This is a genomic window from Bradyrhizobium sp. USDA 372, from assembly GCF_053629095.1.
This window is the reverse complement of sequence record NZ_JBRJHR010000001.1, coordinates 5,136,178-5,251,520: the sequence shown is the minus strand read 5'-3', so window position 1 is coordinate 5,251,520 and position 115,343 is coordinate 5,136,178. Positions and strand designations below refer to the sequence as shown.

Sequence of the window (115,343 nt, the reverse complement as noted above, 5' to 3'; positions counted from 1 at the left end):
AGCCCTCCGTTACCATCAGCGCTCAGGATCCGGAACACACAATAGGCGCGCGTCGAACATGTTTGGCCGCTCCAGCCGCAAGCGTCAGAGTACAACGTGCAGGACGAACTGGCTTCATCCTGTGCCAACTACGAGGCGCATCGACATTGCCCTCAGTTGCCACGCCTGGCGCTCAAGCCGATGGTCATCCTTTACGCCAAGCGTCGACGCTTTACTCAGCCTTCATTTGTGCCAACGGATTTTCGGTAACATCGCCGGTGATTGGCGGCTGCTCAAGCACCTGAGCAAACCGCCCTAGGAGGTCGATCGTCTTCGGCGACATTTCCGCGATGGGACCAGGTACATAGCGTGCGACCAGGCAGGCGCGGCGGCGCTCCTCAGAGTCATCCAGCAGCAATGGCAGGGTCTCGATTGCTTGCTCCCGTTCCAAAGTGGCGATGATGGTCTGTTGGCGAGTGATTGTAGTCAGACGGTCAGAAGGGACCGAGCGGAACGGCTCGTTCTGCGTCAGGACGCGTGACCAGCGATCGAGACGATCGCGGCGGATACCGCCGCGATCGCTCACAAGCAGCGCCATCATGCGGATGACGGCCTCGATAAAGCCGCCGGTCGCGATCATCTTAAGCGCACACTGAACGTCCGGGCGCGACCTCAATTCTTCTGGCGTCATTTGCCTCGCCTGCACTTCGTAGCGATCACCAAAATAGTGCTGCAAAGGAGTGTTCCACATGCTGTGGAACGTCAGCTCATACATCATGTCGCGCAGGTCGCGCCAGTAGATCATCGCCTGTGCGATATGCTGCACATACAAGGCTTCCGCCAGCAGGAATGGATTATCTACTCTGGCCTTGGCTCGAGACTGGCGAACCTGCTCGCTTATGGACTTGAAGCCAGCCAGCATCAGATTTCGCGAAGAAATTAGCGCTCGCGACAGGCGCTCCGGGTGAACACTACGGCAAGCTTGGGCCGTGAAGGTCGTGACTGCAGCTCTGACGAAGGGGCGGGCGATTGTGTGATAGATCTGTGCCTGAAGTTCAGACGCCCGGTCAACTGCACCGAAAGGGAACTCATCGCGATAGTTGTCGTTCAATGCCCGGATGTCCTTGAAGCTGCGTTCGACTAGTTCAACACTGAAGCTTTTTCGTCCATCGTGTTCCTGAACATCTTTGACGCACATTTCGTAGAGGCCGGGCATTAACGCTTCGATTGCCTCAAGCGTGGTTGCAACTTGCCGGAACTCCCTATTGACAACTTTTGAAGAGACGAAGATGCCGAGGTGCCCGATGTCGTCATGCACCATATAGATAATGTGTTGGCCGCGAACGCGGATCTCCTCCTCGTCCTCGTAAACATCTGTGATCCAATTCAGAGCCTGCTGGGGCGGCGTCACTTTGTCGCCATGGCTGGCAAACACGATGATCGGCGCCCGGATCTGCTTGAGATCCACGTGCTGACGCTCCGATCCCAGGTAGGCCATGTTTTTGCCGAGCCGGTTGCCGATGAACAAGTTTTCGAGAATCCAGCAGATCTCGTTTTCGTGCAGCAAGCAGAAGCTGCTCCACCACTTCTCGGTGGCAAGAAAGCTTTCGCGCGTCGTATCCACGTCGCGGAAAAGCTCGGCGTACTTGAGGAACAGCCGGCGCTCGGGATTGAGCATCTCGAAATTATGTATGAGATTGGCTCCATCAAACATGCCCTGGCCAAGGTCGCACAGAAACATCGGGATCCAGACTCCGCCGAATATGCCGGCAATGTAGCGGAAAGCGTTGTCGCCGATGTTTCCCGACACAGCCGTCACCGGTGATCCATTGATGACGACGGGTCCTGTCAAGTCAGGGTTTGTTGCGGCCAGAACGAGGGTCGCCCAGCCTGCTTGGCAGTTGCCGATAATGGCCGGCAGAGGCGCGCGCGGATGCCGGCGGATCACTTCTCGAACAAACGCCGCTTCCGCATAGGCCACATCAGAGAGTTGCTGATCCTGCTCCGGATCGCGACGGAAGCTCACCAGATACACTGGATGACCTTCGCGCAAGGCGACGCCGAGCTGACTATCGTGCTCGTGGGCTCCCACACCCGCAGTGTGTCCCGCACGTGGAGGGATGATAACAAAGGGCCGACGACGGGAGTAATCGACCGTAACATCTTGCGGCGGGATGATGCGCAGCAATACGAAGTTGGACTTTACGGGAAGATCCCTTCCGTCCATGATCTTCTCGTACTCGTAGAAAAGAACCGGCTGACAGCCTGCCGCCTCATGTTCAAGAAAGAGGTCGCCGCTCTCCCGGAGAAGATCGATTAGCAATATAGCGCGCTCGCCCGCGTCGCGGGTGTATTCACGCCAGGCAACCCCAAGCTGTCCATCGTCACGCAGGTTCCGGAGATCTTTGGCCAGACGTTCGCCGCTTGCCAAGAGCTCGGGCAGGCGCATAAAGACCATTTCGCAGCCGCGCTTGACCCGCAGTATCCAGGCAACTTGTAGAATGTTGATGGTCTTCGCGCCCTGTTGGACCATGCGATCAGCGTGGAGTCTGAATGGGCTGCGGGTGAGCGCGTGCTCGAGTTCTGCATGTTGCGCTTCCATTGACTGGGCCAAGTTGGAGCGCTGGAACGAGTCAGACATGGCCTGACCTCCTCTGTTCTAGAGTCGATGCCGCCCCGTAGTGCTGATTCACGCTGTGGTGCCGGATTGCCTGTCTACGGCATCTTTCATCCGGCAAACTGCTCGCAAGCGAGGTCAGTGTGACCAAGAAAGCGTAACCTCAAGAGGACGTTTTGCGAGCAGGGGTGACTTTCCACGACGTTCCCGAATCGCTCTATGCAAAGTCGATGCCAGGCATCTTGTTGCTGCCGAGACGAAGTATGGCCAAGCAACTTCCGTCTTCCTGTTCTGCTGCACAGGTTTTGTCTGATCGAAAACCAACACTGGCAGAAATCAGACACTGCGGATCACCTTTGTTAGATAGCGGACGTCTGTACATTCCTTGCTGGCGTTTACACGAGCGTCGCGAGCCCGTGTAGCTGACACCCAAGCGAGAATGCAATGCTCGGCGTTGTGATTGGGAACAAACGTCAGAGACCTTAAGGCTGCCATCCATCAATTTGGAAGCGCCGCGGATGCGGTCGCCTACGGTTTTCAGCACTGGCGGTGCTGCGCCTCGCCTGGGCAGTCGCAGGAATCGCCGTGGGATTTGGGTTGCGCGCGAACAGAACGGCGATTTTTCGCGGTCTCTTCCTGAACCGCACCCACGCGTTCAAGTACGCGCTGTCCAAGAATGGCCATCATCCAGAAACCATCGTCGAGGTGTCGCGCGAGATGGAATTCGATGTTCCCGCTCATTTGCAGATCGTCGGCACGAGCTCCGCCAACTAATACATCGACCCCAATTGAGAACAGGAGACGAAATTCAATGCGCGCCAGCGGCTTCCTTCAATCTTGAAAATGAAATTGCAAGCTTCCCGGCCTTCAGACCCCAAAAGGTAGCAATTAAACCTTGCTCCGCTCCAAAATTGACTCCCGCTCAATGGCTTGGGCGGTTCTTCACGGCCGACTGTTTAGTGTTGTGGCGCCCAGTGCTGACCTGGATTGCAGCCTGGCAGCGGCGCTGCGCCTCGCCCGAGGCTAGCGTAAAGCCTATGTTTCCAGTGTGAAAGTCTCCTCGCGTGTCGCGCCGATCGACTGGAGGCGCCGCACGGCGCCTTCATTGCGTTGCCGCGCCGCGTATTGATACGAATTGACTGCTGCGTCCCGATCTTGTGCGGTGCCTCGGCCTGACATCAACGCGTCGCCCAGAGCAACCTGCGCTTCCGCCATGCCTCGCTCGGCGGCTCTCTGAAGCTATTCCGTCGCCTTCGTCACGTCAGCCTCGCGCCCCTGTCCCCTCCCGAGCATCACGGCGAGGTTGTACTGCGCAACAGTATGTCCCTGCTCTGCAGCGGCCTCATACCAGTTCACACCCTCTGCAAGATCCAGGCGCACTCCAGTACATAACGGCGAGCTGGAACTGTGCGGCTGCATGCCCCGCGCGCGCGGCCTTGGTCATCCACGATGATGCTGCTGAGCATTCCCCACGCCGCTCTTTCGGATCCAGATGGAGAAGTCCAAGCATGTACTGCGCCTCGACATAACCGGCTTCCCCCGCCCGTGTAAGCCATAGGATTGCGCCTAATATATCGGCGGCCCCTCCGAACTTACCCATCTTCAGCGCGCCCAGTTGAAACGCCGCCGGAGGATGACCAGCCTCCGCGGCCTCTCCCAACAAAGAGTGCTCGCGTGCAACGTTATCAGCAGACGCATCCTAATGAAGCAGGAAGACCGCATAGGCGGTCTTGGCGTCAGGATCTCCGCTACTGGCGGCCCTGCTCACATTCCGACGCCATTTCCTGATCTTTGGGAACGCCAGCGCCGGTCGAATAGAGCTTTCCGAGTTGCACCTGTGCGGCGCTGATGCCGCCATCGGAGGCACGTTCGAAACCATTTTATCGCGGCCTCCAAGTTGCGCTGAACGCCGGAGCCGTTGAGATAGAAGATTGCAACATTGAACGCCGCAGTGGCATGGCCATTTTCGGCCGCGCGCTCGAACCACTTCGCGGCATGACGAATGTTGGGCGAGACACCGACACCAGTCGCATAGAACCGCCCTACGAAGAATTGCGCCTGCACATCGCCCCGCTCGGCCGCCTTCTCATACCAAATCGCCGCCTCCCGCAAATCGGGCTCGGCATCGGCTCCGCTCGAATAGAATTCCGCGAGTGCCTGAATTGCCGGAAGATAATCCTTCCGCGCCGCCTTGCGCAGCGCGGTCTCGGCGCGATCGAGGTCCTTGGCGACGCCCTTGCCGCTGAACCGAAACAGGCCGATGTTGTAGAGTGCGATCGGATCATCATGCGTGGCGGCACTCTGGAATAGGCGAGCAGCCTCAGTCGGGCTCTCGGGCAAGCCCCTACCCTTCAGCGTCATGAATGCGAGCCCAATCTGCGCCCTCACGTGATCCTGCGCGGCGGCCTTGCCATACCAGATCGCAGCCTGGGCGAAATCGACGGGTACGCCGCGTCCCTGATAATAGACATCGCCGAGCGCGAACTCGGCAGGTGCAAACTTCTGATCGGCCGCCGCGTGATATCAACGAAGTGCAGCAGCGAAGTCCTTCGTGCACCCCTGCCCTTCGCTGTAGAGATGGAGTGCCCGACCGCATTGAAGCCGGAAGGCCTCCTTGATGAATAGGCTCGGCGCGATGCAATTCACGTTTCCGCGATGGCTTCCAAGGATAACAGCTTCTCTCACTAACTTCGAAAAGTACAGGGCTCAAGCGTGGTCGCACTGAAGGGAAGTGAAGGAGTACCATCAATCAGAAGAGTACCATCAATCATCAGCTTTAAGTAGACGATAGTTGGACAGCTGCAACAGATCGGCTTCATCAAATCGGCCTTGAAAGTTCCGCGCCCTGTATGTCGCACCGTCTGAACCAGCCCTAAAGGATATGATCGTACCGGCGTTTCCGAGAACGGCGTGACGCACCTCTGGTTCAAGCTGATGGAGGTATTGGTGGGCGACTGCAAGTGTTGAAACTCGTCGACGTAGACAAAGAACGGACGCCGTTCATACTCGGGTAGGTCGGCGCGGCTAAACGCAGCAAGCGCGAGCGTAGTGACGAGCAATCCGCCCAGGTGTACGAGCTGTCCTCACCGATTTGCCCTTTGGCCAGGTTCACCAGTAGTACTTTGCCCTCATCCATGATTTGCCGCACATGGAGATCATGCTGGGGAGCGGTTAGAAGTCTGTTGAGTATCGGATCTGAAAGGAAGGCGCCCACTTTGTTCTGGATCGGCGCCGTGCCGTCGGCACGGTAGCCAAACGAGAACCGCTCAAACTCTTTTATGAAGAACGTCCGAACCGACTCGTTTTTCAAGTGTCGCGCAATCTCGGCGCGGAACTTCCGGTCCGATAGGATGCGCATCGTGGCGTGCGGTTGCTCCTGCAGCGCCATCAAAACGTTGCGCAAAATGTGCTCCATGCGAAGGCCCCATGCATCCGGCCACATTTTCTTGAATACTTCGATGAAGCCAGAAGCAGCGAGCGCGATCCGATCTTCACGGACATGCCGCAGGGGATTGTACCCATACGGCTGGGAGGGATCGCACGCATTTAAGTAGATCACGTCTGATGAGCGTCTCGTGGAAACCTGCGCCACGACGCGCTCCACCAAGTCGCCGTGAGGATCGATAAGAGCGATTCCACATCCGCGCTCGATGTCCTGAAGCGCCGTCGTCTCGATTAAAGTCGACTTTCCGGTACAGTCTTGCCAATGATGTAAAGGTGCGAGAAGCGGTCTTCGTCAGCCCGACGAGATCAACGATCCACTGACGGATATCCTGCGAGCGGGCGCGCAGCAGCTTTTGGCGCAGGCGATCGAGGTCGAAGTCGCGACGTTTCTTGCCACGATGAAGGACTTGAAGCCGGCCGATGGGCGCGCCCGCGTGGTGCGGCACGGTCGCGGCCCGGCGCGAACGACCGGCATCGGCCCCGTCGAAGTCGCACGGGCGAAGATTCGGGACCGCGGCGCGGCCGGCGATGGCGAGCGGATCCAGTTCAGCTCGGCGATTCTGCCGCTGTGGGCGCGACGGACCAGGAGTTTGGACGCGCTGTTGCCGGTGCTCTACCTGCGCGGCATCTCGACCGGCGACTTCCAGGAGGCGCTGACGGCCCTGCTGGGTAAGGACGCACCGAACCTGTCGCCAGGGGTGATTTCCCGGCTGACGGCCGAATGGCAAGGCGAGTACGAGCGTTGGCAGAAGCGCGATCTGTCGGCGCGGCGCTACGTGTATGTGTGGGCCGATGGGGTCTTCCTGCAGGCGCGCATGGAAGAGCACGGCGAATGCATGCTGGTGCTGATCGGCGCAACGCCGGAAGGCAAGAAGGAACTGATCGGCTTTCAGGTCGGCGTGCGGGAGAGCACGCAGAGCTGGCGCGAGCTCCTGATCGACGTCAAGCAGCGCGGATTGCAGATCGCCCCGGAAATTGCCGTCGGCGACGGCGCGCTCGGCTTCTGGAAGGCGCTCGATGAGGCTTGTCCCGGCACCCGGCACCAGCGATGCTGGGTGCACAAGACCGTGAATGTCCTGGACAAGGTCCCGCTCTCGGTGCAGGCGAACATGAAGACGGACCTGCGCGAGATCTACCGGGCGCCGAACCGGGCGGCCGCCGAAGCGGCGATCGATGTCTTTGCCGAGAAATACCGCGCCAAGTATGGCCGGGCGGTCGAATGCCTCACCAAGGACCGCGACGCGCTGCTGACCTTCTACGACTTCCCCGCCGAGCATTGGGACCATCTGCGCACGACGGATGAGATGGACAAGCGATTTCTTCGTCGCCGAGACGACGACTGCGGAGATCGCTGTAAGTCCACCTATTGTTCGGCTGCGCTGCGGGCCATTCTTCCGTCCCGGCCACCGATCTCGCAGCCGCCGCGCGCCGGGGCGGTCAAGGCTGGCCGCATCTGCGGCCACCGCAAGGCTTGGCCTTGACCGGCCCGAGCACGGCGGCACACTGGCAGTGGAACGGGACTGCATTCCTGGCTAGAACTTGCCATCAGCCGCGATTATGGTTGTTGGGCGCGGGCGACCTCGTGGCGAAGCGTGACGCGTCGGCTGCAAGCGTCACCGGACTGCCTATTTTGTCCTGCCGAACTGAGGCGCTCGCGAGCCACTTTTTGGGTGCCGCGACTTCCATTGCGACACGAATCGTTCGTAGCTTTGCTCGGCCTGGGCGGCAATCAACATCTCGCGGTCGCGCAGCGGCTTGATGTTGTAGGCATAGGCTGGTCCACGGCGGCTCCCTTTCTGTTGTGGATGTCCGGCTTGAAGTTGCATCGCGCGGGTCTTGCTGGCGACTAGCGCCGGGCGCGCCCACAGGTAATCCTCGCCCTTTGTCAGCAAGTGCCAGCAGAGCACAGTGAGCTTCCGAGCCACGGCCACCGCGGCGATCTGATGGCCGCCGCGCACGGATCCGCACGAAAAAAGCATGCAGTGGACCGGGCGCCTTGGCCGCTGCCCAGGCCGCTTAGACCAGCATGGCGCGCGCATGACTGCGGCCGATTTTGCTGATACGGCCGTGGTGGGCTGCTCCCAACCCGGACTGCCGCACCCGCGGGTTCAGCCCGAAATAGCTCACCAGCTTGTGCGGGCTGTTGAACCGGCTGATGTCGCCGATCGCCGCCACGATGCCGGCGGCGACCGCCAGGTTCACGCCGGTGATCGTCATCAATCTGTTGACCGCGGAATCCTCGATTGCGTCCCGCGCGATCTCGCGGTCGAGCAGGACCAGGTCTTCCGCCAGCCGGTCAAGCTCACGGACATGCCGGTCGATGGCCGCTCACTCATCGTCCGGCAACTGTTGAGCGGCCAACCATGCCCGGCAAAAGATCGGCATGCGGGCACTTCGGGATCAGGTGCGCGTGCAGGATCGAATGCACCTCGTTCTTGAGCCGCGTGCGATGCCGCACGACCTGGTAGCGCCGCGCCACCAGCCTACGCTTGCGCTCGGTCTCCGCGTCAGGCGTCCAGATCTGCGGCAGGTATCCCGCCGCCTGCAGACTGGCGAGCGTGCCGGCATCGATCTTGTCGGTCTTGACGTGAGCCTGGGCGATCGCCTTCACCTGCAACGGATTGGCGATGATCACCCGCGCCACGAATGGCGCCAGAACCCGCGACACCGCCAGGCGGTTACCAGTCGCTTCGAGCACCACCTCATCACCGGCCAGCGGGGTTTTGCCAAATCCCTCCAGCGCAGTCCGCGTCATATCAATGCGACCCGCATGTCGAAGCCTGCCGTTCTCCCAAAATACCACCTCCCCGAAGGTTCGGTGGACATCAATGCCAATTTATCCGTCGCATTCGCACCTCCTCTGCCGAACACATGACGGGAGCTGCGGGCGACACGACAACTACGGATTCGCGCTCGCGGCGCAACCGGGCGAGTCGCAGAGGCGGCCAGCTACTAACTCGAGCTCTCGGCTCATCGTGTGCATCGGCCTGTCCGCACTTCGTGCTCCCGGTGCCTCTGTCCCGATGGTCGCACCATACGCCACGATGTAGGAACACCGCAGCGGAACGTTGGCACCGAGCCATCTCATACCGGTTACCAATCCCATCGAAAGCGTGTTCGCGACCGTGCGGCACAGAACGGTGCGCACCAAGGGCTCGTTGTCGCCGACCACCGCCAAGCCTGATGGTGTTCAAGCTGGTCATCGCCGCATCAAAGACCTGCCGGCGGCTCAACGGCACAAATCCAATGCCCAAGGTCATCGCAGGTGTCAGATTTAATGACGGCATCGAGGTCATCCAAATGCCGGAAAACCACGCCGCCTGATCACCTCGTCACCCAAAATCCCGCATAGCTCCAGTAGTGGACGCTCGCTCCGCCTCGGAACGAGCACCCGAATGGGTCGGAAGCTCGTAGCGAGGAGGACACGATGTCCAACATTTCTCTTGCCGAGAGAGTTCAAACGAGCCCCGCGATCTGCATGACGGCGGGGTGCAACAACACCGCCGACATGGAGCCCGATCAAGACCAGGGCTTCTGCGAAGCATGTGGTGGCAAGACGATCGTCTCGGCACTTGTGCTCGCCGGCCTGATCTAGGAGGGTGGCGATGCTGGTTCGCAACTACTACCACCCCGAAGAGTGCACGCGAGTGGAGCGACGTGTGGTCCGCATGACGCCCTACAGGCGCGAGGACGCGGAGGAGTGCGATGATGAATAGTATCGCCCTTCTGAACGATGCCTTCCGGCGCACTTCGGTGGCGGCAAGGCAATGATGACAATCGGAGCCGCCGAGCTACCCGACTGCGTAAGGCCGAGGCGCTCCGTCAGGTGGCGGATTTCTCCGGGTTTACAGAGGAGAACGATTCTCATGGCGAGCACGGCTTCGGAAGCTTCGACTTGGTGGGTCAAAAGTTCTTCTGGAAGATCGACTACGACGACAGGAAGATGCAGCAAGGCTCCGAAGATCCAAGCGACTCGGAAAGGACATTGCGTGTCCTCAGGCTGATGTCGGCAAGCGAGTACTGAACAGAACAAGAAATGGTCGCCTCCTATCCAGACGCTGCGGAAGAATGCTCCAGCAGGACGAAGCACCGTGGCGGGGAACATCGGAAGCCCTGCCGAACCCTCAGGGTTAAGCGCGCGATCAGTGCGGACATTTGCCTCGGACACTGCTTGTCCAGCCCTCGCCACGGCGAGGGCTTTGTATGGATCCTGAATGGTAAGTAGGCTGCTCTAGGATTCGTTCAGATCACATGACTCCGAGGCGCATTTGTCTAGCGAGCGATATGGAGATGACACCGAACAGATCTCTTTTCCGCGGAGGCGGAGTGGCGCAATGGGATCTGCATGTGCATAGCCCAGCGTCAAACAATTTCAGCGGCGATTGGCCGGCATTTGTCATTCAGCTCGGAACCTCCGACCGGCGTTACTAGGATCCCCGGTATCGTATGTCCGAACACAAACGCGGAGCCTTGCTTACCATCGAGGTGGCGTTCTCGGCTCTTACGCTATCGCTACCGCTCACCAAAAACTCGTTCAGTAAGTGCTGTTTGATTGTCGCGGCCTCCCGCTCTCCCTGTGAGGCAAGCCAAAGAATGCGCTCCGCGATCTCCAGCGCAGAGCGGTGCTCCTGCCCGATGAACGTGGAGCTAGCAAGTACTTCATCAAGGACGTTGCGGAGCATCTGCACCGTAGCAGTGTCGTAAACCATGCGCGAATACCCATCCCGACAAATCAATGAGCCAAAAAACACTGCGCGTCACTCCGACCAGCAGCGGCAAGTTGTCGGACCAAGCTACGTAGCACGCTTTGATTGCAGGTTTATGACCGAGCGTTTCCTCGTGACACAACGCGCCTCTCTCTGCACTGACAGGGTATACCCGTCCTACCGTCGGGATTGGGACATCGATGTCTTGAGGATGACGTAGTTTAAATTGTCTAGCGGCTCTTGCCTGAGTGAGAACTTCGAGTGTCCGTGTCAGATAATTTGAGACTGGCCAGGCTTTTCGAGAAGGGGGGCTCCTAGGCTTAATCGAGTTTTACGCTCTTTCTGGCCCAGGCGAGGACCGGGGCAATCATGAATCCGCTGCCATTAGCAGCCACAGGTTCCGCTGTTTGCGCTCGCGCAGACCTTGCAACCTACTTCGAACGAGGTTGGCAGTATAGGAAGCCCATCGGGTGCGCATCTGCGGTGACCTGCCACTGCATTTTCATCCAGCGGCAGTTAGAGTCTCGGGGTTTGTACGCCAAGTGGCGCGGGTGCAGCAACGGACGATCGGCGGAGCTGGTCGGGGTTGCGCAGCCGATCGTCCGTTGCGGTGAGGTGGGCGGCGTAGGCCGCGGGGGTCAGGTATTTCAGCGACGAGTGGGGACGCTGGAGATTGTAGTCGGCGACCCAATTGCCGATCTTGGCGCGGGCGTCATCGAGATCGAAGAACAGGGTCTCGTTGAGTAGCTCATCGCGCATCCGGCCATTGAAACTCTCGACGAAGCCGTTCTGCATCGGCTTTCTCGGTGCGATGAAGTGCCAATCGATGGCTGCGTCCTTGCACCAAGCGAGCATGGCGTTGCAGGTGAATTCGGTGCCATGGTCGGACACGATCATTCCTGGCTTGCCGCATCGCTGGACGATTGCCGTCAGTTCGCGGGCCACGCGCCGCCCCCGAGATTGAGGTCTCCGGAATGGCGCTCAGGCATTCCTTGGTGACGTCGTCGACGATGCGGAAGCGTCGGCCATTGGCGAACTGGTCGTGGACGAAGTCCAGCGACCAGCGCGCGTTCGGCCTCGCCTCGACCAGGATCGGGGCACGGGTCCCCACAGCTTTGCGGCGAGCCCGCCGCTTGCGGACGGTGAGCCCTTCCTCGCGATAAAGCCGGTAAATCCGGTTGATCCCCGATGGCTCGCCCTCCCGCCGCAGCAAGACGAACAACCGGCGATAGCCGAAACGCCGCCGCTCGTTGGCGAGATCGCGCAATCGGCCACGCAGAACTGCGTCCGGCGGGCGGCTTGAGCGGTAGCGGATCATCTTGCGATCCGCCCCCACGATCCAGCAGGCCCGCCGTTCCGACAGGCTCATGACAGCCTGCAGATGCGCCATCGCAGCGCGCTTTGCGGCGGGCCCTACCATTGTTTTGAAAGGAGCTCGCGAAGTGCGGGCGCATCGAGCATCTGCTCGGCCAGAAGCTTCTTTAGCTTCGCGTTCTGCTCTTCCAAGGCCTCAGCCGCTTCGCTTCGGGCCGGACTCTAACTCCTTCTGGAGGAATACGCAGTGGCAGGTCACAATCGGTACAGGCGGCCGGCTTCGCTCGGAATCCACGGCCGACTTCGTCGGAATGCGCACCCCTGACAGGAACGACAAACTTGAAGCAGTTTGGTCTACCTCCTCGTGAACAAGTCACGCCCCGTCATTTTATGAAACTGCCAGTCCGATCCCACGTAATATAGTGTCCACCCAGCTGGAATCTTATTAGCAGCTACACGACCATTCCAAATCGTGATTGTTTTGCAGTCTGGGGCCGCGGGTGCCGTCCAATTGACGTAGAAATCTATTCTGTTTGCCGTGACGACGCCTGCGACAGGGTAAGGCTGTCCCCGGCACGAAAATCCAGTCGCGTTGTTGACATACGTTCCCGCGAAATTCCCTGTTGACGGGTCTAGCATCTGGATCGAGAGAAACGAGCCCCTTTGATTCACCCATGTGGAGGGGACGGGCAACTGCGCGTGAGCAGATACCGATATGACGGCAAAGAGCAGAAGCACAAACAAGCGTGTCATGGTATTCCCCTAGGCATTAGGCAACTGCACAAACGCTGCCAGATATAGATTCGCTCTCATGATGCGGCCATGCAATTCGCTTCCACAATCAACCCAGAAGCGCACCCGTCCACGAAAAGTTCTCGCTTCGTAGTTTCGCCAGATTCTCCAGAGGTGGATTTGCCGACGGCCTCATTTCGAGCGACGTTGGGTACCGACCTCTTGAGAATGCTCAAAGAGCGAACGACGGGTCACAGCGTCTTGAGGTATTCGAGCAGCGCCTTTTTGTCTTGTTCGCTCAAATTCGTCCCGTACTCGTGGCCGCATCGGCTGTTTCCAGAATTGATGTCATTACAATCCGTGACGGATAGTGAGTCACTTTGAGGCTCCTGAGCGGCGGCAAGACCAACGTTTTCGATGTCGTACTTCCGTCCAATGCTAAACTGCGATTTGCGCTGCCCGGATGGTTTGAGCAATTCCGCTAGGGTAGGAACCGAGCCGTTATGAAGATAAGGTGCGGCGGCCCAAATGCCCTGCAGAACGCGGGCCTCGTAGGCGCCCCATTGAGGGAGTCGACTGCGCGATGCCTTTTCTGCCCCTTCCGCTTGGCTTTTTTGATCTCTTCCGAAGTGCTGACAGCGTCGAACGCCGTTACCAGATCCTGCAGGGTCGGCGGTAGTCGTACCAACCCCAGAGACTCCGGGGTCTCCGACGACCCCGGATCTGGTGACGCCGCGACCCGTGCGTTGGTGGAAGGGTCACCACCGGCTAGCAAGTGTTCTGCGATCGAACCAATGACCGAGGTCGCGAGAATGTTAAGAACCTGATCCCTTTCCTTAAGAGGAGCGGTTGCGAAGGGAATGTACGCTCCGTTCAGGACGCCTGTCTTCGCTTTCCAGGCGAGAACATCGTACTCACGTGTATCGGTACCGACGTTCTGCACCACGGTTCTCCACGTTTTGATGAATGGAAAGCGCTGCTCGCCGCCTTCAATCCCATGACAACCGCTGCATCCCCCTTCATCGGAACCTCTTTCGAAAATCATCTTACCCCGGATGGCTAAGGCAGCGTCAATCTTCCAGGGCCATTTCGGAGGGCCGATTCGCTTCACGAGGTTTTCAAGCTCGCTAAGGCCGTCGAAATTGGTGGAATTGCCATTGAGGAAATTGATGACCGCTCCCTGACGCTTCGGCTCGAACGTAGCGAACACCCCTAAAACCTCGCCAACGTTCCGGGCCAGCCCCAAGATGTCACTTCCGTTCTTTGCAAATCCCGGCCATTGCGTCTTGTCCTGCCGCGGCGCATTCCAAAGGAATGGGTATCTCACGGGAGCGTCAGCGGTTTTTATGTTTTCCGGGATCATGAAATCGGGTGGCGGACCGATGTCCAGTCCGGATAACCGGTTGAAGATCATCCCGACAGCATCCAAACGGCCTACTCCCCAGCCGCTTTTGGGCAGGGCTCGCACCACAAGCGTGTGAAACCGCAAGTACCACCTGTCTACCTGCCGGCGAAGAACCTCAAGATCAGCCGTATCGGGATTTGCCGACTGCAGAACAGCTGCAGCAAAAGGAGCAAACGAGTCATCGCTAGCAAGCACATCGCCGACAGCCTTGTCCAAGTCACCAAGCAGCGTGTAGAAGTCCACGAGTCCGGGACCGCCATCGACACGATACACATTGCCTTCCACTTCGATCTGGCGCGTATGACATGCGGAGCAGGTCATTCCGACAATTTGGAAACCTTCAGGACCGGAGGCATGAAAGCCGACGGGAAGACTGACCTTGTTGCCTGGATTGGGGAGATAGCCGTACCGCGACAAACCATCGGCGAGGAACGGTTGTCCGTTCCTTTGCTTTAGAGCCTGCATCCAGGAGAGCGCGATCAAACGCGAGCCCTGATCGCGCACATAGAAGTCCGCTCTCGCCGTCGCGGTCCACTCTGCACCTTGGTCAACGTAGAATGGAATAGCGTCCGCGCCCTGTGCGCTCGATCTTGTCGTGGTAGCAACGGTTAAGCCGATCAGAAAGAGCCTCAGACGGCAGTCTAGCATCTGAGGGCAGGTGATTTGGTATTAAAGACCCATCAAGTTCAACCTACCAAGTTTTGTAGTGATGTCGGCTGCCTCTGCATCGCCCACCAATGGAAATCGCAGAATCTGCGCCATAATCCGAGGGCTCGCGCAGGGCCTCATGCGCCGCATCCAGACCCCCACAGCTGTCAGCCCGCCCTTGGCCAGCACCGCTGCATCGCGCCGGTCGGTTTTTACTCGATCCCCGGCCTTCATCGGGATCAGCGAGGGAACCACGACGTGGCAGTCGTGCCCCAGTCCGTTCAGTTGTCGCGATGCAGGCCATATCTGCAGAGTCCGGCGGGCTCAATACGGCGCGCCTTCGAGCACCCGGCGAGCCAAATCGTTCTGCAGGACTACATTCATGCCGTAACCGACGCTGAGGTCCGTGTGGACTGTTTGTCCAAGTGATCGGGGAGCTGGCGCCACAATGGTCGATCACGCCATTTGTAGAGGCCCTGCAGGCAATGCGGGGCGTCACCTTCATCGTTGCCGTGACGGCGGCTGCCGAGGCCGGCGACTTCTCTCGCTTCAACGACCTCAAGTTGACGGCCTTTTTCAGCCTCGTGGCGTCGGAGTATTCGAGCGTGCAACCATCCGACGCGGGGTGAGAAGAGGAGCGCGCCAGATCCGGCACTCGGTCTGCCGCGATCCGGTGCCGGCTGAGGGCGCGCTCGGTCCTTGCGGCGCGTCGATGACGTGTGATGGCTGCAGCCCAGCTGCCGCGCAATCCGCTTCAGACCCTACCCGCACGCCCTCAGGCGCAACATCTCCGCCACGTCATCCGGCGTCTTCATCACCTGCCCCCGTGGATCAATCCACGACGAGCCTTCCGTTATTCGTTCCTCGTTCATTCGCTCTCTCCTCGGCTATCCAAGGAGGGGGCAATTCCTCGTGACGCCGAGGGAGCAGTTTTCCATGGCGTGCGACACGAAGCGTAAATCGCCGTTCAACGGATTAAAACGGGTAACGGGGCCGAGGGCCGGTCCAAAGCCGGAATTAGCGCGCGATGAAGCGACGTTGTGTGACGACGTAGTCGCATAATGATGGGTCAGTTAGGCCGCCTTGTGAGACGGCCGACCTCTTGTGCAGTCCGTCAGGCGCGAGTGGATCGCTCAGGAGAACGCCGCCCAGGGATGCCCAGCCGGACCACGGTCCGGAGCGCGGCTTATCCTGCCAGATGTGCCAAAGCGCGTTGTCAGCCCCGCGCGCAAACACTTCCAGCCGGCCGTCGCTGTCGGCGATCGCGGCGGGATCGCTGGTGATCTGGCCGCCAAGCGAGGCCCAACCGGACCACGGAGCGGCATGCGGCTCCTCCTGCCAGATGTGCCACAACGCGTTGTCGGTGCCCCGGGCGAACACTTCGAGACGGCCATCGGAATTGTCGACCACGGCAGGATCGCTGGTGATGCCGCCGCCGAGCGAGGCCCAGCCTGACCACGGTCCGGCATGTGGCTTGTCCGGCCAGATGTGCCACAACGCTTTGTCGATGCCACGGGCGAACACTTCGAGACGGCCATCCGAATTATCGACGCTGGACGGCGAGCTGGTGAGAACGCCGCCAAGCGAGGCTCAGGTTGACCACGGCCCGGCATGCGGCTTCTCCTGCGAGATATGCCAGAGTGCCCTATCGATTCCGAGACTAAACACCTCCAACGTCCATCGGAATTCTCTGTCACCGATACCGAGTTGGTAAGCGCTGCTGCTGCATTTGTCACGACAGCCTCCAATTGTGTTATGAGGAGAACAATTAACAATGCGCAATCTGAAGTCCGCACACTTTTGCCCTGCGATGGCGCCGACAAGATGGTCTCGCGTGAAAGTGATCCCGCGTTCAAGTTCCCTGCATTCTCATTACGTTTGCTGCAGTGAGCGAAGCAACGCTTTGGTTGCACTCACCCCACGCGTCCCGGCGCTGCGCGAGAGCGTCGCTGACGCCATGCTTGCGGCACAGATCGGCAACCGACACGCCGGCTTCATGCTCCTTCAAAATCCCGATGATCTGCTCTTCCGAAAAGCGGCTGCGTCGCTTCATGCTCTGGCCTTGTTGTGGGCCAGAACGAACTTCAAACTGGATTAAGCCTGTGGGGCAAGGTCACAAGGAACGACTAGAAGTAGAGCCCAGAATCGGAGGCTTTCAATCGTACTCAAGCCAGCCGGGATTAGTCAGACTTTATCACTTTTTGGGCAACCCGTGGGCAACCACCCAGTTATTATTAGCAAAGGTGATACGGCAAAGGTGATGAAGCATAACGCAAAAGCCGCCATATGGCGGGCTTTTGCGTTGAAGAGACCAAACTGGCGGCCGAGCAAGTGAGCCCTCATACATCGACGTCAGCGGCTAAAGGTTGAAAAGATCGATGGATGTCAATCGGCCCTTTAACTGCGGGCTGTTTTCAAGCTGCCATTCTTTCTCTCCAGTGGCACGCCGACCGCGATTGCTCCGTCGGAGCTGCTCGGGGTTGCGGAGACGGAACGGTCGCGGTCCGGCGAGACGATCGCCTAGGGAGATTGGATAATCGATGCGTCTGGCAGGTCCTACAGTGGCCCAATACTCGATAGTTCCGCTGTAGACAGACGTTAGCGGCTGATCAGTTTGCGTATTGAACAAACAGGCTCGGAACGTGAAAGCACGGCAACCGTGTTGGTCTGCAATCTTACCTCGCCCAACCGTCCGACAAACTCCACTTGAGCTTGGTTGTCGAGATCGAGTGTGCAGCACGAAGCGCAGACACTTTGAAGAGCGATGCGACTTCATCATCGACGGCGAACGTCATTTTGACAACACCTTCCTGTCCGCCTCGAACGATTCCTGATCTTTCGGGTCCGCAAGCTTAAACCAAGAGCCGGGTGCATACGTGGCGATAAGCTTGGCAAAGAACGATTGTGGCTCCCAATCTTGCCCTTCACGCTTCTCGAAAATAATGATTCCGTCGCGCGTGAAGTAACTAGGTCCGGGAACATTGCAGTCGACCGAAAGCTCGACGCGCCATAGCCCGCCCTTCGTGGTTTGCTGCTCATCTCTCGTCGGCGAGTAATGCACTCCAACCGGCTCGCCGATAGCGCAGCGGCCACGCCGCAGAAGATCGCCCAACTTGCCCTGGGCGGTGGTCACGAAGTTGAAGTTAGCGGGATTATGCAGAAAGTGACGGTTCACGCCGCTTTCGTCGTTTGTCACTTCGTCCGCGATGAGCGAGAGTGCGAACGCCTGCCAGCCTAGTTCCATCGGCTTTGCATACGGCGCCACAATTTTCACTGTGTCATCGGGCATCACCTCCCACGTGACCGTGTACTCTTCCTTTGTTTTATCGGCCCGGTGTTTGGCCCATGAAAAAATAACTGACTCGCCCGAGTCGGCCTTTTGACCAGCCTCCCATCCCCTGGGGATGAAGTGTGCCACCTTCGAGACCTTGGTGAAGATTTGCTCCGCTGTCTCACCATCCTGCGCTCGCCAGGTTGATTTGACCTTATCGATAAGCGGGTTGTCGCTCGTACGAACACCATCGCTCTTACCGGCCGGCCCACCCGGCAAGATCAACCATACGCCAAGGCCGATACAGAGACCGATAACGAGACAAAGCCAAAGCACGCGCCTTTCGATCATTTCTCTTACCCCGCGCAGCTATCCTGATGTGCGTGGCTAAACACCTTCACATCTGTAGTTTTCAAGCGCGGGATCGAGGCAGGTGGCTGGACGGATAAGCCGAGCTGCTAGTGATTCCAGATGCATGCCATGGCTTGACGAGGGAACGCAATTTGCCGGCGAGAGCTGCCGTGTATTGACACGTTACGACGTTCGACCGAGGCATTGCGTTCTCGGGTTGCCCAGGCGAACGGAGCCTGATGCCCCTGTAATTCCATCGCGCTGCCGAAGACATGGAAATATGGAGTGCGAATAGCGACGGCTATTCGTTCGTGATCAGCTTCCAGAGCCCGACTGGTCGTGGCTTCCGCGGAAGGTCGGGCTACGTCGCCTCGTGGCGTCCGCTTGACCAGAGCCGTGGCTCGATCAGGATTCTCGGCTGGCCGCTCCAAAGCTTCGCTGATGCCGAGAATGCGTGCAACAGTATGCTGAAGTACCTTCGAGACGTGAACTGATCCGCACTCGCTGAGAATATGGAGCCTTGCCAAATGACTCAGTCGCGAGCGCCGCCCAGGATACTCGATCGAATCTCACCGCTCACTCATTATGCAAAAGGCGTTGGAGCAATATGCTGGTAGCCGATGCAGACGAAGTTGATCTTTAGGAATGGCAGTCGGGATGATGAGTTGTGTACAATGAGCAGCAGACAGCTTAAAGATGAGTACGACGCCCAGGAAGCCGAGGCGATTGCCGCGGCACTTGACCTCACGCTCGATGAATTGAATCAAATCGAGTGTACGATAAACGAGATCGCCAACGACGATGGGCTGGTTTACGCATACGGCGTAGAAATCAAAGAAGGAGCCCCGCAGTACATCCTCGACAAGCTTGCGCCGCTGCCCAGGCGGGGCAACTTAGTGGTTGTGCGGGGATACGCCCACGACGCAGATCAAGAGGAAATTGAAATAGAGATGGCCAGGAAACCGTTTACAAAGTAAAGCTCTACAACATCGCTACAGATGAAGTGGTTATCTCCCGGCGCATGGCCACCTACGACGGGGCAGCCAAAATGGGAGGGTGGCCGGTTGAAGGCACGGGTCATGTAATTGAACTAGCTGACCTAGAACCCGGCGAGGAATGGACACCTCGCGATTTCGATCCGACCACGATATGACGGTGCTCACGACTGAGCATCTGCTCATTTGGCTAGCGAAACACATTGCCGCTGTTGCTAGCGCTGTCTTCGGATGCATGCTGGCGCTGGCCAGGCGGGCGCTTGATCACAGGTCACACCTAGCAAAGCACCGATCCATTTGAATAGCGTTGGCGCTTACGGCAAGGAATAAATGCCATAGGCGATCGGTCTGACGAAGGTACCAGGTAAACAGTTTTGCTTATGTTGATGTAAGGAAAGATCTCTACTCGCGTCGCGGCAATTAGAGAATGGTGATAAATCTCGCGTGAGGGCGAGATACGATAGAGTTGCTTAAGTACGGGCATTATGAGAATCGCGTTCTCCCAGTAGACGTCCTTCACTGTTCCTTTGAGGTTGAAATCGGAATTCGTTAGACCAAACTCAGAGACAGTCCGGTATTCCTCTGTTCCTGGGCTTTGACTAACGTGCACCAGCGTCCCTCCCGCCTCAGTGATCCTGTAAAGTTGCGCACCCCACTTCTCGATGGGTTGGGTTCGAAATCTTAACGGCCCGGTTGCCGATGTTTGCCCTGGGGCATCACCGAACTTGAACGGTATTCCTAGCTCCTGCAGTTCGTTGTTGATCTTCGTGTAGTACTCCTTTTTTCGCTGCTTCCAATCAGATGTTGAATTGAGTTTTGTTATATCGTCGTCCGACATGCTTTGAATCGTCTTCTCTATTCCGTCGCCGTAAAAGAACACGTTTACGTTCAACAAGTCAGGAAAAGAGTGCGAGTAATCCCTGAATGCAGACGCGGCACCACACGCAACGACTAGGAGCAGCGCAAGAAGGCGAATTAGCCCCTTGTGAACGTCGTGCTCTAATGAGATCCAGTCGAGCAACGAAATCCTCACCAGTCCTGTCTTTTCGAACACTGTTTGGGGAAAAAGAAAAAGCAAGCGGCATACGAGCGCCGCTATGGAAAGAGATAGTAAGTCAGGCCAGCGGCCTAGCATTGCGAACCGTCTCCGCTCTATCTAAAAACGTCGCAATTGCCTCAACAGTTGCATCAGGGCACTCCTCTTGAGGCATATGTCCACAAGCTTGGATGACGTGTAGCTTGGAGTTGCAAGATCACGGTTCAATCGATGGCCATTCTCAAGAGGCACAATTCTGTCGTTATTGCCCCAGATCAGAAGAGCTGGGATGCTAATAGATTTGAGTGGCGCGAGGTACTTACTGAGATGAGAAGGCGCAATCTCCTTAGCCATTCGCCTGATGGCAACTCTTGCTTTTTGGTGCTCAAGCATTTCGGCATACACACTGCAACTTGTGAGGACGTAATCTTCGTGCTGTCAAAATAGCATTGCTCAAGAACCGATCGGGCCTGCAACATGCGGCGGTTTTACTTGCTTTCGACCCAACCGACCCTCTTCGGCGGGGTCTCGCTGATCCGCAAGCGGGGCCGGATCGGCACGACTGGCCAGACGATGGTGCAGACGCCGGATAAAGCCGTTGCGCCAAGCCTCAGCCGCACCGGCGCGTTGTCGGCTGCCGCTGTTTGCAGCCTCGTGTTCGAATTTGCGTTGGTGATTGCGAGCGCACGGTCCATCCACGCGTCTACCGGGTGATCGGCGGTCTCGAAAGCGAGCACAACAACGGACTGTTGCCCGTCACCGCGCCCATTGTTGAAGGCTTCGCGCGAATCCAGCAGCCGAACATTGGCGGGAAAGAGCCAGGTTGGTACTGTCCAGAATCTTTCGCACTTTTGATCAGGCGACGGCTCCGGTTTCAGAGAGTTGTGGCTGATAGAGCGGTCGCATGTTCATGTAGCATTTGGTCGACCACGCCGTTCCGGCAATGTGCCGCAGCCGGGCCGCCGCTAAGTTGAGACAGGATTGACCGTCGGGGAAGGCGCCGACGACACGGGTTCGTCGCCGGATCTCCTTCATGATGCGCTCGAGCGGATTGTTCGTTCGAATCTTCCGCCAATGGATGTCCGGAAAGGCATAGTAGGCGAGCGTCTCGTGAACCGCCTGCTCGACGAGATCAGCAGCTTTGGCCATACGGCTGGCCCGCAGATCCGCGATGACGGTCCTGGCTTTCTCGTCGGCCGCGGCGCGGCTCTCCTGGGCATGAATGGCCTTGAGCATGTGGCTCACCTCGCGGACCCGGGTCGACGGCACGTGGCTGAAGACATTACGATAAAAATGCACCATGCAGCGTTGATAGCGTGCCTCCGGCAGATAATCCGCAACGCTTTCGACAAGACCTCGGCACGCGTCGGAAACCACCAGCTGCACGCCCTTGAGACCGCGATCGACGAGATGCCGCAGAAACGAGGACCAGCCGGATTTGTCCTCCTTGGCGCCTTCACAGATGCCGAGGATCTCCCGGAACCCCTCAGCATTGACCGCCGAGGCCACCAGTAGCGACACGTTGCGAACCTCACCAGCCCAGCTGCGCTTCATCACGATGCCGTCGAGGTAGAGATACGGATGCTCGCCTTCGATCCTGCGATTCCGCCACGCCTCGATCTTGGTATAGATCTTCTTGTTCAGGTTCGACACTGTGCTCGGGCTGACCCGGGTGCCCCACAGCGCCTCCGTGATGTCTTCGACCCGCCGAACCGAAATCCCGGCCAGATACATCTCGATCAGCGCCTCCTCAACCGAGCTCTCCCGCCTCCGGTAGCGCTCGATAATCGCCGTCTCGAAGGTTTGCCGCCGTAGCTTCGGAACCTTCAGATTGACGTCGCCCGCCTTGGTCTGCAGCGTTCGCTCGTAGCTGCCTGCCCGCGTGTCCTGCCGCGCCGGGCTGCGCTCATACCGCCCAGCACCGCACAGCTGGTCCGCTTCGGCCTCCAGCATCGCGTTCAGTGTCTCTTCCACTGTCCCGCGGACCATCTCGCCCAGGTGATCTCGAATCCGGGCCTCATCAATTTGGATCACCTGACCCATGGCATTCCCATCGTTCATTCAAAGCTCCTTCATTCTAGAAGAAGCCGTCAATCCTGAAAGTGCGAAAGACTCTGTACGTTATCGCCAGGTTTGCGAGATCACCCTCACCGCCTTGGCCGTCTTGAAGCCATCATCGAACAAGACGGCTGTCCCGGCCCGGAATGTCGGTCGCGCCGGCAGGCGCATCCTCGCTTCTGTGATGATTCCGCGCGATGCTTCCGAGCCGATCGTCGAGAGTGGAGGCAACGAGCGGGCGCTCACCGGAGTCGTCATCAAAGCTGTGTCAGATGTTTTACTCGCGCACCTTGGCCCGGGTTGGCGCCGACTGGCTCGGCGCACTGGCCATGATCGACTCATCGCCATGCGCGAGCACAACCGTCTGTCGGAATGGCTGAAGGGACGGTGGCGACGCTATGCTGTTCGCGACGCGTCGATCACAGGCGGCTCTAGGAGTCTAAATTGTTCCATGACGCGGTCGTGGTCGAGGAGCTCGGCCATTTGGCTTTGACCTCACAGATCCGGGCAGGCGGCTTTCCCGCACCCGGCTCTTCCCGAGGGTAACCCGCGCCATATCCGCGCCTGCGCCCATGTGCGAGTGATGCGTGGAGTTGGCAGGCGGAAGCGTGCCGTCAGGGTCTCGAACTCCGGCCAGCCCATGAGCCGACTTTTCTGGCTACGCGGTCTCAGACAACGCAGCCAGGTCCGACGCACTTCGCGGTGGAAGCCGTCGAGCGCTGGACAACTGTGCGGCCTGCCATAATAGCCATAGTGCCCGCGCAGAACGGCGGCGAGCCACTCGTGCTGCGTTGCCACTGGCGCGTGCATGAGCGCCAGGCCTCCTGGCGCAACGCCGTCAGCTTGCGCGTCAGGCGTTTCCCTTCCGTCTTTTGCTTCACAATGAACCGGCCATCTCGGGTCCGCCCACAGTAACGGGTAAAGCCGAGAAGGCGAAGGTCTCTGGCCGCCGCTCGCCGCGCCGCTGACGCGAGACGGCCGCGAACCGGCCAAACTCGATCAGCCGCGTCTTGTCCGCATGGAGCATCAGGCCGAAGCTGGCCAGCCGCGCCTTGAGGGCCAAGAGCATTTCCTGCGCATCGGCCTTGCTCTCGAAGCCCATGACGAAGTCGTCGGCATAACGCACAGTCACAACGCGACCGCGTGCATGGCGACGACGCCATTGGTGGACCCAAAGATCAAGGATGTAGTGCAGGAGGATGTTGGCAAGGAGCGGGCTGATGCCTGCCCCTTGCGGCGTACCCCGTCCGTGTCTTGCTTCTCGCCGCTCTCAAGCACGCCAGAAGCCTTCCCCTGCGCCCGAGCCTGTGGTCTCGGCCGACCCTTCTGCGGGGAGAACCCCGCAACGCCCCCATCAGAGTGAGAGGGCGGACGGGCTTCGCCGTGACGGGTTGAAGAACGGAGGAGAGGCCTCCGGCGCCTGTCGTGGAGATGACACATGACCCAAGTCGAAGTTTTGAGCGCCGGCCGCGATCGCGTGGGTGGCTACAAGGTGGACGTGACCCGCGGGACGCGCGTCGGCCGAGTATCGTCGGAATGGTTCTCGCGGCCAGCGGACGAGCGCTATCTATCCCTGTCGGACCTCTATGCCGCAGTGCGTGGACGGACCGAGCGAAGTCGGACCCGAACCGTCGAGAGCGCTGCCATCCGGGTTGAGGCCAGCCGCGACGATGCCGAGCGCCTGGCGCTGGTGCTGCCTGGCTCTGACACGCCGATTGCATCGACCCACTGGAGTTTCGGCCAACTCGCCAGCCTGGTCGGAGCGCCAGCGGCCTACCTCCGGCAGCTTCCGGCACCACTGGCCGGCATCAATCTGCAGTACGGCCTGAGAAGGTGAGACGCTCGAGATCGAAGACGGTCGCGTCGAGCTTCGCGCCGTTACGGGCCCCGAATATGGCCGTATATTCGACCAGGAACTCGTGGCGGCCGTTCAGCGCATCGCCGGCAATGGCACGGGCGACACGCGCTGGAAGATCCCGGGCGTGCTTGAATGGTCGACTGGCGTGTACAACTCGAGCGTCGACATCACCCGGGATACGACGACGCTCTACGCGTCCGATCGCGATGTCTTCCTGTTCCTGGTCGACGACCTTAACCCGATCGAGGCCGGTCGGCTGCGCGATGGCTCGCCGGACCTGTACTTCCGCGGCTTCTACCGCTGGAATTCCGAGGTGGGTGCGAAGACGCTCGGCATGGCGAGCCTCTATCTCCGCGCCGTCTGCCAGAACCGCAATCTGTGGGGTGTCGAGGATTTCGAGGAGATCACCATCCGCCTACTCCAAATACGCCGCCTCACGGTTTGCGCAGGAGGCAGCGCCCGCGCTGGCGAGCTTTGCCAATTCCTCACCGATGCCCTTCGTCAACGGCATCAAGGCGGCCCGGGAGAAGGTCGTCGCTCGCACCGACGATGACCGCAACGAATTTCTGCGCAAGCGCGGGTTCTCTAAGGCCGAGACAGCGAGGATCATCGAACGGGTGTTGTCCGAGGAAGGACGCAAGCCTGAAAGCGTGTTCGATTTCGTGCAGGGCATCACAGCGGTTGCGCGGGGCAAGACCCATCAGGATGCACGGCTCGATCTGGAGACCCGCGCGAAGCAGCTGCTCGATCGCGCAGCCTGATACCCGGGAAGCCGGAGATACGGAACGGCGTGTCTGGCGGCTTCGTGTCTTTCGGTACTGATCGTCCATTTGCGGCGCGGCCCTCGAGAGGAAGAGGGCCGCGCTGCGCTTCGTGACGGGTTGGAGGACCAAAGAGAGAGTCTTTGAGCCGCCCGTCGCGGAGTATCACCCACTGGCTAACGCCGTTCAGAAGATCACCTTGTCATCCTCGCGCGACATTCCCTTCAACAAGCTGGTGCTCAGCCAGTCGAACGTCCGGCGCGTGAAGGCCGGCGCCTCCATTGAGGACTGGCCGAGGATATCGCCCGGCGTACCCTGCTCCAAAGCCTCAAGGTCCGGCCGGTCCTAAACTCCGAGGGCACCGAGACCGGCATGTTCGAGATCCCGGCCGGCGGGCGGCGCTACCGTACGCTGGAGCTGCTCGTGGAGCAGAAGCGCCTGGCCAAGACCGCGCCAGTGCCCTGCGTCGTACGGGATCCTGCAACCACCATTATCGCGAGGACGACTCGCTTGCGGAGAATATTCAGCGTGCGCCGCTGCATCCGCTCAACCAGTTCCGGGCATTCCTGGCTTTGCGGGAGAAGGGGCAGTCCGAGGAGGGACATCGCCGCTGTCTTCTTCGCCTCGGTCAACGTCGTGAAACAGCGCTTGCGCCTGAACTCATCCAAATCGGCGATCGGTAGCCTTCCGTTACGGCTTCCGGCCACAGCATGTGAACATTGATACCTTGCTACGGGATGCCATGGGGGCGCAGGGGCCGCGCGATATGCCCGCTGCCATTACCGGCATTCCAAGGCTTGATCCAGGGTCGCACGCCGTCTTCGACCTCGTGGACGATTTGGTCCGATGCGTTGACAGATGTCTGCTTTCTTGTCGTTGCCTTTCATGGCTTGAGGGTTGCGGCATGCAACCGACTAGCCGCGCGGCGATGAGCGGGGGGTTGGCAGTCAGGGCAAAAAAGCAGGGGGGGCGACCCGGATGCTTGGTCCGGAACTACACGGCCTGTGCTTTTTGGTCTTGACAGCCCGGGGGCCGCAGGCCCCTCGACCAGTTTCTCGGTTCCGGAACATCGCACTTCTCCTTGTGCGGCGAGAACACGGACTTTCATCTAAATGGTAGGCCATAGCCAGTGTTTTAACCGATCGAGGACTGGAAAGCTTCGAGACATGAAGCCTCGTGCGCTACTGGCCTGGAACGTCCGTCGGATCCTCATCAAACGTGGTATGTCGCAGGAACGATTGGCTCGCACGGCAGGGATCGATCGCTCCTACTTGGCCAGTCTTGAGCGCCAATCGAAAAATCCGACGAGTGATGTTCTCGATCGCATTTCCGAAGCGCTCGGCGTTCATCCGTCCGATCTCTTTGTTGAGCCGTCGAGCTGTGCGAGCATTCTCAAGATTTCGTCACGGCCTAAGCGGCCGCGTCTGGTTCGCAAGAACCGGTAGCCATTCATACGCGACGGGAGAGCAACACAAGCCATCTCGATAACGCGACGCCGGTCGGCAGGATGACGCAGCGCTCAGAATGTTTTCCCATGAGGCACGTCTCTTCGAAGGCATAGCGCGAATTCAGAATGACTGCACGAATATGCTTTGGTATCTAATCCCGACAGATTCTTTGGCCGAATCGACGCAAGCCGCTCGCTCGCTACCGCGCCCTGGAGGCCGCGGTCTGCGAGCGGCCTGCTCGGACTCGAGGCAGCTGATTCAGGAGACACTAGGGTGCGCTTCGGTAACATTGTCATCTGAGCCAATATGAGGGGCAGTTTTCCACGGCGCGCGGCACAATTGCGATAACACGCACGATTGTGGTCATACGATTTCTCGAAGTGAGCACGACAGATATCGAATGCATGCGTGCCTATTCCATCCCTCCAATCCTGGCACCACAGAAGCGCGCCACGGACTTTCTCCAATTTGGATACGGAACAACGACTTGCAGATGGATGAGATCTGCTGCCCTCTCGCCGATCATAATAGAGGTCGCGTTGGTATTCCCCGCGAAATGACGAGGAAAGATGGAGGCGTCCGCAACCCACAAGTTTTCGGTGCCCCTCACCTTAAGAGAAGGGCTGAGAACCGCTCGATCGTCTGCTCCCATGCGACAAGTCCCGACCGGATGAAAGAAGGGGACCGTTGCTTTGCGAATGTAGGCTTCGTCAGCTTCCCGCCCGGCCGCCGATGCTGGCGCTTCGCAACTTCAGGACATGAGAGCCGAATGGGGGCATAGAGCAGATCTTCCGGACCCAGGCTAGCCCGCGTATAACCCCCTCAAAGTCATCACGATGATCGAGCAAGCGGGGAACGATGGCAATCGGAGCAAGAGGATCGCTCGATCTGAGTTCGAGATGGCCGGTGCTTTTCGGGTGATTGATGTTCACCAGGATGGTCACCAGATTAGCTTTCGGGACTTTCAGTTTTCCATCAGCTTTAGTCAAACCGAACGGGAAGAGATGAAATTGAAGATCTGGCTCAGCGAGCTCAGGGCTCGATCTTAGAAACGCCAGGACCTGCGCCGTAGGCACACTCAAGAACCCCGACCTTTTAAAGGCCCACTCCGCCAAGGCTAATGCGCCCTTTATGGGACGCGATAGTCCGTTGGCGGTTTCGATATCGAGTTCAGCCAGGACATACAATCGCGGGTGTTCCATTAAATTCCGTCCCACCTCAGGGCTTTCGACACGCGGCACGATGCCATACTTCTTGAGGTGAGTCGGCTCACCTATGCCCGAAAGCGTCAATAGGTGTGGGGAATTGATGGAGCCGGCGGAAAGAATTATCCCCTTTCTTGCAAAGAAATTGAGGTGCTCTCCGCGATAGGTGGCCGCAACCCCGGTTGCGCGCGTCTGATCAAACAGAATGTGACGAACGAACGTTTGATCCAAGAACTTCAGGTGACTTGCCCACAGCTTTGGCCTTACGAAAGCCTCGAAGGCCGAAAGCCGACGCCCCTCGCGCGTTGATCCCTGATTCCAGGCAACTCCCTCGTGCGAAGCAGCGTTCAAATCCTCACTGAAGGGAATGCCAGCGGCTTGAAAGCTGTCGATAAAGTCTTGAGAGATCGGGTGACGCCAACGTAAAGCTGAAACACGTTGAGGCCCGAGGCCTCCGCGATATTGATCGTCTCGGTCCTCGTCGGCCGTCTCCATTTTCCGGAAGTACGGCAGCACGTCCTTCCATCCCCATCCCCTGTTGCCTAGCGCCTCCCGAGCGTCGTAGTCCCGCGCAGCGCCGCGGATGAAGATCATCCCATTTATCGCAGATGAACCTCCCGGCACCTTGCCACGGGGTCAATCCTCGACCAGGCCGCCTCGGCTCGGATCAGGCTCAGTCTTGTAAGCCCAGTCGTACCGTCTATTCCCGATCATATGAACGACAGCGCCCGGAACATGAGACAGATTGAGACGCTCCTTCTTCCCGGCTTCCAGCAACAGGACCGATTGTTTTCGCTCGACCAATCGCGCCGCTAGAGGGCACCCCCCACTTCCGGATCCTATGACAATGTAGTCAAACTCCATGCTGTTCACTCTCCAGATAGGAGCACCATTGGATGGTCGCGCAATACAGCAAAGTCATTGCTGGTGCGGGTCTATGTCTGCCAGGTGGCAAGCAGCCGAGTCATCCCGTTCGCGTGCCGCGAGCGGCGGATCATCAAAGGCGCACTTATCGAGCACGAACGGGCAGCGGCTTCTAAAACTGCAGCCTGCCGAGATGTGGACCGGGTTGGGCGGCTCACCTTCCAACAGGTAGGTCTCAGCCTTGAAAGGACGCTCCTCAAGGGTCGGTACCGCGCTCAGGAGCGCGCGGGTATAGGGATGTCTCGGCTTGACGAATGTGGTCCGATTGTCGGCCAGCTCCACCACGCGGCCGAGATACATCACGGCGATGCGATTGCAGGCTCGTCGCACCATCCCCAAGTCGCGTGAAATGAATATGTAGGTCATTCCGCGCTGGTCTTGAAGCTGCTGAAAAAGGGCGAGAAGCTTGCGCTGCTCAACCTGGTCGAGCGCCGACAGCGTCTCATCAAGAATGAGTAACTCGGGATCGAGGACGAGGGCCCGAGCGATACTCACACGTTGACGCTGCCCGGCGCTCAATCCAACCGGAAGTTTTCCGAACAGATCGAGCGACAGTCCAACTTCCTGCATGGTCGCCGCGACGCGATCGCGGATTTCGGAATGCGACATTCCTCCGTGGACGTAGAGAGGTTCGGCGATGGTTCGCCCGATCGATAGATGAGGCGGAATGGAGCTAAACGGATCTTGCAGGAGAAGCTGGAATTTCCTGCGGAGCGTCAAAAGGCGCTTGGCTTTCATGGACGCGATATCTTCGCCCATGAACAAGCTCTGCCCTGAATCCGGGACCTCCAGGCGGCTGAGGAGACGTGAAAGCGTTGACTTCCCGCATCCCGATTCGCCAACGATCGCCAAATTGTCACCTCGTCGAACATCGAACGAAGAGTCCCGCACCGCGTGCACGAACTGGTTTGCAAACAGCTTGTTTCTATTCCTCGTCGGATAAATCCGGCTGACATTTCGCACCGACAGAACGACATCATTTGCCGCAGGTGACGCCTCATCTCCAACGGCTTCAGTCGAGCTCTGCCATATGCGACGACGCAGCCGCCTGCGAGAACAAGAACCCGGTGCGCGATTTCGTTGATGACCCCAAAAGAAGAAGAAACGAACAGAATCGCCGTCTTGGAAATCCCGCTGCAACTCGCGCAAGATCCGAAGGATTTGAGCCGCGACGGTCACGTCAAGAGGTTGCGTAATGTTGTCGGCGACCAGAAGGTCCGGGTTCGTCACGAGCGCATCAACGATCAGAGCGCGCTGCATCATTCCGCCGCTGAACTGGAACGGAAACTCCTCGAATCGCTCTTTCGCCCCCGTCTTTACGGCGTCGAGCAGGCGCATGACACGGCCCTCTGCCTCGCCATTGGAGATACCAGGCTCGATGGATTTGAGGTTTTCGACGATTTGCCGGCCAACCGGAAGGGTTGGATCGAGAGCACTGGCGGGATCGGAGCCTATGTAGGCGATCTTGCGCCCGCGGAGCGCCTGCATTTTTGCCCGGGGTAGTCTCAGAAGATCATTGCCGCGATAGCTGATAACGCCCGATTCGATTTTAACTGGGCTGGTGACCCACCTGACAAGCGCCCGCGACAATACCGTCTTTCCCGAGCCGCTCTCGCCGATGATGCCAAGCACTTTCGTTTTCATCGATGCTCAGATCGACATCGGTGAGCACGGCGCGCATTCCGCGCGACCCGAGATCAAGGGTGACGGTCAGATTGCGGAGATCAAGAATGTTGACCGGCGATATCATTCGAATCCCAGCAAGATCTTGTTGCGAGATCGCTCGAGAGCTCCTCCCATGATATTGATGCAACAGAGTGTGATCGCGAGCAGGAGGCCCGGCACCGTGGTGATCCACCAGGCGTTCAAAATGTATTTCGTGCCATCGGCGATGATGGTGCCGAATGTCGGGGTGGGCGGCTGAATGCCGATCCCGATAAAGCCCAGCACAGCCTCGAAAATCATCATGCGGGCAATGTCCAGGATTGCCACGAAGGCGATCGGAGGCAAGATATTGGGTGCGATATGAACGAGTAGGATCCGCGCGTCTGAGGCACCGATAATCTTTATCGCTCGAACATACTCTTTGCGGCGCTCGGATAGCGTCACGCTCCGCGATACGCGAGAATACGCCGGCCAGCCGGCAAGACTCAGAACAAGAACGATGGTCAGCGGAGTGGGGCGCGAAACGCCGAGAATTGTGATCGCCAGAATAATTGCGGGAACCGACATCTGCGCGTCTGTGATCCGCATCAAGAGCAAGCCGACCCATCCGCCGAAATAACCTGAGATCATGCCAATGGCTGAGCCAAGGATGAACATTCCTGCAACGCTCGTGATTCCGATCAGCAGGGCATTCCGGAGACCGATGAGGGAGCGCGTAAATAGATCACGACCGAGTTGATCAGTGCCAAACAAATAAGGCCAGCTCGAATGATCCAGCAGTGCCGGCGGCAGGAACTTCTTGCTGACATTGAATTGGATGGGCGACAGATCGAGAATGTAGGGCCCCAGGACAGAAAGGATGATCAGCAGGCAAAACAGGGCAAATCCAAGCTTGAATTCAGTTGTCCGCCATGCCTGGGCAAGGATGCTGGCAGCGATGCCGCGCCCTCGTGTTGCCGCCGGGCTCTCGGTCTTGGCAATTTCCGTCGACGCTAGTATTGGAGCTCCTGTCGATCGCCATTGCTGCAAAGTCGACGAGAATATTGACCATCACCAAGGCAGCACAAGCGAGGGTCGCGATGGCCTGGATGACAGGGAAATCCCGTTGAAAGACAGCGTTGATCATCAAGAGGCCGACGCCGGGATAGTTGAAGACGTATTCGACAACGAATAGGCCGCCCAGCAAAAGCCCGATCGCCCGTATGCCGAGCACATTGAGGACAGGGATGCTGGAATTGCGCAGCACGTGCGCCACAATCATTCGGCTACGCGAGAGACCGCGAATCTCACCTTGCGACACGTATGGCTCGATCAGATTTCCGCTCACGGAGACCGAGATGGACCGGATGAGGGTCGGGGCAAGCTCGATGGCGAGAACAATGGCCGGCAAGATTGCGTAGCTCTGCCCCTGATAGCCGATCGCCGGCAGCCATCCGGCCCTGGCAGAGACGAGAAAGATGAGAACAAGGGCCAACCATACATTGGGGAGTGAAACCAGGACGGAAGCCACATGCAGTGCGAGCCGATCCGGCCAGCGTCCCGATCTCAAGCCGGCGGCTATGCCGATCGGGAGCGCGATTCGCAAGGCAAAGAGGAATGCAAGGCCAGCAAGGAGCAGGCTGTAGGGCAGACTGGTTGTGATGAGGCCCAAAACCGATGCGCGGTTGGCGGCATCGATAGTCGAGCCGCCACGCGAGCCGCCAGTGCTGCCGCCTTGTGCGCTTCTGACGAAGGAGCTCCCGAAATCCCCCGTCAGGATTTGCGCGACATAGCGGCCGAATTGAACCGGGATTGGATCCCTTAGGCCCATATCTTTTGCGGTCTGCTCTGCAACAGATGCTGACACCATTGGCCCCAGCATCATACGCACCGGGTCGCCGGGAACGACGCGCAGCAGCGTAAAGATGAGCATGGTCACGAGGACGACCAATACCAAGCCTTGCGCAATGCGCCGAATGAAGAAGTCGAGCGCAAACAGCATGTCGGCTCCTGCCTTCTGCCAACGAGTTTTGCGGCGGCCCCTTTAGCTTAGGTCCGCCTTGCTCAGGTCAATCGGCCCGTTGGGAAAATAGTATGCCCCGGTCAGATTCTTGGCCGCGCCGTGGAAGGTCACGGCGGAAAAGAGCGACAGGCTCGGAACCTTGTTTGCGAGAGTGGGAAGCGTCTCATTCTTGAAGATCCTGAGGCGCTCTTCCGGGTTTGTAGCGGCGCGTCCTTGTCTAGCACGGCGTCAATTTCCCGGTCGTTGATCCCGGTGATCAGCGCGGCGCTTGAATGCCAGTTCGGTCGTAGCACGAGGTCCGGCTCCGGCGATCCCGTCATCCAGCCGACGTCGCACATGTGGCCCTGACCTTGGCCGTCAGCGCGGCGATAGATCGCCTGCTCCCACGCGGCCGGTTCAAGAACAGTCAGGCGAACATCAATCCCCTGTTCGGCGAGCATCGCTGTAATCAGCTCTCCATACTCTTTCGTCTTCGGATAGAACCCGATCGAGGTGATATATTCGAGTTGCGGCAGCCCCCCTTCCTTTGGGAAACCCTGCCTCGGCGAGAAGCTTCTGGCAGGCATCCGGATCGAACTTAGGATAATCGGGAATATCCGTGAAGCCGAACTTCGTCGGCGAAATATAGCAGTTAGACGGTGTGGCCGCCTCGCCCATCAGGGACAGGATTTGATCGCGGTCGATGGCGTTGCAAACTGCGCGGCGAATGCGTGCGTCGTTGAAGGGAGGCTTGTTACACCGGAAGTGCAAATATTTGTTTTCGGTCGTCAGCGCCCTGTGCGTGGTGACTTCGGGTTGCTTGACAACGAGGCGTATTGCTCGGGCTCCAGCCGATCGGCAATGTGATATTCGCCGTTCAGCAGGCCCAGCACGCGCGTGTTGGCCGTCCGGAACGTAGGCATAGACGATCCGATCGATCTTGGGACGTCCGCCGTAGAATTCATCATTCGCTTCGAGGCTGTTTCTGTCTCCCTGCGTGCCCGCGTATTTGAACGCGTTCGTGCCGTTCGGGCGCTTTTGAAGGAGCGCGGGATCGGCAATATCCTTTGCCGACAGGATTGGAAGGAGCTCGAAATGAACCAGAAGGCAGACGCGGGGTAGCGGTGTCTAACGGTCTTCAACCGGACCGTCAGTTTGTGGACGACCTCGACATCGACGCGGCCCCGGATAGAGGGCGGATGCCGGGCGCGCCGGATTGGAGGCATACTCCATGGTCGCCTTAACATCTTCAGCACCGAACTCCTTGCCGTCGTGGAATTTGACGCCGTCCCGAAGCTTGAACTCCAGGGTGTGTGCATCAATCAGCTTCCAAGTGGTGGCGAGTTCCGGGGTCAGCTCTTCAGACTTGCCCTCCCGCATTTCGCAGCGTGTCAGATGATTGAATACGAACTTCTCGAACTTCAACTGGCCCAGGGTCGTGTGAGAGGTTGGATCCCAGTTGCCGGTGACCGGGCCCATCGACGCCAGCACGACGGTTTTACTTTGCGCCGCCTTCGCCGGGAGCGATTTGAGACCCGCTCCGGCAGCCACGGCAACTGCTCCGGCTCCTGCAAGCAACTCTCTCCGCGTTACCATTTCGAGTCCCCTCTTCTTGGGTTAGACGCGCAAACAGCGCGCTTGATGAGCGCTCTCGTCACATAAATTAGTCCACGACCGCGCTTTCCGGCGCGATGCCGCTCTCTCTCATCATCTCGCCGGCGAGCTGATCAGGCAGGCTTGCGGCAACGTTCGTGCGTAAACGACGAGCAAGTTTTTCGCAGCTGCGCGGTTCGGTAATGGTCCGCCGATGAGGCCTTTGAGACGAATGTAGCTATGGTCCATGTCACAACGCCTCCGTTCTCAGGCAATGCGGTAGCGGTCAATCACGCCTGGATCAGGGTCGAGGCCAAGCCCCGGCTCTGTCGGCACAGCAACCTTTCCATTGACCGGAAGCGTAGCGCCAGCGTAGATCTCGGCCTCGAAATCGCAATAGAGCCGCTCGAGCATCGGGACTGATCGCTGCGCCGCATTGAGGTGTATGGTCGCGACCTGGCCGGGGCCGAAGATTGCACAATGCGGCACGAATTCGATTGATTTAGCCTGACAAAGCGCGGCGATCTTCAAGAGCTCGGAAATACCGCCAGCTTTCGCGACATCAGGCTGCGCAATGTCGATGGCGTCTGCGGCAATCATCGCAACAAAGTCATGCAGGCTGCCGGCGTTTTCGCCGGCGGCGATGTGGTGCCGCCCGGTTGAACGAATGCGGGCCAGCCCAGCATAGTTTTCCGGGGGCCAGACCGGCTCCTCCAGCCAGTACAGATTGAGAGGCTCGAGGAGCCGATCGTATTTGAGCGCCTCCGCGACCGGCCAAGGGCAATTGGTATCCAGCATGACGGTGGCCTGCGACCCCGCGGCTTCGACGGCGGCGCGGATTTCGTCCTCGGCGATCTCGTGCAGCTTGATGTAACGATATCCGCGCTCAATTGCCTGCCGCGTGGCCCTGACGACATCGTCGCAGTTGCCATAGCGCATCAGGCTGGCATAGACCTCGACTTCGCTCGTGAATGCCCCCCCCCAATAATGCGGTCAGCGGCAGTCCGGCAATCTTGCCGAGGATGTCCCACAGCGCAATGTCGACTGCCGAGATGCCATAGACGATGGGGCCCACGCGGCCAAAATTATGGAGCTGGAATTCCAGATCATATTTGATCTTGCCGATTTCCAGGGCGCTCCGGCCAATCACGAGCGGTAAGACGCGCGTCTCGATCATCGCCTTCAGCGACTTGTCCTCACACCGCGAGAAGGCTTCGCCCCAGCCCACGATGCCCTGTTCGGTTTCCAGCCGCATCAGCAGCGTGTCGAACTGCAATCTCGGCGCTCCGCCGAAGCTCCAAGGCGGCACTCCGCCGGATTCGAACGGAATCGATAACAGGATCGCATCCGCCTTTACGATCTTGTGAGATGGGGCGGATGAGGAGAGGCGCTGCAGACCGGCGAGGCTAACGGCCTTGGTTTCGGAGATGCGCAAGCACGGCCCCAACTCAAATGCTGATTGTTGACAATTAACAAACAGCACGATTTCTCTGGTGTCAATATGTTCGCCAATATCTGCCCGGACCTCAAAACGAACATTTCGCGCAAAACGCGGTTGGAGGAAAAATGGCTGCTAAGATCATCTCGGGATTGGTCGAGAAGCGGAGTTTGGACCGTGCGGCTGCCGATGTTATCCGCCAAGAGATCACCAGTGGCGGCCTGGCGCCAGGAAAACGCCTGACGAACTGTCGACGGGGCTCAACTTGTCGCGCGGCACGATAAGAGCGGCGCTGCAGCGGCTGACGAGCGAGGGCCTGGTGAAGCAGAAGCCTTACTTGGGCTGGGAGGTCGCGAGCTTGTCATCCAATGATGCATGGGAACTCTACACACTTCGATCCAGCCTGGAGAGCCTTGCCGCGCAGCTCGCTGCCGTCAACCCGAATCGCAGGCAACCGATCGAGGCGGCTTTCGAGGATCTGAAGTCCGCCGCGAAAAGCCGCAACCAGAAGCGGATCAACGATAGTGACCTCGCACTTCACAAAACGATCGTTGTCCTTTCGGGACACAAGCGCCTCGCCGATCATTACCGCGTGGTCGAACATCAGGTTCGCATGTACATGGCCGCTTCGAACGCAATCCTCGAACGGCCCGAGATGGTCATATCAAACCACCAGAAAATGATCAGCGCGCTGCTCAGGGGCGATGCGGCCGCCTCCGAACGTTACGCCCGCGAGCACAACAAGACCTCAGGCGAGCTTCTCATTCGGCACATACAGGAAAAAGAGACGAAACAGACCAACAAAGCGACTTCGCGCAAGCTCTAGGGAGGGAAGGCGTGCGCAGTCAGCGACCGCAAAAGTCGCGCAGCCGGCTGGGCCAGATCATTCGTGACATTCGCGGCAGGATCGAGGAGCAGCCAGTGTTGGAGGATCGGTAATACAGCGACAACCCGTTTGCCTTCGAGGTTGCAGATGCGTTGCGTTCAGAATCGAGGACCCCTCCCGTTAATATCGGTTACCAACCCACTCCCCATGCCGAACGTTGCCGCAATGATCGGCTAGGCGATAAACGGGCCTTGCTGATCGGCCTAAGATCTGCCGAGCGTACGATTGAAAGCCGAGGATCGTCCTTCAGCCACCTGCGCACTGTGCTCTTTGATTGTCCTCTGAACAACGAACGCAAAAGCGGAAGAGAGAGAACGGAATTTATCAAGACGGTGAGTAGCCTTTAGCTGTCTGTTTTAGCACGCACGTGGAGATTGAAACGCCCTTGGTGTTGAAGCACGTATTCCGGCCGAAGTCGGAGGAGCTAACGCAACACAATTTATGGAGGGGCAAGAAAACACTTGGTCCCACTACTCACCATAGGGCTTCGAGCGTGGCTGTGGAATTTCGAGATCTACGCTGGGCGATCGCTGCGTCCCAGCATCGAAGCATCCGTCAAGCGGCAGAGACGCTTAGAATCAAGCAGTCGACGCTCAGTCGCTGCCTACGAAGTCTCGAACACACGTTGGGCAGCAAACTATTCGAGCGCACCAACGGAGGTACGCGACCAACGATGGAAGGTCGAGAAGTTCTCGAGGATGCCCGGCGCATCGTAGGCGAAGCTGAAGCAATGGCCGCTCGTCTCAAGACCCGCTCGCGTGGCGAGAGTGGTCGGTTGACCATCGGGATCCACACCTCCCTGTCAGCCGGCAATCTCCGAGCCACCCTCCTCGATCATCGGCACCGCTTTCCCGATGTGGATAGACAGTTTGTCGACGGAGCGAGCGAGCATCTGATTTCGGACCTCGCCAGCTCAGCCATCGATGTCGCTGTCGTGGCGGATCCCAGCCCGAATTGGAGCGGCAAGTCATTGGTGCTCTGGAGCGAACGTGTTGTTGCTGCCCTCCCTGCGAAACTGAGCTGCTGCCGGTTTGATGGACACCAGGTTAAGCTAATCCCACCTTGCGCTCGAACTGAACCGGGCTGAGATAGCCGATGGTCGAGTGCCTGCGGATCGTGTTGTAAAATCTTTCGATGTAGTCGAACACATCGGCTCGTGCCTCGTCTCTGGTTCGGTAGATCTTGTTGGCGGTCCGTTCGGTCTTGAGCGACGAGAAGAAGCTCTCCATCGCTGCGTTGTCCCAGACGTTGCCGGAACGGCTCATGCTGCAGAGAATGCCGTGGTCGGCCATCAAACGCTGGAACTGCTCGCTGGTGTACTGACTGCCCTGGTCGGAGTGGTGCAACAGGGCGTCCGGCTTGCCGCGTCGCCAGACGGCCATCAGCAGGGCATCGGTTACCAACTGAGCTGTCATGGCGGCGCTCATCGACCAACCCACCACCCGGCGTGAGAACAGGTCGATCACCGCTGCGACGTAGAGCCAGCCCTCGGCCGTCCAGAGATACGTAAAGTCGGCGATCCACTTCTGGTTCGGCCGCTCGGCGGCGAACTGCCGGTCAAGGAGGTTCGCCGGCCCGGTCTCGAGCTGTCGATCGCCGCTGTCCTTCGGCAAGCGCCGGCGTCGCGGCCGCGCCCGCAAGCCTTGCAGGCGCATCATCCGTTCGATTTGGTGCAGGCCACAGTCCGCCCCATCGGCGAGCAGATCACGCCACACCCGGCGCGCACCATAGGTGCGGTCGCTCGCCATGAAGCTGGCCTTCACCTTGCCGCCGAGCTCTTCGTCGCTGCGGGATCTGGCGCTGGGCGAACGATTCAGCCAGGCATGGAAGCCCGACCGCGACACCCCCAGCGCATCGCATAGCCATGCCACCGGCCAGATCGCCCGGTGCTTCGCGATGAAGACGAACTTCATGTCGCTTCCTTCGCGAAGAAGGCTGCGGCCTTTTTTAGGATGTCCCGCTCGGCCTTCAACTTGGCGACCTCACGGCGCAACCGCTCGATCTCCTGCTGCTCCGGCTTCATCTGCCCGTGGCCGGGAAAGGCCTGCACCGGATCGGAGCCGAACTCTTTCACCCATTTGCGCAGAACGTTCTCATGAACATCCAGGTCGCGCCCGGCCTGCGCCACCGACACCCCACGCTCCCTAACCAGTTTGACCGCCTCGATCTTGAACTCGCGACTGAACTTCCGTGCACCTCCGGCTTCATGAAACACCTAATCTCGGTGTCCATCAAACCGGCAGCAGCTCATGGTGCTATTGAGCGCTGCCGTAATTCTTTTCGCTTGGTCGAGACAGCGAAACTCCGCCTACGATGATGGCTGGGTCGATACGTCAAGCGGTACGTTCGAAGCTGGTGGGCTTACTTTAACGACTTCCATGAATGTGCGCGAAATGCCTGATGAGCCGCTTCCGCCATTGGGCTCCGTTCCTGGGCCTGCTTACCGGATAGAGTACGTGAATGGGGATGGCGCCGCTTCCGAGCGCGTCATTGTCATTTTGGACATATCGCAGGACGAGGGTCGAACCCACATTTTGGCCTACTGCTCTCGCGTTAAAGCTAACCGGACGTTTCGAGCAGACAGGATCCGAGCGATGCACGACCACCACACGGGCGTGCGCATTTCTCAACCGATAAGGTTCTTGCAACAGTTCGTCACGGACGAAAAGCCGGAGGTGAATGAACATCTCTCCGTGATGAGCCGGGCGAGGCTGGGCCTAATCGGATTGCTTTGGATCGCGCTAGCTGACCGGCCAATTGCCGAGGAAAACCTTGCGGCGATGCTAAGTTTCATAGAGAAGCGAAGAGCACTGCCGGGCTCACCAGCAGAAGCCATGCAGTGGGATAGTTCAACCGCGAAGCAGTGGTTACTTGGAGAGCGTCCCACATTCGAGCAAGCCGAGAACGCGGTGACGCGGATGCAAAGCGGTGGGAATGAGGCCCGGCTGTTCCGCGAGATCTCAGAGCAGTTGATCGGCTCTGACAAGCTACGCAAGCGACGGGAGAAGCTTTTCCGTTCGCTAAGATAATGGGCTCGGCCCGGAGCTGTCCGCAATGGCTCGCCGAGCTGGATTCGAACCGGGGATGTTTGCTTAAAGGGGAAGCCCCCGGAGAAGCCGACAGGCTCCTACGTGAGGGACGACGCTGTGGGGGCCCCTTGGTCGCCTCGGCTTCCCTCTTTTGAAGGTGTTTGAGAATCCGCTGATCTCAAACTCGCACCACGCAAGCTCGAATGGTTCCATGAGCGCCTCTAGCCACGCCTCGGCTAAGACTGCCATTCCGACGAAAAACAGAATCCGCGACCTCCTGATTAGCTAATCAGCGGCCGCCCCCGGCGATGACGAATGAGATGTCCGCTGCAGCCAGTCTCGTACGCAGCTAAGACGATCGCGATCAGCGGCTCAATTGAACCTTGGCAAACGTCGGGCATCTAAAGAGGGGCCCGAACGATACCAAGGTTTATGGCGCGCAATCCGACACGCTTTTTTTTGCTCATCTTCAGCCACTGGTCATACGCCGGCGCAATCTGCTGTTCTTCGTCGCTGATCGCTTGTCCGCTGGCGCAGGGCGGCTGTCCGTCGCGGGATTCTGCCTGGTAGCTGGGCTAGAAAAGCGCGCGGACAGCCTCAGGAACGTGGTGCGGTCTGCCGACCGGCAACCGCGACACCGAGAGCACCGGCGCCTTATCCACTGCCGTCGTTGATGGGTCCTCTTGCTGAACACGGGCGTGTTTCCAGGCCAACCCGCCGGCGGTCACCAAATGTCCTTCGGGGAAATCGAAATGGGCCCTCTTGCGATCTAGATCGTCGGCGAAGTCTATCCAAGCGGTCTTGCCCACTCGCAGTGAGCAGTAGGCGCCGGCCATGGCGGCGAACCCTTTCAGTACGACAAGCATGTCGTCGACGAGACCCGACAACTGGTTCGGTACGGAGGTCCCATAGGCGAGGTAGATGGCGTCCCGGTAGTTCGCCTTCCCGCGATAGCGCGACGCCTGGTGAAGGAAACTGATGCCGCGACGGGCGTAGGAGGTGTCGCGCAGTTCACGCGCAGCCTTCGTCCGGAAATCGGAAACTCCCAGCGCCTTGAACTGGGCCGTTTCCCTCACCCTCTCCTCGACATTCCATCGTTCCCAGCCCGCCGTTCCGGAAAGATACTCCGCGCAACAGCCCCAGGCTTCCTGCGCAGTCGTGGGTTTGTTGACCAGCGAGTGCTGTCCCCTTGCCCTTACTGGCGCGAGTTCGGTTTCGACAGTTGTCGGAATGACGCTCGACAGGGAATCCGCGAAGGGATGCATCGCCAGGTTGTTGGCAGGGAAGCGCTCCTGCCACTTCCGCGCGGTCTCCGCGTGATTGTCCTGGAAGGAACCGTCCATCGCTGCCGTCATGGCGGAAGCTGCGCGGTAGACACCGTAGTACCAGGCAACAATTGCCGTTCGCGCCACGTCTGCCTTGTTCGTCGCAGCCGTCAGCGCCTGCAGCGCAGCTATCTGGTTAAGGACGAACAATAGCTGCTCACACAGTGTTGAGCTGGGGATCTGGCATCCCGCGCGCGTGAACATTCGCGTAGAACCCTCGACCGGCAGCGAAGTCGAGCTTTTGGTCGACAGTTAGGATCGCGAGCGCGCGCATCCAGTGCACAGTTGCCGGCAGCGCGAAGCGCGCGTCTGGCGCGCCGCGCGGCGCTTCGGTCAGGGTGCCGTAGCTCTGCATGCGCGAGTAGAGGGATGCGGTTTTCGGATCGGCGGCCATGACGCGTTCGTCTCAAGTGTTACTTAGTCGGCCCCGATTTCTGCGCAAACAGGAGCACGCGCCTATCAATGATTTTCGAATTTGGTCCTGCATTGTTTCAAATACTCTGTCGAATTATATCCTCGGAGAGACCCGCGAGGCACCTACCAGGCTTGGTTGGTCACGCAGACGAGCCGTGGCTACCTGCCATCCTCCTAGGGGCCTGGCTGCTTGCGATGATGGCACTTGTGCTGCTCTAAGCGAGTGAAAACAACCAGCCTGAATGCCGCGCGCTGCGCCCGTGAAGCGGCAACGCGCGCTGGTACTCTTCGAGATCCACTTCGCCCGTCACATGTGCGAACGCATCTTCGAAGCTGGCGTGAAGTTCGCCTTGTTCGATCCACGCCTGACCGCCGCCCGCACTGATGCGAGGGCCGACAAATACCTCACGTCGGCGCGCCTTGCGGTAAAACATACGTTCGATCGTCCAACTCGTCAGGGTCCCTCACGGTAGCAGCACGATTTGAGTCGAACCGCGTTGCCGCGCCCTCTCTATTGCCCCCCTGCACGCCCTGGGGAACGTCATTGGGATCTCCGTTTTTAATTCATAGTCTTTGACTGCAATACTGGGCGATATGATCCGGAAGCGCCAATAGCGGCGCCCGCTTGGCTTCTTCCCGTACTCACGCTCCCACCGCAAAGTGTCAATCCGCACATCAGTCATGTTCGCTGATAGCCTCAAAGATTACAACCTTGCCCTAGCGACCGTGCTTCAGAGCGTCAATTCCTTCGGGCTGGTAGGCGTTGGGCTCGTCCTTGATGTTCCAACGGATATCGCAAGCCGCCGAATCTTCTCCAATCGAACAAGCGCCTCTTGGAGTAACGAGGCTCGGAATTTGCAAGTCGTCGGGGCGGGGTAGCGCTGCTCAGCCGTCCTTCGGAAATCCCTCCGTTCAATGCAGAAACACCATAGCGGCGGCACGCCTGACAGCTCTTGATTTCCGTCACCTACAAATTCTTGTAGTTGACCCGCGCGGTGTTCTCCGGGCCGAATCGCGATCAACCCCACAGAACAAAGCTGAGTCTCCACTACAAGCAATCACCCGTTGGCTGGACTCACAAGATTTGGGCATGCAACTTAGGAATCAGGTCGTGAGATCCTGGAATGAATTGGCCGCGACGTATCTAACACACGAGGCTCTCAGTAGTTGGAGCGCCGCCGAGAAGCTCCGAGGCCTGAGGGGATTTCAAGCACCAGCGTTCCTGTTGCTGGGCTTGGGTCGCCTCATCGAGGCGCTGCTTAATTCTGGTAAAGCCGCAATTCCCCTTTTCTGCGGGGCGTGCGTCTGCATGCACCTGTCGGGTCCATGGAGGCCACGCTAGCCGCTTAAAAGCATGACAGCGCATTGAAACTGACCGTCAGGGGCCACCGGAGGATATCTCCACCCGACCGGTGGCCCACTTGCGACCGCTGTAGCGCAAAAGCCGAAACCGGCATCTCAATGGCAGGCACGGCTTCGCGCTTTTCTTCGAACATATGCCAATGCCAGCGGGCCTAACACATCGAGATGAACGAAAGGCTCCGGATAGGCTATATCGTTTCGGTAGCTTCATTGCTCGAGAGCCGCTCAGGGTGATGTTCAGGGCCGTAAAAGGTGGTACTTCCGCCTGCCTTCGGCCCAGACGCGGTTGCTGCTCGACATGATGTCGCGGCGGCGGCAGTGCCGCTGCGAACGAAAACCGACAAATATCGGACAAAATCCGCAATTGGTGACGAAAAGTCCGGATTGGCTATATAATATGAAATCGTTGGATGGGGGAGCCCGATGTCGATCTATAACCCTTTGAGAGACAAGCTGGTCGCAAACAGCTCTGCCTCGCTCAAGATGACCTTTGCCGACATCGAGATGCTTATCGGTCGCTCCATCCCGAAATCGGCGTATGAATATGATGCGTGGTGGGCCAACGAAGACCCCGTCAAAACTAATCACAGTCACAGCCTTGCGTGGACAGTTCCGGGGTATCAAGCCGAACCAAATCTGCAGCAGACAGTAACATTTCGGCGCAGGGGAGAGCATTTTCCGCAAAAGCGAATGCCTATGAACCTGGTCGCTAATTCGACAATCGAGGATGCGTCGTGAATGAAAATGATCACGCGACACGACTAAGCCCGTATCGACAAGATATGATATTTCTTATCGCAGCAGCCTCTCTGGCGGGAGCGGTAACTGCTGGGGTGATGGTGAATATCTCCGTTGGCAGCAGTGTGGGGTGGATTGGCTTCGTGGGCACTATCGTGGGCAGTGCCATTAGCTTCGGCGCTGTCACCCACCACGATAACAGGCGCCAGAAACAAGAGATCAAAGCCATGAGAGCAAGTCTCTACGCTGAGATCGTCGATCGAGTTGCACGATGCGCCAACGACTACATAGAGCCGTGGAGGGATTGGGGCGCGAGGAAGATTGCAAGTGAAGACGCCAAATTTCTTCCGTCACTCCCACTCGTGTTGCCTGCTGTTGCGGGAAAGCTCGGACTGCTCGACGCCGAGATACTGCTGGCAGTGACACAGTTCTATTTTCGTCTCTCGGTTCTAAGAGACGCAATCGAGCTTGTTTCTGGAGAGCCCGACACAAGCGAAGCAATCCGCTTGCAGCGCATTAAAATGATCCAACGACGGTTTCTTAGTTGTTTCGGTCCGGCACTCCGTTCACTGACATTGCTCGATGTGCCGGACTGGGAGCAGTTTGCTTGCGAAGCCGCCAAGGTGTACCCTCACCTAAAAAACGAACCGGGTGATTTGCGCGTGATACTCGAACGATTTGCTGCGTCAGCGGCAAAGCAAAACATCGTTTGAGACGGAGATCGCAGAGCTTGCGGCGGAAGTAGAGTACGGGCCGTTTCTGACCGCTTAGTGCTCGAATCATCTGCTTAGCTGGCGTCGCCATCTTTTCGACAGAGCGTTCGATGATCGCGGTCTCGAGTCGCCCGTGAAGAATTCGGAAGCGATTGATCTGTCGGTGTGATTTGGCGTGAGTATATTCGATTCAGTAAAGGTAGGCGTGGGCCAAGCCGCTTGCCACAGCGTTATCGGTGAACTGAACTACCGCACTCGTGACAGGCTGACTGGAGACATAGAAACCGTGAGCTTCATATCCAAGTATGAGATTGTTGCCGAGCGAGAAGTTCGTTAGCGCAGCAACGTTAATCTTCTGACTTTTCGAATTAGCTGCAATAGTGATCTCCGTTGAGAAATCTGCGTCTTGTCCCCAACGCACTCGGCCAAGATAGATGCCGGAATTGTCCCATTCACCTGCGCTGGCGTGACCGCTCATCAGGACGTAGCTTTGATAGTTTCCCGCGTCACCGTTGATTCTCAATACCAGACGATGGTCGTTGCCCTGTGATGAGATATGACCACTCGCGTAGATCTTGATAAAACCCTCTGAAACGGATGCGAATTTGATATCAAAAGTGGAAACGCTGCCGAATTCTTTAGTCACGGCTTTTGTATTGCTCAGCACTTCTTGCGCGTGAAGGCCGTCCCACGTCAGTAGAGTTGCGAATAGAAGTAAGGGGAAGATTGCGCGATGATGTTTCACAAATGCAGTCTCAGCGGTTGAGGCTGCACGCTCCAAGCTGTTATTTTCCTGCATGTCGTTCTCCTTCGAAACCAAGGGCGCCCGGCAATTACGTCAACGATCGTGACTTCACGATGGGACTGCGGCGTAGGCCGAAGCTGACTCCAATCCAGCTCGCGCCCGCCACGATTAGATCGACGCCGAGAAACAGGCCCAGAATATAAACACTGCTTATCGGCCAACGCGCTAAGATCAACGATCCAATCAGCAGAGTAATGACGCCCGATATCGCCAGCCAGGACCGGGGCGTTGCGCGTTTGATGCTGAACGCCAGGATCAGGCGCATGATGCCGGCGGCGACCAGCGATGCGCCGAGCGCCAGCGTAAGCAGCACAGCGGCGAGCGTAGGATTATCAAATGTCACAAGCCCCGCGACGATGTAGAGCGCACCCAAAAGAGCGCATAGCAAGAACTTGCCCCAGGTCTTAACCTGGAAAGCATTGATCATTTCGGCAACGCCGGCGACGATCATCATCACGCCAACTAGCACCACACTCGCCATCGTCGCGAGCGCAACGCTGCCAAGCGCCACGAAGCCAGTGATCAGATAAACTACGCCGAGGGCGAAAACCCAACCCCACTTCGTTAGCGAAGCGGTGCCCGGACCAGCTCGAAGCCGCACGATATCAGACGAACTTGTCATGGAGGTCTCCGTTGCCAAAGCTGTGCCGCAGCATGGCGCGCCTAGCCATCGCTTTGTTGCGATTAGGGTTGAGCTTGCGGGCCGTTGCGAGCAGCCGACTCAGTGTGCCCATCAATCTATATGCTCGCCTGCTGGGTGCCATCCGCATCGTGACCTCCTCTCTTCGGGCTTGGACCGCATCCCAGGACGCGGGAGGACCACATTACTAAGCCCGGCGAGGCGGTGTCGTAGGCCGAGCAATTGGCGTGCCACGTTTTGCGAGCCGCGCGTCGAGAGCGAACCAGCTTCTTCGTGACGCGATCGTGAAATCGCGGCCGTTTGTGGCAGCTTGCCGCCAAACGTCTTAAGTCCGACGCGCATGAACGCGACAACATGAACATCTTGCGCGTGGCGGCGATTGGCCTAACCGCATTCTCGAGGGGGTGGTATGCGCGCCCACACGACGGAGTTGGACAAACACGAAGGCCGAAAGCTGTCATCCATCCGGTACATTATCCTCCTCGGAGCCACTGGTTACAGTACTCCCATGGCTGAGCGCTCCAGAACCGAGATGGGGAGTGACGACGCCCTCGATAGTGATTCCCTCTCCTTTGGCACGGCAAATGCAGGTCTCCTGCAATGCGCGCGGCCTGAGGAGAAATCATCCTATGATCACGCGAATGGGCCGCTCACGAAAGCTCAAGCCTACTCGGCGGCCGCAACCAACTCCTGATGAACCGGTCGAAGCAGCGTAATCCAACGAACGGCGTTGTCAGGCATCGCAATGGTCTACGGCGATGGGGTGAGCTCGGCGAAAGCCGAACATTCCTCTTTGCAATGGAGAAGCATCATGTCCAGAGTCACAGACGTTCTTGTTGCTTTTGATACGGAATCCATTCTTCAGAAGTACTCGAATCCGAGCAAAAGACCGGACAGCCCCACTCTCATTGATTTCCGCCATGTCTACATGATCACAAATCAGGACAACGTGATCAGTGGGCAAGCGGGCGGCGAGCTCGACCTGAAGGCCCAGGTCGGGGATTTGATTCGTTGGCGCGAGACCAGCCTCTCCCTTGGGTTCGAGAAGTCAGTGATCTTCTACCGCTTCATCGGAAACGTAGGGAACGAGCTGATCTCGACGCCGACCCCGCGGAAGGCGGAGGCCTCGTTCGCGCATCCCAATCCTAGCAATCCGTCCGTGCCGACATGTCAGACGATCGCCAATTACTATTGGTCCTCGGAAACTTTGGCTATCGGACGAGTTACCTACCATTTCAACTTCATGGTCGTCGATCGCAATTGCAGCGCGCTGGGATACTTCTCGTGGGATCCGTTCATCAGCATCCACAATTGATGCGGATGATCATCAAGGCGTCGAAGGAACCGCGCAGCGGGGCAACGGCCATGATCCCAACCACCCTCGACTCCGAGGGTGGCATGAAATGGCAGGTGCGGAGCTTGCGGTCCGGAGGCGTGCCGACCTCACCCGTCGTCCCTGGCAGATCGGCCTTCTCGACCAGCTGTCGCCTTTTTCGCGTCGCTCTCGAATGAGACCGATTCGCCGTCAGCACCATCCAGTTCGGCCGGCCCAAGCACTTGGCAAGCTCCGCGGTTGCCGAGCATCCCACGGTCGGGAGGAAGGGAAACAGTGGCCAAAGACAGACCCTCAACCAAGAGCCAACGCTCCGAGTCTAACGTTGCCGTTCTCATCATCGTCGACGCCGAGACGCTACTGTCACGGTATCTGAATGCCAGTCTCTCGCCCGAGGCGCCCGTACGCGTCGACAGTGAGCATCTCTATGTCCTGGCCGCGCGCGATGGCGGGCCACTCGGGAGCAATGACGGCCATCTCGATCTGACCGTCACGCCTGGCGTCCATCTGCGCATCCGTGGAAGTGCCCTGGCCTTGAGAGGAGAGCATATCGTCGTGTTTGATGGGATCACGCAGGAACACGCTGGTGTCCTTTCCCCCTTTGAGCTTGTCCTGCGCCGAGCCTTGACCGTCGCGACGCCCAACTTCGAGAATTTGTTGCAGCCGGGCAACCAAAGCATCGACGACCATTTCTGGCAGAGCCAAGTGCTGGCCGATGGGGTGGCGGCTTGCGATCTGAACTTCATGGTCTTGAACAAGGCCTGCTTGGTGCTGGGATACTTCCGATGGCGTCTCCAGATCAACATCTCGGGTCTAAGGGAGGTGCCGTAGTCGGCCGCTCCGAGCGCGGTCGTTCAATCCCGAACCCGGCTGGGAGTTCTGTGAGAGCTCCTGGAATAGCCAGTTCTCGCGATGTCGCTCGGCCCGTTTAGCGGCTCAAATATCATGTATCGACGAGGGTACTGGCCGTGATCGAGAAGGCCAGCCGCAGCAAGGAATTCCGGACTCTTAACTCGAGGCGGCGCCGAGCCTTATCGCCGGCAGCGACCTTGCTCGTTGATGACCGTGACCATCTCGTGCTCGTAGCCAGCGCCGACGCCTTCGGCCTCGTCTAGCTTGGCGCGCTCGGCTGGATCGAAGCTGAACAGGACTCCGATCACTGTGTTGTTGTTACCACTAGCAAATGCGTTGCACTTCCCAGACAGGTCCCTGCTGCGCTTATGGAAGCGAAGCGCATGCCCGGGCAAGGTAGCAATGCCGAGCGGCTTGCAGCTCGGCATTCGCTTGCGCAGCCATGCGGTCGACATGTTGGACCCGTAGGCAAGATAGACGCCTGGCTCCGGTGGCCCGGTTTTTGCTTTCTTCAGCGGCTCGATCGGCGGATCGCCCGGCCTGACGATCGTGCGCAGCGGAACCGTCATGATGCTGTGCTCTTCGGACTTTTCGCCTTCGCGAGTGATAATGGGCTGTCCATCCTCCAGGTCGAGGATTGGGACGGGCCTGCCGGTCCATCCACAATCAGCGCAGCGCGGTCGTTCCCAGAGTACGCCGGGTGCGGCAGCGTTTTCAGCGTGTTCTGGTTCGAGATGCGGCGAGCCGCAGTTCGGGCATTCCTCAGGCACACCGCGCAACGCACGAATGATCGATCGGGACAGCATTCCGCTGGCAACCTGGACATCACATGCGCCATGTCGGCATCAAGCCAGGTGGCGGACTTTGAATGCGTTAGCCAGTTGGAAAACGTCCATGCGGTCTCCAGAGCGCTTTTAACGGCCCCGCGACGCTCTTTGTTGGTGTCGCCCGGCAGAAGCTCGTTGCAGATGATTTCCGTCCACGCGCGGAAGTTCGCATGCTGCGGCGGTGTGTCGGTCCACATTGCCGAGTGAGCTATGGCTGATTTTGGGTGACGCGGCCTGATCAGGCGGCGTGGCTTTCAGTGTTCGGAATGACTTCGATTCCGTCGATGAACTTTACACCGGCGATGACTTTCGGCAACTGGTTCGTGCTCTTCAATCGCCGCCAGGTCTTCGATGCGGCGTCGATGAGCTTGAACACCATCAGCTTCGCGGTTTGTTGCGACAGCGATCCCTTGGTCCCCACCGTTCGGTGGCGCACCGTGGCGAAGACGCTCTCGATCGGGTTCGAGCTGCGTAGGTGGATCCAGTGCTCAGCAGGGAAGTCGAAGAAGGCGAGCAGCGCGTGGCGATCCTTGATCAGGCACTCCACCGCACGTTCGTATTTGACGTGGTATTTCTCGACGAAGACGTCGATCGCGGTTTCAGCTTCGGCCCGGTGTGGGGCCAGATAGATGTTCCGCAGGTCGTTCTTCATGGGGCCCTGCACGGATTTGGCGACCTTGTCGAGTACGTTGCTCACTTTATGGCACCAGCATCGTTGGTGCCGCGTGCCGGGAAAGGCCTCATCCAGTGCCTTCCAGAAGCCGAGGGCGCCGTCGCCGATGGCGAGTTGCGGGGCAATCCGTAACCCGCGTTGCCGCAGGTCGATCAGGAGTTCGCGCCAGCTCTGCGCGCTCTCGCGCACGCCGACCTGGAAGCCGATCAGCTCCCTCTTGCCTTCCGGCGTGGTACCAATCAGCAGCAGCATGCATTCGCTGTGATCTTCCATGCGGGCCTGCAGGTACACGCCATCGGCCCAGATGTAGACATAGCGACGCGCCGACAGATCGCGTCTCTGCCAGCGTTCGTACTCGACCTGCCAATCGGCCTTCAGGCCGGCGATCACCGAAGGCGACAGGTTCGGCGCTTCCTTGCCGAGCAGCGCCGAGAGCGCCTCCTGGAAGTCGCCGGTCGAGATGCCGCGCAAATAGAGGACCGGGATCAAGGCATCCAGGCTCTTCGTCCGCCGCGCCCATAGCGGCAGGATTGCCGAACTGAAGCGGAGGCGGTCGCCTGGCCCGCTCGCTCCGCGGTCGCGGACCTTGGGACGAGCGACCTCCACCGGACCGATGCCGGTCGCAATCGCGCGCACCGGACCGTGCCCATGTCGGACCAGGCGCGCCCGACCGTCGGGCAGCGTCAGATTGGCCGTGCTGGCCAGAAACGCGCCAACCTCGATCTCGATCGCCCTAGCAAGCAGGTCCCGCGCGCCGGCTCGAACGATATCGGTCAGTGGATCATCAACCGCGGACGGCTGACGGAAGCAAGAACATTGGTAGTCTCGGTCATGGCGTATCGCTCTCCTCAAGAGGTTCTGGCAGGCTCGTCACCCGCCTCGATACGCCGCCTTCCTCACACCGTCATCACCCAGATTCCGCCATAGCTCTTGCCGAGTCCTGCGCGACGCCGATTAGTTCGAGTAGCGCCTCGCGGCATCGGACGCCAACGGCCTGATAGTCAGTGAGGCTCTGGGCCTGTGTCAGGGCGGTTCCGGCTTCTTCCATCTTCGCGAACACGTTAGCGAACGGGAGTATGCGTAGATCATTCTCACGCTGTTCTTCCGTGCGCGGGACGCGGAGGATCAGGCCAATATGGAAGGTCAGGGCAAGGTCCATACTTGGGAATTGCTCCTGAGAGTAGAGCTTCGTGCCGCCCGTGATGACCCACCAGCGATCCTTATTGGTGTGGATGTCCCACACATCGTGGCGCGTGTGCCCGACGGTCTCCGAGTAGACCTTCTGCATGAAAGTCACTCCGAGATCGGCCGCCTGCCATTCAAAGTATTCTCGGACTTCCTCGATCTCTTCTTCGGTGGCTTTCAACATGATCGGCTCCCGCGACGGGCTCGTCGCACCGCGGCTGTAAAGGGTTTGCGAAAGCCTCAACAATAGACGAGTCGCGGAGCTTCCAAAATCCGGCGCGGCAACACGGGATGTCCGCTTCCACGAGCGGTAATGCTCTGATTGATCGTAAGATTTCCGCTTAGCCGTTCGGAAGCTGACGTCTGCCCCTTTAACACACCTAGAGCGCCCGGAGCCCGGCCAGCTCCGCAATCTACGGCTCACAATGGAGGCAACCGACGGCGGCCGGGATCGCTCATCGCGCGCCTGTGCCGGTCGAGACGATCGAGCCCGGCACGTGAGAAAGTTGGATAGATCAAGAGCTTGTGCGCAGTGCACCCTCATTTTTGGTGGGTGGACTCTTCCGTTTCGATCCCCCTAGATGGCGGAACGCTGTGCAATTACCCGGGCGCTGCGCTCGCTAGCAATTTCCTCCGGAGCTCCTAAAAATGTCTGCCGATCGGCCGGCCACGTGGCTCGCGATGCGTCTTGCATTTTTTGTCGCTGGTTTTGGTACGGCGGCCTGGGCGCCGCTGGTGCCGTTCGCGAAGGAACGACTGGCGGTCGACGAGGGCGTTCTCGGTTTTCTGCTGCTATGCCTAGGTTTGGGCTCGGTTCTCGCGATGCTTTTGACCGCCTTGTTGAGTGCGCGCTACGGCAGTAAACCGATTATCCTGATCGGTGGGTTCAGCCTTACACCCATCCTTCCTTGCCTGGTGGTTGCCGATACGCCTTGGGCGCTCGGGGCCGCGCTGGTCGCCTTCGGCGCCTCGCTCGGCGCGATCGATGTCGCTGCGAATATCTGTGCGGTCGAGGTGGAACGTGCAGCCAAGCGTCCGCTGATGTCCGGGTTTCACGCGCAATTCAGCATCGGCGGCTTTGCCGGCTCCGCCGCGATGACCATATTGCTCTGGTCGAATGTTGGTGCTTTTGCATCAACCCTGATCTGCTCGAGTTTCATGGCGAGCGTCATGGTGCTGACTTGGTCGCGATTGCCCCAAATAGCGCAAGCTCAGCGAGGGGTTTTGTTCGTCATGCCGCATGCCATTGTGGTGCTGCTGGCGGTATTAGCAGCGATCACGTTTCTTATTGAGGGAGCCATACTCGACTGGAGCGCCTTGCTGCTGGTGGACCGTGGCCTTGTACCGAAAGCGCAGGGTGGACTCGGCTTCATGCTGTTCTCCATTAGCATGACCGTCGGGCGCCTCGGAGGCGATTCCGTAGTGTCGCGCGTTGGCGACCGCGCGACACTAGTGGTCGGCAGTCTGATGGCCGTCGCGGGTTTTGCGCTTCTGCTGGCCGCCCCAGGCGCCCCCTTCGCGATGGCAGGTTTCCTGCTCATTGGTCTTGGTTCATCGAACCTGGTTCCGATTCTCTTCCGGAGGGCCGGCACTCAGAAGGTAATGCCTGCAGGTCTAGCGGTTGCCGCGATCACCACGGTTGGCTATGCGGGACTCCTCGTTGGACCGGGGTTCGTCGGTTTCCTCGCCAACCTCGCAGGGTTGCCGAGCGCATTTGCGATGTTGGCCGCACTCATGTGTCTGGTCACCCTGTCGGCGCGCATTGTCACCATCGAGGCGCGCTGAGATCGACGCGCCAGCGACACGCGCAGCTCGGCGGATGGCGGCACAAGCGAGCGCCTTCAGGCGATCGACGATCAGGCAGTGATCCGCCGCTGATGATGCGGAAGGCGCGCCGGCTCAAATTGAGGGGCTTCGCGCTAAACTCCCGAGGTTTTTCGGACCCAATTGTTGGCTCCTCAGTGTTGGCTCTTCACGTCATGGGCCGGGATCCTTTTCGGCTCGGTCGACGTGGCATTCCAGTTTACGCGGTGTCTGCCCGAGAATGTTGCGAACGAAGAAGTTTAGTGTCCTGAACCAACAATTCGCAAGATCACCAAGCCTGAGTTTGGGCGTTGTATCGGCAGAACCGTTCGGTGGAAGCGAGGATGTCGTCGGCGGATTTGGTCCATTTGAGCGGCTTGGGATCGTCGTTGTGACGACTGATGAAGTCCATGATGTCTGCGCGCAGAGCCTGTAGCCGAACACACCAATGAAATTCCAGCGATCTCTGCAGTCGTAGCATCGGTCATGAAGAGATCGCTTGTGCACTCATCAGGATTGTGACGGCCCCTCGGGCAGCACACGTCCGGTCTCCAAGGAGTGCGAGTCATTGGGGTCCGAACGATGCAGTCACCGCGTTTGTCCGATTGCTCCGCTCAATGACCGCGTCGAGGCCGCCGAGACGCCGACCATAAAGGCTTTCCCGAGCGACTCATAACCGAGGCCGCGCAGATGTTCGAACTCATCCATTCCTTCGATGGACCGGATCAAGAGAATCAATTTACCACTTCCGGCGCCTTCATATATCCGTGAGGACGGCTTGGGGTCGATCTAACGGAGCGACTCTGGAATGAAAAAATTGCTGTTTGAACTGCAAGCGCCGTCGCGCTTGCAACGGCGGCAGTGCCGGCCTTTGTTGCTGAGGCCGCCGCTCAACCCGTCGCCACCAAGGTGCAGGTAGCCGATACGTCATATCCTCAATGCGCGGACGACCCATTGAATGGTATCTGCGATCTGTTTTTTTGTTTGACCGATCCGGCGTGCGTACAGCACTAATCGCGGATAACAAACGAAGCATAAAATGAGGCGCGAGGCCTCGCAGGACCGGCCGCTCGCGGGAACAGCGGCCGCGTCCTCTTACGTAGAGAGATTTGCGATCCAGCCTCCTGAGTTCCGGTTCCGCCGTTCGAGCATGATCGCGTGGAACGGATCTTCCAGCACTGATCGGCCTCAACGATCAGGCAACGCACACCGCGGAGCCGCACGTTATCACGAGCGTGGGACAAGAAATTGAAGCGATTGTAATCGTTGATTGAATGGAGACCTCTCGATTCGCAAGGCCCAGCGACCGCTCTATCCGTCGAGCTGGGCCTGAAGGTGCATGCCTACGGGAGGGCGTGTCAACCTCCTCCCAATCGCGGACACTTGGAGTAGGCTCATGAGCACCGAGCTTTCGAGTACCACCAGGCCAGGCGGTCCGAACTGGTCGTATCCAGCTGCCGCTCGGTCACGTCGGTTTAATCGAGCTCGGTCTGCGCCACCTGCGGCGCTAGGGCGACAAGTCGCTTTGAGCGGCATGCTTACGCGCCTTATCCGTTCTTTTTAGGAGATACCCGCTGGAATGAGTCGAGCAATGCGCCGGCCTCTAGGCCGGCGCTCTGCAGTCGGATGTACAGCGCTACGCCTCATGCGAATTAATAGCCTCCTGCGAAACTTCAAAGAAGCGCATAGGTGCGACGTGCTGCAGTCCCAGCCGCTCGCGTGACGAAGAGCTCGGCGGCAAGGTGAAGGCCAGCTTCATGGCGAGCGACCGCACCTATGGTGCGCGCCGGGTGTGGCGTGATCTGCTCGCCGATGGGGCGGACTGTGGCCTGCACCAAATCGAACGGATGATGCGCCTGCAAGGCTTGCGGGCGCGGCCGCGACGCCGGCGCTTGCCGAAGGACAGCGGCGATCGACAGCTCGAGACCGGGCCGGCGAACCTCCTTGACCGGCAGTTCGCCGCCGAGCGGCCGAACCAGAAGTGGATCGCCGACTTTACGTATCTCTGGACGGCCGAGGGCTGGCTCTACGTCGCAGCGGTGATCGACCTGTTCTCACGCCGGGTGGTGGGTTGGTCGATGAGCGCCGCCATGACAGCTCAGTTGGTAACCGATGCCCTGCTGATGGCCGTCTGGCGACGCGGCAAGCCGGACGCCCTGTTGCACCACTCCGACCAGGGCAGTCAGTACACCAGCGAGCAGTTCCAGCGTTTGATGGCCGACCACGGCATTCTCTGCAGCATGAGCCGTTCCGGCAACGTCTGGGACAACGCAGCGATGGAGAGCTTCTTCTCGTCGCTCAAGACCGAACGGACCGCCAACAAGATCTACCGAACCAGAGACGAGGCACGAGCCGATGTGTTCGACTACATCGAAAGATTTTACAACACGATCCGCAGGCACTCGACCATCGGCTATCTCAGCCCGGTTCAGTTCGAGCGCAACGTGGGATTAGCTTAGCCTGGTGTCCATCAAACCGGCAGCAGCTCAATTCCATACTCCCTTGCCAAGACTGAGTAGACTCAGTCCACTACGATACGTTGTAACATCTGAAGCACTTACCTGTCGGTAAGCTGACGACGAAGCTGTCGCCAGGTGGCGACTATCGGATTGGGAAAGGCGGTGATGTTGCTCCTGAGGGCGCAGTAAGTTTGGGGCCCGTCTCATCTTCAAAATAAGTGGTCGTTTGTTAGAACGGATTGTAGCGACAAACCTCACTTATAACCCAAGAACCGGAGACGCAGCAGCAAAGCGCGTCGTGCGCTTGAGATCGTACTCGTCGAGCACAACGGCGACCCTGCAGCCCGATCATTGCCTCCCTCGCATCTCCGGCGTATAGGTGACGCCTTCGCCGAACTTCCATTCGAAATTGATGAAGTCCCCGCCGTCGGTGATGATGACCCGGGTCACAACGCCAAGCTTGGCGGCGACGCAACGTCCTGTTCCTTCGCGAGGCAAGATCACCGCACCAGAGAGAGCTGGTTCAAAATCCCGTAAGTAGATTCCGGAGCTTTTGGGGCACATAGGCCTGTCCGACTTCCACTCCACGCTAGCCGAATTGACCTTGCCCCCAGATTTTATCCAGTTCTGAGTTCGCTCAAGCCATTGGATTTGCCCAGTTGGGCGGTGGTAGCGACGGGAGCTGGCGCGGAGCCATCGGCATAGCGCAGTGCCAGATCCCGGCGCGGGTGGCAGGTGAAGGCGAACTCGGAGGGTGTCTTCCATCCGAGCTGTGAGTGCGGTCGTGTGTAGTTATAATCGGCGCGCCAGCATCCGAGCGCGACGCGGGTCTGAGCCAGCGACGTGAACAGCGTCTCGTTCAGCAATTCATCCCGGAGCCGACCGTTGAAGCTTTCGATGAAGCCATTCTGCATGGGCTTGCCCGGAGCGATATAATGCCAGGCGACGCGGCTCCGATCGGCCCAGGTCAGGATGGCGTTGCTGGTAAGTTCGGTGCCGTTGTCGCTGACCACCATCTTTGGCTTGCCGCGCTCCATGACCAGCCGATCCAACTCCCGCGCCACCCGGGCCCCGGAGAGCGAGGTATCGGCCACCAGCGCCAAGCACTCGCGGGTACAGTCATCGACCACGGTCAAGATGCGGAAGCGGCGGCCATCCGTGAGCTGATCGGAGACGAAGTCCAGTGACCAGCGGTCGTTCGGTGCATCGGCACCGTCATCAGCGCCCGGGTCCCGATCGCCCGCTTGCGGCCGCCACGGCGGCGCACCGCTGGCGCGGCCTCGATCGCCTCGGGACGGTTGCTGGGGAGAATGAAGATGATTCGGCGTCTTCCGCCGTCTCGTTGAGCCGCCTGTTTAGCAACACTAGATCGCTTGAGAGGCGGATTGAGAGTCTGGCGCAACGAGAGACTTGCATGCAACGACGACGCCCGAAGTCCACACCGGGCGCTGTTGAGGGATACCGCATACGCGCGCCTGATGCGCTTGCGTGCCCAGCTATCTGTTTTGAGCCGCTTCCGTTGAAGTACATCGTTGAAGCCACTTGAGATCGGTTGTCCCGATCCGCGGCAATAACAGAAGAGCCCGCCCGAAGACGGGGCCTTTGATCGTGCCTTTAAACGGGCGCGGAGTTAAATGAGGCGGCGTCGGGTTGCTTTGTGTACAGCATTTGTCCGGTTCGCCGCCCCTAGCTTTCTGACGACGTTCTTCATGTGAAAGTTGACGGTATTCGGGCTGACCTCCACAAGTCGCCCGATTACCCAGGCTGACTTTCCTTCTGCAACCCAGTATAGGCACTCTGTTTCTCGCTCGGTTAGCGGAATGTCTGGCTCGCAACCTTCATCAACGGGCGGTGTAATCTGTGCGACAGCGTTGTGAAACGCCGACGCCAATGTCGCCAGATGAGCCATGCGATGCTGTGGATCGGCATCATCGAAGGGAGATGCAAACGATACGAAAGCCAATCGGCCTTGCGATCCAAACAATGGCACGCTTATGCCATGCTTAAGACCTGCTTCTCTGGCCTCGTGCAAGACGCGCAGCTCACGGGGCTGCAGTTTATATTTATTGGTTAGGTCATCCCAAAGAAAGGGCCTTGGCAGCATTGCTGTCCGACGGACTACCGGGTCGATCGCTCGATACTCTTGCTCAGCATAGCGTTGGCACCAATCAGACGGGAAGTTTATCGTTGGCGGGGGCGGCAGATAGTCCAGCAGACGACGCTCATTCGAGCAGGTGAGTGCTGCGTACGCGACTTTATTAAAGCCTTCATTGCTCGCGAAACTCACAAGAAGCTCGAACAGCGCTTTGATTGATCTTGTCTGTGTAGCGCATTCGACGAAGCTGAATAGGTCTGGCCCGCGGCTTTCCCGTCGGCTTGAAGAGAGTGGCATTTGGCCGTGCGATTGGTCATCCATTTCTATTTCCCATTTTACTTGTACAGATGTTGGCTCTGCTTGTTGCAGCTGGACGCCCGCGCGGGAAGGAAAGCGCCGAGCCCGAAATGTTTGCCCGGGTCCCAGCGCGTACCGATCAGATAGGTGGAGAAAACCGGCGCGCGCCCCCGCAGGTTGAGCCAACGCGGAGCTGAGTTGGTTCGTTGCCGACCGGTCGGGTTGCTATCCGAGCTGCCGAATCGTCACGTGCGTATCCAGACTCTCGAAAGAATGGCTGGCAAATGATGCAACGGTTGCGGCGGACAAGGTCAGCACTTCTCGTAAGAACATACCAACGTCTCAAGCGGCGACGTAAAGAAGTGCGCTCGGCACGGAACTCTTCGCGCAGCTCGACACGCCTCAGGTCACGGACCGGTGCAGCCCCTCTCGGGCGCTTGCGCATGTTGGGCCGCCACTCGCGGACATTGACAACCAGCTGCTTGACAAGGACGACACCGTGCATGCGATCCTCAGGACTTCCAAGAACCAGCATGATGGGCACAGCAATTCTCGTACCACTTTCCGATTTGGCAAAATCGCCCCTTAAGAGAGAGGCACTAAGAGAAAGACCGTCTCATCTGAGTTGTTTCGAGCGGATGCGACATACGTCAAACATGCGACAACGTCGTCAGACGCGACATCGAATTGATATAGATCATGAGAATGATTGCGGTTGCCTCACCTGCATGACGCGGAACGGGATGGGCGCTGCCCGTGCGGTCCTAACGCGCAAGCCAAATACAGTACGGGCCTTTCCATCCTTGAAATCGAGCAGCGCAGCAGCAGTTTAGTGTTGCGGGGTCTTTGAGCAGCCGAGGACCGGCGCCTTCAGCGTTTCGCTGTGGCGCGCCTTTGCGAACCGCCCCCTTCGGCGTCGCGAGGACTTGCCCCCTCTTTGCAACGCCGAGGAGCGAGCAAATGAAAGAGGAAAGAATCACGGAAGGCTCGTCGTGGATTGATCCGGAGCGCGCTGTTGATAAAGACTCCGGCTAACGTGGCGGAGATGCTGCACCTCTCAGCCTAGGCGTGGGGGTCTGAAGCGGATTACACCCCAGCTCGGATGCAGCTTTCACACGATGAAGTGCTAGTAGCGGCCGGTGGGGTGAAGCCGTTCAAGTCGTGTCCGCCCTAGCTCTCGCGCACCACGGTCTTGAGGTAATGGTAGGCCTTGATGATCTCGACCAGGCGATCCTCCGTAGATCGGTCGCCGCCATTGACATCGGGATGGTGCTGCTTGACCATCGCCTTGTACTTCGCCTTGATATCGCCGAGCGTCGCATTGGCATTCAGGCCCATCACCTGCAACGCTTTCCGCTCGGCATTTAAAATCTTGCGCGCCTCAGGCTTGGTCTCCGCGCGGGGGCGGGTACCGGCGCGTCCGTTCAGCTCGAATTGCGTGCAGAAGGCATGCCAGTCGTCCTCGAAATCGGCCGCGCTGCCGGCCATTTTGCGGGCGCTGATGTTCTCGCCCATCTTCCAGGTCGGACGATGGCCGGTCAGCGCGTCGTTCTGGTAGCGCGCGACCGCTTCCGCGTCCATTCCCGTGAAGAAATTGTAGGACTCATTGTATTCGCGAACATGGTCGATGCAGAAGTGCCAATATTCGCGCGCATTGTCGCGGCCCTTGGGCGCGGGATGGGTCGCCTTGTTCTGGCAACCAGGCCATTCACATAGCGCCGAGGTCTGGCGCTCCCGCGCTTCCTTCTTGTTGATGCGAATGGAGTCGAAGATTTTGGAGGTGTCGATCAGCATGACTGGCTCCGTTAGCGGAGCGGCAGTTAACAGCGCCGCTTGTCTGCTAGAGAATTGCGTTTGGATTGCAAGTTGGTCTCGGCCTTTGCGTCTAGTTAGTGGCACGATGTAGCAGGCACTTCTTAGCAATCGACGTGCCAGGACGGCCGAGCTTGGTTCAGGCAAGCATCTCTTCTGCGATTCAGATCGACTCAATTGCAATTTGCTGTCGGGTTCTGCACATAGAGGTCTTGAACGGGACCAGGTGAATACGAAGAAAGCGGGAGCTGCGCAGGAATCTGGGTGATAACGCGCTCAGAGAGGCAGCGTATCCAGGTGGATGGCGAACCTGCGAGAACTTCTTCAAGGACCCGATGAGGCCCGAAGGAGACGATCAACATCCTGCCCTTCGGTCAGCCGCCTGTGGTTGATCATGCACTGCTACAAATTGTCCGCAACATAGCGCGCGATCTGTTCGTCCGGGCCGTCCAGACGCAATTGCCGCGTTTCGGAGACGCCGGCGAGCTGAAGCCGCCGCGGATGGTCGCGCCCGGCCGTGCGGCACGGCCGTGGGCCGACGCGCAACATCGAAACGGATATTGGCGCAATCGAGATTGCCAGGCCCAAGGTGAGGACCGGCGCGCGAGCGGCTCGCCAGTTGGATCGGCTTCACCTCGGTGATTTTGCCAGTCCGAGCGCGGCGAACTAGGAAGCCTCGATCCCCTGCTGCCCGCCCCTTAGCTGCGCGCTATGTCGACAGGCGATCCAGGAGGCGCTCTCGGCCTGCTGGAGGGGATGCACCGAACCTTTCGCCTTCGATGATTTCGGGCCTGAATGACCAATCGCAGGGCGAATACGAGCGCCCGCAGCAAAAGGCCGTCAACTTGCTCAAAGACATCCCGAACTGGTTTGGAGTGGCAAGAAGGCCAAGCAGGATCTCAATGGCGCCAAGCCGGGCGGTCGCGGAGCATGCACTTGATACCTTCGCCGAAAGCCGCGCCAAACATGCGCGTGACGTGATTGCCGGACAAGGATCGCCAATGTACAGCCCATTGGCTTTCTTTGACTTTGCTGCCGAGCACCAGAGCCAGCTGAGAACTGCAATCCAATCGAGAGCATCCGCCGCGGCGCGGCACACAAGCCTGCGAGCCAAGGAAGCGTTGTCGGCACAAGCCGTAAGATTGTTGGTGCAAGCTGATCGAGAGGGCCTCGAAACGTGCGGGTTGACTGAAGAGACCCAATTCAGTTGCCGAGATGGTCGCGGCGTCAGAGTGCCGACGCCATTGTGCTCGTCCCGAACGGGCAAAGCCATGCCGCCTGCTCGGTTCTGTCACGAGTCGCGTTCAAGAGCGCGAAATGATTGATCTGAGATCGCAATCCGTAAGTCTCTAAGCGCGTCAGCTTGTCGACAGCTGATCCGAATAGATCGGGAGAGTGCGACACTGTCGGCTCGGCATTGCGAACCGACCCAACCCCTGGGGAGTTGACATGGACCCATTTAACAGCATCAACCCATTCGACCGTGACCACGCCGCAGTGTCACAACCGCAACAGCAGCAAGCGGAGTTTGAGCCGTACTTGGATGAAGTGCCGCAGCTTGATGCCCCTGCCGTTGCAGAGATCCCCGCTTCTTCAGATCCCTACTATTTTCCTCTGTCTGAGGAAGAGCGTAGCCTCATCGAGGCTTTGGATCTTGGGCACCAGGCGGCCCACGGTCCTCATCCCGAAGACGCCGTCACCAGACACCTCGGGGACACCGCTGCCGAGCACAGCGCGCCGCGGGAAGCTTGGACTTGGCCGAAAGAGCTGCCTGCGGAAGGTCACGATCAGGACCCGCTGCGAGGGATGATGGGCGAACCCAACCTAACATCGTCTCTCCCAACCGCGCGCGATCACCAGGGACCGGACCGCGGAAAAGCCGTTCAGTTCAACTGGAGCGACGGCTACCAACCGGCTCGGAACGAGCTGACCGGGAGCGCTCCCTCTTCAAGTCACGAGGTCCTCATGGGTGAGGATTACACCGGGGAGTTGAGGCCTGCGAAGAGGCAGAGAACACTAAGCCATACAGAAGGGGATGCTATCGGACGCCAGGTGAGCGAGCCCGGCAGTTCAGTCGTTCGCGAGCCGATGGAAGACGCCGGCGCACCGTTTCAGGCCAGCGATCGGCTCGTCCTTCCCGCGGAAGGCTACGATCAGGATCTGCTGTGGGCGATGGTGGGAAACGCCGGCCCATCGTCTTCCGTCCAGCCAACCGAGGGTCATCACCAAGGGCTGGATTCAGAACCGGCCGTTATTCCCTTCAATTTCCGGCAGGGCCACCAGCACGCGTCCGCTGCGCTTGACCGTAGCAACGTCGCGCCGAGCCAGGACAGCCGACCCAACAGTTTTATCGTTCACAATGACCGCTACACGGCGCTGTTCGTGCCCGCGGCAACGATGAGGCGAAGCACCCCTCTTCCGCAAGGCGCTGCCATTCCTCTGGGATTTCGGCTGGAAAACGCTCCGCAGCCCAGCGCGCAACCAGCGAACCGAGCCTCATCATCGCGGCTTGGACGGTCGATGGAGCAAGCCGCTCCGGCGTCCTCCTCCAGGGCTGAGGGGACGTCCCCCGCGCCCCGCGAGATTTATGCTGCATCATTCGCCGTTCCCAAGAATTTTTCGCACGGCGACCAACCAGCCCCGGACACGATGCTCTCGATGCTTCGCCGCTGGGGCCAGTTGCCGAACGATGCGCACCCGGCAATAAACTACGATATTCTCGGCGAGCGTTACACCGCCCTCTTGGGGCCGGGAGGCCCAAATGACGTGCGGCTCATCCATCACCCAAGCAATGGAGATGCCGAGAGACAATCCCCGCGCTAAGAATTAGGAACCCGACCACATAGCTCCGGTATTGGACTTATTAATGTAGCATAGCTTGCGCCAGCGAGCTTGGCGCGGTTCCGGGGGGTCCGGGTGAGCGCTACCCCGCCCGATTAACTTGCGCGCATCATCGCTGTGCGGCTCCTCGTTGAGCCGCACAGCGATCTTCTTTGATCTTCCGAACGCCAAAGCTGCGAAGAACACCTACGGTGTTATCGCCGTTGCGTTTTACAGCATTGCCATTGATTGGGGCCTCGGCCCCGAGACAGGGAAGCATCCTCGAGCCCGCATCGAACACGCGTCGGCTGAGCTTAGCTGGCTGCAGATGGGTGTGGTCGTCCATCAGTCCCAGATGCACATCCTGGCCGTGGCGTTCCGCAGAAAGCTCGTCTGGCCGACGAGGCGCTGCCCAGCACCTCGTCGATTCGCCTCGAGCCTTTCAGTACATATCTGAGGGGTCAGCAATGGTCCGGAATACCGTGCGCGATCTTCATCGCTTAGCCCAGCCGACGTGTTCCGCAGCTCACACAGTGCTACCCCGAAGCTACTGCCGTGGTTATACTCCTGACATGTGCATTCAACGTCCCCGCGGAAAGCCGGTCAGCAATGCCCTTCCCATTTTTCGGCGTAGACAGTCGCTGAAACCTTAAGAGCAGTGCATAGACCGTGAATTATCTGTCGCTACTCCGGTTTTGGACGCTTTGATGAGAACCGCGTCCTCCGGGATAAGGTTTCGGTTCAGCGCGGACTGCCGTCGGCACTGCTCTGCCCGTCGAAGACGACGACCTGAGATGACCTCTCCTCAAGGAGCTTCAGCGCAGGATGAAGCTGAGCAAGCCGCAGCGACCTCTGTCCGGCTGATCAAATCGGCAAGATTAGTGTTTGAGGACCCTCAAAATAGCGAACGAGCCGCAAAGACGATCGCTGCAGCATGGTTGCCAAGCACCAAAGCTGTATCTGTCCGCGACCAGCTTTCGCTGCTGAATGTCAACACCAGGAACTCCGACCCCGAGGCTGCTGCCCCATCTAAGCCATATCGCGACCATCTTGTGTGAACGACCGCACATCTCGCGCGTACTTTGATGCCGGGACAAATCATAGGGCAAGGCTCGCCGGCGCGAACGTTGAGGCGTTTCGCACTTCCTGCCGGCTTCAACTGAGGATCGCCGCGACAATGTTCTACCTGAGCTGATCGTGCAAGCCTGCCTGGCCGAAAGTAGCACCAGGCGGGCACACCGCGGCTCCCGGAAGCATCTGGCCGGCGCGACTCGCGCGAGGCGATCAAGTTCACGAGGCGTCTGCATGCCCCTAGCGGCGGATCGACGAACGCCACATTGAAAGATGCCTGGACCAATCGTGCGCAGGCTGTGCCGTGCGTTTGTTGCCTGTTTCAGTGTCCGGGCTGAGGAATAGAGCGCGGGGGAGTACTTTCTGGCACGAGTGTCGTCTCTCTTTGGAACCCGGCGCGATCACGGCTTGGCCGAGAAGCTGCTCTCAAAGGAACGGCCCGAGCGAGCAATGCAGCCCTGGTTATGGCTCGATTACCTCGTGGCCATAAGGCTAGAGGTGGCCCTTCGATTTAGGGAAACGATCTACTCTGGCTTCAGGTCCGCTCTGGGGTCTCGACGCGGAGAACATCGCAATTCGTTCATGCGCCGCCTGCAGCCGGGCCTGGCGAGTTTGCCGATGAGCTTGAGACAATCGGCTGCGACCGGCTGCGGCTTCGGACAAAGCGCATAAGCCTGTCGTTGCTCACCTGCAGGATCAGCCGTTTTGCGGAGCCTACTGTCCGTTACCGCTAAGCACCAAACCGGGATGCTGCACCCTAGACTCCAGCCTCGCCGCGCGTCGCGCCGATCGCGTCAAATCCCTTACGGCCAAACGCTTAGTGCAGATCCGGCGTCCTCACAGGACGGCCTCGACAGGACGGCCTCGCAGCGGAAGCGGCACGGGCGATGACCAGGAGTCTACGAGCGCACCACCAGCTCTAGGTCGCTCACAGGTGACCGATACGGTGCATACGCCCGCGAAATTATCCTGCACCTGACCTGCCATCGAACTTTCTTACAGCAGCAGTCACATGTCGCGATTTCAGCGAGACCGCGCTTTAGACCACCCCAAGGCTAGAGCTTTGTCGCGTGATTATGATGGCAGGCTGGTTACGCCGACGTGGTTGTGCGGCGAAATCAGCGTTCGACAGCCGATCGCCCACGGGGTGGCCGTTCGCTAACGATGTGCCCATGTCTCCACTTCTGTCCTGGGCATGCGCAAGGGGCAGGAACCAGTGGCCATGGACGCTCGGCGCGAAAGCAGCTCTTGAGGGCCTCGATGAAGCCGATGTCCGCGGCTTGCCGGACGGCGATAAAGCAAGCGTGTCGCCGCACTCGTAGGCTTACAGGTCACGATCGCGCGACATGAACTCGCCGCCTTGGTCACGCGGATCTTTGATTGACGCAGATCTTTGCAATCCCACTGACTTGCACCGCTTCCACCGCCGCCAAAATGGCGGTACCGCGAAAGGCGATCCGCCAGCCGCTGCGGCAACGAATGCGAAAAAATCCAATTTGGGACGGAGGCGCGATTAGACGACCCTACCGATTTGCGCAGGAGATTTCGGGGCTCAGGTCAGTTAGCTTGCTGGGTGTTAGGGAGACTTCTTCAATGTTGATTATCGAAACTGTTTTAAAGCCAGACCAGTTTGGCGGTATTGGACTTTTCTCCGCTGCCCTTTTGCCCAAAGGTTCGCTGATTTGGATTCACAACCCAATCGTTGACATCGCGGTAACGCCTGAGCAGTACGAAGCTCTAGCTCCAACATTTCGAGCTCTACTTGATAAGCATGCCTATCCAAGAGACTACAAGGCTAATGATGGTGTTATAGAGTACAATGCTGACAATGCCCGCTTCATGAACCACAGCAGTCAGCCAAATACATATCAGGACGATCATTGCCGAATTTTAACCGCGCGTGACGTACAACCTGGTGAAGAACTGACTTGCAATTACTTGTTTTTCGATCCGACGTGTGACTTATCGTGGGCTAAAGAACCATCGGTGAATGTTGATGCCCCAACGGGCTAGGCGGCAGTGGATTGAGTTCGTGGTCTGACGACTGATTCGTCGGCGAAATTTACGGGAAGAGTTTCGCCAACTAATTGCGGCCATCGACCGACCCAGCTTTGCGGCTGCCTCCTCGAGCCTGAAGATTATTGCGAGCGCAGCCGTGTTCGACATCCCCGGCGCGCAGAGTGCGGTGGCCCGCGGCCCGGAACGTGCTTTCGATGACGTATAAGCGCGACGTGGAGTTCACAACATCTGTAGAGCCTACCCTAAGGCAAGATCTCCGCAGATGTGCCTGATCTCGCACTTACTTCAGAATCTGACGACGCTCGATCAGTTCCCAGTCGTTGCTGAGAAGGCGCAGGAGCTGAGCCTGATAGGTATCTTAGCATGCGCTGATTGTGCAACGTCAGAGTCGCAGATGTGCTGTTCACAAACGCACTTGATGAGACCGCTTGCGGCTCGATCTTTGCCCCTCGATTTACGTCCGCGCGCAGCGCAGAGGAAAAGCAAGCCGCTTCTCGAGGACATGCACGTCTGGTTGTTGCGCGAGCGCGAAGCCCTCTCGCGCTCCTCCGACGTCCTGAAGCCTAGGAACTACATGCTCAGGCGCGGGGCGACTTCGACTTCGCCCGTTTCCTCGACGATGGCAAGATCTGCTTGACCAATGCGCTGAGCGCGCATTGACAGGCATTGTCTTGGGAAGGCGCAACTAGACCTTCGCTGGTAGCCAGCGTGGCGCCGACCGGGCCGCCATCATGCTGACGATGATACCGACCTGTCGCCTCAACGACGTTGATCCCAAGGCCTGGCTCGCCGAGGTCCTGGCCCGGATCGCCGATCTTCCCGCGTCGCGCCTGCACGAACTGCTGCCCTGGAAATGGAAGCTCCTGCGCCAGGCCGATAAGCCCGCCGGGTCAGCAGGCCGCTGACCTTTCCCCCGACCGATCATAGAGCTCGCTGTGCCCGCGGGCATGCGTCAATCAGGCGGTCTTCGTCGTATGCGTACTCAGCTCCTCACGTGAGACACTATAATGCTCTGCGAACACACCGATTGCGGATCTTCGATCGGCGAGAACAGCATTTCACTCGGTCGTGGCCCTATTCAGTTGAAGCCGACACCAGCGCCTAGTCGGTCCCGCAGTTCCTGCCGACTGATGACAAGATTGTTGAGGTTCAGGTCCGGCCGTCTTGCTGCCAATCGCCTTACCAGTTCCCTGGTGCCGTCCAGGACAAAGACGCCGCAGTCATAACTGTTCTGCTGCTGTCTTATCGGGGCCTGTTGCAGGTTAGCGTCGAGCCGTCCTGCGAGTTCCGCTGCGAGCCCGTCATTGTATCCCTGGGTAGAGTCATAGTGATAGGCGACCCGCCGGCCACGATCGCGGCGATCAACCAGCAGCAGCGACCAGTGACTGCCGCGCTGATGTCTATCCGTATCGCTGGCATCGCTTACCGGCAGGAACAGGAAGTCAGCTGTACCAGGGCGAACCCACCCTAATGCTCGTTCGGCTACCTCCTTGGAGGGGGATCGCAACATTTGGGCTATCAGGGGATCCACGAACCGCGTCCGAGCGGCGAGATCCGGATTGTTCTGCTGCAACTCCTGCGCCAGGAGCTCATAGTCCCGCTGGATATGCTCGTCACCCAGCCACTGCGTGGGCCCCAGCACGGGACCGCTGCGGTGGCCGGAAGAGGCAACAGTAGCCGAGGGGCCGATCTGAGCACCCGGGACAGGGGACGGGCGAGGATGATGGATGAATTGCGCAACGCGGCGTCCTCGCGGCCCCAATGTGATCGAGTAGGTCTCACCGTTCATGGAGAGCTGGGTTGGGCCGCTGAACTGGGTCGGCAGGACCCTGATATTATCCAGGACATCGATTAAGAAATCCGGCACCGGCTGGGAGCCATCCTGCCAATCCTCGTCGACTCGGTATCCGATGTCCTCAAGCTCCTGAAGTACGCCCGATCGCCCGACGAAGAACGCGGGTTTACCGGCAGGGCTGAGCACCGGCGCTGACTGAGCATCGTCACGCATCTGCTGCGGTGTGTACGGCAGATCAACGAAAGAGTTGAGACCGCGATAGATGTCTGACGACTGAGCTGGCGTGTCTGATGGTTCGGTGAAGAGTGGCGGTCTGGCGGCAGCCCCACCCACCGGCGCGGACTGAGCATCGTCTCGCATCTGCTGCGGCGTGTACGGCAGATCAACGAAAGGGTTGAGATCGCGGTAGATGTGTGACGACTGAGTTGGCGCGTCTGATGGTTCGGTGAAGAGCACCAGTCTAGCGGCAGCCCCACCCACCGGCGCCGACTGAGCATCGTCTCGCATCTGCTGTGGTGTGTACGGCAGATCAACGAAAGAGTTGAGACCGTGGTAGATCTGTGACGACTGAGTTGCCACGTCTGATGGTTCGGTGAAGACCGGCGGTTTGGCGGCAGCCCAACCCACCGGCGCTGACTGAGCATCGTCTCGCATCTGCTGCGGTGTGTACGGCAGATCAACGAAAGAGTTGAGACCGCGGTAGATGTCTGACGACTGAGCTGGCGCGTCCGACGGTCCGGTGAAGAGCGGCGGTCTGGCGGCAGCCCCACCCACCGGCGCTGGCTGAGCATCGTCTCGCATCTGCTGCGGTGTGTACGGCAGATCAACGAAAGAGTTGAGACCGCGGTAGATGTCTGACGACTGAGCTGGCGCGTCCGGCGGTCCGGTGAAGAGCGGCGGTTTGGCGGCAGCCCCACTCACCGGCGCCGACTGAGCATCGTCTCGCATCTGTTGCGGCGTGTACGGCAAATCAACGAAAGACTGAAGACCGCGGGAAATGTCGGGCGACTGAGCTGGCGCGTCCGATGGTCCGTTGAAGAGCGGCGGTCTGGCGGCAGCCCTACCCACCGGCGTTGACTGAGCATCGTCTCTCACCTCCTGCGAGGTGTACGGCAGATCAACGAAGGAGTCGAGACCTCGGTAGATCGCCGACGACCCATCTGGCACCGCTTCCGGCGTCGGCCACTCAAAATCGTACGGCAGGTGCGGCGACCACGTTGAGTTCGACTCGCCACGCCGCGGCTCCCCACCCGCCTGTTCAGGGCAGACGCCCAGCGCAGCGTTCGCCTCGACGAGCAATAGGTAGCTCCTAAGCCGATCGAAGCCCATGTCCGCGTTTCGATTGGATTTTTTAAAGTCGGTGTGATCGTCGTTCAACGACTTTTGCTGCTCACTGGTGCCGGTGAGTCGGCTCACTATGCTCCCCCGCCCCTCCCTTTGGAGCCAAGCACCCAATCTTCGTTGGTTGCGGGCCAGATTTTGAACAACTTTTTTCCGGCTCTTCTCCTCGGGTTTGAGCATGCTCAGCTCTGCCTTTTCCAGGCCATCAATGATGCGGGCGTCATCGGGATAAAGATGCAACGCGGGCGACGGGACAGCACGACCGCTGGGCTTCCGAGATGCACGCGCGCCGGGAACGTTCTCGGCATCGCGAACCTTGCCTAATGCGAACAACAGAAGCTCGTCGTTCGGGAACAACTTCTGAGCAAATTCAATGCGCGCCGCGTGGTCTAACCCGGATATCGAGTAGCCCGCAAGATTAAGCGCGTTAGAAAATCTGCGAAGACTACGATCATGACGAGCAGCACTGCCCGACGTCATGCCACTGGCATTAAGCCGCTCTGAGAGGGGCGCATCTTCCGCTGAAGGGATCGTGCGCGGCCGCCCGCCAGAAGCTACATAGCTCCGATCATGATACGCACGAAGGACACCCAACCCTTTCTTCATGTCTTCGTCGTTCGGGAAGTAAGTCTTGACATGACGGACCAGGGACTGGTGGTCCCTCAGATCAATCGTAATGCGATGAGCGCCAAGATCATTTCCAAGTCGGCGAAGCGCCTGAGTATAGCGCTTAACCGTGTTCCGTTGTGGGTTTTTCTGAGCTGCATATTCGGCAATCGCCTTGTCGATAGTGTCCCGATGTTCTGCAGAGAGATGGGGATGGTAGTTGCGGCCGCCACGGGAGACAGGACCCGGATCGGGTGAGCGCGCCTCGGCCAAGTGCTGCTCAAAGCCCTCTTGCCCGGCATGGCCCCCCTGGTCCTCTTCCAAGACGGCGTGCTGCACCGGGGACCAAGCTGTTGGATTGGGTGGATCGAAATTGTACGGGTCCACGATAGCCTCACGTCCAAGAAATCAATTGAGCTGATCCTATTATGGATAGGCTTTCCAGAAGCTGACGAGGCCGTCGCTCGTGAAGCAATGCATCGCCACATCTGCAAAGCGAAACTGCCCCGCGGCTCTCAATCGTCGCGGGTTTCATGGGTTTAAGGACCCGCCGTCCTCGCCGCCGATGAACCCTTCCGGCGGCATGTGAGCCGACGACTCGTCATTGCTCTGGTTGCAAAACGACCATACCGGGCCGCAGGTGCACGCATGGGTGCCAAGCCACAGTTGATCCAGATCGGTCTCGCAACTCCACGACGAGCCTTCCGCGATTCGTTCCTCGTTCATTCGCTCTCTCATCGGCTACCCAAGGAGACGGTAATCCTCGTGTCGCCGAGGGGCGCATTGCCTCACTAAAAATGTTACCGGACAACTTCCCAGTCGTGCCTTGGGCGGAGCTGCCGAATCAGTTCCGTAGCGGCTACGGCAGGGACGATCAGCATGCGCGAAAAGCGCGAGATCACATCAGCCCTGGCCGTGCGTCATCGGCCGGGCGGTCGGCGTGAGAAGGGACGACTCCTGGACGAGCTTTGCGCCGTCACGGTATGACATCGTAAGCACGCGATCCGACCACTGTCAGTGGACGAGCATCGGATCGGCCCTGCCGCGGCGGCCGAGCCGGACCTATGGGGTTTCCATTCGCGCTGCACTGATCGTGGTATGGGACGCCTCTGACCGGCTCTGCAGTAAGCGGCTCGTCGCGAGCCGTTCTTGCGCCCGGCACTTGAACGGCACGGCAGATTGAAGCTTTCTGCCGATGAGCGGTCGGTCGGTTTTGAAGGTGAGCGCGGTGACGAGCGATCGCCTGCTGAGCGACGTAAAGATCGCAGCAGCCGGAGGACGCCGAGGGCGGGATCAACAAATGATTCAGCGTAGATGTCTTAGCGACTCTGGCAGAGTGCGCTGGCGCAAGTCAGCATCGTCGCGCAAGAGGACAGCGATTTCGTGTGTCCGCGTAAGCTCGCTCTCTTCAGAAGTGTCGGCGCTGGTAGCTGGACCTGCGACCCCGCGTCAGATGGGAAAACTCTGCTGAAACATACCACACGCGTCCCCCCTAGCGAATTACCCAAGCGCTCCAGCCCCCATCGGCAATACTCAACGCGAGATCATGAATCTAGACCGGCAGCTTTGCGTTCGACTCCCTTCAATTGATGGATGATCCGTATCCTAGATCCCCTTCAGAACGTGTTCGCAATCCTTGGCTCGCGTACTCAAAGCCGTTGCCAATCGCTCGATGACAGCGTTCTCCAATCCCTCCTTTTGCGCTCGCGTGCGAATGTCCGCCACCAGGTCAGGGATCTGCCCGGCCATGGAGTTCAGCGTAGCGATGAGTACGTCCGCATCAACACGCGTCTCGCGTGCAAATTTTTGCCACTGACGCAAGCCAATTTGATCGAGCTTGTATTCACCCCCGACTTTCATGGCGAGTTTGATCTTGCGCTGATCGACGTGGTCGTAAGGAAGAATGCTGGCGATGTCGTAAAGGGGAGCGAGACGCACGAGAGCGCCGCTGGCCAGAAGCAATGAATAGTTCTTGGCGTGAGCATCAGAGCCCCCAATGAGCCAGTTGAAGACCAAAGCGCTGACGAACGTCTCAAGGTCAGCCTCGCGGTCTGTCGAGTAGGTCCGCAAGAGCTCGACCACATCGGCAGGCGTTGGTCCGCCCTCGTTCTGGTATTTCTTGGTCGGCGGGATGCCCATGGCCTGACAGATATCTTCCTGATGAACGCGGATAATGTCGTTCCCGCTGACCTGCCGATCGTAGCGTTCAACCACGATCGCTATTTCCTGTTCGAAGCGCATCACCTTGGTTTCAGCGGCTGGCAGCCCGAGTTCGCGTGCGAGCTGCAGGCAGATATGCTCATTCTCGGCGTGACCATCGAAATGGCCCGTCGGTGGTTTCAAAATGTGGGTGGTTGGTATGCGCCCGGACGGAATGCCCCATTTGTTGTCTTTGAGGACAAGCGCGGTTTTCGGCTGGGCGCCTGCAAGACTGAATTGACCCGTGTCGCTGGGCAGACGCCAGGCAGCGTGATCCTCGCGCAAGACTCGAAGCCGATTTGCTATTTCCGACTTATCCAGCCATTCGATCTTGTCATCTTTGCCTGTTTTCAGAGCCCCCAATCGATCAGGCGTGACGAACTGGATAGCCCCGGCGCAATCCTCACCGACGTTAGAGATGAGGGCAAACACGTTGCGCGCCGATACCTGAAATTTCTTGGCCCAGCGCTCGAGCACCTGCTCGTTGTCAGGCAGCAGCCCCCACAAGAAGGACTGAACGGTGGCTGGACCGTGCTCCTCGGCGGCAAGCGGCATCGAAAGCGACAGGGGATAGGCCCGCTCCGCGTTGCGCCATGCATTGTCATAGACGAAGGTCAGCCGGCCGCGCGCCTCACTGCGGACGCGACCGACTTCGGTGCCATCCAAGAGTGCAATGAGCTCGGCCATTATGTCTTGCCTTCCTTGGCTTTGGTGACGATGGCGTTGATATCAACTGCGGAGGTAGACCCGCGGCTGGTGGGCCCTCCACTGTTGACGTCCACCGGGATGCCGAGAACGTCGAGAGCACGAAGGACAAGAGCCAGCTCTGCGCGGGGATGACCATGCTCGACCTCAATCACCCATTGACGGCTGACGCCGATCCGCTTGGCCAGTGTCGCCTGGTCTAGCTTGAGGCGTTTGCGTCTGTCGCGAATGACGGCGCCGAGGTCGCCAGGTGTACGGATAAGCATTCCAATCCCAAATGTTAGTGCTCGCTTACATTAGCATAAGTCGCCGCTCGCTGACAATTATAAATGTAGCCGCTCGCCGACATTCCGAAATGTCAGGTCGACATTCTCGGTCAACGGAAGTACTAACGTTTTCAGAGACATAAAGTAGACCCTGGTACCGGCTCAGCAATCCCCGCTCCGCTGCGGCAAGTTCCTCGCCTGTTCGGTGTCGCCTTGCTCGGATGTGACACCCAGTGGCGCCTCCTCACGTGCCATGAGCCGCGCGCGCTCATGTGCGTGGGATCAATCCGCATGAGCATTTCCTTCTCGCCGCTCGACGTTGCGAGCCATGCTGCCCCCTCGCCGCTCGATGCGTGGCTGCACCCATGCCAAGGCGCGCCTCGGATCCCAAATTGCTCGTGGGATGCAAGGCGCCGGCTGCCTTTCGGCATACGACACGCGGACTATCAATCATTGCGCAGCATTTCCAAACGCATGGATTTCGACCATTGCGGACGGCCCTTAATCTGACCCCGGCTATTTTGAAGGATCTGGGTCATCGACGAGCAGCGTTACTCGGATCGCAAGTTTTGTCCGCTGATCCTCATGAGTGAACGAGCCGTATTTCTCGCCCTCAATGGCGGCTTACTAATTGCTTTCACGGTCTGGCTTGTGTTGCCGCCCGGCAGTTCGTGGTTGCTGCACGTCTTGCGGTCTATGTCGGCTGGAAAGGACTTGGTTATCAGGCTCGGCCTCGAGCCTTTCGCACACAAGCCGGACTCGCAACCCATGGTCGGGGGGGGGGACGAGCGCTCGCGCAGCATCTACGGACATCGTGGTATGCAAGGAGTGAGCAGGGCCGTTGACCTCACAGGGTCGATACGGTCGCCGCGATTGAGACCGGGCCTCGGCTTCAAACCCATGCATCCTCAATCAAAATGCTTGCAGCCGCAGCGATTTATCTATCTGAAACCGGTGCGAAAAATCCGCCCCGCTGTAAGTCGGAGGACGCCCAGTCAACAACTTCGTCCAGAGTCCATTGGAGACCTAAGCTATTTGGAGCTAAAATGACGAGGTCCAGATCGATGATTGCCGCCGCGGCTCAGGTCGCGACGGAATTTTTTGGCCTGAATCCTATGAAGGAAGTCCGCCGTCCGTTGGGCATTGGACGAGATCGTGAAGATCGCGCGTCCGTTCTTCAGCACCTTGATTCAAGAGCCGATATAGGAGGCGTGATCCTCCCTCACCTCCGGTGTTAGGCCGAGATCGGCAGACAGGAAGCCCGCGCCAAGCTCCGCGACCAACTCTCCCATGGCATAGCCTTCAACGCCGAAGCGCTAGCGGCCGAACTCGCGGTTCAGGCGGCTCTCGTGGCGGCATGCAGTATACAAGGCCACTCTTGCGCGCGCTGCGGCAGGAATGGAAGTACGTGGCCCTCACCTTTTCGGGTGGTGTACCGACCTTCGCCAGAGTACCTGCGAAGCTTGTCGGAGATAGCTAGCGGGATTGGTCCCGGGGCAAGATGTAAAACAGTGCGGGCGCGGCTCGGTGCTAACCGGCTCGGGGGCTGAAACCAGGCCAACTAGTCCCTACCACATCCGCACTGCCGTTGAGACTAGCGGAAAAGTGACTCGGCGCTGATCGATCTGGAGCGATAACGCTGTCCCTGTCACATCCCGTTAACCCCAAGGGCTCTGTATCTGTGATAGCTTACCGCAACCTGACAGGCCTTTGCGCAGTCGGTCAATAGTGTGTGGGCTATCAACACCCGCTCAATCCGCCACGGAAACTTCTGCAACCACTCAGACATGCTTTCGTGCTGTCAGCCATCACGACGTCAGGACACCCGGACGGTTCAGGCTGCTGATCAGTGAGACATTGTCGGTTGCGGACCACACCATCTAGATACTCCGCCCCGTTGGGGGCAGGTCTCTGTGACGTCAAATTGCGAATTCGGTGCTTTGCGCCCCCATCCCTCTGCCGTGCATATTGTACTGCCATGTTCGTCGCACTCCGCGTATCGATCGATTGTCGGAGTGCATTGGTGGAATTCCAGTAAGCCTCCAACCGACTGCGGATCGACGATAAGCGAGCCAGATGATGATTGTGCACTTAAATTGTAGGCTCTAGGGTGCGAGAGAAATACAGCATCGCACGACTGAGCAATATAGGCCGGTCAGCAATAGATGGAACGCAGCGCGGATGCGCCGGCGCCTATCGAGGGGACTTGATGAGAAAGGCGCTATCCCTATCCGCATCCGCACTGCCAACGAAGTTAGCCACGGGATCGAGAGGCTGACGCAGCGGCTTTGCCCTGAGGGCTGTTCACACGAAATGCCTGGTGGGTATCAAGGAGAAATCGGCCTTGAGTGACCTACCCGGACTGATACGCGAGACTGAGGGCGTAGCTGATCGCCCGGATTCATCCCCCAGGGAGATCGTCCCGCCGAGAATGAGCAAAGACGGGTCTGACGCCGCTGCCGATAACGTCGTCCGCCAAGCCTCATCATTGAAGTAGATCTTCGTCCTCGACATCACTCATCGACAAGCCGCCGGGATGCATACGTATATTCCAAAGCGATCTGGCGTGCCTGTTCAATTAGGTTGGCGGCGGCGCTATGCCCCCGTCGGTATTCTCATAGTAGAAGTACGGTTGGCCCAACGCAGCGAGCCTCGCCGCTGCCTTGCGGCCATGCGCTGGATGCACGCGGTCGTCCTTGGTGGACGTGAGAATGAAGGGGCCCGGGTAGGTCTTGCCTGGCACCAACCTCTGATAGGGCGAGTAGGCGTCGAGCCACTTGCGCTGTTCGGGAGTGCTGGGATCGCCATACTCGCTGATCCAGGAGGCTCCGGCGCCCAGCTTGGTGAACCGAACCATATCGAACAGCGGCACCTGTAAGATGGCCGCATTGAAGAGGTCGGGTCGTTGGGTGATTGCGGTGCCTACCAGGAGGCCTCCTTGGCTACCGCCGACCACGCCCAGCCGGCGGGGAGAAGTGATTTTGCGCCGGATCAAGTCCTCCGCGACGGCGATAAAATCATCCCATGTCCGCTGCTTCGTTGCTCCTTGAGCAGTCTGGTGCCATTGGGGCCCGAACTCACCGCCGCCGCGCAGGTTCGCGACGACATACGCGTTCCCCTGCTCGAGCCAGAGTCGTCCGGTAGGACCCGCGTAATAGGGGATGAGTGGAATCTGAAACCCACCATAGCCAGAGAGAAGCGTTGGAGTTGATCCGTCAAATCTTGCGCTCTTGGGTCGTACCAGAAAGTAAGGAATGCGGGTCCCATCGCGCGAGATTGCCTCGAACTGTTCGACGACAAGTCTCGAGGCGTCGAACCTAGGAGGGGTCGTCTTCAGGGTCTCAAGGCGTTCGGTTGCGGCGTCGAAGTACCAGAGCATCGTCGGGCTAAGAAAGCTGGAGACGGTGAACATCGCCTCGTCCGTTTCATGCGATGCCGCAGCTAGCCCGACACTCGCATTCTCTGGAAGCGGGATCGGCCTGGCCTGCCAGGCGCCTGATTGTACTTGTAGACGAACGTCCTACTCTGAACATTGTCGAGAATCGTTAGGATTAACAAGTTTCTTGTGGCGGTGAATCCGCTGATCGCTTGTCGAGGTCCAGGCTTGAAAACGAGGGTGGGCATGGCGCGCAGCGGATCCTGCCTCCATTCGGCCAGGTCATACGAGATGATCGAGCCGGCTGAGAAGGGGTATCTCCGGACGGCGGCATCCAGTCTTCGTTTAGCGTCATCAGCAGGCGACCACTCGCGATGCCCCCAATGGTCGCCTTCTTTGGCAGATTGAGATTAATCGGCTGGGACCCAAAGAGAACATACTCATGCTCGAAGAAACCGATCCTGCGGACGGCGCCGGTCGCATGGATCGTGCCTTCACTGTCGCGCAGCACGAATGGTTTGGCCTCGACATCGGTCGGCTCACCACGGAAGACCTCGCGCGCTTCCGCGAGCGACTGAGCGCGCTTGAGCTCCTTCACAACGAAAGGGTAACCGGCTTGCGTCATGGTCCCTTCGCCCCAATCTCGTGTAATCAGGACCGTGTCGCTATTTACCCAAGTGACCTGCTGTTTTCCCTCGGGGAGTGCGAAGCCGTTCGTGACGAAGGTTTTGGCGACTGCGTCGAACTCACGGACGAACACAGCGTCCTTTCCGCCCTCGGACAGGTTGAGCAAGCATAGGCGCTCCTCGGGCGGGAGGCAGCCCACCCTTTTAAGAACCCAGTTCTTCTTGTCCGTGTCAGCGAGAGCATCCACGTCGAGGATGGTCTCCCATCGGGGGCTTTGGCTGGGACAGTCGGTTCTTAGTAAGGGCGGCATGTTTGCGCGGCGGCCACCTTGCTCATCGTCGCAGTCCGTAAATCTTCGACGATCGCTTGCGCCTTCCGTTCGGCCATTCACAACTCTGCTGGGCATGAATTGCCTTGAGCATGTGGACCTCGCAAACCTTGTGCGAAGGGATATCGCGCCGGTCACCCTAAAGCATTCGAGGACGCCGCGAAGCCGACGAAAGCCGCAAGACAACGGGCGCGCTAAAGTGGTCCGGACACGAGCTCGCTTTCTCGCGCACTCACGCTCCCAAAACTAACACGAACTAAACTTGCAACGACCGGCCGCTGGCCGTCACGGCAGCTCGTGCTGGAAAAGAACACTGCACTTTGAATGACGCTGTTCAGTCAGAGCGGAACGGGTCCGCGCACATTGCAATCGAAAAAACATGAAAGTCGCACATGCGCGCGCCTTCCACCCTCGCCGCGCAATGCAGTGCTACCGACGCTCAATTGTCCGCCTTCAAACCAACGTAGAGAGTTGACGCGACACACTCTTAGGAAACTCCTGCAAAATATACGAATTAGTCCGGCACGCGGCTTGCTTCGTTCAGGACATCATCACCAATCGTGGTGCGATGATCTTCGGAGCGGCCCGGCGCGTCATTACGTGTCTGGCCGCTGCGACGATTTGCCGTGCGGCGATACTTAGCGAGCGGGACCGCGTCTCGGGAAAGTGCAGGCAATCATTATGCGATCAAGAGTTCTCTTTTTGGGTGCTACGACGATGGCGCTCGTCACATCGGGTAGAGCTATGGCGAACCTCGAGCGACAAGTACTGCCACCGGCGGTGTGGAACTGGTCTGGAGGCTACATTGGCGGTCACGCCGGCGGCGGGTACGGCCGAACCTCCTTTAGCAATCCCTTTGGCCCGTCGATCTATGGCGGCAGCGTCGATATTCCATCGTTCGTCGCAGGTGGCCAGATCGGCTACAATTGGCAGAACAACAGTTGGGTGTTCGGCCTCGAACTGGATGCCAGCGCAGCTGCCGCCAACGGCTCAAACACCTGCCTAGCCGCCTCCCACTTGATTGTAAGCGCAAACTGCAACGCAGGTCCCAACCTCTTTGCGACCGGGACCGGCCGCATCGGCTACGCCTTCGGTCCGCTCGGGCAAACGCTTGCCTATCTCAAGGCAGGCGTAGCCTGGCAAAACAATCGGGGCGACGTCGTCAACAACGTGGAACCGGAGAACCAGCCACAGGAGAAAACCCATTTCGATTATGGCCGAGTTGGCGGCGTGATCGCGCTCGGTCTCGAGCGAGCCCTTACGCCGGCATGGTCGGTGAATGTCGAGTATGACTATCTGCATTTCGGCGGACCAAGTGTCGCCACCGCTTCGACAGTGCAGTTATCTCCGCCTGCGATTCTGCCGGCGAACACAACCAGCCTATCCAGCAACTATCACATCGGAAGAGTTGGTCTGAACTACCACTTTGGTGTGGACCCAGAGGCCGCACCAAGGTCCGATGCGCCGTATGCGAAATCAGCGGGCAGCGTACCATCCATTCCCGACGCGCCTGGTTGGTCGTTCGAAGGCGGCTCGCGGCTCTGGCTGAGCCGGGGACGATTCCAATGGGATCACAGCGCACTTAATAATAACGATGCCCTAGACCCCAGCATACTCGTATCGCGGCTCACTTATCACGGACTGAACGGGCTTTCGGGGGAGGTATTCGGCCGGGTCGACAGTCCCTGGGGAGTGTTCCTGAAGGGCAACCTTGGGATCGGAAGCTTCAACAAGGGGAAGATGAACGACGAAGATTGGCTGGTCCAGCAGGAAGGATACCCGTACCAAAATACTCTTTCAGGTCAGTCAAACGGAAGGTTCGCATATTACACGGCGGACGCCGGTTACGATTTCCTGCGCAGCGCGAACTACAAGGTCGGTGCATTTATAGGCTGGGCCTATTACAGCCAGAGCTCAGATACCATTGGTTGCGTTCGGGTCGCGCCTCAGGATGAAGCATGTCTGAAGCCGGGCGACACTAGGATCGTCGGTGTGGAGGATACTCAATGGAATGCGCCTCGAATCGGCCTGAGCGCCGAAACTATGCTGACCGAGCGCTGGCGCCTCAATGCTGATGTCGCTTACCTGCCCTGGACCGATTTCAAAGGCCGCGACTATCATCTCTTGCGTCCCAAGACCACCTTTGACGAACAACGCGGCAATGGTGGTGGCGGAGTCCAGATTGCGGGCGTGTTGTCCTACTTCCTCACCCAGAACATCAGCGTCGGGGTCGGGTGGCCGCTATTGGGCCATGTGGACCAAAAAGGACAGCGACTCTTTGTGCAGCAGCAGCGGCTGCGTCGGTGACCCGCGCATTCTTGCGAAGTACAGCATGGAACGGTGGGGTACGTGCTTTCAGGCCTCTTATAAGCTCAATTAAGGACCTCACTAACGAGGCTCCCGACTTCAGATTCTTAGATGCCGTTCTGAAGTTTGCTGATGACCAGTCCTCGGCGCGCAATTGCCGCCGAGGATTGGCATGTCGCGATCACGCTGTTCGCCGGGTTGCTACGATTGCATATCACCCGCCTTTGATGAGGCGGGCGCAACTCTGCCCCCGAACCAAAGCTCGTCCACTAATAACAGCTCGATTTCTTGGTCCGGACGAACTCGCTTCAAAGCCGATTGTGCGCGCCATTGCGACCGGGCTGGGATGCGCTCGATGCACGATTTCTAAATTCCGCAGCGGGATCTCTCGTGGGCAACCGAGACCGCAGCGAGCCCCAACATCACGTCGCCGGTGAATCCGAAATGGAGACTATAGAGCCACCAGATTGCGCAGCACCGGTCGAGATCGTACATGGCGAGCGCGCGCCTTGTTGCTGCGACCATCCGCGCCATCGGCTTCATTCCGCGTGTCATCTGGAAACCTCGGCGTCTCGGGGCCAGCGCTCTCCATACAATGACTTTTAGGGCGGTGATGGCCCGCTGTCCGGCGCGTGCACCTGCAAGAGATTTGGAATTGAGATTGATGTTCGCCATGGCGTTCTTTTCCGCGTTTCGAAGCAGATTGCGCACACCTATGTGCATGCGCTCATTGCCGTGATCCTACGGCGATACTGCTTGCAAAACGCCCAGATCTGGTAGTGCCAATTGACCGGACTCCCGACCGACAAATACGCTTACGCGATCCCACCGCTGCGCGAAGCCACTTGCGGCAGTGGTTGCGGCTACGCGACCTTTGCTGCCAGCTCCTTGAGAATACCTCGCGCGTCCGCCGAGGCTATCTAGGCAGGGCCTTCGCTGTTTCCGAGTAACCCCTCCAGGTCAGCGGTTTCGCTACCCAACTTGCGCGGACCCAGCCGACATCGAGCGCTGGCTTGCGGCCGAGCTCCGTCTGACCGCGCATGCAATTCTCGGTCGCCTCGCGAAGCAACGCCCCGAACAGTTCGGCCTGCACCACACCATAGCAGAGCTTGTTGGGATTGCTCAGAGGCAAAGCAGCCGAGACGATCATCCCGCACGGCTAAAGCTTCGGCGCTGGCCGCGTGTAATGGGCATTCCGCGCGTCTCCAGAAACTTCCGATCCTGCGCGGCATGGTGCAATCCCGGACTGGCCGATAGCCAGAGCTACATCGATCAAGCGAAACTAACATCCTCAGATGAGGCAATTCCCAGGCAATATGGCAGGGGGGACTGACAGGCCGGCGCCACGCGGACGAAACGTCCAGGATGACCGTTCATCTCGTGGGCTGCCAGTGGGCCCGAGGATGCGTACCCACTGGCTGCGCGAATAATCCACTATTGGGCGAATGTCTCTCCAGCTAAGGACAACCGAAGTGATCGCAGGCCTCCAGCCACGCGCGATCGGTTCACAGCGGGGTTGTCTCCCGTGTAAGCCTAACGAACCCTCCTTCGGCTAATTCGGCTTTGTAGGCCCGTCCGTTAAGTAGGATCGTGGTGGAGTTATCTGCGGTCGGCATAAAACCGTCGTGGCGCAGCTTCTCCATTAGAGCAGGTGTGGCCCATTGCTGTGCTAGCGGCATTCCGTAGCGCCATTTCTCCGCGAAGAAGGCTCCGAAGTCCGGTACCCCCGCCCGGCCGACCCCAACCACTTGGTCCTCCGCAGGGTTATGAACAAGACGAACGCGATTGGACTCATCCAAACCGGCCGTGTAGCGGTGACCTTGGATTTCATAGGTCATCGTCGGCTGGTCCGAGTCCGGCAAGAGACCGTGGTGGAACAGCCTCTCAACCATCGCGTCAGGGGCGATTTGCGAACCGTGTAAAAATCTCTGTGGAGCGGCGAATGTGACATCTACCGCTTCCTCAGGTGCGGCAGGTGATGATGGGCCAGCTTCATTCATGATCTGACTGAACAAATCATGATCTTCCTGTGTCCAGACGTGCGCTGTTGGCGATTCCGGGGAACGGGCATTGTCGATCGGGTTCGGATCCATAAAGCTCTCCTTTCTGTTGTGAGAACAACGGCTTCTTGAAGATCTCCCCCAGGGAATGAGCTGAGTTCGTCACGAATTCAGAGATGGCTGGCTTCGTCATCGAGTGGCCAAGGTCGAATGTTAAAGAGGCTGGCTTTCGAGAAGCTGACAAAGGTCGAAGAAGGAGACAAACCCGCAGCCGCATCTGCCACGTCTGATGCGATCATCTCCGAGCCAAGTCTCATTCCGCCTGGCCTCGCAGTCGGCGCGTGGGTCTGCGTCGTGCATTGCGTTCACCTGGGCGTAAAGCTGGTTAGGAGGTCCAGGTGATGCGGACCGCGGCCAGACCCAGTCTTGCACCGAACATGTGCATTTCGACCTCTGCCCGCGACCCGTCGTTCTGGCGGACGCTTCGAGCCTATGCTCGGGGCCGCTAACCAGAATGACCGCGATAGCCGCGCCAGCGCGAGAACAGACGAAAGCGAGACCTACGTGAGAGTCCGGCAACCGCGGAGCGAAGTGTTTACCTGAGAGAACGAAATCGCTGAGACGCAAAAGCAGCTGAGACGATCCTCCCGCGCACGGCTAAGGGTGCTCGGTGCCGGTGATCCGGGGACTGCCGCTGCGTGTAGTGGGTACTCCGCGAAGTCCCCAGTGCCTCGAACCCTGCGCGCCATGATACAACCTCGGACTGACAGCCGGAGCTACATCGGGCAAGCGGAACGTTACATCCTCAGGTGAGGCAATAGGAACCGCCAACTTTGTCCCGGCTGCTATGGACGCTCTGCGTCATGCAGATGGCACTCGTCTCAGGGCGTTGGAAAGAGAATTCACTGGTGTCCTGAATAAGGAAAATCGTCGTAATTTCGTGCGCGCGGTGGCGAGGTCGCCGCTGAAATGTCCGCTTCCTCCAAGCGTCCGTTGGCGAAGAACCGTAGGGCACATTCGTGCTCGCCCGTTGCGGGCGCACGAACGGTAACTCCTGGGTATGCGTCGCTGGTTTGCCTTAACAGCTCTCTAAGTGGTTGACCAAGATGTACGCCCCTGAACCTTTGGCAGCGCTCACCGAACGACTTGAGATCGGCCTCGTCGCCGTTGGGCCAAATAGCCGGGCCTTCTCCCAGTCCCGGGTGAGGCCCTCGCGCAGGAGATAGCCAACATGCGCGGGCGGGCAGCGCCGAACGCACCTTATGACGGACGACCTGGGCCTTGGCGGTCGCCAGACGCGAGCGACCCGTGAGCAGCCGGTTCGCCCGCTAGACGGGACCCGGCCGCGACACAAAGGTGGAGCACCGATGAGTGGTGGATCTTGCCCGGCGCGCGAGAGACCGCCGCAGGCGCGCTGAGCGGCGACAATCGGCTTGGCGACGAAAGGCGTGGCCCGCTGACGCCTCACGGAGCGGACGCAACCTGGCCGAGGCTGAAAGGGCGCGAGACATCGCCGATCGTGTTCGGCACCCGCCAATTTGTCTCAAACTCGCCAAAGCAGCGCAATGTCTGGGTGCCCGACAACTATAGCAGGTTCTCATATTTGTCTTGCCGGCAAGGCCAGTCATCAGATCAAGGGTAAAATGGGCCGCGAAAGGCGGGCATTTTTATTGCAGAGATTACCGTGAGGTTCGTCGTGACACGCTTTAGCCTACATGTGAACAGGCGATGGCCGTGAGGACGAACTCGGGCAAGTGGAATGCAACTTTGCGCGACCTGTCTGGTCGAAATGTTCGGGCCATGGATCGCGCTCCAGATCAGGTCGAGGATGGCGAGGCAATTTACTCCAGAGAGGCTGGAGCCGGTCCTCGGTCCGGCAGACGAACGCTTGACACGCCGCGCGGTGTTGGGCGCAACCATCGGCAACATCATCGAATTCTACGACTTCGGGACCTATAGCTTTTTCGCAATACAGATCGGTCAGGCGTTCTTCCCGGCAACTGACCAGTTTGTCAGCCTCATGCTGTCACTCGGAACCTTCGGCGCAGGCTTTGTGACCAGGCCGATCGGAGCCATCGTGCTCGGCTCGTATTCGGATCGGGCCGGCCGCCGACCGGCGATGATTGCCAGCTTTGCCATGATGAGCGCCGCGGTCCTGTTATTGGCTATCACGCCATCGTACGAGACAATAGGACTTGCCGCTCCGTTGCTAGCCATTTTCGCACGCTTGCTGCAGGGCTTTGCTCTCGGAGGTGAAGTCGGTCCAACGACAGCCTACTTGATGGAAGCGGCCCCCACCAAAGCCCGCGGTCTTGCGGTCTCCTTTCAGCCCGCGAGCCAACAGGTAGCTGCGACGGCCGGAGCGTTGGTTGGAGAAATACTCTCGCTCACCATGACAAGCGAAGCGCTCAATGCGTACGGATGGCGGGTCGCGCTGTTGCTCGGCGCGGCCACGTTGCCGTTTGGATTTTGGTTGCGGAGCGTCCTGCCCGAAACGCTGCACCGCCCCGAGGCGCCGGTTCCTGTCACCCAGCCTGAGGGGCGACGGCCTACCGATCGCCGCATCATGAGCTTGGGATTTGTCATCTTGGCCAGCTGCACGATCACGACTTATGTTACGGGATACATGACGACCTACGCGTTGAACACCCTCCGCGTTTCCACGCCTCTCGCCTTTGCTACTACGCTCATCAGCAACACGGTCGGAATTTCTGCAGCACTGTTGGGCGGCCTGCTCGCCGACCGCGTAGGCCGTCGGCCTATCATGATATGGCCGCAGGTCACTGCATTGCTGATGACCTATCCGGTATTCTTGTGGATTGCAGAGAGCCGCAGTGCCTTCGCACTTCTAGGAGGTCTCGGCGTGCTCACCCTGATCGGAACGATTCCGTATAGCGCCTTCTACGTGAGCATGGCCGAAGGTTTGCCCAAGTACATTCGTGGTCGCGCGTTCGCGACGATCTACGCTTTTGCGATAGCGATTTTTGGAGGCACAGCTCAACCGATCGTCACCTGGCTCATCCATCTTACCGGGAGTGCACTCGTGCCCGCCTGGTACATGCTTTTCGCGGGCGCGGCCGCGCTTTGTGCCATGCTTACGATGCCGGAGACGGCGCCACTCAATTATGTGCCCGACCATAGACGAACGGCCGTAACGCCACGACCGCTGCTTTAGTCATACCCGAACAGGTGAGGATGACATCTATGATGCCCGAAATGCGAAACATCGAGCCGGAGGACGGCTATGGGGCCAGCACGTAAAAGCAATCTATCCTGAAAAATTGGAGCAGCTTTACATCGAGCAGGAGCTCCTGTCGGAGCGCAGTGGCGCCGTCTGAAATGACTTGTTTCCGTTTACCCGATCTTCGCCGATGCGGCAGTTGCACGATCAGCGGGCGTCACCGACGGGCTGTAAGTGAGCCGTCACTCTGATCATAGCCTTTAGAGAACAAATAGGCCCGGCTTATACTATCTGCCAGCGCAACCATACGGCATAAGGACGCGGCCGCTGTCGGAGCAGCGGCCGCACGAGGGTCGACCCTCATTCTCTGCTTGATATGTTTCCCGTTGTCAGTGCCGGACGCACGAGGGATCCGTCAAGCAAAAAAACAGATCGCAGATGCCATTCAACGGGTCATCCACGCACTCAGGATATGATGTATCGGCTACCGGCGCACTCGCCGCAACCGGCTGCGCGGCAACGTTTGCAGCAAAAGGAGGCACCACCGCCGTTGCAAGCGCGAGGGCGCTCGCGGTCACTAACACAGACTTTTTCATTCGAGACATCGCTTCCCTAGGTTAGCCCCAGCCGCTCTCGACGGTCTATCTGACGACGCTGCAAGCGGTAAAATTGATTTTCTTGATCAGATCTATCGACCGAATGGATAAGTACGCAGCAATGGACGATCGGCTCATCGATGCGATGGGCGAGGAGTTTCAAATTCGGCTGAACCAACGGGGCCGAAGCGGGTCTGACGGGCGATGCCGAGGCCCAGCGGTCGCTCGGACCTCAACGTCAACGAGATCGCCTGCGAGATCAAAAGCGAAGTGATGCACCGGGTGCTTAGGGCCGCACGGAATCGAGCTGTAAAAGATCGATCAAACTAGTCATACGGATTGCTGTCGTGAGCTCGCGCCATGACTCAATGAACAGTCCACCAAGCTGATCTTGCGGCGGAGCATGCTCTTCCGTACCGCTCCGACGAGGACCGTCTTGCGTGACGGGTGGTAATTCGCGAAGCGTGTGACCTTAGGTCTAGCTTTAAGGTCATCAGGCGATGCGGGTCGAAGTTTTGGGCGGGCTCGAGCGGCGGCGGCGTTGGTCGCAGGACGACAAGGCACGGATTGTCGAGGAGACGCTGGCACCGGGCGCGAAGGTAACTGAGGTTGCGCGGCGCAACGGAGTAGCGGCCAGCCTGGTGTTTACCTGGCGTCGACAAGCACGGACATCGGAACAAGTTGCACCATCTTTTACGCCGGTGCAGATCGCCGCCGTAGCGGCCTCGGCTGAAGAAACTCCGAAGCTTTTGCCTACGGTTGATGGCCGAGTTCGCTCGGCGGCAGCCGCGCGTACTGGATTGATAGAGATCGATCTCGGCAACCGACGGTGCATCCGGGTGGATGCGCACGTCGATCCGGAGGCGTTGGCGCGGGTCCTCGATGTGCTTGGACGCCGATGATTTCTGTACCAGGGAATGTGCGAGTGTGGCTGGCTACAGGCTACACGGATATGCGCAGAGGCTTTCCATCGCTGGCCCTCCAAGTGCAGGAGGTGCTGCACAAAGAACCGCTCAGCGGTCATTTGTTTGTCTTCCGCGGTCGCCGCAGCGATCTTGTGAAGGTGATCTGGCACGATGGTCAGGGAGCCTGCTTGTTCACAAAAAAACTCGAGAGAAAAAAGTTTATCTGGCCATCGGTTGCCGGTGAAGCGGTAACGATCTCGCTGGCGCAGTTGAGCTACCTGCTGTCCGGGATCGATTGGCGCAATCCGCAAGAAACCCAGCGTCCGACGCGGGTCGGATAATCGTTTTGGGTTTGAATCTGATGCTCGATCTGATTCAATGGCTTCATGACATTGAAGCCGAGCGATCTTCCGTCGGATCTCGCGAGCGCCTACCTTGCGCTGCTGGCCGAGCGCGAGGCGTTGCAGGCTGAACGCGATGTGGCGGTCGCGGATGCCGCCAACGCGCGGGCGGAGCTGTCGGACAGCGAAGTGCTGATCGCTCATCTTGAGCTACGGATCGAGAAGCTCAAACGCGAACTGCACGGGCAGCGCTCCGAGCGCACGGCGCGGCTACTTGAGCAGTTGGAATTGGAGCTCGAAGAACTCGCCACCACGGCGACCGAGAATGAGCTGGCTGCGCAGGCTGCCGCGGCAAAAACCCAGAGCGTGAGCGCCTTCACGCGCAAGCGGCCGGTGCGCAAGCCGTGGCCGGACGACATCGAACGTGAGCGCGTCGTCATCGAGGCTCCAAGGACCTGCGCCTGCTGCGGTGGATCGCGGTTGGCGAAGGTCGGCGAGGATGTGACCAAGACGCTGCAGGAGATTCCGCGTCGCTTTAAGGTCATCGAGACGGTACGCGAGAAGTTCACCTGCCGCGATTGCGAGAAGATCAGCCAGCCGCCGGCACCGTTCCATGCGACGCCGCGCGGCTTCATCGGCCCACAATTGCTGGCGACGATTCTGTTCGACAAGTTCGGCATGCATATCCCGCTCAACCGCCAGAGCGTGCGCTTTAAGGCCGAGAGGATCGATCTGCCGTTATCGACGCTGGCCGACCAGGTCGGTCACGGGACCTTCGCCGTCACGCCGCTGTTCCAGCTGATCGAGCGTCATGTGCTTGCGGCCGAGCGCCTTCATGGCGACGACACCACCATCCGCATCCTGGCGAAGGGCAAGTGCACGACCGGCCGGATCTGGACGTATGTGCGGGATGATCGGCCCTTCGCCGGACCTGCGCCGCCGGCGGCGGTCTATTACGCCTCGGGCGACCGAAGGGGCGAACATCCCCAGAAGCATCTGGCCGTCTTCGGCGGTATCCTGCAGGCGGATTGCTATAGCGGCTTCGAGCCGTTGTTCGACCCAAAAAGGAAAGCGATGCCGATCACGCCGGCATTTTGCCTGGCCCATGCGCGGCGGGGCTTCTTCGAACTGGCTGACATCGAGAAAGCCGCCCGGGACGGACAGAAAGGCAAACCGGTCTCCCCGATCGCGCTGGAAGCGGTCAGGCGTCTTGACGCCCTGTTCGAGATCGAGCGCGCCATCAACGGCCGCAGTGCCGACGGCCGGCGCGCCGTGCGCCAGGAACAGAGCAAGCCGCTTCTCGACGACATGCACGACTGGCTGCTCCGCGAGCGGGAGACCCTGTCGAGCTCCTCCGAGGTCCTGAAGCCCATGAACTACATGCTCAGGCGCTGGGACGACTTCGCCCGCTTCCTCGACGACGGCAGGGTCTGCTTGACCAACAATTGCGCTGAACGCGCGTTGAGAGGCATCGCCTTGGGGCGGCGCAACTGGACCTTCGCTGGCAGCCAGCGCGGTGCCGATCGGGCCGCCATCATGCTGACGATGATCACGACCTGTCGCCTCAACGACGTCGATCCCAAGGCCTGGCTCGCCGACGTCCTCGCCCGGATCGCCGATCTTCCTACGTCGCGGCTGCACGAACTGCTGCCCTGGGAATGGAAGCTCCTGCGCCAAGCCAATCCCACCGATCAGCAAGCCGCCTGACCTTCACCCCGCCGATCATAGAACTAACTGTACCCGCGCGCATGCGTCAATCAGGCGGTCCTCGTCGTATGCGTACGCTCTTCCGGCGATGCCACCGTTGCTCGCTCGTGGCGGCGACTGAAAAAAGCAGGGAAATGACTGACCATACGACGGTGTATTGAAATCGTCTCCGCGGCGCCCGGCGCCATTGCAGTTGAAACGAAGAAGCTCCGACTTACTCGGATTGAGACGCTCAACGAAGAACGACAAGCCCCAGCATCTTTTGGAGGCCAAGGAGGCGTGATGCTGGGGCCGTCGTAGCCTGATGCTAGAGTAGCAAACAGGCGGCGTTGTTGTGCACCGCCCGGTTTGATTCGTCAAAGCGGCCGGGACGCTCAGCTCCCGTACATCCGGACCATCCGCGATCCGTTGAAGCTCGCCCGAAGAGTTTGCGCGCCAGTTCGCCGCGGGCAGGCAGGTGAAAGCACTGTGACACCGGGCGTATCGCCGCCAGCATCTGGTATATCTCCCGCCTGCAATAGTCAGCGGCCCAGCTTCTCGCCCGAGCGCCGATGTTCGCCAGGGCAGGGAATGGCAGCTTGCTTGTACGACGACCGACAATCCTCCGGATCGCCAGCCGATACCCCTCCCGTAAGAAGTGTTCTCTCCCCGGCTCCATCCTTGTGTAAGCTGGAGTTCGACGAGGCTCGGCGCAGCTCAGGCAATCCGCCGAGCCGGTCCGAAAGGCATGAACTCTGACGCCGAACGGCTCACCGGCGCAAGAAAACCAGCTCACTAGATCCCCAGTCGAGCCATCTGAGCTGAAGCGTGCTCCGGGTCGGGAAGGGGCTGCCATGGCTGGCCAGCGGCGGTGCTCAACAAGGACCTACAGAATGCGGGAGTGAGCTTGCCTCGGTGGATCACGACGTTCTCGTGCCCCTCGGCGGCTCGAGCGTTCTGCCAGTGCTGATTGTAGCCGCGCTGTTCGTCAGACTTGACGTGGCAAGCGGCGAATTCGCGATCGCCCAGCGTTGCCAATTGCCAGGCATGTACCGGCCGCTTGGTGTGGATGTGTACCCACATCGGCCTTGGCGTCGCGCCATTGCTCAGCGCCATGGGCTGTAGCTTGATTTCAAACAGCGTCCCTGGCTCTCCCTTCAAGGCGCGAGGTGGATCCACTGACGCCAGTTCCCCCGCTGCCCGTAACTGTACAAGGTATTTCTGCGATGGAAACGCATAGGTCTTCATGCAATCGCTCGTGATTGCTGCCTTTCGCGCGCTCAATGACTTTGCCTGCCCCTGAACCTCGGACCCCATCCTTTGAAGCCGGACTATCTTTTCGTGCACTTCGGGCACCTGCGCAGTGGTGAGCAGGCCCCGTCGGCGAGGCTCCTCCAGCGCGGCTACACAGGCCTCAATCTCGGAGGACTGCGTCTGCAAGCGCTTGATCACGCGATTCAGGACATGTTCGGCGTCGTCGGGCTTCATCTGGCGCGCTTGCGAGACGGCGCTTTGCTGAGCCCGCAGATCGAACTGCAGCAGCTCGTCCAATCGCTCAAGTAATCCCGGCAGTGCCTTCCTGGAGGGCGGAGCCTGCCACATCTGGAGGTGATCGGTCGCAGAGGATGACGCAGCTGCCTCCTCCGGCGTGGCGAGTTTCTTTGTACCGAGATCCGAGAGCACGATGACCTTGCCCGTCGCGGCCGCGGCGGCATCGGACCTTCCCAGTTGCGGCGCGGGCGGGCTGGCCGTCGAACTCCCCTCGCCCGCGGCTGCTCCGCGCTTTGCTTTGCCCTTTCTGCGCGCTGGAGTGCCTTCACCCACCAGGGCAGTGTTTTCAGGAAGCGCAGCCCAAGCCGGCGGTTCAATCGTCACTTCCGTCTTTGGCTGCAATGCCAGCAGCCGCATGACGTCGTTCGCCGTCACCCACGCTCCGTCCACGATCTCGCCAAGCAACTGCAAAGGAAGGTCAGCTTCCGTTCCAGCCTCCCTCAGGGGCTCAAGCATGCCCCTCAGTTGGGATGCAAATTCCGAAAGCCGTTCCATCACTCCTTCCAGAACGGCGCGGTGCTCGGCGTCGAGCACCGCTCCTCCGCGAACGGCCTCGCCCGTCGAAATAAATGCCGGAAAAACATCTTCAACAAAGGTCCCGAGCAGACGCACCTGCCCCCTCTCGTCCATGAGGGCGGCTCGCACGTCCGGTGCTAACGTGCTCGCTCGCGACTCAATCAAGAGCTGGGCGAGAGCGATGCGCGATTGCAGATACATGCACCTGGTATTGAGCGCCCAGCCCGTATTGAGCCTGAGTTGGCCCTCTTCGGTCTTGCGCATCTCGGGCGTGCTGCTTGGCAAGTGGGCAGTAGCCGCACAGACTGACTGCATCCGCTCGAAGCGCAACGCCTTCTTTCCCCACCAGTCCATGCAGGCAGCATACTGGTTCGCGACGCCCGCAACGACGCGGCTCAGCTGGTCGGGCGGAGCGGTGTCTTTGACCTCGTCGAGCAGGGCTTTTGCTTTCTTTCTCCTGTTCTCAAGTGGGTACAGAATCTCGGTGGCTACTTCGTTACATTGGTTGCCCGCATCCAGCGTGTTGTCGCGGAGCCGGCGAGCCTGATCGTCGGGCAGGATACGACGCGCCAAATTGGAAGGCAGATTCGCGTAATACTCCAGAACTGTTGAGCCTGCTTCGACCACTCGATCGATCAGCTCTTGCGCCTTTTCCGAGTTGCAGCGTTGCATGGCCGCTCGACGGCAAGTTTCAAACTTCTCAAGCAGGCTGTCCAAATTTCGCTTTGCGGCCTTGATCTCGTTGCGCGTTGGCGCCGCCATATCTGAAGCCGCAGTTCTGTCTTGAGGCCCGGAGCGCATCCGCTCCAGGACGGCATCGAAGGATTGACCGCGTTCCCCAGGGAAGAGACCAGGCTCCAGGCTCGAACGGCTCAATTCCCCGGCGCTGTCGGCTCCCGCCGCCTCACCCTGTGATGAATCAGCTCGGCCAATACCTTTCATACTTCATCTCCGAATAGTCGAGAGTGCGCAGCCTGTCTGGATAGGCCGCCTAGCTGACGACTAGCTGACCAAGAGCCATTCATCTGGATGCACAAGAAATAAGACCTCGCCTTGAGTTCCACTTCAATCGCAGCTTGGTCGTGTTGCTGAACTAGCCGCATCAGTGCCGGTGTGATCAGCTGAGACGTGACCGGCGTCCGACCTGCCCTACCCACGGAATAGTCCCTACCCGAACGCCTTGGCTCTATGCACGCGAGCTGGGCCAAGTCAAACGCTAGAGAGCAGCCAGGAACGCGCTCGCCTCCTGAACGGCGATTTTTGGCCAAGCAGAACTGGCCAGCGTATGTCGATCGGCAGACCTTCGCTCGCAACGCACGCGTCCCGCTATCCACTAAACAGACTTCGACCGAAGAGTTTACCAAGTCACCAGCCATCGACGGGTGTGCCGAGACGTCGGAGGCCATCAGCAACGACATTTTGCCCGTCGGAACTGAGCAGAATCGAGGTTGCGCAACTCCCTCAAACTATATCTCGCAAAAGCCGGGCCGCCGCCCAGGCCGGTTAAATCACACTCATAGAAATGTGGCAGCAAGCATATCGAGCACACCGAGCGTCACCCCGACCAGCGAATTGGGTGTCCGCACGTCTCTAAAGAGCAGAAAGGTGAGTATCGGCTCCACTACCAGAATAGCTCCCACTATTTCGCGGCAATGATCCAGATATTCTTCATATGCATGTGGCGAAGCGCTTATCTGAAAATGAGGTAGATGCCACCGAAGGATATCAGGAGAAACATCGGCCACAGGCATTGCCAAATTACTGCCGGTCTTCCCCAGGGAGCTTGAGGTAATCAACTCGGGGAATATCCAAATCGCTTCTCCAAGGAAAATCGCTGCAACCCGCTACAATCTTCAGCATCAATTCATCGGCCTCCACGTTCCGGCTATACAAGGCAACCCGAACAGGCGGCATCGGAGTTGCCGTTGAGGCCCTTTCGGCATCTCAGGCGTTTGCAAGTCGAGACGCGCGCCTGACATGTCGCTTCTCACGGGGACTTCAAACGTCTGCCCGGTCGATCAGTAGTTGCCCACTAAAAATGCTTCGCGTCGATCGAGCCATCTGCGCAGATTGAACATTAGTTCAGATCAATCCACCCTGACCGCGCACCGGCGGCCGGGGACTGGCGCGACCAGGCCTACGCTTCAATCCGCACGGGGAGAGCCGAATAGCCGTGCACGAAGTTAGATGCAATTCGCTCGGGTTCGCCGACGACCTCGATCTCCAGTCTCGCATCCAAGATCTCTTCCCAGAGGACTCTCAACTGCAGTTCGGCAAGATGTCGACCAAGACAGCGATGGATTCCGAATCCGAACGAGAGGTGCTGCCGCACATTCTTCCGGTCGATCACGAAACTGTTGGCGTTCTCAATGATCTCTTCGTCTCTGTTGCCGGAGATGTACCACATGACGACCTTGTCGCCTTTCCGGATCTGTTTCCCGCCTACGATGCTGTCGACCGCGGCAGTGCGGCGCATATGCGCGATCGGTGTCTGGTATCGGATAATCTCGGACACGGCGCTCGAGACCAGCTTGGGATTGTCGGCTAGTTTTCGCAGTTCGGAGGGGTACTGGCTCATGAACAGGAGGCCGCCGGTAATCGAGTTGCGCGTCGTATCATTTCCCCCCACGATCAGCAGAATCAGATTCCCGAGAAACTCACTCGGCTTCATATGGCGTGTGGCGGGCGAATGCGCCATCAAGGAAATCAGGTCGAGGCGCGGCTCGGCATTAATGCGCTCGTTCCAAAGCCCTGTAAAATAGTCCAGACATTCTGATAAGATTGTGCTTCGCTTGTCCCAGCTGTCGATCGCATGGCCTGCTTTCGGAGTTGTAACAGCTACGTCTGACCAATAGGTCAGTAGTCGCCGATCCTCAAATGGAAAGTCGAAGAGCGTGGCGAGCATTTGCGTCGTCAACTCTATCGAGACCATGTCTACCCAATTGAAGGCTTCATTGCGCGGCAAGCCATCGAGAATCGCCCTGACCCGAGAGCGGATCAAGGTTTCGAGCTTCGTCAGGCTTTCCGGTCCGACGATCGGGCTCACGGTATTGCGCTGCTCGGCGTGCTTGGGAGGCCCCATCTTGATGAAACTCTGGGTCCAGTGTTTATCAGGCACGTCGACAATAGTGACACCTTGCTTTGATGAGAATGCTTTGTGGTTTGTGTCTATCGCTACGATGTCCCGATACTTCGTCACGGACCAATATGGACCGTGGGGGCTGTCTTTGCAGTAGTGAATGGGATCTTCTCTTCGCAACCGGTCAAAGAAACCCCATATGCTATCGTCTTGAAAGCGCCTGCCTTCGCTTACATCCAGCTCGCTCAGCGGGATAATGTCATCTGCTTTATGATCTTCTGATCGCCTGCTCATGATCATCTCCGCAGATTTTGCTCCCGAGAGGTTACAGATCTAGGGTCACGATTCACCGTTCGAGCTGCCGTGAGCGTTTGGCTGCGACGGGCCGCCCGACCAGACTATCTCAAAGCGCGGCTGGCCTAGCCCTACCACGTCGGGCAGTAAGGATCGTATTGACTTTCCGACCCGATCTACTCAATCACTGAGAGCTGTCACCACGAGCTGGACGACGGCTGTGCGGGAGACAACATCCGATCGAATACACACTCCCAAGGTCGCCAGCCATTTTGCGACCTCTCACTGTCGTTTCGAGTCCAGGGAGACCAATTGAGGCGGCTCGGCAGTCTGCCGCCCATCGTGATCTTGGCCGAGGCACCCCAAAGCGGCGAAGCTGGAAGGGGCAATCCTCTCTTGCATAGTAGTTCCCGCATTGGGTGTCCTGTGGGGTAACCTGAGAAAGAGGGCGGTGCGAGGAGGCTCTGAAATGCGGACGCGAGCAGGTGCAGGTAAGGTCCGCAGGTCTGCAAGGTGAGCGCCGGAGAGGCTTCAAACCTGATGCGGTGTCCGGCCTGGAAGGCTCGGACACTGTAAAATGGAGGCTGAAGCCTTGCACCGAAACGCTGCAGGAACCGTTTCGGTCGAGAAACGTGGGAGGCGGGGCAAATCGGAGCGACCGCGCATGACGGAGCACCGTCCCGACTAGTCGCCGAAGCCGAACGCCTTCGCGTCAGGTCGAGCAGCAAAACCTGGGGCAGCCCGCCCGAGGCAAATGTGCGAACAGCACGTCAGAGTGAGACCGGCGCTCAAATGCGCCGATTCGCTGAGATCTCCCGCCGCATGATCAAGTCGAGAGCTTTTCCCGCCTAGATAGCTGCGTTAAGAGATCCTCTCTTTAGTAGTGGAGGAAGTGATGAGCCATGACCGGATCGTTACGGCGGCCATCATCGCCGTTGGCGCTCTCAACACGGTGCTCGCAGCGATAGCGCTCTTGTCGTTCTGAGCAGCGCAATTTTCTCATGCGACAAGAGGCCATCTCGATTGGCGGCCTCTTTCATTCACGCAGCGTCTCCGCGTATGGCCCGATCGCGTATACGGAACGCGGTCTCCGCTTGGTCCGCTTCGTGGCGCCAAGGATCATGCAGCCTATCTTCTTTTCAGCCCGCCGGTTCGAAATCGTGAGTAGGTCATCCGGTACCGGGTCTAGCGGCTTCGGGGTACCCGTCCACCGCACCCGTTAAGAGAGTAGTTACCACTCACTGTCAGCATTTCCATATTAGGTCGCCATAGGCGGCAGCCAATCTGAGAACGTCTGATTTTCCGACACGCCCGGTTAGCGGTCTCTTTCAGGAGAGGCCCAATGTTCAAGGGCTTCACGGTGGCAGTTGCGGCGCTGATTTCCACAGCGCAACTGGATCAATACCTCACGCACGGTCGGTACACCGACGCGGCGATCGCTATGCTCCGGCACATCAGGCATGGGTTTGGCTTTTGAGAAACCGGAACGCATCTGGAAAGCAATTCACGGGTTGATCTCGATGCGGAGGAGCAACGCGCCATAGCCATATTGGGAGCTGGGCTTTGTGTCGAGCTGTGTGACCTGCTTGCTCTCCTGAGCTTGAGGCAGCTCGGTCTGATCGGAGTCTGCGATTTGAAAGCTGCCGCGCACGAGTTACGGAGGCGCGTTGTCTTGAGCGAACTCGGGTAACGATCAGGTGATGATCAGATGATAAAAGTGCGGATCTAACATGACGGTGCGCGACAAGACGTTCTCACCGCGCCGATTTTTAGGTCCTCAGGGGGCTAAGGGCTGGATGGGGTCGACAACGGAAGGGGCCGGCTCTGGTTGGGATTAATTGGGTCAATTTGACCAAAGAGCAAGCCGATCGCCTCGCGGAGATTGAGTTGACGAGCACGAGCGGGACTAGCGTAAGCCCGGTCAGAGCCTAGACAGCGAGACGGATGAGTGGACATCCTCTTCATCTTGCCGATCAACGCCGAAAAGACATACCGACACCGCCCGCCTAGCATGCTTCCTTCTTTGGACAGACTGATCTCGCGAACCGCCATCTCGCCCACAGCAAGAGCGTCAGTCACTCCAGGACTATGAACCTCAATCACTCTTTTGCGATCAGTCGCAGTTTGGATCGCCATGATCGACTCGACCAAGCCAAGCTTCCTAAGAGCGCAGTTCAAGCCAGACTCGAAAAGGTGTTGTTGGTCACGAGCGAAATTGATGCCGGAAATCAGGCGCGAGATCGGCATAGCTGCGCTCCCGTGCTTGATCTGGCGGAAGCACAAAGAGTCTCTCAGACGCTGAAATAAGTCACGGACCCGCGATGATGTTTGTGGGCTGCACCTCCAGGAAATAGCAGTCATGGGACTCATAGTGCCGATCTCCATAGTAACACTTCGTCTCTAGGCGCAAAGTATTGACCATCCAGTCAGCACCGCTTCGGAGCCGAGTTTATGCTTAGGCGTTGCCGACAGATGCGCCTTCCTTCCGACGTGTCCGCTTTGGGCTGAAACCGGCAACCTCAACCCGAGCAGATGTCTTCCGCTTGGCCCTCGTCAGCCGACATTGCGTTATTGGTTCAAGCCCTAGATCATTTCCCTTTTGCCAACTCGAAAGCTACGAACGTAATACCCCTGTCGCTGAACGGCCGACTTTACCTCGTCGCTGACTTTGAGAACTCTAGTTCTGCTCTTGTGCCATTTATTGGAAGAGTAAAGTGCGGGCATCTCAGAAGCGTTGCTTATGACGAGGAAGTCCCGCTTGTTATTACGAATAGACATCAAACATGTCACCCTCGCAGAAATGTCGAGTAGAGCAAATATGTTTGGTAACGACCGTGTCAGCTGTAGTGCGCTGGGCCCCCGAGCGGGTGGTAGTCTGGGATGCCTGCTGGTTAGACTTCGCACCCAGTGAATGTCGGGGAAATGTTAGCGCGCCAACCGATCAGCTCAGATTTCTTTTTGCATGCTGTTTCCATGCCAGGCCAGTGTACTAGTTCCGTGAAGGCCATGCGGTGAATAATGGTCTAGCTACGAGTGCTTAGGCAGATCGATCCAGAGATCCGGAGCACCATTTAGGAGGGTATCCTGATCTGGAACATAGATACTATCGAAAACCCTCAGGCCGTGAGCCGTTGCCGCGCCAATAATGATGAAAGGGAGCTTGACCTGCTCTAGATCTTCGAAGCTGTCACCGCCGACAATCCGAAGATAATCGAATTTAAACCGTCGGAACTTTATGTGAGATGCAGCCGACGCTACAAGGTCCTTGACGCTCGACGCTCCTCGGACGATCTCTTCCCTTAAATGGTTGAGTGCCGTGAAGAGGCATGACAGCTCATCAAGCTCAGACCGGCTAAATCGCCTTAAGCGCGACGAAATCGGCACTCCATTCTTGTATCTCACGGTCGGCACAAACCTTATCTCGCAATCGAGAAGGAGGTCTGCAACGGCGCGCTTCACCAGGATCGCCTGACCGATATCTTTCAGGCCGAAGTAGCTGCGAGTTGGCCGCGCATAGCAGATCCAGCGGACCGCACCGGTCAGGGCTTCCTTCAAGCACGCCTCAGGCCCATCTAAACGCAAATGATAGTCACCTTGCGATACGAACGTTCGATAGCCAGGCGGAAACATTTCGGTGTCGCTCGAGGAAATCACGGCAGTCGCTCCCGAACGTAGGGCAAGTCCAATATCATCGTCCAAATTGAAATTGTAGCTCCCACCTGGTCTAAGCTGGATCTTGTTCGGGTACACTGTGACAATCGCGACGTCATTCTCCAAGGCCGCTCTTCTGATCAGTTCTGCATGCCCAAGATGCAGGGCGCCCAGAGTGTGTACTGTGCCAATGGTCTGACCTGTTCTTGCGACCTCCCGGATGAACGCCTTGCCTGCGGAAAGACCTGCCAGATGCATGTTCTTACTCCAGTTTCCTTGAACGCAAAAAGAGTGGAGCGCTTGGATCTCGGAAGATGCGCGGCGGGGGCATCCTGTGTGGGCCGCGCACGCAGACGAGCTCCAAAGAGCTTCAACGCCCGCTTACAGTCGAATGACCGCATCAAACTGATCTAAGCTCATGGGCACTGTAGCTCCCTCTGTTCTTGCGGTTTTCAAAGGAGTCAGGTTGACCCTTCTCGACCACGTCGCATCAACGATGAGAGTTCAGCCAGATAGTTCGATGACTCGTTCAGCTGATCCCCCTCCAGAGCGACCTGCAGTCCCCGACAACGGTCGGCAAAAAACGGTGGTTATCTTAGCGCCTAAAAAGTCGACCTTCACGAAGCTGGCCTGGAATGGCGATATCCCACTCAGGTTCGCATCGCGCAGGGACGATTGGTTCATGCGAACGTATGCGGCCCGCGTTGCCTCCAGGTTGCTATCGGTCATACCCGCGGCGAGATATGCCTGAACGAGATTGGAGCCTTCGAGATTTGCGTGACCCAATGCCATTGATTGCGGCGGATCACCGGTGATCATCGACCTGTAGAGGTAAGCCTGTGATAGGTCCGCATGTTCGAGATCGCAGTCGCGCACAAAGGCGCAGCGGCCGCGAAAACCGGTGAGTTTGGCGGCTCGCATTGTGCTCTCTGTTATCGAAATGCTCTCACCTGATGCCTGAGATAGGTCCGCTCCGTCCAGCTGACAGGAACGAATAGATGCACTGTTGAGCACAGCACCGACGAGGTTCGCGTCGGAGAGGCCTACGGACAGAAGCCGCGCCTCGGTGAGGTCTGCCTGTTCCAGCTCAGCGCTCGCGAGATTTGACAGGTGAAGATCAGCGAATGGGGCGCTCAGGGCTCTCGCCCGAATCCGCCCGCTCACCTTTGAGAGTCTCAGATACGGAAGATGAGCACCTTCCAAGACAAGACCATCGATGGAGGTGGGACGCACGATCGATAAGCAGTCTCCCTTTGAGTGGAAGAACGAGCAATCCGCCAGATGCGTCTTCGTGATAGCGACTTGGCTCAGCTTAGCAAAGCGGAAGGAAGCGGAAGGAAGGAAGCATTCATTGATAGTTGACCCTTGCAGTTCCGCGCCATCGAATACAGCATTACTCGCGTCGCACTGATAAAGGAGAAGCCCGCTGAGCATCGCGTTGTCAAAGCGTGTTCTTTTCATACTGCAACCATGAAATAGGCTGCCGGTTGCATCAATTAAATTGCGCAGACTGGCGTCATCGAAGTTGCAGACCTGCGCTGCCATGGCGTGCATATAGGCAAAATCAAGCTTGGCCCCGAGGAAACTTGCCCGCTCTAGCCCCGGACGGGGAAATGGATGACCCAGAACCTTGGCGGCCTCCACATACCCTGTCCCTTTGATGGCAAGCATCTGGCCCCTGATCATGCGCGCATAGCCTGGCGCTGTGCCGATTCCGACAGCTATGACCTCAGTCAATAGGGACGGGCCAAAAACGGTCACGAACACAAGGGCGAGCAAGAGCGTGGGAATCGCAAAGAGCACGTCGACAATCCGGCTGAGGATGCTATCGACTACGCCACCAGAAAGCGCTGCGGCGACGCCGATAACGATCGCAATGAACATGCTCAGCGCCGTTGCGCCAAGTCCGATGGCGAGGGATTGGCCCGTCCCCTCGACTATTCGAGAGTAAAGATCTCGCCCCAATTGATCAGTTCCCAACCAATGAATGATCGACGGAGACTGCAATGACGATCTCAAATCTATAGCGAGCGGATCGTGCGTCTGCAGTACCTTTGGGGCCATAGCCGCGAAGGCAAAGAGGCCAATTATTATAAGAGAGACGGTAACCCGGAAGGGAACATGGCGCGTGATTGCCAGGACTTCTTTGAGCGAACGAGATATGCTGACTTCGGCGAACATGCTCATGTCAACTTGAACCTCGGATCGACCAGCCGGTAAGTCAGATCGACGATCAAATTGGCAAGAGCGAATACGCCCGCAGAGATCAAAACAGCTCCCGAGACAATCGGAACGTCTCTCGAGGACGTTGCAGCGACGAGGACTCCACCTAGGCCTTGACGGGCGAAAACCACCTCGATCAAAATCGCGCCCGAAAGAAGTTTGCCGAGCGCCCAGCCTGACAAAGTAATCCCGGGCAATGCGGCGTGGCGGAGGACATGGCGAAGCCTGACGCCAAAATCACTCATACCTCGGGCCCGCGCGGACGTGACGAAGGGCTGCTCGAGCACGCGCGTGAACTCGTTCTGAACGACTTGTCCAAAAAAGCCCGACAGTTCAAGAGCCAACGCAAGTGTCGGGAGAATGAGCCCGACCGGGGAATTTCCACCGATGACCGGAAGAATGCGCAGCTTTACCGCAAAAACAACCAGCAAAATTGTGGCCAGCCAGTAAGGCGGCACTGTTGCCAAAAAGACTTGCGTGTCATTGAGCAGCTTCGACCATATGTTGTCTCTGCCGGCGATGAACAAGGTTGTCAGGATGGCGATAATCCATGCAATCAGCAGCGCGGCGACCGCCAGAATAATCGTAGGCCCAATCTGATCCGCGATGATCCCTGCGACAGGCCGATGCTGCTGGTAGGATTCACCAAGATCTCCATGCAGGATTCCCAGCATGTATTTTCCGTATTGAACCACGAGTGGTTGATCAAAGCCGTATTTCGCATTGATCGCCGCGAGTTCTGCCGCGGACGCCGGCCCGACGTTGCCACTTGTCACATTAATGATGATCTGGGCGCGATCGCCAGGCATCACCCACTGAATTAAGAACGCAAACGTTGCGGCAGCCCACACCACCACCACGCCGGCCAATATCCGGCGCGTGAACCAAACAATGGCATGATGGGTTGCTATCTTCATGGCATCATTTCTTGTCGTCAAAATGGGCATCATAGAAGACAGGTTCGCCAACTGACCCACGGTCCAGCCAGACGTCTTTCAGGGTCGGCTTGGTCGCCAAAGTTACGTCCAGGACAGTAAGGCCAATAACGGGTGCCTCATCCACGATCTTCCGTTCCGCCTGCTGATAAAGGGCGGTACGTTCAGCTCCATTGAAATTCTGTTCCGCCTTTCGAATGATGTCCCAAAGCATCAGATCCTGGTAGCGCGAGGGATTGAAGCGATTGGGCTCGCCATTCTGATCGGGCTTCCACGAGATCCGGAATATCTCAGCGCCGGGGGCAACCCAATAGAGGAGAACGACCTCATAATCATCGGGTCCGAGGTTTTTCCCGGCGAAGAAGTCAGCCGGATTGGTGGGTTGAAGACGTACGTCAAAACCGGCCGCCCGTCCCTGCTGCTGGACAACTTGCAAGGCTTGCTCGCCATCCGGCTTGAGAAAAGCGTACGAATAGGAAATGCGCACGATGAGCGGACGACCGTTCTTGACACGAACGCCCGTAGGATTGCGCTCAGTCCAACCCGCCTGATCAAGCAGCTGATTGGCCTTGCGAATATCGTACCCATAGGACTGCCCGAGTTCAGGCAGGTATTCCGGCGAGCTCTGACTTAGCGCACCGTTGCCCTCGAACGGTAAAGAGCCGAGGAAGGATGTGTCGACCGCGGCCTTTCGGTCAGTAGAATAGGCAAAGGCCCTGCGGACGAGCACGTCGTCAAATGGGGGCCGGGCCGTATACAATGCGAGGCGCAGGGGGGTGTCCCCCGTCAGGTGCCGTAATACTGGAAAGCGGAAGTTGGCGTCCTTCCATGCGACAGCCGGAATATCGTATATGGCATCGGTCTCCCCCGCGATCAGCGAGCCGTATCGGACAGTCTGATCTGGCAGAAACTTCCAACTGATCCCGTCAACGTAAGCCGGCCCCTGATGTCTGGCGGTGGCCGGCGCCGAATTGTATTCGGGATTGCGGCGGAAGGTGACTTCTCGCCCATGGTGCCACTTGTCGACAATGAATGGACCTGAACCGACGGGGTTCTCGCAATTGACCGCAAGTCCACGTTTGAGTGCCGATGGCGAGAGAATGCCTTGTGAGGATTGGGCGAACACGTTCAGCAAGGGCTGGAACGGCACCTTCAATTTTACTTCCAATCTCAGAGGAGCAATTGCCCTCGCCGATTCGAAGCTCTCGCCGAGATAAGGAGCGGCAGTCGGATTGCGAAGATCGGGGTCATTGCTGAGCCACCCGTTGATATTGTCAGCGATGGCCTGCGCATCGAGGGCGCTCCCGTCAGTGAACTTTACATTCGGCTTTATCTCGAATGTGTACACCTTTTTGTCGTCGGAGATGGTCCAAGACTCGGCCAGCCATGGCAAAATCTTGCCGTCCTCGTCGCGCGCAACCAGATTATCGCTGTACTGGCGTTGCAGATACCATTGCTGCACCCATCCTCCGAACAGGCAGGCAGGCTCTTGAAAATGCCCGTAACGAATAACGCCTCCTCGCTTGACGCTGCCGGCCAAGCCTTCCTGCGCATGAACGCTGGGCGCCAATTGGGACAGGCCCAAGAGCATGACAAGGGTAGCCGCCAGTGTTCTTGCTTGACGGTTGGACTTGCCAGTGAAGCGCCTCGCTGACCGCGCATTGGCTAAATGCATATCCAGGCTCCAGAGATTTGGTGTTGAGGAAGCGTCAGAGCGGTGAGCTAGCTGTGGCTCGTGCCGGCTCGAACGGAGTAGAAATGCCGAAATGCTCTCGCAGTGTCTGTCCCAGATATTCTTTGCGAAACAGCCCGCGCTTCTGCAGGATGGGAACCACATTGTCGACAAACGCTGAAGTGCCATCGGTGAGAACATCCGGAATGATGTTGAAACCATCGACCGCGCCGGCGCGGAACCATGCCTCAATCGAATCCGCGATCTGCTCGGGTGCACCCACAAGCAAGCGGTGGCCAAAAGCTTGAACGCTGCTGATGATCTCGCGAACCGTCCGACCTTGACGCGCCAGAGCTTCAATCGTGCGATGGTGACCGACAGAAAACGGAACATGATCTGCATCAGGCAGAATCTCCTCCGGGATTGGCCTCTCGAGGCTGAGCTTCTCGACCGCCACACCCATGCTTCTTGCAAGGGCGCCGAGGGCGCGCTCCAGATCGAGCAGTCCATCAAGGTTTTCTTTGCGACGAGCCGCCTCGTCCTCGGTGCCCCCGATACAGGTGACAAGGCCCGGCAGGATGAGCGGAGCCGCAGGGCGGCCGAATTGCCGAGAGAGCGCACGCAGGCGCTCTGCCTCCCTCAGAGCCGTCGTCAAGTCCCCGGCGGCCGCAAACACGACATCTGCACTGCGGGCACCAAGCCATAGTCCGGGATCCGAACCGCCCGCCTGAACGATGACTGGGTGACCTTGGGGCGAAGCGGGATGCGTCAGTGGGCCTCGGATGCCGAAACTATTGGTATCGGGATCCAGGAGGCGGAATTGACTCTGATCTGCGTAAACTCCCGCAGCCTGATCGGCGATGACCACCTCGCCGCTCCAGCTCAGCCAGAGAGCGCGGACCGTTTCAACGAAGTCCTCGGCCCGTCTGTAGCGATCCACTCGCCCGACTTCTCGACCGCCAAAGTTTGCTACCGTCGCCGGGCTCGACGTCGTGACTGCGTTCCAGGCAACGCGGCCACCGCTGATGACCTCGAGCGATTGGAAACGCCGAGCGAGATTGTATGGTTCATTGTAGGTCGTCGACGCTGTCGCGATCAGGCCAATCCGCTGCGTTTCGCGTGCAATCACCGCAAGAACGAGGGTAGGTTCGAGCCCATTCAGCGGTGGCTGGTGCGTAATGTCGAAACTTATCGCGGGAGTATCGGCGAGGAATACAGCATCCAGCAGACCACGCTCCGCAACCTTCGCAGCCCGGACGTAGTGCTCGACATCGAAAAAGGCGCTTGGATTTGTACCTGGCCAGCGCCACGCGGCGGAATGGCCACCAGCGCCATGAAGATTTAGGCCGAGATGAAGCATGGAGTTAACCGAAGACATCACAACCCCTAATGCGGCGGCCTCTGAGCCAGTTGGTGGGCGTTGAGGACAAATCAGCGACCACCCTGCCCTTTCGCGCAAGCTCACGCTCAATGTGCGCCGGGCAACCGATTTGAGGCATGGATAACAAACCGTCGGCTGATGTTAGAGGGCTCTCCCCGAAGAAGATTCGGGTACGTGCTATGATGTTCTGCGCGCAGGCGCAGCCCAAAAGAGCTTCGACAACGGTGGTCGCCGATTGACGCTGTCGTGACAGCCAGTTTCCAGCGGCTAGTTGATCCCACACGAGTACACTCACATCTGCGCTCCAGAATTCATCAAGGCCAGCTGCTTCTCAGGAAGGTGTTGTGATGCCCATTCGCGATCGGAACGTTTGGACTCGCGACCGGGCGAGCAAGGATCGATTAGAGGATTTTTAGAGGGCGAAACCACGCAAACGCAATAGTTGAGTATTTCAATCTACTATCGTCTGTTGGCATCCCCTTCTATTGCGAAGTGTATCTGTCCATCGCTTAGCCCAAATGGTCTCTGATCAGGCTCCCCGAACATGCGCTGCGTGATTGCAGCGACTTTAATTGGCAGCGCCGGCTCAAAGCGAGGGACATGAATTGATGCGCTCGAGAACACAAACAGATTAGGCGAGACATTGCTGATCAGCCGCATGCTGCCCCGTTGCAAAGCGACATCCGATCAATAAGGCCGGGCCAAGCCAACCATCTAATAATGCGATGAAACATTCTAGATTATAGATGCCTAAAGCATTGCTTGGACGCTAAGCTTTGTTCTGCAGCACCGTGGCGCCTGCTGCATTCGAGGATGCTGCGGATCTTCGCGTGATTGTCTTGCAGGCGCCGCATGTTCTCGCTTTTTCCATCGGTATGATGACCGACGCGACTTTGGAAGAATGCCGTCCCCGAGGCCGCCTTCGTGAGCGCGCCCCGCTATGTGCACGGGACTCAGTTACTTGTGAACACAAAGGCCCTGGAGCATCAAACACCCGGAGCATCAACGTTCACGAAATCACTCAGTTGGGTATCGGAGCGCGTCACTTACCGGCAGATGAGGTCGGGCGCGCCTCTCGTGATGAATCGCAGGCTATCAGCTTCATCAATGCCGGTTCGAACCGTCTGGCTAGCCTCGAGGTCTGCGGCCACCTCCGGCGAGAAAGATCACGGACGACACGCTCCGCGCCAGCATGGTGGACGACCGCAGCCCCGGCGTTCTGACCTAAGCCATCGCCGTCCTGCCACTAGCAACAGAAATGCAACCCTCGGAGCGCCAAGAGCCGCCTCCTTCGGCCATCCGGGCTGGTCGCTTTGGATCGACCCAAGAAGACTGATGCTAGTCACATTTTCATGCGTCGGTGCCTGAGATCTATCGCTACTTTGACCGGAACCGCGCCGGGGTTCGGAGATGGCAAGGAGGGGCCGATACGACCGACCGCGGAGATTGCCCTGGATCTTTTTGTTCTGCTGCGCCTGCAGGTCACACTAAAAGGCTTGTGCGGCGATATGTTTGTAAGGCGCGACCAACGTTGTGGTGCATTGTGTGGCGCATCGGCTGCAAGCGTCAACGCGCCGTTTTTCTTTTCCGAACTGAGGCGCCCGTGCGCCAGTTCTTGCCGCCGCGGGTTCTATGCACCCGAATCGTTTGTGGCCCAGTCAAGCTCTGGTTGGCAGTTCAACGTCTCGCGGCCGCACAGCGTTTTAATGTTGTCAGTTAAGCCATTACCCATGTGTTGCGGATGCCCGAATCGAAATCGCACGCCCGGCTCTTGTTTTACGGCCAGCGCCCCGGCGCACCGACGCGAGGTCTCGTTTCAGCAGTCCCGACAGAGGAATAAGCTTCACGCCACCCCGGCCCGGACACGAGCCCGACGGCTGCGGCCAGACTCAGCTGTTCGGATCCAGCTAGCACCTTGACGAGCATTTCAAGGAGATCCACTCGGAGCCGATGCAAGCTGGCCCAGGCATACTTCTCCACGCCGCTCAAGCTCACCGATAGCAGCGCTTCCGCCGCGCTGCTTCTCCCCGGACCTTCACACGGCCCTGCCGTGGAGCGGATAGCGACGATGGCCGTATCTCCCAAACTCTGCTCTGCATGAACAACAGGCTCGCGGGGGTAGTCGGAAAGGACCCCGCGTTTTCTTCAAGCGCTGAGTCTGGTCAGCTGTTCGACAGCTAAGCCTTCTAGCATCGCAGCATCTTTATCCGGACGGCAGGCCGACTTGATGGCCCAAGCTCTGGAACAGAAGAATGACTTGGATCGGCGGTCAGTCCGACCCGTATGCCCTCAACACACCGATCGGTTCGAGAACCGGAGCCGGTGCGTTTTATCGACATTGCGGGCGTCTCGGTTTCTGATCCTTATCGGATCAACTTCGTACGAATGATAGTGACAAGGCTACCAAAGGGAGACCGACATGGACCCATTTGAGGACGTCAACCGATCCGAGGCTCGGATGAATTACCTCGAGCCTCAACAGGAAGAGATAGCGCAAGCAGATTTTGAGCAGCGGCTTAGAGAGTCTCAGCCAATCCTCGCAGCATTGGCTTCACCTGGGGCCGGATCGAGCCGGACGGTAACGGACGGTAACAAGAGAGCGCAAGGTATCCCGGAGAATGAACGCTGCACGGCTGCATCCTTTGTCAGAACACGCGCTCAACTTGCCGCAACGCTGACGTGCGCTAACATTGCGGAACTCAGAAGAGAAATCGAACTCGCTGCGCAAAGATCAGCAAAATGGTCACGAGCGAGTGGATCGTCAGTCGACCGCGTGGACAGTGGCCGCGTTTACGATGACGTGGTGGGATCGTCATACGTGGAGCTGGAGCGCTTTCAAAACCACGCCAGCCATTGCAAGCCACATGCGTTGGACCGTCAAAGCGCGATGGCCCATTTGCGTTCCATGGCGGCTTTGCGTTATGAGGCCGCCCCCTGGAATATCTGGGGAGGCCAACGACTTGATCTGGGTCGCACAGCGGCAGAGCACATGAGGGGAGGTACCAGTTCTTCGCCTTTTGTGTCACTGTCTGAGGAGGCCTCACAACTGCTCCTTTCGCCGGACCGATGACAACGAGTATGGCGCCAAAGCAATCGCGGAAAACGCGAATGAGTTGCACACCTACACGGTCCCGAGAGTCACAACATGGACGGCGGAAGACATCGTCAGTATTCTCGAGGACGGGACTGAGAATGACGAACCCGCTCTGGCTTGGGTGAGCGATACCCCAACTGAGGAGCGTGAGGTACTATTTCTCGGCGGGAACCTGGATGACTATCGGACCGCTAGCGCATCTAATCCATACAAAACGTCAGGAACAAACGACTGAGTGGTACAGGCCTCGGAAAGGGTGACTTGCCTTTTACGACGCTCGGAGAAATCAAACAGTAGCGTTTCACGCTACCAATAATACTCCGGCCCAACTGGCCAGCGCGGGGGACTGGCCGCGTACCGCGCTTGGAGATCGTGTCCCTGAGCGTGGTGTAACTGGCGGTGGGACACCGCGTTCGCCGGCAAAAGCCGGACTGGTCAGCTGGCGATAGCCGGGAGGCTGACGGTTGGATCATCGCTCGACGGCGCGATGGTTTCCAGCGTCATGTAACGGGCGCGCTGGACGGCCCATTCATCATTCTGTTCGAGCAGGATCGCGCCGATGAGGCGGACGATAGCGTCCTCATTGGGGAAGATGCCGACGACCTCGGTCCGGCGCTTGATCTCGCCGTTGAGGCGCTCGATCGGGTTGGTCGAGTGCAGCTTGGTGCGGTGCTGCGGCGGGAACGTCATGTAGGCCAGCACATCGGTCTCGGCCTCGTCGAGGAAGCCGGCGAGCTTGGGTAGCTTGGGGCGGAGCTGATCGGCGACCTTCCGCCATTGCGCTCGTGCGGCCTCGGCATCGTCCTGGGCAAACGCAGTGGCGATGAAGGCGGAGACGACACGCCGTCCACTTTTGCCGGCATGGGCCAGCGCGTTGCGCATGAAGTGCACGCGGCAACGCTGCCAACTGGCGTTGAGCACCTTGGCGACGGTCGCCTTGATGCCCTCGTGGGCGTCGGAGACGACCAGCTTGACGCCGCGCAGGCCGCGGCGGGCGAGCTTGCGCAGGAACGCCGTCCAGAATGTCTCGGCCTCCGAGGGACCAATGTCCATGCCGAGAACTTCGCGCCGGCCATCGCTGTTGACGCCGACCGCGACGATCACCGCGACCGACACGATGCGCCCCTGCTGGCGCACCTTCACGTAGGTGGCGTCGATCCACAGATAGGGCCAATCGCCCTCGATCGGGCGAGCGAGGAACGCCTTCACCTTGTCATCGATCTCCGCGCACAGCCGCGAGACCTGGCTCTTGGAGATGCCGCTCATGCCCATCGCCTGCACCAGATCGTCGACGGAGCGGGTCGAGACGCCCTGCACATAAGCTTCCTGCACCACGGCGGTGAGCGCCTTCTGGGCCATCCGGCGCGGCTCCAGAAAGCCGGGGAAGTAGGAGCCTTTGCGCAGCTTGGGAATGCGCAGCTCGACCGTGCCGGCGCGGGTCTCCCAGGTCCGGTCGCGGTAGCCGTTGCGCTGCGCCAGACGCTCGGGGTTCTTCTCGCCGTAGGCGGCCCCGGTCTGGCCTTCCACTTCCAGCTCCATCAGGCGCTGGGCAGCAAAGCCGATCATCTCGCGCAGCAGATCCGCATCGGGGGTCTTCTCCACGAGCGTGCGGAGGTTCATCATCTCATCGGTCATCGGTGGTTCCTCGAATCAGGTTGGTGTCAGCAACCCGACCCTACCGGCGAACTGCCGGTGACCACCGCAAAGCCGCCCGCCCGCTACGGCGCCATGGGAGGGCGCGCGTGCGGACGGCTTTGCTCTACCGAGCTACACCATCACCGGGGACACGACCCGCTTGGAAACATGAGAGTTCAGCCCAACCCTGTATCGTCTCTGAAGTTCGCCGCACTTATCCGCGGGTTGGAACGACCCTTGCCCACTATTCATTCTAGGTTTCCGCCTGGCCAGGTCAGCTTTTGCGAAGCTAACATGGTAGCGATAGAACGAGGTAGCCATGCCCGCCGACCGCAGAATGGATCGATACAACGCGATCAGCCTAACCGATGGCCGCGCTCAGCTCTTCCGTTGGCGCGCAATTTGGCTGAACGAGGTGCTCGTCGGCACCTCGAGCAGTTGCTCAAGCTGCCGAAACCACGGATCGTTTGCTCAGAGAGCTTCGATCTGCGCGCGAACGCAGTTTACGAGCGGTGAGCAAACCCATAGCGGCCAGCCCAGATGATCTTAAGCGGGATGGTTCAATCACCTTGTGGCTGCATTCGGCAGCACTGAGATTTCAAGGTGAAGGACCCCAAAAGAGGCGGATGAAGGATACGAGCGCATCCTGGGCGCCTAGGTCGAGTGTCATCAACGCGAGCCCGCGGCTGGATCGACTTGGAATGTTCTTACGATGACCGCAGACTGCGTGAGGGCGTCCTTGGCGAGTTCATCTGAAGCGTTCAAGTGAGAGCCTTGCTCCCCCCATCCGACGACTGGCTGAACCGCCGATCTTCCAATCCCTGATATCGAATCTAGATCGGCGGCCCTCATGAGTTACCTGAGCAGCAAGTTCGTGCAACTTGATCCTCGCCCGACGAAACGACCGTCAGAAACACTCTGATCGTTCCTGACGATCGAAAGGATCCGTATCCGTGCGAAGGTGTCCGCGCGATTAAAGGATCAAGTCTTTGAAGCGCCCCCTGCTCTGTGCTCTTCGTTACCAGATGAACTTTGCGCCATCCGGCAGTTCGCAGATGAATTCGCCCTGGTTCACGAGTTCGGTGGTCCCGACGACAAGTTTCGAGGCTCGCACCGTCAGCTTGCCCTCGCGGCTAAGGCTATGGCGGATGTACTCGGTCACGGCATGTCCGGAGCTGTCGACCGTTTGATGAGCATTGGCGAAGCTGATGCCGTTCTGGACGGTTACCCTGAATGCATTGATGAGCAGGCCGGCTTGCGTCGCCGACGCAGGCTTGCCACCCTCCGCTGTGGTACAGCGGCTCATGTCCAGTATGAGCTTTACATTCTTCCCCGCGCTGGAGGGCACTGAGCACCTCGGTGTATTTCGGCGAGGGCTCGTCGGCTCTCGCCGGCGCGCTCACGCTCGCGGCCGAAAGCAAGGACAACAGGATCGTTAGTGCTCGGCCAGTAAACTTCATATGCTCTTCTCCCTCGATAAGTACCGCAAATTGCGCTTTTAAAGACGTCGTGCTCGCAAGCCCTTTGTCTGATTCCAGACACAACGCGCGCTCGCGCCTGTACAAAAGCAGCCTGTCGCAACGAGGCGCAAGTCGCTGTGATGGCTATTCCGACATCACAACCTCGTAGGTCAGGTTTGCTGAAGTGGCTTAGCTTCGCGCGCGTCGACTACAACGATTTGATCCAGCGTCGTCCTCCGCTTGGAAACAACAAAACGGAAGCCGGTTGCGCTTGTCCATCGCAGTCCTAACGGGCGCGAGAATGCAGTTCTCACATCTGCATAAGGAGACGATCTACGAAAGACATTCGGCCAGCCGCAAGCGCCAGTCCGTCCGTCTTGCTGTGCAAGGACCGTCTCCCTGGATGAAGCGTCCGCATGAGGTAGTGGAGCGAACCTGGCGCGGCGGTCCGAAAAAGCTCACTCAGCGGCGCCGATCTCGGCTGATCGAACACCAATGCCGGAGGGCACAAGGCAGCACGGTATCGTGGTACGTCGCCTCCCGCGGCTTCCGTGCAGCTGACCGTTCGCCTCGTTGACTGACTCTATTCGACCCTTTCCAAAGCTAAATGACCTCCTTCCTGGTCGGTCAGCTTCTCGAAAGCTGCACCTGCAACAACTACGCCGACCGCCTGCACTTCGAAGGGAGAGAGAGATGAATGTTGATACAGGAAATGCCGCAGACACTCCCTTTGAGGTTCACAACCCGCTACAGGAGCCGCACCGGGTCCACGGGCCACAAGACGAGCTTAACACCCAGATCAGCGCATCGGCGCACAGTTCAGACGATCAAGCAAGCTTCGAGCAGCACTTGAATGACTTGAATCTAGACGACGTAGGCTCGGTCTATTCAACCTCGGCTTCACCCCCCTTAGCGGCAAATTCCGCTACCGCCCGCTCCTCGTCTGCGCCAGGCGGCGCGGCCTCGGAAACCAGTCGCTATCCAGCCCCATCATTTGTCGGCGCGCGCGCCCAGCTTGCGGCAACGCTAATGGGCGCCACGCTCCAAGAGCTCAAGAACGAGATCGCCCTCGCCGAAAACCAGTCAGCGCGATGGGCGCCAGCGGGGGACAACGGTGTCGACCGGGATCGCATTTTCGAAAATATAGCGGCATCGACATATCTCAAGCTGCATCGTTTCCAGAACCAGGACAGCGATTGCAAACCGCGCACGGAAGCCACCACATCTGCAATATCACACGTCCGTAACACGGCGCGCGATCATTCTTCCATTGGAGATCCTCTGGAGCGATATCCCCTGGACCTGGCACGCCAGGCTGGATGGCATATGCGCGGTAAGACCGCTTCTCCATTCGTGTCGTTGGTCGAAGACCCTTCGAAACTCAGCGTCTCCCGAGACCACTGGGCGAGAGCGATCGCAAACAATGCCGACAAGCTGCATACCTACGTCGTCCCGAAGTCTGCGGTCTGGACGCCCGACGACGTACTGAGCAGTATTGGCCTTGCAATGAATGTGGAGGATAGCGACAACATCGATGCGGATGTGGATTTGATGTGTTCGCTTGGCAGAACGCCAACTAGTGAGACAGAGCGCTTGTTCCTGGGCGGCAATTTGGAAAGCTATCGAGTCGCCAGTGAAGACAACCCCTTCAAGCGGAGGACTGGAGAGTAACGATTAGCCAACTGGCGACTGCGCCATGCTCGTAGGTCCCTTAATGCTGACTAGATGACCCCCCGAAGGAAGGGTCATCCCAGGCGAGCCCGCTTCACGGACAACGATAATGGCTTGGCCACAGGCGCTGAGACCTATCCCTTGACCGGGCGAGGGACGAAGGGGCGCCCACATCCCAAGAGGTACCCGACAGTGTGGCGGAGGACACACTCGCGCCATTGTTTGTTCTTACCCGGCCTCATTCGAGTGCTGCGGCCTCCTCGCTCGATCCAGCCGCCGCCGACACGTTCGGAAGAAAGTTCAGATGACGTGAGCCACTAAGGCCGCGCATCGATCGTTTCCGCAGCTCGACCTGCCATCGATGGTGCGATCAATCGCAAGAGCTCGAACGCGAGCGCATCAAAGATCAAGTCAATAGAGTCTCGCTCGCGCGGCAAGCCGTGCCCTCGCACAATGGTCTATCTGCTACCTGGATGCGTTCCATCAAAAGAATCGATTTTGCCGATCTTGCCTAAAAGCTCCATAGTCGCTCGTGATGTATGGAGGCAGCATTCAAGAATGTCGTTTCGCAATTCTTCCAGTCCCTTGTCAGTCAAATCAGCTTGCGAGCTCCGGCGCCTGCATCCCATAGGTTAGCTCCTGCGCCTCACATAGAAGCATCACGGGGCGCCACTGTCTCCCTGCTGAGTTCGCACGCACGAAGTCGACCGCACGACCACGACGTCACACCTAAAGGGCCAGCAAAGACGACGGCCCTCACACACTGTCATCGCCTTTGGCTCAAGCTACGCTTTTGGACCGACGAAATGCTCATGACCTTGAGGAGAGGGACGCGCGCGACGCGCAGCTCGATAGTTTGGTTAGGACGTGTCGTCATTGCTAAAGACTCGTCGAGTTCGAGAGCACCGCTACGGACCAGCGGTCAAAAGCACTTGAACCTCACCTAGCGTCAGATTGTAGGATTTCTGACAGTCGCGACACCGCCCCCCGCTCGCGTGAACTCTTCCTGACAGGTAGCAAGAATTGCGAACGTCTCAAAAGAACAATGCTCCGCTGCGCCGCCCAATCATGCTGCTGGATAGCTCCTCTCCAGGGCCAGCGTCCCACACCGCCTATGTGGAGATCGAAGGACGCAGCGCCGATCCTATCCCAAGCGAATCAAGATGCGCCGTGCGAGAAGAACGCTGGCGGCCGCTATCTCGGCCTTGCGGGGCACACTCCAACTCCGAAATCGAGATCCGATCATTTTGGGGCTGTGCACTCCGTGAGGCGAAGTTGTTCTGGTGTAGGCACCGGGATCTATGCGCAATGGCAAAACTGTGGAGCTCGGTTCTGCAATCGCTCGCAGCTTTCGCTGGGCTGCGACGTATGCGGGGACCTCGGGCGCGTCACAACTTCAGCACGGTTGACACCTTGCGTGCGAACAATTGCGCGCGAGAGGGTGCTCTTCCGGCCGCGAGGGGCAGATCGTTTCGGCGTGCATCTCGGCCTGTGAAGCCAGTGGCCAGATGCCTCGCGTGATGTGTCCTTGAATACCGGAAAGACTTGCACTGTCGTGACTTCACGACACGACAGGCTCGACAGCCCAGCAAGACTGGCCGCAGACCAAGACGAATTGGGGAGTTTCCATGTCAGTTTCGCTCATCTGTTCAGCCACAAATCCGATCGTCTCCCGCGCTTTGGTTTCGGTTGCGCGGCTCGGCGCTATTCTTTCTGCGGGGGCCGGGTCAGTGCGTGCAAGGACGGGCGTGATCGGCCCACGGACGCGTCAGCGGGCTGCCGCGGCTGTCAGCCTCTTAAACAAAAACAGATCTGGCATGAGGGGCATGTTGAGCAGCGCCGACGCCGTAAGCAGGCCGCAGCGGTCCGTGGTCCATCCGACGACAATCGACCCGCAGGTATTGATCGCCAGCCAACATGCTCCGCCCTCTCGTTTCGGGCTGTCCAAACTCACACCGGTCCAGCCTCCTCTCAGTTACATCGAGCCCATGCTCAATCGTGACGCGCTCAGGTCTGCGTGGATGGACGAGAGGCAATGAAATGCGAATTCTCCTGGTTGATCATCATGCGGACTTTGCCCGCCACGTGAAGGAAGTGCTGTTAGGTTGCGGCTTCGCCGTCGACGTAACACGCACGCTGGATGAGGCGGCGGCCGCGCTCGATTGCGCGAACTACCACATGGTCCTGCTCGAATCGGCTTTGCCCGATGGAGACGGATTGGACTGGCTGAAGCAGTTGCGGCGCGAGGGACGGTCAATGCCCACCATGATGATGAGTAGTCTCAATGATCTCGGCCGGCGGATTGCGATTTTCAATGCGGGCGCGGATGATTTTCTGCCTAAGCCCGTCTCTACCGACGAACTCATTGCTCGGATGCGAGCGATTTTGCGACGGTCAACGCAAATGACGGCGCCGGTGGTGACATTCGGGAATCTGCATTTCGATCCAATCGCGCGGCAAGTCTCGGTCGGTGGCCGAATCCTCAGAATTGCGCGCCGGGAAGTGTGCATTCTTGAACATCTGCTCAACCGCGCGGGGCGTACCGTGCCGCGCGCATCGCTCGAAGATAGCTTGTATGCATTTGACGACGAGGTCTCGACCAATGCGCTGGAAGTCGGGATCTATCGATTGCGCACGCATTTGAGCCAGGCGGGCGCAACGCTCAGGATCAAGACCGCGCGCGGTGTCGGTTACACCCTTGAACTCATTGGCGCAGCCTCGGCTGCCTAGCCGATCGAACTTGAAAGCGACACTCCCTTGAACATCGTTAACAATGCCCCCGGCGCTGATGAGCCGTCCATGGTGGCAGGCCGCTCGCACTATGCCGCTTTTCGCCGCCTCTGGTACGCCCTGTGCGCAGTCGCTCTGTTATTTCCGTTTGCTGCCACAGCTCAGACAAAGCGAGATGGCAAAGCAGAACAGCCACGCGCGGCGTCTGGCAGCACCACCGGCACGCTCAGCCTTACTTCCTCACAGGGCAAGACAGTTCATCTGACCGGACCGGCTGCGAGCATTTTTGTCGCCGACCCGGCGATTGCGGACTATCAGGCGCCCTCAAACACCACGATCTTCGTCTTTGGCAAAAAGGCGGGACGGACCAGCCTGTTCGCCCTGAACGACAAGGGAGAGGCTCTGGCTGAGCTGCGTATTGTCGTTACCCAACCGATCCAGGATCTGCGGGCCGCGCTGAGGGCTGAGGTCGGCGACTATCCGATACAGGTCAGCTATACTCCCCGGGGCGCAATTCTTAGCGGGACCGCGCCCACTGCCGATGTCGTCGAGAACGCCAGGAAGGTCACTGAGCAGTTTCTTGGGGCGGGCGCGCTGGTTGCCAACAAGATCCAGGTGGCTGGCTCGTTGCAGGTGAATCTCAGCGTACGGGTGGCAGAAGTCTCCCGCAGCGCGGTCAAGGATCTCAACATCAACTTCACCGCCTCCGGCCCAAACGGCGCTTTCCTTATTACCGGAAAAGGGGGCGGGTCCGGCGCGGCCGGCGGCGGCGGCACGATCGGAATCGGGTTTAGCGCCGGCAATACCAATCTCAGCGCTGTTCTCGACGCTCTCGCGAGCGAGCACCTCGCCTCTATCTTGGCTGAGCCGAATCTGACGGCGATGTCCGGCGAAGCCGCAAGCTTTCTCGCCGGCGGGGAATTTCCGATTCCGGTCATGCAGGACAATCGACAGGTTTCCGTGCAATTCCGGCAGTTCGGCGTCAGCCTGGAATTCGTCCCAACTGTGCTGAACAACAATCAGATCAATATACGTGTGAAGCCCGAAGTCAGTGAACTGTCGAGCGAAGGCGAAGTCAAAATCAATGGCATGGCGGTCCCTGCACTCTCAACGCGGCGCGCGAGCACCGTTGTGGAGCTTGCCAGCGGTCAGAGCTTTGCAATCGGCGGCCTCATCAGGCGAAACTTCAACACTGATATCGGCGAGTTTCCCTGGCTCGGCGATGTGCCGATCCTCGGTGCGCTGTTTCGCTCTTCATCGTTTCAAAAACGTGAAACCGAGCTGGTCATTATTGTCACGCCGTACATCGTGCGGCCGGCATCGAACCCGAACAAGATGAGTGCACCGAGCGATCGCATCTCACCGCCCTCAGACGCGGGGCGCATTTTGACGAACACGGTGGCCCGGCCGCCGCGAGACCGCGATGCTCCTCGCACCAGCACACCAGGATTGACCGGCAGTGCCGGCTTTATCATCGAATGAGGACCCTCATATGACCTTGCGACATTTGTGTCACTTGATCGCTATAGGAGCAACATTGGGTGGCTGTGCAAATAGTGCCTCGATCCATCTCGGGCCGGCTGAACAAGCAATACAGGTAGAGCAGAAGAAACGTATCTTGTTCCTGCGGAGCCTGCGTGGCTCCGAAAAGCGTCAACTGCGGAGCTTTATCGCGAACGCCAGTGGCGGCCGGCGGGATGCGCTCCATGTGGATGTCACCGGCTCACCCAGGCTCCTTGCCCAAGTGGCGCACGAGGCCCGCGCCATGGGCGTTGCACCTTATAACATCCGCCTGTCCGCTTCTCCCGTCGATTTACCGCCCCGTTCCGGCGTGAGGATCGAGGCGATCACCTTTGATGCCCATCCTCCGATCTGTCCGTCGCTTTTGATCGTCGGACCAGCCGTGAACGACAATTCGTTCGAACCCACGCTTGGTTGCTCGACCAAAAACAATCTGGCAGTTATGGTAAACGATCCGCTCGACTTGCTGGATAATCGGTCTGTCATCACAAGTAATGGCGATCGCGCCGCCATTCCCCTGGCCAACTACGGTACCTTCGCCCCGCGTAACAAGAGCAACAGAGAAGATGGAGCAGGTACGGCAGCCCCGAACGCGGCGGGAACGACAGAACCGAATGTGCAGCCGCTCCGATAGCGGTTTTTGGCGAATGTCGGAAATCACAATAGCTGCTGCCATGTGGCTAGCAAGGAGAGGCGGCTCGATCGTGACACACAAACCCGCGCTCTGCTTCGGGAGCGGTGACGATCAAGCGCAACGTGCTGCACAGCTCTCGAACGGATGGCGGATCTTGTTCACCCGCACCAATGGATCTCGTCCAGAAATTCCACGTGGCGTGCGCGTGCTCAACAAGGCCGCCATCACGACCCTGAGCGCTTCGACGGTGAAACCGTGACCGGACGTGCCTAAGCGAGATCGACGGCGAAGACCGAGCCTACGATCTATGGGGCGTCTCCAAGAGGGCAACTTAGGCTTGGCGACCACGTCGGTCGTTTGGCTCCGCGCCGTTATGGCTATGGAGCACCCATTTGTGGCTCCAGTTCAGTAACGCGCTCGGCAGCTGGTCTGCATCATCGTCCGTCTTAT

At 58.8% G+C, this 115,343-nt stretch carries 78 protein-coding genes and 18 pseudogenes; 36 read left to right on the top strand and 60 right to left on the bottom strand.

Features of this window, described 5'->3' with window-relative positions; genetic code table 11:
* Positions 1 to 211: 211 nt before the first annotated feature.
* On the bottom strand, positions 212 to 2,620 hold the full coding sequence (locus AB7M16_RS24650; RefSeq protein WP_158672180.1) for a DUF3141 domain-containing protein: 2,409 nt from the start codon (positions 2,618 to 2,620) through the stop codon (positions 212 to 214).
* A gap of 525 nt (positions 2,621 to 3,145) precedes the next feature.
* Between AB7M16_RS24650 and AB7M16_RS24645 the strand changes: the two genes are divergently transcribed.
* Positions 3,146 to 3,370: a hypothetical protein gene (locus AB7M16_RS24645; RefSeq protein ID WP_311739830.1), complete on the top strand. Its 225-nt coding sequence runs from the start codon at positions 3,146 to 3,148 to the stop codon at positions 3,368 to 3,370.
* 261 nt (positions 3,371 to 3,631) lie between these two features.
* On the opposite strand, the gene AB7M16_RS24640 is transcribed toward AB7M16_RS24645, so the two are convergent.
* The 5 genes and pseudogenes from AB7M16_RS24640 to AB7M16_RS24620 all read right to left on the bottom strand — a co-directional run bounded on the left by AB7M16_RS24640 (position 3,632) and on the right by AB7M16_RS24620 (position 6,188).
* The gene (locus AB7M16_RS24640) at positions 3,632 to 3,811 is read right to left on the bottom strand and encodes an SEL1-like repeat protein (RefSeq protein ID WP_245334194.1); all 180 of its coding nucleotides are present in this window, start codon (positions 3,809 to 3,811) and stop codon (positions 3,632 to 3,634) included.
* A gap of 24 nt (positions 3,812 to 3,835) precedes the next feature.
* Positions 3,836 to 4,015, bottom strand: a complete 180-nt coding sequence (locus AB7M16_RS24635) for a tetratricopeptide repeat protein (RefSeq protein ID WP_225115165.1) — start codon at positions 4,013 to 4,015, stop codon at positions 3,836 to 3,838.
* A gap of 345 nt (positions 4,016 to 4,360) precedes the next feature.
* The gene (locus AB7M16_RS24630) at positions 4,361 to 4,957 is read right to left on the bottom strand and encodes a tetratricopeptide repeat protein (RefSeq protein WP_245454693.1); all 597 of its coding nucleotides are present in this window, start codon (positions 4,955 to 4,957) and stop codon (positions 4,361 to 4,363) included.
* A 39-nt stretch (positions 4,958 to 4,996) separates the two neighbouring features.
* Positions 4,997 to 5,080 (bottom strand): annotated as a pseudogene (locus tag AB7M16_RS24625) (SEL1-like repeat protein); the annotation flags it as partial.
* A 442-nt stretch (positions 5,081 to 5,522) separates the two neighbouring features.
* Positions 5,523 to 6,188 carry a type IV secretory system conjugative DNA transfer family protein gene (locus AB7M16_RS24620; RefSeq protein ID WP_124163948.1) on the bottom strand — a complete coding sequence of 222 codons (666 nt, stop codon included), beginning with the start codon at positions 6,186 to 6,188 and terminating at the stop codon, positions 5,523 to 5,525.
* A gap of 157 nt (positions 6,189 to 6,345) precedes the next feature.
* Between AB7M16_RS24620 and AB7M16_RS24615 the strand changes: the two are divergent.
* Positions 6,346 to 7,359, top strand: a pseudogene (locus AB7M16_RS24615) (IS256 family transposase); the annotation flags it as partial.
* Positions 7,360 to 7,665: 306 nt separating this feature from the next.
* On the opposite strand, the pseudogene AB7M16_RS24610 reads toward AB7M16_RS24615, so the two are convergent.
* Positions 7,666 to 8,870 (bottom strand): annotated as a pseudogene (locus AB7M16_RS24610) (IS110 family transposase).
* A 265-nt stretch (positions 8,871 to 9,135) separates the two neighbouring features.
* Between AB7M16_RS24610 and AB7M16_RS24605 the strand changes: the two are divergent.
* The 3 genes and pseudogenes from AB7M16_RS24605 to AB7M16_RS24595 all read left to right on the top strand — a co-directional run.
* Positions 9,136 to 9,364: pseudogene (locus tag AB7M16_RS24605) on the top strand (IS256 family transposase); the annotation flags it as partial.
* A gap of 103 nt (positions 9,365 to 9,467) precedes the next feature.
* Complete coding sequence (locus AB7M16_RS24600) at positions 9,468 to 9,635, top strand: hypothetical protein (protein WP_157786120.1); 168 nt, start codon at positions 9,468 to 9,470, stop codon at positions 9,633 to 9,635.
* A gap of 138 nt (positions 9,636 to 9,773) precedes the next feature.
* On the top strand, positions 9,774 to 10,064 hold the full coding sequence (locus tag AB7M16_RS24595) for a DUF3768 domain-containing protein (protein WP_124163946.1): 291 nt from the start codon (positions 9,774 to 9,776) through the stop codon (positions 10,062 to 10,064).
* Positions 10,065 to 11,262: 1,198 nt separating this feature from the next.
* On the opposite strand, the pseudogene AB7M16_RS24590 reads toward AB7M16_RS24595, so the two are convergent.
* From AB7M16_RS24590 to AB7M16_RS24570, 5 genes and pseudogenes are all read right to left on the bottom strand, one after another.
* A pseudogene (locus AB7M16_RS24590) lies at positions 11,263 to 12,258 on the bottom strand (IS3 family transposase); the annotation flags it as partial.
* A gap of 156 nt (positions 12,259 to 12,414) precedes the next feature.
* Positions 12,415 to 12,813, bottom strand: coding sequence for an avidin/streptavidin family protein (locus AB7M16_RS24585; RefSeq protein ID WP_036032120.1), 399 nt, complete (start codon positions 12,811 to 12,813; stop codon positions 12,415 to 12,417).
* Between the two features lie 230 nt (positions 12,814 to 13,043).
* Positions 13,044 to 13,322, bottom strand: coding sequence for a c-type cytochrome (locus AB7M16_RS24580; RefSeq protein WP_370140866.1), 279 nt, complete (start codon positions 13,320 to 13,322; stop codon positions 13,044 to 13,046).
* Entirely contained in the window at positions 13,274 to 14,701 is a 1,428-nt protein-coding gene (locus AB7M16_RS24575) for a di-heme-cytochrome C peroxidase (RefSeq protein WP_370137893.1), read from the bottom strand. The genes AB7M16_RS24580 and AB7M16_RS24575 overlap by 49 nt, the downstream gene beginning before the upstream one ends.
* 268 nt (positions 14,702 to 14,969) lie before the next feature.
* A pseudogene (locus tag AB7M16_RS24570) lies at positions 14,970 to 15,165 on the bottom strand (IS110 family transposase); the annotation flags it as partial.
* Between the two features lie 105 nt (positions 15,166 to 15,270).
* Here AB7M16_RS24570 and AB7M16_RS24565 point away from each other — a divergent pair.
* Positions 15,271 to 15,474, top strand: a complete 204-nt coding sequence (locus AB7M16_RS24565) for a transposase (protein ID WP_199752497.1) — start codon at positions 15,271 to 15,273, stop codon at positions 15,472 to 15,474.
* 388 nt (positions 15,475 to 15,862) lie between these two features.
* Here AB7M16_RS24565 and AB7M16_RS24560 read toward each other — a convergent pair whose 3' ends face one another.
* The 3 genes and pseudogenes from AB7M16_RS24560 to AB7M16_RS24550 form a co-directional block, all read right to left on the bottom strand.
* Entirely contained in the window at positions 15,863 to 16,369 is a 507-nt protein-coding gene (locus AB7M16_RS24560) for a DUF346 domain-containing protein (protein ID WP_050996317.1), read from the bottom strand.
* 418 nt (positions 16,370 to 16,787) lie between these two features.
* Positions 16,788 to 16,898: pseudogene (locus tag AB7M16_RS24555) on the bottom strand (transposase); the annotation flags it as partial.
* Between the two features lie 738 nt (positions 16,899 to 17,636).
* On the bottom strand, positions 17,637 to 18,467 hold the full coding sequence (locus tag AB7M16_RS24550; protein ID WP_100213463.1) for a nodulate formation efficiency C protein: 831 nt from the start codon (positions 18,465 to 18,467) through the stop codon (positions 17,637 to 17,639).
* A 674-nt stretch (positions 18,468 to 19,141) separates the two neighbouring features.
* Between AB7M16_RS24550 and AB7M16_RS24545 the strand changes: the two genes are divergently transcribed.
* Positions 19,142 to 19,444, top strand: coding sequence for a hypothetical protein (locus AB7M16_RS24545; protein ID WP_453945407.1), 303 nt, complete (start codon positions 19,142 to 19,144; stop codon positions 19,442 to 19,444).
* Positions 19,445 to 19,739: 295 nt separating this feature from the next.
* Here the strand turns inward: AB7M16_RS24545 and AB7M16_RS24540 are convergent, their stop codons facing one another.
* Complete coding sequence (locus AB7M16_RS24540; RefSeq protein ID WP_158672119.1) at positions 19,740 to 20,597, bottom strand: hypothetical protein; 858 nt, start codon at positions 20,595 to 20,597, stop codon at positions 19,740 to 19,742.
* Between the two features lie 363 nt (positions 20,598 to 20,960).
* On the opposite strand from AB7M16_RS24540, the pseudogene AB7M16_RS24535 reads away from it, so the two are divergent.
* Positions 20,961 to 21,089 (top strand): annotated as a pseudogene (locus tag AB7M16_RS24535) (WGR domain-containing protein); the annotation flags it as partial.
* A 264-nt stretch (positions 21,090 to 21,353) separates the two neighbouring features.
* Here AB7M16_RS24535 and AB7M16_RS24530 read toward each other — a convergent pair.
* Entirely contained in the window at positions 21,354 to 22,541 is a 1,188-nt protein-coding gene (locus AB7M16_RS24530) for an IS256 family transposase (protein ID WP_199752527.1), read from the bottom strand.
* Here AB7M16_RS24530 and AB7M16_RS24525 point away from each other — a divergent pair.
* Positions 22,540 to 23,049, top strand: a complete 510-nt coding sequence (locus AB7M16_RS24525) for a hypothetical protein (protein WP_453945406.1) — start codon at positions 22,540 to 22,542, stop codon at positions 23,047 to 23,049. The two genes, AB7M16_RS24530 and AB7M16_RS24525, sit on opposite strands and share 2 nt — an antisense overlap.
* A gap of 384 nt (positions 23,050 to 23,433) precedes the next feature.
* On the opposite strand, the gene AB7M16_RS24520 is transcribed toward AB7M16_RS24525, so the two are convergent.
* Positions 23,434 to 23,751, bottom strand: coding sequence for a reverse transcriptase domain-containing protein (locus AB7M16_RS24520; protein ID WP_453947261.1), 318 nt, complete (start codon positions 23,749 to 23,751; stop codon positions 23,434 to 23,436).
* A 243-nt stretch (positions 23,752 to 23,994) separates the two neighbouring features.
* On the opposite strand from AB7M16_RS24520, the pseudogene AB7M16_RS24515 reads away from it, so the two are divergent.
* A pseudogene (locus tag AB7M16_RS24515) lies at positions 23,995 to 25,175 on the top strand (DUF932 domain-containing protein).
* Between the two features lie 172 nt (positions 25,176 to 25,347).
* Positions 25,348 to 25,838: pseudogene (locus AB7M16_RS24510) on the top strand (ParB/RepB/Spo0J family partition protein); the annotation flags it as partial.
* 67 nt (positions 25,839 to 25,905) lie between these two features.
* On the opposite strand, the gene AB7M16_RS24505 reads toward AB7M16_RS24510, so the two are convergent.
* Positions 25,906 to 25,989, bottom strand: coding sequence for a hypothetical protein (locus AB7M16_RS24505; RefSeq protein WP_453947259.1), 84 nt, complete (start codon positions 25,987 to 25,989; stop codon positions 25,906 to 25,908).
* Positions 25,990 to 26,341: 352 nt separating this feature from the next.
* Here AB7M16_RS24505 and AB7M16_RS24500 point away from each other — a divergent pair, with 352 nt between their 5' ends.
* Positions 26,342 to 26,620 carry a helix-turn-helix domain-containing protein gene (locus tag AB7M16_RS24500; protein ID WP_453945405.1) on the top strand — a complete coding sequence of 93 codons (279 nt, stop codon included), beginning with the start codon at positions 26,342 to 26,344 and terminating at the stop codon, positions 26,618 to 26,620.
* A 415-nt stretch (positions 26,621 to 27,035) separates the two neighbouring features.
* Here the strand turns inward: AB7M16_RS24500 and AB7M16_RS24495 are convergent, their stop codons facing one another.
* The 9 genes and pseudogenes from AB7M16_RS24495 to AB7M16_RS24455 all read right to left on the bottom strand — a co-directional run bounded on the left by AB7M16_RS24495 (position 27,036) and on the right by AB7M16_RS24455 (position 35,426).
* Positions 27,036 to 27,323, bottom strand: coding sequence for a GMC oxidoreductase (locus AB7M16_RS24495; RefSeq protein ID WP_453947258.1), 288 nt, complete (start codon positions 27,321 to 27,323; stop codon positions 27,036 to 27,038).
* A gap of 10 nt (positions 27,324 to 27,333) precedes the next feature.
* On the bottom strand, positions 27,334 to 28,452 hold the full coding sequence (locus AB7M16_RS24490) for a GMC family oxidoreductase (RefSeq protein WP_453945404.1): 1,119 nt from the start codon (positions 28,450 to 28,452) through the stop codon (positions 27,334 to 27,336).
* Positions 28,453 to 28,746: 294 nt separating this feature from the next.
* Positions 28,747 to 30,502, bottom strand: a pseudogene (locus tag AB7M16_RS24485) (ABC transporter ATP-binding protein).
* Positions 30,499 to 31,074 (bottom strand): ABC transporter permease, encoded by a 576-nt coding sequence (locus AB7M16_RS24480; RefSeq protein WP_453945403.1) that lies wholly within the window; start codon positions 31,072 to 31,074, stop codon positions 30,499 to 30,501. The pseudogene AB7M16_RS24485 and the gene AB7M16_RS24480 overlap by 4 nt, the downstream one beginning before the upstream one ends.
* A 241-nt stretch (positions 31,075 to 31,315) precedes the next feature.
* A complete protein-coding gene (locus AB7M16_RS24475) occupies positions 31,316 to 32,395 on the bottom strand; it encodes an ABC transporter permease (RefSeq protein WP_453947257.1) in 1,080 nt (359 codons plus the stop codon).
* 131 nt (positions 32,396 to 32,526) lie between these two features.
* Positions 32,527 to 32,985, bottom strand: coding sequence for a hypothetical protein (locus AB7M16_RS24470; protein ID WP_453947328.1), 459 nt, complete (start codon positions 32,983 to 32,985; stop codon positions 32,527 to 32,529).
* A gap of 7 nt (positions 32,986 to 32,992) precedes the next feature.
* Positions 32,993 to 33,778, bottom strand: a pseudogene (locus AB7M16_RS24465) (ABC transporter substrate-binding protein); the annotation flags it as partial.
* A 480-nt stretch (positions 33,779 to 34,258) separates the two neighbouring features.
* Positions 34,259 to 34,930 carry an enolase C-terminal domain-like protein gene (locus AB7M16_RS24460; RefSeq protein WP_453945402.1) on the bottom strand — a complete coding sequence of 224 codons (672 nt, stop codon included), beginning with the start codon at positions 34,928 to 34,930 and terminating at the stop codon, positions 34,259 to 34,261.
* On the bottom strand, positions 34,878 to 35,426 hold the full coding sequence (locus AB7M16_RS24455; protein WP_453945401.1) for a hypothetical protein: 549 nt from the start codon (positions 35,424 to 35,426) through the stop codon (positions 34,878 to 34,880). Before AB7M16_RS24455 ends, AB7M16_RS24460 begins: the two co-directional genes overlap by 53 nt.
* 154 nt (positions 35,427 to 35,580) lie before the next feature.
* Here AB7M16_RS24455 and AB7M16_RS24450 point away from each other — a divergent pair, with 154 nt between their 5' ends.
* Positions 35,581 to 36,255: a GntR family transcriptional regulator gene (locus AB7M16_RS24450; protein WP_453947255.1), complete on the top strand. Its 675-nt coding sequence runs from the start codon at positions 35,581 to 35,583 to the stop codon at positions 36,253 to 36,255.
* 427 nt (positions 36,256 to 36,682) lie between these two features.
* Complete coding sequence (locus AB7M16_RS24445; RefSeq protein ID WP_453945400.1) at positions 36,683 to 37,402, top strand: LysR family transcriptional regulator; 720 nt, start codon at positions 36,683 to 36,685, stop codon at positions 37,400 to 37,402.
* On the opposite strand, the gene AB7M16_RS24440 is transcribed toward AB7M16_RS24445, so the two are convergent.
* Positions 37,362 to 38,530 (bottom strand): IS3 family transposase gene (locus AB7M16_RS24440; RefSeq protein WP_453945399.1). Its coding sequence is split into 2 segments (ribosomal slippage): positions 37,362 to 38,266 and positions 38,266 to 38,530, totalling 1,170 coding nucleotides; the frame shifts between segments, so codons are not numbered across the junction. The two genes, AB7M16_RS24445 and AB7M16_RS24440, sit on opposite strands and share 41 nt — an antisense overlap.
* A 34-nt stretch (positions 38,531 to 38,564) precedes the next feature.
* Between AB7M16_RS24440 and AB7M16_RS24435 the strand changes: the two are divergent.
* Positions 38,565 to 38,897 (top strand): annotated as a pseudogene (locus AB7M16_RS24435) (hypothetical protein); the annotation flags it as partial.
* Between the two features lie 12 nt (positions 38,898 to 38,909).
* Positions 38,910 to 39,344 (top strand): hypothetical protein, encoded by a 435-nt coding sequence (locus tag AB7M16_RS24430; RefSeq protein ID WP_453947327.1) that lies wholly within the window; start codon positions 38,910 to 38,912, stop codon positions 39,342 to 39,344.
* A gap of 575 nt (positions 39,345 to 39,919) precedes the next feature.
* Here the strand turns inward: AB7M16_RS24430 and AB7M16_RS24425 are convergent.
* The 3 genes from AB7M16_RS24425 to AB7M16_RS24415 form a co-directional block, all read right to left on the bottom strand.
* Positions 39,920 to 40,819 carry a hypothetical protein gene (locus AB7M16_RS24425; RefSeq protein ID WP_453945398.1) on the bottom strand — a complete coding sequence of 300 codons (900 nt, stop codon included), beginning with the start codon at positions 40,817 to 40,819 and terminating at the stop codon, positions 39,920 to 39,922.
* A 7-nt stretch (positions 40,820 to 40,826) separates the two neighbouring features.
* A complete protein-coding gene (locus AB7M16_RS24420) occupies positions 40,827 to 41,063 on the bottom strand; it encodes a hypothetical protein (RefSeq protein WP_453945397.1) in 237 nt (78 codons plus the stop codon).
* A 235-nt stretch (positions 41,064 to 41,298) separates the two neighbouring features.
* Entirely contained in the window at positions 41,299 to 41,517 is a 219-nt protein-coding gene (locus AB7M16_RS24415) for a hypothetical protein (protein WP_453945396.1), read from the bottom strand.
* A gap of 1,351 nt (positions 41,518 to 42,868) precedes the next feature.
* Between AB7M16_RS24415 and AB7M16_RS24410 the strand changes: the two genes are divergently transcribed.
* Together AB7M16_RS24410 and AB7M16_RS24405 are read left to right on the top strand one after the other, a co-directional pair.
* A complete protein-coding gene (locus AB7M16_RS24410) occupies positions 42,869 to 43,183 on the top strand; it encodes a DUF7662 domain-containing protein (RefSeq protein WP_453945395.1) in 315 nt (104 codons plus the stop codon).
* A complete protein-coding gene (locus AB7M16_RS24405) occupies positions 43,180 to 43,896 on the top strand; it encodes a hypothetical protein (RefSeq protein WP_453945394.1) in 717 nt (238 codons plus the stop codon). The genes AB7M16_RS24410 and AB7M16_RS24405 overlap by 4 nt, the downstream gene beginning before the upstream one ends.
* A gap of 190 nt (positions 43,897 to 44,086) precedes the next feature.
* Here AB7M16_RS24405 and AB7M16_RS24400 read toward each other — a convergent pair whose 3' ends face one another.
* Positions 44,087 to 44,695, bottom strand: a complete 609-nt coding sequence (locus tag AB7M16_RS24400; protein WP_453945393.1) for a hypothetical protein — start codon at positions 44,693 to 44,695, stop codon at positions 44,087 to 44,089.
* Positions 44,696 to 44,729: 34 nt separating this feature from the next.
* On the bottom strand, positions 44,730 to 45,323 hold the full coding sequence (locus AB7M16_RS24395) for an HdeD family acid-resistance protein (RefSeq protein WP_124163802.1): 594 nt from the start codon (positions 45,321 to 45,323) through the stop codon (positions 44,730 to 44,732).
* Between the two features lie 829 nt (positions 45,324 to 46,152).
* On the opposite strand from AB7M16_RS24395, the gene AB7M16_RS24390 reads away from it, so the two are divergent.
* Both AB7M16_RS24390 and AB7M16_RS24385 read left to right on the top strand, forming a co-directional pair.
* Complete coding sequence (locus AB7M16_RS24390; RefSeq protein WP_036032112.1) at positions 46,153 to 46,656, top strand: inclusion body family protein; 504 nt, start codon at positions 46,153 to 46,155, stop codon at positions 46,654 to 46,656.
* A 294-nt stretch (positions 46,657 to 46,950) separates the two neighbouring features.
* Positions 46,951 to 47,505: an AidA/PixA family protein gene (locus AB7M16_RS24385; RefSeq protein ID WP_453945392.1), complete on the top strand. Its 555-nt coding sequence runs from the start codon at positions 46,951 to 46,953 to the stop codon at positions 47,503 to 47,505.
* Positions 47,506 to 47,705: 200 nt separating this feature from the next.
* Here AB7M16_RS24385 and AB7M16_RS24380 read toward each other — a convergent pair whose 3' ends face one another.
* The 3 genes from AB7M16_RS24380 to AB7M16_RS24370 all read right to left on the bottom strand — a co-directional run bounded on the left by AB7M16_RS24380 (position 47,706) and on the right by AB7M16_RS24370 (position 50,395).
* On the bottom strand, positions 47,706 to 48,332 hold the full coding sequence (locus AB7M16_RS24380) for a gamma-glutamylcyclotransferase family protein (RefSeq protein WP_245334314.1): 627 nt from the start codon (positions 48,330 to 48,332) through the stop codon (positions 47,706 to 47,708).
* Between the two features lie 259 nt (positions 48,333 to 48,591).
* The gene (locus tag AB7M16_RS24375; protein WP_199752454.1) at positions 48,592 to 49,866 is read right to left on the bottom strand and encodes an IS256 family transposase; all 1,275 of its coding nucleotides are present in this window, start codon (positions 49,864 to 49,866) and stop codon (positions 48,592 to 48,594) included.
* A gap of 67 nt (positions 49,867 to 49,933) precedes the next feature.
* On the bottom strand, positions 49,934 to 50,395 hold the full coding sequence (locus AB7M16_RS24370) for a hypothetical protein (protein WP_225115040.1): 462 nt from the start codon (positions 50,393 to 50,395) through the stop codon (positions 49,934 to 49,936).
* A 464-nt stretch (positions 50,396 to 50,859) separates the two neighbouring features.
* Between AB7M16_RS24370 and AB7M16_RS24365 the strand changes: the two genes are divergently transcribed.
* A complete protein-coding gene (locus AB7M16_RS24365; RefSeq protein ID WP_124163804.1) occupies positions 50,860 to 51,996 on the top strand; it encodes an MFS transporter in 1,137 nt (378 codons plus the stop codon).
* 307 nt (positions 51,997 to 52,303) lie between these two features.
* Here the strand turns inward: AB7M16_RS24365 and AB7M16_RS24360 are convergent.
* Positions 52,304 to 52,450 (bottom strand): annotated as a pseudogene (locus AB7M16_RS24360) (IS630 family transposase); the annotation flags it as partial.
* A 1,282-nt stretch (positions 52,451 to 53,732) separates the two neighbouring features.
* On the opposite strand from AB7M16_RS24360, the pseudogene AB7M16_RS24355 reads away from it, so the two are divergent.
* A pseudogene (locus AB7M16_RS24355) lies at positions 53,733 to 54,473 on the top strand (IS3 family transposase); the annotation flags it as partial.
* A 348-nt stretch (positions 54,474 to 54,821) separates the two neighbouring features.
* Here the strand turns inward: AB7M16_RS24355 and AB7M16_RS24350 are convergent.
* The 4 genes and pseudogenes from AB7M16_RS24350 to AB7M16_RS24335 form a co-directional block, all read right to left on the bottom strand.
* A complete protein-coding gene (locus AB7M16_RS24350; protein ID WP_158672228.1) occupies positions 54,822 to 55,037 on the bottom strand; it encodes a hypothetical protein in 216 nt (71 codons plus the stop codon).
* A 53-nt stretch (positions 55,038 to 55,090) separates the two neighbouring features.
* Positions 55,091 to 55,740, bottom strand: a pseudogene (locus AB7M16_RS24345) (integrase core domain-containing protein); the annotation flags it as partial.
* 363 nt (positions 55,741 to 56,103) lie between these two features.
* Positions 56,104 to 56,889 carry a helix-turn-helix transcriptional regulator gene (locus AB7M16_RS24340; RefSeq protein WP_311739829.1) on the bottom strand — a complete coding sequence of 262 codons (786 nt, stop codon included), beginning with the start codon at positions 56,887 to 56,889 and terminating at the stop codon, positions 56,104 to 56,106.
* A gap of 1,146 nt (positions 56,890 to 58,035) precedes the next feature.
* On the bottom strand, positions 58,036 to 58,659 hold the full coding sequence (locus AB7M16_RS24335) for a J domain-containing protein (RefSeq protein ID WP_124163806.1): 624 nt from the start codon (positions 58,657 to 58,659) through the stop codon (positions 58,036 to 58,038).
* Positions 58,660 to 60,126: 1,467 nt separating this feature from the next.
* Here AB7M16_RS24335 and AB7M16_RS24330 point away from each other — a divergent pair.
* The 4 genes and pseudogenes from AB7M16_RS24330 to AB7M16_RS24315 form a co-directional block, all read left to right on the top strand.
* A complete protein-coding gene (locus AB7M16_RS24330; protein ID WP_124163807.1) occupies positions 60,127 to 61,500 on the top strand; it encodes a hypothetical protein in 1,374 nt (457 codons plus the stop codon).
* Between the two features lie 148 nt (positions 61,501 to 61,648).
* Positions 61,649 to 61,954 (top strand): hypothetical protein, encoded by a 306-nt coding sequence (locus tag AB7M16_RS24325; RefSeq protein ID WP_124163808.1) that lies wholly within the window; start codon positions 61,649 to 61,651, stop codon positions 61,952 to 61,954.
* A 2,207-nt stretch (positions 61,955 to 64,161) separates the two neighbouring features.
* Positions 64,162 to 64,581 carry an SET domain-containing protein gene (locus tag AB7M16_RS24320; protein ID WP_124163809.1) on the top strand — a complete coding sequence of 140 codons (420 nt, stop codon included), beginning with the start codon at positions 64,162 to 64,164 and terminating at the stop codon, positions 64,579 to 64,581.
* Positions 64,582 to 65,059: 478 nt separating this feature from the next.
* Positions 65,060 to 65,492: pseudogene (locus tag AB7M16_RS24315) on the top strand (transposase domain-containing protein); the annotation flags it as partial.
* A gap of 173 nt (positions 65,493 to 65,665) precedes the next feature.
* On the opposite strand, the gene AB7M16_RS24310 reads toward AB7M16_RS24315, so the two are convergent.
* From AB7M16_RS24310 to AB7M16_RS24280, 7 genes and pseudogenes are all read right to left on the bottom strand, one after another.
* Positions 65,666 to 68,716 (bottom strand): Ulp1 family isopeptidase, encoded by a 3,051-nt coding sequence (locus tag AB7M16_RS24310; protein WP_453945391.1) that lies wholly within the window; start codon positions 68,714 to 68,716, stop codon positions 65,666 to 65,668.
* A 144-nt stretch (positions 68,717 to 68,860) separates the two neighbouring features.
* Entirely contained in the window at positions 68,861 to 69,055 is a 195-nt protein-coding gene (locus AB7M16_RS24305) for a hypothetical protein (protein WP_124163810.1), read from the bottom strand.
* Positions 69,056 to 69,934: 879 nt separating this feature from the next.
* Positions 69,935 to 71,215, bottom strand: coding sequence for a type II toxin-antitoxin system HipA family toxin (locus AB7M16_RS24300; protein ID WP_271540156.1), 1,281 nt, complete (start codon positions 71,213 to 71,215; stop codon positions 69,935 to 69,937).
* On the bottom strand, positions 71,215 to 71,499 hold the full coding sequence (locus AB7M16_RS24295; protein ID WP_036030851.1) for a type II toxin-antitoxin system Y4mF family antitoxin: 285 nt from the start codon (positions 71,497 to 71,499) through the stop codon (positions 71,215 to 71,217). Before AB7M16_RS24295 ends, AB7M16_RS24300 begins: the two co-directional genes overlap by 1 nt.
* A gap of 1,190 nt (positions 71,500 to 72,689) precedes the next feature.
* Positions 72,690 to 72,803 (bottom strand): annotated as a pseudogene (locus tag AB7M16_RS24290) (zincin-like metallopeptidase domain-containing protein); the annotation flags it as partial.
* Between the two features lie 1,274 nt (positions 72,804 to 74,077).
* On the bottom strand, positions 74,078 to 74,911 hold the full coding sequence (locus tag AB7M16_RS24285; RefSeq protein ID WP_453945390.1) for a prolyl oligopeptidase family serine peptidase: 834 nt from the start codon (positions 74,909 to 74,911) through the stop codon (positions 74,078 to 74,080).
* Between the two features lie 139 nt (positions 74,912 to 75,050).
* On the bottom strand, positions 75,051 to 75,812 hold the full coding sequence (locus AB7M16_RS24280; RefSeq protein WP_453947254.1) for a hypothetical protein: 762 nt from the start codon (positions 75,810 to 75,812) through the stop codon (positions 75,051 to 75,053).
* A gap of 762 nt (positions 75,813 to 76,574) precedes the next feature.
* Here AB7M16_RS24280 and AB7M16_RS24275 point away from each other — a divergent pair.
* Complete coding sequence (locus AB7M16_RS24275; protein ID WP_453945389.1) at positions 76,575 to 78,137, top strand: outer membrane beta-barrel protein; 1,563 nt, start codon at positions 76,575 to 76,577, stop codon at positions 78,135 to 78,137.
* Positions 78,138 to 78,503: 366 nt separating this feature from the next.
* Here the strand turns inward: AB7M16_RS24275 and AB7M16_RS24270 are convergent, their stop codons facing one another.
* Both AB7M16_RS24270 and AB7M16_RS24265 read right to left on the bottom strand, forming a co-directional pair.
* Entirely contained in the window at positions 78,504 to 78,812 is a 309-nt protein-coding gene (locus tag AB7M16_RS24270; protein ID WP_225114776.1) for a hypothetical protein, read from the bottom strand.
* A gap of 830 nt (positions 78,813 to 79,642) precedes the next feature.
* Positions 79,643 to 80,230, bottom strand: a complete 588-nt coding sequence (locus tag AB7M16_RS24265) for a hypothetical protein (protein WP_036030845.1) — start codon at positions 80,228 to 80,230, stop codon at positions 79,643 to 79,645.
* A gap of 1,735 nt (positions 80,231 to 81,965) precedes the next feature.
* Between AB7M16_RS24265 and AB7M16_RS24260 the strand changes: the two genes are divergently transcribed.
* From AB7M16_RS24260 to tnpC, 4 genes are all read left to right on the top strand, one after another.
* On the top strand, positions 81,966 to 83,312 hold the full coding sequence (locus AB7M16_RS24260; protein ID WP_453945388.1) for an MFS transporter: 1,347 nt from the start codon (positions 81,966 to 81,968) through the stop codon (positions 83,310 to 83,312).
* A gap of 1,102 nt (positions 83,313 to 84,414) precedes the next feature.
* Positions 84,415 to 84,816, top strand: a complete 402-nt coding sequence (tnpA, locus tag AB7M16_RS24255; RefSeq protein ID WP_074448291.1) for an IS66-like element accessory protein TnpA — start codon at positions 84,415 to 84,417, stop codon at positions 84,814 to 84,816.
* A 23-nt stretch (positions 84,817 to 84,839) separates the two neighbouring features.
* Positions 84,840 to 85,160, top strand: a complete 321-nt coding sequence (gene tnpB / locus AB7M16_RS24250; protein WP_370137884.1) for an IS66 family insertion sequence element accessory protein TnpB — start codon at positions 84,840 to 84,842, stop codon at positions 85,158 to 85,160.
* A 45-nt stretch (positions 85,161 to 85,205) separates the two neighbouring features.
* Positions 85,206 to 86,867, top strand: coding sequence for an IS66 family transposase (gene tnpC, locus AB7M16_RS24245; RefSeq protein ID WP_453945387.1), 1,662 nt, complete (start codon positions 85,206 to 85,208; stop codon positions 86,865 to 86,867).
* 774 nt (positions 86,868 to 87,641) lie between these two features.
* Here tnpC and AB7M16_RS24240 read toward each other — a convergent pair.
* Both AB7M16_RS24240 and AB7M16_RS24235 read right to left on the bottom strand, forming a co-directional pair.
* A complete protein-coding gene (locus tag AB7M16_RS24240; RefSeq protein ID WP_453945386.1) occupies positions 87,642 to 89,855 on the bottom strand; it encodes a hypothetical protein in 2,214 nt (737 codons plus the stop codon).
* A gap of 1,195 nt (positions 89,856 to 91,050) precedes the next feature.
* Complete coding sequence (locus tag AB7M16_RS24235; RefSeq protein WP_124163636.1) at positions 91,051 to 92,286, bottom strand: cytochrome P450; 1,236 nt, start codon at positions 92,284 to 92,286, stop codon at positions 91,051 to 91,053.
* A 1,342-nt stretch (positions 92,287 to 93,628) separates the two neighbouring features.
* On the opposite strand from AB7M16_RS24235, the gene AB7M16_RS24230 reads away from it, so the two are divergent.
* Complete coding sequence (locus AB7M16_RS24230; protein ID WP_260374199.1) at positions 93,629 to 93,763, top strand: hypothetical protein; 135 nt, start codon at positions 93,629 to 93,631, stop codon at positions 93,761 to 93,763.
* Positions 93,764 to 95,313: 1,550 nt separating this feature from the next.
* Here AB7M16_RS24230 and AB7M16_RS24225 read toward each other — a convergent pair.
* The 7 genes from AB7M16_RS24225 to AB7M16_RS24195 form a co-directional block, all read right to left on the bottom strand.
* Positions 95,314 to 96,195 carry a pantoate--beta-alanine ligase gene (locus AB7M16_RS24225; RefSeq protein WP_158671515.1) on the bottom strand — a complete coding sequence of 294 codons (882 nt, stop codon included), beginning with the start codon at positions 96,193 to 96,195 and terminating at the stop codon, positions 95,314 to 95,316.
* Between the two features lie 246 nt (positions 96,196 to 96,441).
* Positions 96,442 to 98,124, bottom strand: coding sequence for a pentapeptide repeat-containing protein (locus AB7M16_RS24220; protein WP_453945385.1), 1,683 nt, complete (start codon positions 98,122 to 98,124; stop codon positions 96,442 to 96,444).
* Entirely contained in the window at positions 98,121 to 99,077 is a 957-nt protein-coding gene (locus AB7M16_RS24215) for an ABC transporter permease (protein WP_453945384.1), read from the bottom strand. The genes AB7M16_RS24220 and AB7M16_RS24215 overlap by 4 nt, the downstream gene beginning before the upstream one ends.
* 4 nt (positions 99,078 to 99,081) lie before the next feature.
* Entirely contained in the window at positions 99,082 to 100,770 is a 1,689-nt protein-coding gene (locus AB7M16_RS24210) for an ABC transporter substrate-binding protein (RefSeq protein WP_124163633.1), read from the bottom strand.
* 34 nt (positions 100,771 to 100,804) lie between these two features.
* Positions 100,805 to 102,145, bottom strand: a complete 1,341-nt coding sequence (locus AB7M16_RS24205; RefSeq protein ID WP_036032050.1) for an NtaA/DmoA family FMN-dependent monooxygenase — start codon at positions 102,143 to 102,145, stop codon at positions 100,805 to 100,807.
* A gap of 3,532 nt (positions 102,146 to 105,677) precedes the next feature.
* Positions 105,678 to 106,877 (bottom strand): IS256 family transposase, encoded by a 1,200-nt coding sequence (locus tag AB7M16_RS24200; RefSeq protein WP_453945383.1) that lies wholly within the window; start codon positions 106,875 to 106,877, stop codon positions 105,678 to 105,680.
* Positions 106,878 to 107,895: 1,018 nt separating this feature from the next.
* The gene (locus AB7M16_RS24195) at positions 107,896 to 108,183 is read right to left on the bottom strand and encodes a VirK family protein (RefSeq protein ID WP_453945382.1); all 288 of its coding nucleotides are present in this window, start codon (positions 108,181 to 108,183) and stop codon (positions 107,896 to 107,898) included.
* An 847-nt stretch (positions 108,184 to 109,030) separates the two neighbouring features.
* Between AB7M16_RS24195 and AB7M16_RS24190 the strand changes: the two genes are divergently transcribed.
* The 4 genes from AB7M16_RS24190 to AB7M16_RS24175 all read left to right on the top strand — a co-directional run bounded on the left by AB7M16_RS24190 (position 109,031) and on the right by AB7M16_RS24175 (position 114,893).
* Positions 109,031 to 110,008 carry a hypothetical protein gene (locus AB7M16_RS24190; RefSeq protein WP_453945381.1) on the top strand — a complete coding sequence of 326 codons (978 nt, stop codon included), beginning with the start codon at positions 109,031 to 109,033 and terminating at the stop codon, positions 110,006 to 110,008.
* Between the two features lie 2,040 nt (positions 110,009 to 112,048).
* Entirely contained in the window at positions 112,049 to 112,738 is a 690-nt protein-coding gene (locus tag AB7M16_RS24185) for a response regulator (RefSeq protein ID WP_036032010.1), read from the top strand.
* A 27-nt stretch (positions 112,739 to 112,765) separates the two neighbouring features.
* On the top strand, positions 112,766 to 114,220 hold the full coding sequence (locus tag AB7M16_RS24180; RefSeq protein WP_036032008.1) for a type II and III secretion system protein family protein: 1,455 nt from the start codon (positions 112,766 to 112,768) through the stop codon (positions 114,218 to 114,220).
* A gap of 10 nt (positions 114,221 to 114,230) precedes the next feature.
* On the top strand, positions 114,231 to 114,893 hold the full coding sequence (locus AB7M16_RS24175; protein WP_036032006.1) for a CpaD family pilus assembly lipoprotein: 663 nt from the start codon (positions 114,231 to 114,233) through the stop codon (positions 114,891 to 114,893).
* Positions 114,894 to 115,343: the final 450 nt, after the last annotated feature.

Excerpts from the sequence above, each read along its gene's own strand:
- AB7M16_RS24650 (WP_158672180.1), bottom strand. The coding sequence starts at position 2,620 with ATGTCTGACTCGTTCCAGCGCTCCAACTTGGCCCAGTCAATGGAAGCG.
- AB7M16_RS24640 (WP_245334194.1), bottom strand. The coding sequence starts at position 3,811 with ATGGCGGAAGCGCAGGTTGCTCTGGGCGACGCGTTGATGTCAGGCCGA.
- AB7M16_RS24635 (WP_225115165.1), bottom strand. The coding sequence starts at position 4,015 with ATGCAGCCGCACAGTTCCAGCTCGCCGTTATGTACTGGAGTGCGCCTG.
- AB7M16_RS24630 (WP_245454693.1), bottom strand. The coding sequence starts at position 4,957 with ATGACGCTGAAGGGTAGGGGCTTGCCCGAGAGCCCGACTGAGGCTGCT.
- AB7M16_RS24600 (WP_157786120.1), top strand. The coding sequence starts at position 9,468 with ATGTCCAACATTTCTCTTGCCGAGAGAGTTCAAACGAGCCCCGCGATC.
- AB7M16_RS24595 (WP_124163946.1), top strand. The coding sequence starts at position 9,774 with ATGCCTTCCGGCGCACTTCGGTGGCGGCAAGGCAATGATGACAATCGG.
- AB7M16_RS24585 (WP_036032120.1), bottom strand. The coding sequence starts at position 12,813 with ATGACACGCTTGTTTGTGCTTCTGCTCTTTGCCGTCATATCGGTATCT.
- AB7M16_RS24550 (WP_100213463.1), bottom strand. The coding sequence starts at position 18,467 with ATGATCGAAAGGCGCGTGCTTTGGCTTTGTCTCGTTATCGGTCTCTGT.
- AB7M16_RS24545 (WP_453945407.1), top strand. The coding sequence starts at position 19,142 with ATGAGCAGCAGACAGCTTAAAGATGAGTACGACGCCCAGGAAGCCGAG.
- AB7M16_RS24540 (WP_158672119.1), bottom strand. The coding sequence starts at position 20,597 with ATGCTAGGCCGCTGGCCTGACTTACTATCTCTTTCCATAGCGGCGCTC.
- AB7M16_RS24525 (WP_453945406.1), top strand. The coding sequence starts at position 22,540 with ATGGCATTCCCATCGTTCATTCAAAGCTCCTTCATTCTAGAAGAAGCC.
- AB7M16_RS24530 (WP_199752527.1), bottom strand. The coding sequence starts at position 22,541 with ATGGGTCAGGTGATCCAAATTGATGAGGCCCGGATTCGAGATCACCTG.
- AB7M16_RS24500 (WP_453945405.1), top strand. The coding sequence starts at position 26,342 with ATGAAGCCTCGTGCGCTACTGGCCTGGAACGTCCGTCGGATCCTCATC.
- AB7M16_RS24480 (WP_453945403.1), bottom strand. The coding sequence starts at position 31,074 with ATGTTCATCCTTGGCTCAGCCATTGGCATGATCTCAGGTTATTTCGGC.
- AB7M16_RS24470 (WP_453947328.1), bottom strand. The coding sequence starts at position 32,985 with ATGCCTGCCAGAAGCTTCTCGCCGAGGCAGGGTTTCCCAAAGGAAGGG.
- AB7M16_RS24460 (WP_453945402.1), bottom strand. The coding sequence starts at position 34,930 with ATGCGCTATGGCAACTGCGACGATGTCGTCAGGGCCACGCGGCAGGCA.
- AB7M16_RS24430 (WP_453947327.1), top strand. The coding sequence starts at position 38,910 with ATGCACGACCACCACACGGGCGTGCGCATTTCTCAACCGATAAGGTTC.
- AB7M16_RS24420 (WP_453945397.1), bottom strand. The coding sequence starts at position 41,063 with ATGGCCGCCGATCCGAAAACCGCATCCCTCTACTCGCGCATGCAGAGC.
- AB7M16_RS24415 (WP_453945396.1), bottom strand. The coding sequence starts at position 41,517 with ATGTTTTACCGCAAGGCGCGCCGACGTGAGGTATTTGTCGGCCCTCGC.
- AB7M16_RS24410 (WP_453945395.1), top strand. The coding sequence starts at position 42,869 with ATGTCGATCTATAACCCTTTGAGAGACAAGCTGGTCGCAAACAGCTCT.
- AB7M16_RS24400 (WP_453945393.1), bottom strand. The coding sequence starts at position 44,695 with ATGCAGGAAAATAACAGCTTGGAGCGTGCAGCCTCAACCGCTGAGACT.
- AB7M16_RS24395 (WP_124163802.1), bottom strand. The coding sequence starts at position 45,323 with ATGACAAGTTCGTCTGATATCGTGCGGCTTCGAGCTGGTCCGGGCACC.
- AB7M16_RS24390 (WP_036032112.1), top strand. The coding sequence starts at position 46,153 with ATGTCCAGAGTCACAGACGTTCTTGTTGCTTTTGATACGGAATCCATT.
- AB7M16_RS24380 (WP_245334314.1), bottom strand. The coding sequence starts at position 48,332 with ATGCTGTCCCGATCGATCATTCGTGCGTTGCGCGGTGTGCCTGAGGAA.
- AB7M16_RS24370 (WP_225115040.1), bottom strand. The coding sequence starts at position 50,395 with ATGTTGAAAGCCACCGAAGAAGAGATCGAGGAAGTCCGAGAATACTTT.
- AB7M16_RS24365 (WP_124163804.1), top strand. The coding sequence starts at position 50,860 with ATGTCTGCCGATCGGCCGGCCACGTGGCTCGCGATGCGTCTTGCATTT.
- AB7M16_RS24350 (WP_158672228.1), bottom strand. The coding sequence starts at position 55,037 with ATGTGCCCCAAAAGCTCCGGAATCTACTTACGGGATTTTGAACCAGCT.
- AB7M16_RS24340 (WP_311739829.1), bottom strand. The coding sequence starts at position 56,889 with ATGGATGACCAATCGCACGGCCAAATGCCACTCTCTTCAAGCCGACGG.
- AB7M16_RS24335 (WP_124163806.1), bottom strand. The coding sequence starts at position 58,659 with ATGCTGATCGACACCTCCAAAATCTTCGACTCCATTCGCATCAACAAG.
- AB7M16_RS24330 (WP_124163807.1), top strand. The coding sequence starts at position 60,127 with ATGGACCCATTTAACAGCATCAACCCATTCGACCGTGACCACGCCGCA.
- AB7M16_RS24320 (WP_124163809.1), top strand. The coding sequence starts at position 64,162 with ATGTTGATTATCGAAACTGTTTTAAAGCCAGACCAGTTTGGCGGTATT.
- AB7M16_RS24305 (WP_124163810.1), bottom strand. The coding sequence starts at position 69,055 with ATGAACGAGGAACGAATCGCGGAAGGCTCGTCGTGGAGTTGCGAGACC.
- AB7M16_RS24300 (WP_271540156.1), bottom strand. The coding sequence starts at position 71,215 with ATGGCCGAGCTCATTGCACTCTTGGATGGCACCGAAGTCGGTCGCGTC.
- AB7M16_RS24295 (WP_036030851.1), bottom strand. The coding sequence starts at position 71,499 with ATGCTTATCCGTACACCTGGCGACCTCGGCGCCGTCATTCGCGACAGA.
- AB7M16_RS24285 (WP_453945390.1), bottom strand. The coding sequence starts at position 74,911 with ATGTTCACCGTCTCCAGCTTTCTTAGCCCGACGATGCTCTGGTACTTC.
- AB7M16_RS24280 (WP_453947254.1), bottom strand. The coding sequence starts at position 75,812 with ATGCCGCCCTTACTAAGAACCGACTGTCCCAGCCAAAGCCCCCGATGG.
- AB7M16_RS24275 (WP_453945389.1), top strand. The coding sequence starts at position 76,575 with ATGGCGAACCTCGAGCGACAAGTACTGCCACCGGCGGTGTGGAACTGG.
- AB7M16_RS24270 (WP_225114776.1), bottom strand. The coding sequence starts at position 78,812 with ATGGCGAACATCAATCTCAATTCCAAATCTCTTGCAGGTGCACGCGCC.
- AB7M16_RS24265 (WP_036030845.1), bottom strand. The coding sequence starts at position 80,230 with ATGGATCCGAACCCGATCGACAATGCCCGTTCCCCGGAATCGCCAACA.
- AB7M16_RS24260 (WP_453945388.1), top strand. The coding sequence starts at position 81,966 with ATGGCGAGGCAATTTACTCCAGAGAGGCTGGAGCCGGTCCTCGGTCCG.
- tnpA (WP_074448291.1), top strand. The coding sequence starts at position 84,415 with ATGCGGGTCGAAGTTTTGGGCGGGCTCGAGCGGCGGCGGCGTTGGTCG.
- tnpC (WP_453945387.1), top strand. The coding sequence starts at position 85,206 with ATGACATTGAAGCCGAGCGATCTTCCGTCGGATCTCGCGAGCGCCTAC.
- AB7M16_RS24240 (WP_453945386.1), bottom strand. The coding sequence starts at position 89,855 with ATGAAAGGTATTGGCCGAGCTGATTCATCACAGGGTGAGGCGGCGGGA.
- AB7M16_RS24235 (WP_124163636.1), bottom strand. The coding sequence starts at position 92,286 with ATGAGCAGGCGATCAGAAGATCATAAAGCAGATGACATTATCCCGCTG.
- AB7M16_RS24230 (WP_260374199.1), top strand. The coding sequence starts at position 93,629 with ATGTTCAAGGGCTTCACGGTGGCAGTTGCGGCGCTGATTTCCACAGCG.
- AB7M16_RS24225 (WP_158671515.1), bottom strand. The coding sequence starts at position 96,195 with ATGCATCTGGCAGGTCTTTCCGCAGGCAAGGCGTTCATCCGGGAGGTC.
- AB7M16_RS24220 (WP_453945385.1), bottom strand. The coding sequence starts at position 98,124 with ATGAGCATGTTCGCCGAAGTCAGCATATCTCGTTCGCTCAAAGAAGTC.
- AB7M16_RS24215 (WP_453945384.1), bottom strand. The coding sequence starts at position 99,077 with ATGAAGATAGCAACCCATCATGCCATTGTTTGGTTCACGCGCCGGATA.
- AB7M16_RS24210 (WP_124163633.1), bottom strand. The coding sequence starts at position 100,770 with ATGCATTTAGCCAATGCGCGGTCAGCGAGGCGCTTCACTGGCAAGTCC.
- AB7M16_RS24205 (WP_036032050.1), bottom strand. The coding sequence starts at position 102,145 with ATGTCTTCGGTTAACTCCATGCTTCATCTCGGCCTAAATCTTCATGGC.
- AB7M16_RS24200 (WP_453945383.1), bottom strand. The coding sequence starts at position 106,877 with ATGACCGATGAGATGATGAACCTCCGCACGCTCGTGGAGAAGACCCCC.
- AB7M16_RS24195 (WP_453945382.1), bottom strand. The coding sequence starts at position 108,183 with ATGAGCCGCTGTACCACAGCGGAGGGTGGCAAGCCTGCGTCGGCGACG.
- AB7M16_RS24190 (WP_453945381.1), top strand. The coding sequence starts at position 109,031 with ATGAATGTTGATACAGGAAATGCCGCAGACACTCCCTTTGAGGTTCAC.
- AB7M16_RS24185 (WP_036032010.1), top strand. The coding sequence starts at position 112,049 with ATGCGAATTCTCCTGGTTGATCATCATGCGGACTTTGCCCGCCACGTG.
- AB7M16_RS24175 (WP_036032006.1), top strand. The coding sequence starts at position 114,231 with ATGACCTTGCGACATTTGTGTCACTTGATCGCTATAGGAGCAACATTG.